This is a genomic window from Geodermatophilaceae bacterium NBWT11, assembly GCA_014218215.1.
Lineage (GTDB): Bacteria > Actinomycetota > Actinomycetes > Mycobacteriales > Geodermatophilaceae > Klenkia.
Window position 1 is genome coordinate 1147843 of sequence record CP043652.1, and the last position, 112726, is coordinate 1260568.

At 72.6% G+C, this 112726-nt stretch carries 120 protein-coding genes and 4 tRNA genes (2 of these 124 running past the window's edge); 23 read left to right on the forward strand and 101 right to left on the reverse strand.

The window, feature by feature from the left end:
* The 3 genes from rplM to F1C76_05380 all read right to left on the reverse strand — a co-directional run.
* Positions 1-116: the start of a 50S ribosomal protein L13 gene (gene rplM, locus F1C76_05370; protein QNG36093.1), read on the reverse strand. It extends 328 nt beyond the left edge of the window; 116 of the gene's 444 nt are visible here — the first part of the coding sequence; its start codon is at positions 114-116; its stop codon lies beyond the left edge, outside the window.
* A 152-nt stretch (positions 117-268) separates the two neighbouring features.
* On the reverse strand, positions 269-1531 hold the full coding sequence (locus tag F1C76_05375; GenBank protein ID QNG36094.1) for a hypothetical protein: 1263 nt from the start codon (positions 1529-1531) through the stop codon (positions 269-271).
* A gap of 27 nt (positions 1532-1558) precedes the next feature.
* Entirely contained in the window at positions 1559-2044 is a 486-nt protein-coding gene (locus F1C76_05380; protein QNG36095.1) for a carbonic anhydrase, read from the reverse strand.
* Between the two features lie 65 nt (positions 2045-2109).
* On the opposite strand from F1C76_05380, the gene F1C76_05385 reads away from it, so the two are divergent.
* From F1C76_05385 to F1C76_05395, 3 genes are read left to right on the forward strand one after another with little or no spacing between them, the layout of a single operon-like run.
* Complete coding sequence (locus F1C76_05385; protein ID QNG36096.1) at positions 2110-3315, forward strand: molybdopterin molybdotransferase MoeA; 1206 nt, start codon at positions 2110-2112, stop codon at positions 3313-3315.
* 41 nt (positions 3316-3356) lie between these two features.
* Positions 3357-3782, forward strand: coding sequence for a cyclic pyranopterin monophosphate synthase MoaC (gene moaC, locus F1C76_05390; GenBank protein QNG39030.1), 426 nt, complete (start codon positions 3357-3359; stop codon positions 3780-3782).
* Positions 3779-4267 carry a MogA/MoaB family molybdenum cofactor biosynthesis protein gene (locus F1C76_05395; protein QNG36097.1) on the forward strand — a complete coding sequence of 163 codons (489 nt, stop codon included), beginning with the start codon at positions 3779-3781 and terminating at the stop codon, positions 4265-4267. Before moaC ends, F1C76_05395 begins: the two co-directional genes overlap by 4 nt.
* On the opposite strand, the gene fdhD is transcribed toward F1C76_05395, so the two are convergent.
* Positions 4264-5094 (reverse strand): formate dehydrogenase accessory sulfurtransferase FdhD, encoded by an 831-nt coding sequence (fdhD, locus tag F1C76_05400; protein QNG36098.1) that lies wholly within the window; start codon positions 5092-5094, stop codon positions 4264-4266. The two genes, F1C76_05395 and fdhD, sit on opposite strands and share 4 nt — an antisense overlap.
* Positions 5095-5135: 41 nt before the next feature.
* Here fdhD and F1C76_05405 point away from each other — a divergent pair, with 41 nt between their 5' ends.
* Together F1C76_05405 and F1C76_05410 are read left to right on the forward strand one after the other, a co-directional pair.
* Entirely contained in the window at positions 5136-5735 is a 600-nt protein-coding gene (locus tag F1C76_05405; GenBank protein ID QNG36099.1) for a molybdenum cofactor guanylyltransferase, read from the forward strand.
* Between the two features lie 9 nt (positions 5736-5744).
* Positions 5745-6410: an SDR family oxidoreductase gene (locus F1C76_05410; protein ID QNG36100.1), complete on the forward strand. Its 666-nt coding sequence runs from the start codon at positions 5745-5747 to the stop codon at positions 6408-6410.
* Here F1C76_05410 and truA read toward each other — a convergent pair.
* From truA to F1C76_05590, 36 genes are all read right to left on the reverse strand, one after another.
* Positions 6403-7365 (reverse strand): tRNA pseudouridine(38-40) synthase TruA, encoded by a 963-nt coding sequence (truA, locus tag F1C76_05415; GenBank protein ID QNG36101.1) that lies wholly within the window; start codon positions 7363-7365, stop codon positions 6403-6405. The genes F1C76_05410 and truA overlap by 8 nt on opposite strands.
* Positions 7268-7993, reverse strand: coding sequence for a 50S ribosomal protein L17 (locus F1C76_05420; protein ID QNG36102.1), 726 nt, complete (start codon positions 7991-7993; stop codon positions 7268-7270). The genes truA and F1C76_05420 overlap by 98 nt, the downstream gene beginning before the upstream one ends.
* Positions 7994-8137: 144 nt before the next feature.
* A complete protein-coding gene (locus F1C76_05425) occupies positions 8138-9202 on the reverse strand; it encodes a DNA-directed RNA polymerase subunit alpha (protein QNG36103.1) in 1065 nt (354 codons plus the stop codon).
* A gap of 103 nt (positions 9203-9305) precedes the next feature.
* Positions 9306-9932, reverse strand: coding sequence for a 30S ribosomal protein S4 (gene rpsD / locus F1C76_05430; protein ID QNG36104.1), 627 nt, complete (start codon positions 9930-9932; stop codon positions 9306-9308).
* Between the two features lie 46 nt (positions 9933-9978).
* A complete protein-coding gene (rpsK, locus tag F1C76_05435) occupies positions 9979-10383 on the reverse strand; it encodes a 30S ribosomal protein S11 (GenBank protein QNG36105.1) in 405 nt (134 codons plus the stop codon).
* Positions 10384-10493: 110 nt separating this feature from the next.
* Positions 10494-10868: a 30S ribosomal protein S13 gene (rpsM, locus tag F1C76_05440; protein QNG36106.1), complete on the reverse strand. Its 375-nt coding sequence runs from the start codon at positions 10866-10868 to the stop codon at positions 10494-10496.
* Between the two features lie 13 nt (positions 10869-10881).
* A complete protein-coding gene (gene rpmJ, locus F1C76_05445) occupies positions 10882-10995 on the reverse strand; it encodes a 50S ribosomal protein L36 (GenBank protein QNG36107.1) in 114 nt (37 codons plus the stop codon).
* Positions 10996-11062: 67 nt separating this feature from the next.
* Positions 11063-11284, reverse strand: coding sequence for a translation initiation factor IF-1 (gene infA / locus F1C76_05450; GenBank protein ID QNG36108.1), 222 nt, complete (start codon positions 11282-11284; stop codon positions 11063-11065).
* 249 nt (positions 11285-11533) lie between these two features.
* Positions 11534-12337 carry a type I methionyl aminopeptidase gene (gene map, locus F1C76_05455; GenBank protein ID QNG39031.1) on the reverse strand — a complete coding sequence of 268 codons (804 nt, stop codon included), beginning with the start codon at positions 12335-12337 and terminating at the stop codon, positions 11534-11536.
* 67 nt (positions 12338-12404) lie between these two features.
* Positions 12405-13025 carry an adenylate kinase gene (locus F1C76_05460; protein QNG36109.1) on the reverse strand — a complete coding sequence of 207 codons (621 nt, stop codon included), beginning with the start codon at positions 13023-13025 and terminating at the stop codon, positions 12405-12407.
* On the reverse strand, positions 13025-14335 hold the full coding sequence (secY, locus tag F1C76_05465) for a preprotein translocase subunit SecY (protein ID QNG36110.1): 1311 nt from the start codon (positions 14333-14335) through the stop codon (positions 13025-13027). The genes F1C76_05460 and secY overlap by 1 nt, the downstream gene beginning before the upstream one ends.
* A 183-nt stretch (positions 14336-14518) precedes the next feature.
* A complete protein-coding gene (locus tag F1C76_05470) occupies positions 14519-14965 on the reverse strand; it encodes a 50S ribosomal protein L15 (protein ID QNG36111.1) in 447 nt (148 codons plus the stop codon).
* Positions 14966-14990: 25 nt separating this feature from the next.
* Positions 14991-15173 carry a 50S ribosomal protein L30 gene (rpmD, locus tag F1C76_05475; protein QNG36112.1) on the reverse strand — a complete coding sequence of 61 codons (183 nt, stop codon included), beginning with the start codon at positions 15171-15173 and terminating at the stop codon, positions 14991-14993.
* A gap of 2 nt (positions 15174-15175) precedes the next feature.
* A complete protein-coding gene (locus tag F1C76_05480) occupies positions 15176-15835 on the reverse strand; it encodes a 30S ribosomal protein S5 (GenBank protein QNG36113.1) in 660 nt (219 codons plus the stop codon).
* Between the two features lie 31 nt (positions 15836-15866).
* Positions 15867-16283: a 50S ribosomal protein L18 gene (locus F1C76_05485; protein ID QNG36114.1), complete on the reverse strand. Its 417-nt coding sequence runs from the start codon at positions 16281-16283 to the stop codon at positions 15867-15869.
* Positions 16283-16822, reverse strand: coding sequence for a 50S ribosomal protein L6 (locus F1C76_05490; protein QNG36115.1), 540 nt, complete (start codon positions 16820-16822; stop codon positions 16283-16285). Before F1C76_05490 ends, F1C76_05485 begins: the two co-directional genes overlap by 1 nt.
* A 12-nt stretch (positions 16823-16834) precedes the next feature.
* Complete coding sequence (rpsH, locus tag F1C76_05495) at positions 16835-17245, reverse strand: 30S ribosomal protein S8 (protein QNG36116.1); 411 nt, start codon at positions 17243-17245, stop codon at positions 16835-16837.
* Positions 17246-17341: 96 nt separating this feature from the next.
* On the reverse strand, positions 17342-17527 hold the full coding sequence (locus F1C76_05500; protein ID QNG36117.1) for a type Z 30S ribosomal protein S14: 186 nt from the start codon (positions 17525-17527) through the stop codon (positions 17342-17344).
* Positions 17528-17546: 19 nt separating this feature from the next.
* The gene (gene rplE / locus F1C76_05505; protein ID QNG36118.1) at positions 17547-18152 is read right to left on the reverse strand and encodes a 50S ribosomal protein L5; all 606 of its coding nucleotides are present in this window, start codon (positions 18150-18152) and stop codon (positions 17547-17549) included.
* A 2-nt stretch (positions 18153-18154) separates the two neighbouring features.
* Positions 18155-18469, reverse strand: a complete 315-nt coding sequence (locus tag F1C76_05510; protein QNG39032.1) for a 50S ribosomal protein L24 — start codon at positions 18467-18469, stop codon at positions 18155-18157.
* 23 nt (positions 18470-18492) lie between these two features.
* Complete coding sequence (gene rplN, locus F1C76_05515; protein QNG36119.1) at positions 18493-18861, reverse strand: 50S ribosomal protein L14; 369 nt, start codon at positions 18859-18861, stop codon at positions 18493-18495.
* 202 nt (positions 18862-19063) lie between these two features.
* Entirely contained in the window at positions 19064-19372 is a 309-nt protein-coding gene (gene rpsQ, locus F1C76_05520) for a 30S ribosomal protein S17 (GenBank protein QNG36120.1), read from the reverse strand.
* On the reverse strand, positions 19369-19602 hold the full coding sequence (locus F1C76_05525) for a 50S ribosomal protein L29 (GenBank protein QNG36121.1): 234 nt from the start codon (positions 19600-19602) through the stop codon (positions 19369-19371). The genes rpsQ and F1C76_05525 overlap by 4 nt, the downstream gene beginning before the upstream one ends.
* On the reverse strand, positions 19602-20018 hold the full coding sequence (rplP, locus tag F1C76_05530; GenBank protein QNG36122.1) for a 50S ribosomal protein L16: 417 nt from the start codon (positions 20016-20018) through the stop codon (positions 19602-19604). Before rplP ends, F1C76_05525 begins: the two co-directional genes overlap by 1 nt.
* Positions 20019-20021: 3 nt before the next feature.
* Positions 20022-20954, reverse strand: a complete 933-nt coding sequence (gene rpsC / locus F1C76_05535; protein QNG36123.1) for a 30S ribosomal protein S3 — start codon at positions 20952-20954, stop codon at positions 20022-20024.
* Positions 20954-21430, reverse strand: coding sequence for a 50S ribosomal protein L22 (locus F1C76_05540; GenBank protein QNG36124.1), 477 nt, complete (start codon positions 21428-21430; stop codon positions 20954-20956). The genes rpsC and F1C76_05540 overlap by 1 nt, the downstream gene beginning before the upstream one ends.
* A gap of 20 nt (positions 21431-21450) precedes the next feature.
* Complete coding sequence (gene rpsS, locus F1C76_05545) at positions 21451-21732, reverse strand: 30S ribosomal protein S19 (GenBank protein QNG36125.1); 282 nt, start codon at positions 21730-21732, stop codon at positions 21451-21453.
* 23 nt (positions 21733-21755) lie between these two features.
* The gene (rplB, locus tag F1C76_05550) at positions 21756-22589 is read right to left on the reverse strand and encodes a 50S ribosomal protein L2 (GenBank protein ID QNG36126.1); all 834 of its coding nucleotides are present in this window, start codon (positions 22587-22589) and stop codon (positions 21756-21758) included.
* A gap of 52 nt (positions 22590-22641) precedes the next feature.
* Positions 22642-22944, reverse strand: coding sequence for a 50S ribosomal protein L23 (locus F1C76_05555; protein QNG36127.1), 303 nt, complete (start codon positions 22942-22944; stop codon positions 22642-22644).
* A complete protein-coding gene (gene rplD / locus F1C76_05560) occupies positions 22941-23702 on the reverse strand; it encodes a 50S ribosomal protein L4 (protein ID QNG36128.1) in 762 nt (253 codons plus the stop codon). Before rplD ends, F1C76_05555 begins: the two co-directional genes overlap by 4 nt.
* Complete coding sequence (locus F1C76_05565; GenBank protein QNG36129.1) at positions 23699-24364, reverse strand: 50S ribosomal protein L3; 666 nt, start codon at positions 24362-24364, stop codon at positions 23699-23701. Before F1C76_05565 ends, rplD begins: the two co-directional genes overlap by 4 nt.
* 13 nt (positions 24365-24377) lie before the next feature.
* Positions 24378-24683, reverse strand: coding sequence for a 30S ribosomal protein S10 (rpsJ, locus tag F1C76_05570; GenBank protein QNG36130.1), 306 nt, complete (start codon positions 24681-24683; stop codon positions 24378-24380).
* Positions 24684-24807: 124 nt separating this feature from the next.
* A complete protein-coding gene (gene tuf / locus F1C76_05575) occupies positions 24808-26001 on the reverse strand; it encodes an elongation factor Tu (protein ID QNG36131.1) in 1194 nt (397 codons plus the stop codon).
* Positions 26002-26110: 109 nt separating this feature from the next.
* On the reverse strand, positions 26111-28198 hold the full coding sequence (gene fusA / locus F1C76_05580; GenBank protein QNG36132.1) for an elongation factor G: 2088 nt from the start codon (positions 28196-28198) through the stop codon (positions 26111-26113).
* A gap of 107 nt (positions 28199-28305) precedes the next feature.
* The gene (rpsG, locus tag F1C76_05585; GenBank protein ID QNG36133.1) at positions 28306-28776 is read right to left on the reverse strand and encodes a 30S ribosomal protein S7; all 471 of its coding nucleotides are present in this window, start codon (positions 28774-28776) and stop codon (positions 28306-28308) included.
* Complete coding sequence (locus F1C76_05590; protein ID QNG36134.1) at positions 28776-29150, reverse strand: 30S ribosomal protein S12; 375 nt, start codon at positions 29148-29150, stop codon at positions 28776-28778. Before F1C76_05590 ends, rpsG begins: the two co-directional genes overlap by 1 nt.
* 656 nt (positions 29151-29806) lie before the next feature.
* On the opposite strand from F1C76_05590, the gene F1C76_05595 reads away from it, so the two are divergent.
* The 4 genes from F1C76_05595 (at position 29807) to F1C76_05610 (ending at position 33777) form a co-directional block, all read left to right on the forward strand.
* Positions 29807-30787 carry a hypothetical protein gene (locus F1C76_05595; GenBank protein QNG36135.1) on the forward strand — a complete coding sequence of 327 codons (981 nt, stop codon included), beginning with the start codon at positions 29807-29809 and terminating at the stop codon, positions 30785-30787.
* Between the two features lie 48 nt (positions 30788-30835).
* Complete coding sequence (locus tag F1C76_05600) at positions 30836-31063, forward strand: hypothetical protein (GenBank protein QNG36136.1); 228 nt, start codon at positions 30836-30838, stop codon at positions 31061-31063.
* An 84-nt stretch (positions 31064-31147) separates the two neighbouring features.
* Complete coding sequence (locus F1C76_05605) at positions 31148-32698, forward strand: acyl-CoA synthetase (GenBank protein QNG39033.1); 1551 nt, start codon at positions 31148-31150, stop codon at positions 32696-32698.
* 32 nt (positions 32699-32730) lie between these two features.
* Positions 32731-33777 carry an LLM class F420-dependent oxidoreductase gene (locus tag F1C76_05610; protein ID QNG36137.1) on the forward strand — a complete coding sequence of 349 codons (1047 nt, stop codon included), beginning with the start codon at positions 32731-32733 and terminating at the stop codon, positions 33775-33777.
* 106 nt (positions 33778-33883) lie between these two features.
* Here the strand turns inward: F1C76_05610 and F1C76_05615 are convergent, their stop codons facing one another.
* From F1C76_05615 to F1C76_05685, 15 genes are all read right to left on the reverse strand, one after another.
* Positions 33884-37792 carry a DNA-directed RNA polymerase subunit beta' gene (locus F1C76_05615; GenBank protein QNG36138.1) on the reverse strand — a complete coding sequence of 1303 codons (3909 nt, stop codon included), beginning with the start codon at positions 37790-37792 and terminating at the stop codon, positions 33884-33886.
* A 92-nt stretch (positions 37793-37884) separates the two neighbouring features.
* Positions 37885-41277 carry a DNA-directed RNA polymerase subunit beta gene (rpoB, locus tag F1C76_05620; protein ID QNG39034.1) on the reverse strand — a complete coding sequence of 1131 codons (3393 nt, stop codon included), beginning with the start codon at positions 41275-41277 and terminating at the stop codon, positions 37885-37887.
* Positions 41278-41761: 484 nt separating this feature from the next.
* Positions 41762-42607, reverse strand: a complete 846-nt coding sequence (locus F1C76_05625; protein ID QNG36139.1) for a hypothetical protein — start codon at positions 42605-42607, stop codon at positions 41762-41764.
* Positions 42608-42614: 7 nt separating this feature from the next.
* Positions 42615-43253 carry a hypothetical protein gene (locus F1C76_05630; GenBank protein QNG36140.1) on the reverse strand — a complete coding sequence of 213 codons (639 nt, stop codon included), beginning with the start codon at positions 43251-43253 and terminating at the stop codon, positions 42615-42617.
* 92 nt (positions 43254-43345) lie between these two features.
* Complete coding sequence (locus tag F1C76_05635; GenBank protein QNG36141.1) at positions 43346-44620, reverse strand: MCE family protein; 1275 nt, start codon at positions 44618-44620, stop codon at positions 43346-43348.
* Positions 44617-45870, reverse strand: a complete 1254-nt coding sequence (locus tag F1C76_05640) for an MCE family protein (GenBank protein ID QNG39035.1) — start codon at positions 45868-45870, stop codon at positions 44617-44619. The genes F1C76_05635 and F1C76_05640 overlap by 4 nt, the downstream gene beginning before the upstream one ends.
* A 20-nt stretch (positions 45871-45890) precedes the next feature.
* Entirely contained in the window at positions 45891-47132 is a 1242-nt protein-coding gene (locus F1C76_05645; protein ID QNG36142.1) for an MCE family protein, read from the reverse strand.
* Complete coding sequence (locus F1C76_05650) at positions 47129-48154, reverse strand: MCE family protein (GenBank protein QNG36143.1); 1026 nt, start codon at positions 48152-48154, stop codon at positions 47129-47131. The genes F1C76_05645 and F1C76_05650 overlap by 4 nt, the downstream gene beginning before the upstream one ends.
* Positions 48154-49146 (reverse strand): MCE family protein, encoded by a 993-nt coding sequence (locus F1C76_05655; GenBank protein ID QNG39036.1) that lies wholly within the window; start codon positions 49144-49146, stop codon positions 48154-48156. The genes F1C76_05650 and F1C76_05655 overlap by 1 nt, the downstream gene beginning before the upstream one ends.
* A 41-nt stretch (positions 49147-49187) precedes the next feature.
* Complete coding sequence (locus F1C76_05660; protein QNG36144.1) at positions 49188-50621, reverse strand: MCE family protein; 1434 nt, start codon at positions 50619-50621, stop codon at positions 49188-49190.
* A complete protein-coding gene (locus tag F1C76_05665; GenBank protein QNG39037.1) occupies positions 50618-51436 on the reverse strand; it encodes an ABC transporter permease in 819 nt (272 codons plus the stop codon). The genes F1C76_05660 and F1C76_05665 overlap by 4 nt, the downstream gene beginning before the upstream one ends.
* Positions 51437-51489: 53 nt before the next feature.
* Entirely contained in the window at positions 51490-52257 is a 768-nt protein-coding gene (locus tag F1C76_05670) for an ABC transporter permease (GenBank protein QNG39038.1), read from the reverse strand.
* A gap of 50 nt (positions 52258-52307) precedes the next feature.
* Entirely contained in the window at positions 52308-53420 is a 1113-nt protein-coding gene (locus F1C76_05675; protein QNG36145.1) for an ATP-binding cassette domain-containing protein, read from the reverse strand.
* 205 nt (positions 53421-53625) lie between these two features.
* Positions 53626-54009, reverse strand: coding sequence for a 50S ribosomal protein L7/L12 (locus F1C76_05680; protein QNG36146.1), 384 nt, complete (start codon positions 54007-54009; stop codon positions 53626-53628).
* 17 nt (positions 54010-54026) lie between these two features.
* Positions 54027-54629, reverse strand: coding sequence for a 50S ribosomal protein L10 (locus tag F1C76_05685; GenBank protein ID QNG36147.1), 603 nt, complete (start codon positions 54627-54629; stop codon positions 54027-54029).
* Between the two features lie 334 nt (positions 54630-54963).
* Here F1C76_05685 and F1C76_05690 point away from each other — a divergent pair, with 334 nt between their 5' ends.
* Both F1C76_05690 and F1C76_05695 read left to right on the forward strand, forming a co-directional pair.
* Entirely contained in the window at positions 54964-56283 is a 1320-nt protein-coding gene (locus F1C76_05690; protein ID QNG36148.1) for a class I SAM-dependent methyltransferase, read from the forward strand.
* Positions 56284-56288: 5 nt separating this feature from the next.
* Positions 56289-57101: a DUF1295 domain-containing protein gene (locus tag F1C76_05695; GenBank protein QNG39039.1), complete on the forward strand. Its 813-nt coding sequence runs from the start codon at positions 56289-56291 to the stop codon at positions 57099-57101.
* A gap of 61 nt (positions 57102-57162) precedes the next feature.
* On the opposite strand, the gene F1C76_05700 is transcribed toward F1C76_05695, so the two are convergent.
* The 5 genes from F1C76_05700 to F1C76_05720 all read right to left on the reverse strand — a co-directional run bounded on the left by F1C76_05700 (position 57163) and on the right by F1C76_05720 (position 60355).
* Positions 57163-57885, reverse strand: a complete 723-nt coding sequence (locus tag F1C76_05700; GenBank protein QNG36149.1) for a 50S ribosomal protein L1 — start codon at positions 57883-57885, stop codon at positions 57163-57165.
* A gap of 110 nt (positions 57886-57995) precedes the next feature.
* Entirely contained in the window at positions 57996-58424 is a 429-nt protein-coding gene (rplK, locus tag F1C76_05705; protein QNG36150.1) for a 50S ribosomal protein L11, read from the reverse strand.
* A 55-nt stretch (positions 58425-58479) separates the two neighbouring features.
* Positions 58480-59412: a transcription termination/antitermination protein NusG gene (nusG, locus tag F1C76_05710; GenBank protein ID QNG36151.1), complete on the reverse strand. Its 933-nt coding sequence runs from the start codon at positions 59410-59412 to the stop codon at positions 58480-58482.
* A 58-nt stretch (positions 59413-59470) separates the two neighbouring features.
* The gene (gene secE, locus F1C76_05715; protein ID QNG36152.1) at positions 59471-60157 is read right to left on the reverse strand and encodes a preprotein translocase subunit SecE; all 687 of its coding nucleotides are present in this window, start codon (positions 60155-60157) and stop codon (positions 59471-59473) included.
* A gap of 125 nt (positions 60158-60282) precedes the next feature.
* Positions 60283-60355: transfer RNA gene (locus tag F1C76_05720), tRNA-Trp, on the reverse strand.
* 193 nt (positions 60356-60548) lie between these two features.
* On the opposite strand from F1C76_05720, the gene F1C76_05725 reads away from it, so the two are divergent.
* A complete protein-coding gene (locus F1C76_05725; protein ID QNG36153.1) occupies positions 60549-61865 on the forward strand; it encodes a pyridoxal phosphate-dependent aminotransferase in 1317 nt (438 codons plus the stop codon).
* 7 nt (positions 61866-61872) lie between these two features.
* Here F1C76_05725 and F1C76_05730 read toward each other — a convergent pair whose 3' ends face one another.
* From F1C76_05730 to F1C76_05770, 9 genes are all read right to left on the reverse strand, one after another.
* Entirely contained in the window at positions 61873-63309 is a 1437-nt protein-coding gene (locus F1C76_05730) for a M1 family metallopeptidase (protein ID QNG36154.1), read from the reverse strand.
* A gap of 4 nt (positions 63310-63313) precedes the next feature.
* Positions 63314-63742 carry a dehydratase gene (locus tag F1C76_05735; protein QNG36155.1) on the reverse strand — a complete coding sequence of 143 codons (429 nt, stop codon included), beginning with the start codon at positions 63740-63742 and terminating at the stop codon, positions 63314-63316.
* The gene (locus F1C76_05740) at positions 63739-64185 is read right to left on the reverse strand and encodes a MaoC family dehydratase (protein ID QNG36156.1); all 447 of its coding nucleotides are present in this window, start codon (positions 64183-64185) and stop codon (positions 63739-63741) included. Before F1C76_05740 ends, F1C76_05735 begins: the two co-directional genes overlap by 4 nt.
* A 41-nt stretch (positions 64186-64226) precedes the next feature.
* On the reverse strand, positions 64227-64391 hold the full coding sequence (gene rpmG, locus F1C76_05745) for a 50S ribosomal protein L33 (GenBank protein QNG36157.1): 165 nt from the start codon (positions 64389-64391) through the stop codon (positions 64227-64229).
* An 87-nt stretch (positions 64392-64478) separates the two neighbouring features.
* Positions 64479-64552 (reverse strand) — tRNA-Met (locus F1C76_05750).
* 45 nt (positions 64553-64597) lie between these two features.
* Positions 64598-64670: transfer RNA gene (locus F1C76_05755), tRNA-Thr, on the reverse strand.
* A 79-nt stretch (positions 64671-64749) separates the two neighbouring features.
* Positions 64750-67296 (reverse strand): GGDEF domain-containing protein, encoded by a 2547-nt coding sequence (locus F1C76_05760; protein QNG36158.1) that lies wholly within the window; start codon positions 67294-67296, stop codon positions 64750-64752.
* A 474-nt stretch (positions 67297-67770) separates the two neighbouring features.
* Positions 67771-69807, reverse strand: coding sequence for a hypothetical protein (locus F1C76_05765; protein ID QNG36159.1), 2037 nt, complete (start codon positions 69805-69807; stop codon positions 67771-67773).
* On the reverse strand, positions 69804-70085 hold the full coding sequence (locus F1C76_05770) for a hypothetical protein (protein ID QNG36160.1): 282 nt from the start codon (positions 70083-70085) through the stop codon (positions 69804-69806). Before F1C76_05770 ends, F1C76_05765 begins: the two co-directional genes overlap by 4 nt.
* Before the next feature lie 108 nt (positions 70086-70193).
* Here F1C76_05770 and F1C76_05775 point away from each other — a divergent pair, with 108 nt between their 5' ends.
* Positions 70194-70622, forward strand: a complete 429-nt coding sequence (locus tag F1C76_05775; GenBank protein QNG36161.1) for a hypothetical protein — start codon at positions 70194-70196, stop codon at positions 70620-70622.
* 43 nt (positions 70623-70665) lie between these two features.
* Here F1C76_05775 and F1C76_05780 read toward each other — a convergent pair.
* Positions 70666-70747 (reverse strand) — tRNA-Tyr (locus tag F1C76_05780).
* An 84-nt stretch (positions 70748-70831) separates the two neighbouring features.
* Between F1C76_05780 and F1C76_05785 the strand changes: the two genes are divergently transcribed.
* Positions 70832-71323 carry a YajQ family cyclic di-GMP-binding protein gene (locus tag F1C76_05785; protein QNG36162.1) on the forward strand — a complete coding sequence of 164 codons (492 nt, stop codon included), beginning with the start codon at positions 70832-70834 and terminating at the stop codon, positions 71321-71323.
* Positions 71324-71391: 68 nt separating this feature from the next.
* Here F1C76_05785 and htpX read toward each other — a convergent pair whose 3' ends face one another.
* On the reverse strand, positions 71392-72255 hold the full coding sequence (gene htpX, locus F1C76_05790; protein QNG36163.1) for a zinc metalloprotease HtpX: 864 nt from the start codon (positions 72253-72255) through the stop codon (positions 71392-71394).
* A gap of 72 nt (positions 72256-72327) precedes the next feature.
* On the opposite strand from htpX, the gene F1C76_05795 reads away from it, so the two are divergent.
* From F1C76_05795 to F1C76_05810, 4 genes are all read left to right on the forward strand, one after another.
* Positions 72328-73227 (forward strand): GAF and ANTAR domain-containing protein, encoded by a 900-nt coding sequence (locus tag F1C76_05795; protein QNG36164.1) that lies wholly within the window; start codon positions 72328-72330, stop codon positions 73225-73227.
* A gap of 93 nt (positions 73228-73320) precedes the next feature.
* On the forward strand, positions 73321-75270 hold the full coding sequence (locus tag F1C76_05800) for a 2-oxoacid:acceptor oxidoreductase subunit alpha (protein ID QNG36165.1): 1950 nt from the start codon (positions 73321-73323) through the stop codon (positions 75268-75270).
* A 56-nt stretch (positions 75271-75326) separates the two neighbouring features.
* On the forward strand, positions 75327-76397 hold the full coding sequence (locus F1C76_05805) for a 2-oxoacid:ferredoxin oxidoreductase subunit beta (protein QNG39040.1): 1071 nt from the start codon (positions 75327-75329) through the stop codon (positions 76395-76397).
* Positions 76398-76429: 32 nt separating this feature from the next.
* Positions 76430-77707 carry a cytochrome P450 gene (locus F1C76_05810; GenBank protein QNG39041.1) on the forward strand — a complete coding sequence of 426 codons (1278 nt, stop codon included), beginning with the start codon at positions 76430-76432 and terminating at the stop codon, positions 77705-77707.
* A 27-nt stretch (positions 77708-77734) separates the two neighbouring features.
* On the opposite strand, the gene F1C76_05815 is transcribed toward F1C76_05810, so the two are convergent.
* On the reverse strand, positions 77735-79087 hold the full coding sequence (locus F1C76_05815; protein ID QNG36166.1) for a PLP-dependent aminotransferase family protein: 1353 nt from the start codon (positions 79085-79087) through the stop codon (positions 77735-77737).
* On the opposite strand from F1C76_05815, the gene F1C76_05820 reads away from it, so the two are divergent.
* Positions 79044-79826, forward strand: coding sequence for a pyridoxamine 5'-phosphate oxidase family protein (locus tag F1C76_05820; protein QNG36167.1), 783 nt, complete (start codon positions 79044-79046; stop codon positions 79824-79826). The two genes, F1C76_05815 and F1C76_05820, sit on opposite strands and share 44 nt — an antisense overlap.
* Here F1C76_05820 and F1C76_05825 read toward each other — a convergent pair.
* The 18 genes from F1C76_05825 to F1C76_05910 all read right to left on the reverse strand — a co-directional run bounded on the left by F1C76_05825 (position 79810) and on the right by F1C76_05910 (position 100573).
* The gene (locus F1C76_05825) at positions 79810-81012 is read right to left on the reverse strand and encodes a PQQ-dependent sugar dehydrogenase (GenBank protein QNG36168.1); all 1203 of its coding nucleotides are present in this window, start codon (positions 81010-81012) and stop codon (positions 79810-79812) included. The two genes, F1C76_05820 and F1C76_05825, sit on opposite strands and share 17 nt — an antisense overlap.
* A gap of 28 nt (positions 81013-81040) precedes the next feature.
* Positions 81041-82108 (reverse strand): polyprenyl synthetase family protein, encoded by a 1068-nt coding sequence (locus tag F1C76_05830; GenBank protein QNG36169.1) that lies wholly within the window; start codon positions 82106-82108, stop codon positions 81041-81043.
* Between the two features lie 79 nt (positions 82109-82187).
* Positions 82188-83729, reverse strand: a complete 1542-nt coding sequence (gene nuoN / locus F1C76_05835) for an NADH-quinone oxidoreductase subunit NuoN (GenBank protein ID QNG36170.1) — start codon at positions 83727-83729, stop codon at positions 82188-82190.
* Entirely contained in the window at positions 83729-85288 is a 1560-nt protein-coding gene (locus F1C76_05840; GenBank protein ID QNG36171.1) for an NADH-quinone oxidoreductase subunit M, read from the reverse strand. The genes nuoN and F1C76_05840 overlap by 1 nt, the downstream gene beginning before the upstream one ends.
* Positions 85289-85319: 31 nt before the next feature.
* The gene (gene nuoL / locus F1C76_05845) at positions 85320-87236 is read right to left on the reverse strand and encodes an NADH-quinone oxidoreductase subunit L (protein ID QNG36172.1); all 1917 of its coding nucleotides are present in this window, start codon (positions 87234-87236) and stop codon (positions 85320-85322) included.
* A gap of 13 nt (positions 87237-87249) precedes the next feature.
* Positions 87250-87549 carry an NADH-quinone oxidoreductase subunit NuoK gene (gene nuoK, locus F1C76_05850; GenBank protein ID QNG36173.1) on the reverse strand — a complete coding sequence of 100 codons (300 nt, stop codon included), beginning with the start codon at positions 87547-87549 and terminating at the stop codon, positions 87250-87252.
* On the reverse strand, positions 87546-88361 hold the full coding sequence (locus F1C76_05855; protein ID QNG36174.1) for an NADH-quinone oxidoreductase subunit J: 816 nt from the start codon (positions 88359-88361) through the stop codon (positions 87546-87548). Before F1C76_05855 ends, nuoK begins: the two co-directional genes overlap by 4 nt.
* A complete protein-coding gene (gene nuoI, locus F1C76_05860; protein QNG36175.1) occupies positions 88354-88956 on the reverse strand; it encodes an NADH-quinone oxidoreductase subunit NuoI in 603 nt (200 codons plus the stop codon). Before nuoI ends, F1C76_05855 begins: the two co-directional genes overlap by 8 nt.
* Positions 88949-90433, reverse strand: coding sequence for an NADH-quinone oxidoreductase subunit NuoH (nuoH, locus tag F1C76_05865; GenBank protein ID QNG36176.1), 1485 nt, complete (start codon positions 90431-90433; stop codon positions 88949-88951). Before nuoH ends, nuoI begins: the two co-directional genes overlap by 8 nt.
* On the reverse strand, positions 90430-92892 hold the full coding sequence (locus tag F1C76_05870) for an NADH-quinone oxidoreductase subunit G (protein QNG36177.1): 2463 nt from the start codon (positions 92890-92892) through the stop codon (positions 90430-90432). The genes nuoH and F1C76_05870 overlap by 4 nt, the downstream gene beginning before the upstream one ends.
* Complete coding sequence (gene nuoF, locus F1C76_05875; GenBank protein ID QNG36178.1) at positions 92889-94217, reverse strand: NADH-quinone oxidoreductase subunit NuoF; 1329 nt, start codon at positions 94215-94217, stop codon at positions 92889-92891. Before nuoF ends, F1C76_05870 begins: the two co-directional genes overlap by 4 nt.
* Before the next feature lie 3 nt (positions 94218-94220).
* Entirely contained in the window at positions 94221-95231 is a 1011-nt protein-coding gene (gene nuoE, locus F1C76_05880) for an NADH-quinone oxidoreductase subunit NuoE (GenBank protein ID QNG36179.1), read from the reverse strand.
* The gene (locus tag F1C76_05885; protein QNG36180.1) at positions 95228-96550 is read right to left on the reverse strand and encodes an NADH-quinone oxidoreductase subunit D; all 1323 of its coding nucleotides are present in this window, start codon (positions 96548-96550) and stop codon (positions 95228-95230) included. Before F1C76_05885 ends, nuoE begins: the two co-directional genes overlap by 4 nt.
* Positions 96547-97218, reverse strand: coding sequence for an NADH-quinone oxidoreductase subunit C (locus F1C76_05890; GenBank protein ID QNG36181.1), 672 nt, complete (start codon positions 97216-97218; stop codon positions 96547-96549). Before F1C76_05890 ends, F1C76_05885 begins: the two co-directional genes overlap by 4 nt.
* A complete protein-coding gene (locus F1C76_05895; protein QNG36182.1) occupies positions 97215-97883 on the reverse strand; it encodes an NADH-quinone oxidoreductase subunit B in 669 nt (222 codons plus the stop codon). Before F1C76_05895 ends, F1C76_05890 begins: the two co-directional genes overlap by 4 nt.
* A 4-nt stretch (positions 97884-97887) precedes the next feature.
* Positions 97888-98253 (reverse strand): NADH-quinone oxidoreductase subunit A, encoded by a 366-nt coding sequence (locus F1C76_05900; protein QNG36183.1) that lies wholly within the window; start codon positions 98251-98253, stop codon positions 97888-97890.
* A 145-nt stretch (positions 98254-98398) separates the two neighbouring features.
* The gene (locus F1C76_05905) at positions 98399-99688 is read right to left on the reverse strand and encodes an NAD(P)/FAD-dependent oxidoreductase (GenBank protein QNG36184.1); all 1290 of its coding nucleotides are present in this window, start codon (positions 99686-99688) and stop codon (positions 98399-98401) included.
* Positions 99689-99862: 174 nt separating this feature from the next.
* On the reverse strand, positions 99863-100573 hold the full coding sequence (locus F1C76_05910) for a demethylmenaquinone methyltransferase (GenBank protein QNG36185.1): 711 nt from the start codon (positions 100571-100573) through the stop codon (positions 99863-99865).
* A gap of 39 nt (positions 100574-100612) precedes the next feature.
* On the opposite strand from F1C76_05910, the gene F1C76_05915 reads away from it, so the two are divergent.
* Positions 100613-101872, forward strand: a complete 1260-nt coding sequence (locus F1C76_05915; GenBank protein ID QNG36186.1) for an isochorismate synthase — start codon at positions 100613-100615, stop codon at positions 101870-101872.
* Between the two features lie 10 nt (positions 101873-101882).
* Here F1C76_05915 and F1C76_05920 read toward each other — a convergent pair whose 3' ends face one another.
* From F1C76_05920 to F1C76_05935, 4 genes are read right to left on the reverse strand one after another with little or no spacing between them, the layout of a single operon-like run.
* Complete coding sequence (locus F1C76_05920; GenBank protein QNG36187.1) at positions 101883-102089, reverse strand: helix-turn-helix transcriptional regulator; 207 nt, start codon at positions 102087-102089, stop codon at positions 101883-101885.
* Positions 102089-102568 (reverse strand): DUF2975 domain-containing protein, encoded by a 480-nt coding sequence (locus F1C76_05925; protein ID QNG36188.1) that lies wholly within the window; start codon positions 102566-102568, stop codon positions 102089-102091. The genes F1C76_05920 and F1C76_05925 overlap by 1 nt, the downstream gene beginning before the upstream one ends.
* Before the next feature lie 38 nt (positions 102569-102606).
* Positions 102607-104367: a 2-succinyl-5-enolpyruvyl-6-hydroxy-3-cyclohexene-1-carboxylic-acid synthase gene (gene menD, locus F1C76_05930; GenBank protein QNG36189.1), complete on the reverse strand. Its 1761-nt coding sequence runs from the start codon at positions 104365-104367 to the stop codon at positions 102607-102609.
* On the reverse strand, positions 104364-105290 hold the full coding sequence (locus F1C76_05935; GenBank protein QNG39042.1) for an O-succinylbenzoate synthase: 927 nt from the start codon (positions 105288-105290) through the stop codon (positions 104364-104366). The genes menD and F1C76_05935 overlap by 4 nt, the downstream gene beginning before the upstream one ends.
* On the opposite strand from F1C76_05935, the gene F1C76_05940 reads away from it, so the two are divergent.
* Together F1C76_05940 and F1C76_05945 are read left to right on the forward strand one after the other, a co-directional pair.
* The gene (locus tag F1C76_05940) at positions 105241-106458 is read left to right on the forward strand and encodes an AMP-binding protein (GenBank protein ID QNG36190.1); all 1218 of its coding nucleotides are present in this window, start codon (positions 105241-105243) and stop codon (positions 106456-106458) included. The two genes, F1C76_05935 and F1C76_05940, sit on opposite strands and share 50 nt — an antisense overlap.
* Positions 106458-107327, forward strand: coding sequence for a 1,4-dihydroxy-2-naphthoate polyprenyltransferase (locus tag F1C76_05945; GenBank protein QNG36191.1), 870 nt, complete (start codon positions 106458-106460; stop codon positions 107325-107327). The genes F1C76_05940 and F1C76_05945 overlap by 1 nt, the downstream gene beginning before the upstream one ends.
* On the opposite strand, the gene F1C76_05950 is transcribed toward F1C76_05945, so the two are convergent.
* Complete coding sequence (locus tag F1C76_05950; protein QNG36192.1) at positions 107320-107664, reverse strand: DUF4229 domain-containing protein; 345 nt, start codon at positions 107662-107664, stop codon at positions 107320-107322. The two genes, F1C76_05945 and F1C76_05950, sit on opposite strands and share 8 nt — an antisense overlap.
* The gene (locus tag F1C76_05955) at positions 107642-108094 is read right to left on the reverse strand and encodes an Lrp/AsnC family transcriptional regulator (GenBank protein ID QNG39043.1); all 453 of its coding nucleotides are present in this window, start codon (positions 108092-108094) and stop codon (positions 107642-107644) included. The genes F1C76_05950 and F1C76_05955 overlap by 23 nt, the downstream gene beginning before the upstream one ends.
* A gap of 125 nt (positions 108095-108219) precedes the next feature.
* On the opposite strand from F1C76_05955, the gene F1C76_05960 reads away from it, so the two are divergent.
* Positions 108220-108441: a hypothetical protein gene (locus tag F1C76_05960; GenBank protein ID QNG36193.1), complete on the forward strand. Its 222-nt coding sequence runs from the start codon at positions 108220-108222 to the stop codon at positions 108439-108441.
* A gap of 60 nt (positions 108442-108501) precedes the next feature.
* Here the strand turns inward: F1C76_05960 and F1C76_05965 are convergent, their stop codons facing one another.
* The 5 genes from F1C76_05965 to F1C76_05985 form a co-directional block, all read right to left on the reverse strand.
* A complete protein-coding gene (locus F1C76_05965; protein QNG36194.1) occupies positions 108502-108843 on the reverse strand; it encodes a hypothetical protein in 342 nt (113 codons plus the stop codon).
* Positions 108844-108958: 115 nt separating this feature from the next.
* Positions 108959-109921: a c-type cytochrome biogenesis protein CcsB gene (gene ccsB / locus F1C76_05970; GenBank protein ID QNG36195.1), complete on the reverse strand. Its 963-nt coding sequence runs from the start codon at positions 109919-109921 to the stop codon at positions 108959-108961.
* Positions 109918-111468 carry a cytochrome c biogenesis protein ResB gene (locus F1C76_05975; protein ID QNG36196.1) on the reverse strand — a complete coding sequence of 517 codons (1551 nt, stop codon included), beginning with the start codon at positions 111466-111468 and terminating at the stop codon, positions 109918-109920. The genes ccsB and F1C76_05975 overlap by 4 nt, the downstream gene beginning before the upstream one ends.
* A gap of 65 nt (positions 111469-111533) precedes the next feature.
* Positions 111534-112364, reverse strand: coding sequence for a cytochrome c biogenesis protein CcdA (locus tag F1C76_05980; GenBank protein ID QNG36197.1), 831 nt, complete (start codon positions 112362-112364; stop codon positions 111534-111536).
* A gap of 3 nt (positions 112365-112367) precedes the next feature.
* Positions 112368-112726, reverse strand: partial view of a TlpA family protein disulfide reductase gene (locus F1C76_05985; GenBank protein QNG36198.1) — the 3' portion only. Its footprint extends 211 nt past the window's final position; only the last 359 of its 570 coding nucleotides appear in the window; its start codon lies off the right edge, out of view — the gene reads right to left on this strand; it ends in the stop codon at positions 112368-112370.

Consider the following 112726-nt stretch of genomic DNA (forward strand, 5'->3'; position numbering starts at 1 on the left):
TTGCCGCGCAGGAGCTGCGCGGTCTGGCTGGCCAGTCGACCGAGCACCACGTCGGTGGCGTCGATGACGTGCCAGGCCCGGGTGATGTCACCGGGCTTGGGGGTGTACGTGCGCACGGGGGCCCACTTCCTCGTCGTCGGAGTGGCTGGTGGAGTCGCCTCACCGAGAACGGGAGACGGGATCGAAGACGATCGACAGCGCGCGTGCACCAGCCGGCAGGCGCGCCAGCGGACGACGATACCAGCCGGGCGGACCCCGACCGCCCCGGTCAGCCGTCGATGAGGTCGCGCTGCTGCGGCAGCAGGGTGTTCATCTGGGAGTAGTCGTCGATCGCGGTCACGCCCAGCACGTCGAGGCTGGCCAGGTAGCTGCCGAAGCCCACGTAGCACCGCTGGTAGAACGACGTCCCGGTGTCGTCGGAGGCGAAGACGAAGCAGGGCGCGTCGGGGATGGCCGGCAGCACGAACGGGGTGCCGCCGAACTCGGTGGTCTCCAGCGTGCGGAAGCCCTCGTAGACGGCGTTGGTCTGCGCCGAGGTCGGGAAGGCGTAGAGCGCGACGGCGTACTCGAGGTCCGTGGCGTCGTCGCCGGACTGCTTGGCGTAGAAGCCGGTGAACCCGTTGCTGCCGAGCAGCGTGCGCTCGGCGATCGGGTCGATGGCGAAGCGCAGGTAGCCCTCGAGGTCGTAGCCGCCGGTGAACCGGGTCGGGTCCCCGGGCGGCGCCAGGGCGTACTGGGCCAGGTCCAGGGGGTCGGAGTCCAGGTCGGGCACCTGGTCCTGGGGGGTGGGCTCGAAGGTCGCCAGCAGGGCCAGCTGGTCCTGCAACTGCCGGGTCAGCAGGTCCACCGCTCCCCCGGCGGGGGCGTCCACGAACGCGTAGGCGAGCATCCGCCCGGTCGGCACCCAGGCCTGCGCGGTGTCGGTCGGGTTCCCCGCCGAGTCGGCTCCCCCGGCGGTCAGCGCCCCGGTGACACCCAGGTCGGGCAGCTCCACCGGCTCGGTGCCGCCGAGGTCGTAGTCCAGGCCGATCTCGTTGAGCGCCTCGGCGGCCGCGACCGCCGAGTCGGGGTCGCTCATCTCCGCGGCCAGCGTCAACGAGCCGTTGTTCGCCACGTCCTGGTTGCAGTTCCCCCACCCGGCCACGAAGCCCCACCGGTCCAGCTCCTGCTCGACCCGGCCGTCCCCGAAGTAGAGGACGTCGATGCCGCTGGCGCTGCCGAAGGGACCGGAGGGGAAGCAGCCCTCGGTGCGCTCGGGGCTGGTGGTGGAGATCAGCGAGCTCACCGAGGCGATCCGCCGGGCCTCGGCACCGGTGCCCGGCCCGATCTCCGGCGCCGGCGTCACCTGACCCGTGGGGGCCTCGCTGGTCTCCGGCGCCTCCGAGGAGCTCTCCGGCGCCTGGGACGTGCCCGCCGCCACCGGGCTGGCCGTGCCGTCCACGGTGCTCGTGCACCCGGTGAGCAGCAGCGCGCCGGCGAGCACCCCCGCGGCGAGGGCATGCGGGCGGGCGGGGGCCGTCGGGGTGCGCACGGCGGTCATCTTACGAGACAGCCCTGGTCAGGAGACCTCACGCAGGCGACCGGTGTCGACGTCGTACACCGTGCCGCGGACGTCGTGGGAGAGCAGGTACGGGGTGGCGCGCAGCAGCCGCAGCGACTCCCGGACGTCCTCGTCGACGTCGGTGAAGGTGCGGGCCGGCCACGGGGGCCGGTGCCCGGTGGCCGCCTCGACGACGTCGGCCAGCCCGGCGTCGTCGGTCTTCTGCAGGCCGCAGTCGGTGTGGTGCACCAGCACGACCTGCCGGGTGCCCAGCAGGTGCTGGCTGATCGTCAACGACCGCAGCGTGTCGTCGGTGACCACCCCGCCGGCGTTGCGGATGACGTGGGCGTCGCCCACCTCGAGGCCCAGCAGCGGGAACAGCGGCATCCGGGAGTCCATGCACGCCACCACGGCGACGTGCCGGGCGGGGCGGACCGGCTTGGACCCGGGGAACCGGGTGACCCAGTCGGCGTTGGCGGCCAGCATCGCGTCGATCTCGTCCACGCTGGCAACCTAGCCAAGGCCGTGGCGCCGGGCACGCCGACCGTGGCCCGGGTGAGGATGGGGTCGTGCGCACCGTCGAGGAACACCAGCAGGTCGTCGCCGACCTCCTCCGCAGCACCGGGACCGAGGAGGTGCCCCTGGCCCGCGCGGCCGGCCGGGTCCTCGCCGAGGACGTGACGGCCGCCGTCCCGTTGCCGGTGTTCACCAACTCCGCGATGGACGGCTACGCCGCCCGCTGGGACGACGTCGGGTCTGCCACCGAGCAGACGCCCGTCCGGCTCCCGGTGACCGCGGACCTCCCGGCCGGCCGGGTCGACGTGCCCGTGCTGGAGCCCGGCGCGGTGCACCGGATCATGACCGGCGCCCCGATGCCGGCCGGTGCCGACGTCGTCGTCCCGGTCGAGCGCACCGACGGCGCCACCGACACCGTCACGATCACCTCCTCCCCCGGGCGCGGCACGCACCTGCGGCACGCCGGGGAGGACATCGCCGAGGGCGCGTTGGCCCTGGCCGCCGGGGTGGTGCTGGGCTCCTCCCAACTGGGGTTGGCGGCGTCCATCGGGCGGTCCACCGTCGTCGTCCGCCGTCGTCCCCGGGTGCTGGTGCTGTCCACCGGCAGCGAGCTGGTCGCCCCCGGGGAGCCGCTGGCACCGGGGCAGATCTACGAGTCCAACTCCCTGCTGCTGGCCACCGCGGTCCAGGACGCCGGCGGCGAGGCCCGCACGCTGCACTTCGTGCCCGACGACGTCGAGCAGTTCCTCGAGACCGTGCGCGCCGAGCTCGCCACCGCCGACCTGCTGCTCACCAGCGGCGGGGTGAGCATGGGCGCCTACGAGGTGGTCAAGGACGCCTTCGGCGCACTGGGCACCGTCGAGTTCCTCAAGGTCGCGATGCAGCCCGGCGGCCCCCAGGGCTGCGGCACCGTGGACGGCGTCCCGGTGGTCACCCTGCCGGGCAACCCGGTGAGCTCCTTCGTCTCCTTCGAGGTGTTCGTCCGCCCCGCGCTGCGCCGGGCGATGGGCATCACCCACCCCGGCCGGCTGCGCACCACCGCCCGGCTCACCGGACCCCTGACCTCCCCCGCCGGCAAGCGGCAGTTCCTGCGGGGCTGGTTCGACGGCGGCGAGGTCTCCCAGGTCGGTGGGCCCGGTTCGCACCTGGTCGCCCACCTCGCCCGCGCCAACTCCCTCGTCGTCGTCCCCGAGGACGTCACCGCGCTGCCCGCCGGCAGCTCGGTCGAGGTCGTCCTGATCGAAGGAGCACTCCAGTGACCAGCGGCTTCACCCACCTCGACGCCTCCGGGGCCGCCCGGATGGTGGACGTCACCGAGAAGGCCGTCACCGCCCGCGTCGCGACCGCCGCCGGCCGCGTGCTGGTCAGCCCCGAGGTCGTCGCCCTGCTGCGCGGGGAGGGCGTGCCCAAGGGCGATGCCATCGCCGTCGCCCGGATCGCCGGCATCGCCGGGGCCAAGCGGACCCCGGACCTCATCCCGCTGTGCCACCCCGTGGCCCTGCACGGCGTCACCGTCGACCTCGAGGTCACCGACGAGGCGGTGGAGATCACCGTGACCGCGCGCACCGCCGACCGCACCGGCATCGAGATGGAGGCGCTGACCTCGGTGGCCGTCACCGGGCTGACCGTCATCGACATGGTCAAGGCCGTCGACCCGCGCGCGGTCATCACCGACGTCCGGCTGCTCGCGAAGTCCGGCGGCAAGAAGGGCGACTGGACCCGATGACCCTCCCCGCAGGCGCCCGCGCCGTCGTCGTCACCGCCTCGAACCGGGCCTCGGCCGGGGTCTACGAGGACCGCTCCGGCCAGGCGCTGGCCGCCGGGCTCCGCGAGCTCGGCTTCACCGTCGAGGGCCCGCACGTGCGCCCGGACGACGTCGACCAGCTCGCCGCCGTGCTCCGCGAGGCGGTCGCCTCCGGCGCCGACGTCGTGCTCACCACCGGCGGCACCGGGCTCACCCCCACCGACGTGACCCCGGAGGCCACCCGGCTCGTGCTCGAGCGCGACGCCCCCGGCATCGCCGACGCCGTCCGCCGGTACGGGCAGCCCGCCGTCCCCACCGCGGTGCTGTCCCGCGGACTGGCCGGGACGGCCGGGCGGACGCTGATCGTCAACATGCCGGGTTCCACCGGCGGGGTGCGCGACGGGCTCGCCGTGCTCGGGCCGCTGCTGCCCCACGTGGTGAGCCAGCTCCGCGGCGGCGACCACTAGGCGGGCAGCACCAGCCGGCGGGTGTGGCTGTAGACGTTGCACCCGTCGCCGCGGAGGAAGCCGACCAGGGTGATGCCGGTGGAGTCGGCGAGCTCCACGGCCAGCGAGCTGGGGGCCGAGACCGCGGCCAGCACCGGGATGCCGGCCATCGCCGCCTTCTGCGTCAGCTCGAAGCTGCTGCGTCCGCTGACCATGAGCACGTGCCCGGCCAGCGGCAGCCGGCCAGCTCGGACGGCGTCACCGACCACCTTGTCCACCGCGTTGTGCCGGCCCACGTCCTCGCGCAGCGCGACCAGCTCGCCCTCCGCGGTGAACAACCCCGCCGCGTGCAGGCCGCCGGTGCGGTCGAAGACCTCCTGCTCGGCCCGCAGCCGGTCCGGCAGCGCGAGCAGGGTCTCCAGGGTCAGCCGGGTCTCGTCACCGGGGACGTCGAAACGCGTCTTGGTCCGGATCGCGTCGATGCTCGCCTTGCCGCAGACCCCGCACGAGCTGGTCGTGTAGAAGTTCCGGTCCAGCGCGGTGTCCGGGGCCTCCACGCCGGGCGCGAGGTCCACGTCGACGACGTTGTAGGTGTTGCGCCCGGCGTCGTCGACGGAGTCGCAGTACCGCAGCGAGAGCACGTCGTCCGCCGAGGCGATCACGCCCTCGGTGACCAGGAACCCGTGCACCAGGTCGAAGTCGTCGCCCGGGGTGCGCATGGTGACCGCCAGCGGCGTCCCGTCCAGCCGGATCTCCAGCGGCTCCTCGCTGGCGACGGTGTCGGGTCGGGTGGCCACGTGGGGCCCCCGGATGCGCAGCACCGGTGTCCGGCTGGTGACTCGTCCCACGCCGTCGACGGTACGCACCGGCAGCGACCTACGGTCACCCCGTGAGCCCGCTGCCGCCCTACGCCGCCGTCGTCCTGGCCGGGGGCCGGGCCGCCCGGCTCGGCGGTCGCGCCAAGCCCCAGCTGGAGGTCGGCGGGCGCACCATGCTCGGTCTCGTCCTGGACGCCGTCGCCGACGCCGCGACCCGCGTCGTCGTCGGCCCCCCGCAGCCGACCCCCGACGGCGTCCGGGTGGTCCGGGAGGAGCCGCCCGGCGGCGGCCCGGTCCCCGCGCTGCGGGCGGGGCTGGCGGCGGTGGACACCGACGTGGTCGCCGTCCTCGCTGCGGACCTCCCCTTCGTCACGGCCGCGGTGCTCCAGGAGCTCCGCGGCCGGCTGACCGGGGACGGCGTGCTCGTCGTCGACGCCACCGGTCGCGACCAGCACCTGCTCGGGGTCTGGCGGACACCGGCCCTGCGCGCCGCGGTCGCCGACGTGCGGGGCCCCACCTCGATGCGGGCGGTGCTCGCCGACCTCGCCGTCCGCCGGCACCGCCCCGCCGTGGCGCCCGGCCGACCCGCTCCCTGGACCGACTGCGACACCCCCGCCGACCTCGAACGCGCCCGCCAGGCCGCGGGACTGCCCCGGCCGCCCGCGGGGTAGGCCGGGGACATGCGCATCGTCATCGCCGGAGCCCACGGACAGATCGCCCGCCGACTCGGCCGCCTGCTGGCCGGTCGCGGCGACACCGTCGTGGGCATCGTCCGCAACCCCGACCACACCACCGACCTCACCGCCGACGGGGTCGACCCCGTCGTCCTGGACCTGGAGCAGGCCTCCGCCGACCAGGTGACCGACGTCGTCCGCGGCGCCGACGCCGTGGTCTTCGCCGCCGGCGGCGGCCCGGACAGCGGCGTCGCCCGCAAGGACACCGTCGACCGGGGCGCCGCGGTGCTGCTCGCCGACGCCGCCGAGGCCGCCGGTGTGCGGCCCTACCTGCTGGTGTCCTCGATCGGCGCGGACTCCGTCGCCGACGGCGCCGTCCCCGAGGGCATGGACGACGGTTTCGTGGCCTACCTGCGCGCCAAGCTCGCCGCCGAGCAGGACGTGCTGCCCCGCACCGGCCTGGACACGACCGTGCTGCGCCCGGTCACCCTCACCGACGGTCCCGGTGTGGGCACCGTCGAGCTGGCCCCGCACGTCGAGCACGGCGAGGTCACCCGGGACGACGTCGCCGCGGTCCTCGCGGCCCTGCTGGACCACCCCGCACCCGGCGTGGTCGTCGAGCTCAACGGCGGCAGCACCCCGATCGACGAGGCCGTCGCCGCCCTCAGCTGAGCAGCGGGTCGTCCCGGCGGGCCCGGGTGGTGCGCGTGCGGGCGGCCAGCTGGTCATCGGGCGGGTAGTCCACCGCGACCAGCGTGAGCCCGCCCGCCGGGGCCACCGGCACGTCGTCGGCCCGGGTGGTGCGGCTCAGCAGCGAGGCCGGCCACCCGGGCTCCCGCCGCCCCTCGCCCACCGCGAGCAGGGCACCGACGAGGCTGCGCACCATCGAGTGGCAGAAGGCATCGGCCGAGGCGGCCACGGTGACCAGGTCGCCGTCGCGCTGCACGTCCAGCTCCAGCAGGACCCGGATGGTCGTCGCGCCCTCCCGGCGCCGGCAGAAGGCCGCGAAGTCGTGCTGCCCCAGCAGCAGGGCCGCCGCCACCCGCATCGCCGGGACGTCCAGGCTGCGCGCCCAGGCCGCGGTGTCGGCCCGGCGCAGCGGCGGGGGCCCGGAGACGGCATCGGTCAGCCGGTAGACGTAGTGCCGGCCCAGGGCGGCGAACCGGGCGTCGAAGTCGCTCGGGACGGCTGTCGCGGAGGTGACCGCGACGTCGGGGGGCAGGACCCCGCGCAGCCGGCGCAGCAGCTTCGCCTCGTGCTGCGCCCACAGGGCGGCGGGGACGTCGAGGTGGACCACCTGGCCGGTGGCGTGCACCCCGGCGTCGGTGCGCCCGGCGACCGTCAGGTCCACGTCGTGCCGCAGCACCGTGGCCAGGCCCAGCTCGAGCTCCTCCTGCACGGTGCGCTGCGCGGGCTGCCGCGCCCAACCGTGGAAGGCGGCCCCGTCGTAGGAGACGCCCAGCCGAACGCGGACGAGCCCGCCACCGGGGTCGGTGGCGGGCTCGTCCGTGGTGCTGGTCAGGCTCGGGTCACTTCGGGTCGGGCTCGGACTCCCCGCCGGGGGCGTCCGTGCCGGCCGTGGCGGCGTCGCTGTTCTCCGCGGCGTTGACCTCGGCGGCCGCAGCATCGGCGACGTCGGGCGAGACGCCCTCGGCCTCGACGACGACGCCGTTCTCGGCGGTCGGCTGCTCCTCGGTGGTGTTCTCGTCCTGGACCTCGTCGTCGGGGCTGTAGACGTCGGTGACGGCCTGCTCGGCGTCGGCCTGGTCGCTGGCCTCGTCGGCGATCTCCTCGGAGGTCGCGGTCACCTCACCGGCAGCAGAGGCGCCACCGGCGCCGGCGGCGAACCGGGTGCCACGGGCGCGCTCGGCCTCGCCGACGGCCTCCTGGGCCACCGTGAGGGCCTCGACGAGCTCGATGACGGCCATCGGGGCGTTGTCGCCCTTGCGGGGGCCGACCTTCGTGATCCGGGTGTAGCCGCCGGGGCGGTTCTCGAAGCGCGGGCCGATCTCGGCGAAGAGGTGGTGGACCACGTTCTTGTCGCGGACGGTGGTCATCACCTGACGACGGGCGTGCAGGTCGCCGCGCTTGGCCAGCGTGACGAGCTTCTCGGCCAGCGGACGCAGCCGCTTAGCCTTGGTCTCGGTGGTGGTGATCCGGCCGTGCTCGAAGAGCGACGTGGCGAGGTTCGCCAGCATCAGCTTCTCGTGCGCCGGCGATCCGCCGAGGCGGGGGCCCTTGGTGGGAGTGGGCATGTCGGTCCTTCCTCAGGCCGCCGGATCATCCGTGGCCGCGCGTTCATCTGATGGGTGATGCTCCGGTCCCGGCCGTGCCGGTCCCGGCGGGATCCCGCTGTCGCACCGCCCCGGGTGGGGCGGTGCGACGACGGGGTCCGTCGATCAGAGCTGCTCGGTCTCCCGGAAGTCGCCCTCGGTGTACTGCTGGCCGTCGGCGTACTGGTTCTCGCCGGGGTAGCTGTCGTCGTAGGTCTCGTCGTAGCTCTCCACCGAGGTGGGGACGAACCCGGGCGGGCTGTCCTTGAGCGCGAGGCCCATGGCAGCGAGCTTGAGCTTGACCTCGTCGATCGACTTCGCACCGAAGTTGCGGATGTCGAGCAGGTCGGCCTCGGAGCGGGTGACGAGCTCACCGACGGTGTGCACGCCCTCGCGCTTCAAGCAGTTGTAGGAACGGACGGTGAGGTCCATGTCCTCGATCGGCATCGAGAAGTTCGCGATGTCGGCGGCCTCGGCCGGGCTGGGCCCGACCTCGATGCCCTCGGCGTCGACGTTCAGCTCGCGCAGCAGGCCGAACAGCTCCACCAGGGTGGAACCGGCCGAGGCGATGGCGTCACGCGGCTCCATCGACGGCTTGGTCTCGACGTCGACCACGAGGCGGTCGAAGTCGGTGCGCTGCTCGACGCGGGTGGCCTCGACGGCGTAGGTCACCTTGAGCACCGGGGAGTAGATCGAGTCGACCGGGATGCGGCCGATCTCCTGGCCGGGCTGCTTGTTCTGGGTGGCCGGCACGTAGCCGCGGCCACGCTCGACGACGAGCTCGATCTCCAGCCGGCCCTTGGCGTTCAGGGTCGCGATGTGGAGCTCGGGGTTGTGCACCTCGACACCGGCCGGGGGCGCGATGTCGGCGGCGGTGACCTCACCGGGGCCCTGCTTGCGCAGGTACATGGTGACGGGCTCGTCGGAGTCCGAGCTCACGACCAGGCCCTTGAGGTTCAGGATGAGCTCGGTGACGTCCTCCTTCACCCCCGGCACGGTCGTGAACTCGTGCAGGGTGCCCTCGATGCGGATGCTGGTGACAGCGGCACCGGGGATCGAGGACAGCAGGGTGCGACGCAGCGAGTTGCCGAGCGTGTAGCCGAAGCCGGGCTCGAGGGGCTCGATGACGAAGCGGGACCGCGAGGCGTCGATGGCCTCTTCGGTCAGGGTGGGGCGCTGGGCGATGAGCACGGTTCTCCTCCAGGGTCCTCCGGCGACCGCAATATGACGCCGTGAGGGTGACGTGCCGGTGGGGCGGGCGTCTGTCTGCCCGCCCCACCGTCCTACGGGTGGATCACTTGCTGTAGAGCTCGACGATCAACTGCTCCTGGACCGGGGTGTCGATGACCTGGCGGGCCGGGATGGAGTGCACGAGCACCTTGAGCTGGCTGCTGATCACCTCGAGCCACGCAGGGACCGGCTTGGAGCCGGCCTCGGCCTGGGCGACCTGGAACGGCACCATCTCGGTGGACTTGGCAGCCACCTCGACGATGTCGTTGGCCGACACGCGGTAGGAGGGGATGTCGACCTTGCGGCCGTTGACCTTGATGTGGCCGTGGCGCACCAGCTGGCGGGCCATGTCACGGGACTTGGCGAAACCGGCGCGGTAGACCACGTTGTCGAGACGGGTCTCGAGGATCTGCAGCAGGACCTCACCGGTCTTGCCGGACTTCTTGTTGGCTTCCTGGTAGTAGCCGCGGAACTGCTTCTCCAGCACGCCGTAGATGCGACGGGCCTTCTGCTTCTCACGCAGCTGCAGCAGGTACTCGCTGTCCTTGGTGCGACCGCGACCGTGCTCACCCGGGGGGTAGGGACGGATCTCGATCGGGCACTTGGCGGACTCGCACTTGCTCCCCTTGAGGAACAGCTTCATCTTCTCGCGCCGGCACAGGCGGCAGTCGGCTCCGGTGTAACGGGCCACGGTGGTGTCTCCCTGGTTTCTGAGAAAGTCAGTCGATGCGCGCGGGTCAGACCCGGCGGCGCTTCTTGGGGCGGCAGCCGTTGTGCGGCTGGGGGGTGACGTCGGAGATCTGCCCGACCTCGAGGCCCGTGGCCTGGAGGGAGCGGATGGCGGTCTCGCGGCCGGAGCCGGGACCCTTCACGAAGACGTCGACCTTCCGCATGCCGTGCTCCTGCGCCTTGCGCGCGGCGTTCTCGGCAGCCATCTGCGCCGCGAACGGCGTGGACTTGCGCGAGCCCTTGAACCCGACGTGGCCGGCCGAGGCCCAGCTGATGACGTTCCCGGTGGGGTCCGTGATCGACACGATCGTGTTGTTGAAGGTGCTCTTGATGTGCGCCGCGCCGTGAGCGACGTTCTTCTTCTCCTTGCGGCGCACCTTCTTGGCGCCTGCCGCGCGTGCCCTGGGAGGCATGACTCTCTTCTCTGTTCGTGGCCTGGGTGGTGCGGAGGTGGTGCACCCGGCCGCCCCCTCTGCGGGGGCGCAACGGCCGGGCTGGTGAGCCGGTGAGGGCTACCGCTGGGTCAGCGGGCCTTCTTCTTGCCGGCGATCGTCTTGCGCGGGCCCTTGCTGGAGCGCGCGTTCGTCTTGGTGCGCTGTCCGCGGACGGGCAGGCCACGACGGTGACGCAGGCCCTGGTAGCAACCGATCTCCACCTTGCGGCGGATGTCGGCGGCCACCTCACGGCGCAGGTCGCCCTCGACGCGGAAGTGCTCGTCGATGTAGTCGCGGAGCTTCAGCAGGTCCTCGTCGGAGAGGTCCTTGGCACGCAGGTCCGGGCTCACGCCCGTCGCGTCCAAGGTGGCCTTCGCCGAGGTCCGGCCGATGCCGTAGATGTAGGTGAGCGCGATCTCCATCCGCTTCTCGCGGGGAAGATCGACACCAGCCAGTCGTGCCATGTCGTGTACTCCCTCAGCCCTGGCGCTGCTTGTGCCGGGCGTTGTCGCAGATGACCATGACCCGGCCGTGCCGGCGGATCACCTTGCACTTGTCGCAGATCTTCTTGACCGACGGCTGGACCTTCACCGGGCCGCCCTCATTTCCTGGTAGTTCGTGGGTCGCGGGCCCCACCCGGAGGGGCGGGCCGCGGAGGTCACTTGTAGCGGTAGACGATCCGACCGCGCGTGAGGTCGTAGGGCGAGAGCTCCACGACGACGCGGTCCTCGGGCAGGATGCGGATGTAGTGCTGACGCATCTTGCCGCTGATGTGCGCGAGCACGCGGTGCCCGTTCTGGAGTTCCACCCGGAACATCGCGTTGGGGAGCGGCTCGACGACTCGACCCTCGACCTCGATGGCCCCGTCCTTCTTCGCCATTCCCTACAGCGCCTCCCGATCTGGTGTACTCCAGTGACCGTGCACTGGCTCGCGGCACCCACGCCGGAGACGGCGCGGGTGGTGGTGCGGGTGTCTGGTGCGGACGTACTCGCAGAGGGCGCCCACCGGCGTGCGGCCACAGCACGACGACAGACGACGCGAACGCCAGCGGTGACTGTACCCCGGGATCACCAGAGGCTCCAACTGTGCCCCTGGTGATCCTGCGGACCCGGACGGCCGGGTCATGACCTACGAACGGGGGGTGATGCCGAAGGGGGCGAGGCCGGCGACGCCGCCGTCCTCGGCGGTGAGCACCCAGGGGCCCTCGGGGGTGATCGCCACGGTGTGCTCGAAGTGCGCGGCCCGCGACCCGTCCTTGGTGATGACGGTCCAGCCGTCCTCGAGCTCGACGGTGGCCGGGTCGCCCACGGTGACCATCGGCTCGATCGCCAGCGCCAGGCCGGGGACCAGCTTGGGCCCCCGACCGGATCGGCCGTAGTTCAGCACGTGCGGGTCCTGGTGCATCTCGGTCCCGATGCCGTGCCCGCCGTAGTGGTCGACGATCCCGTAGGAGTGCTCGTGGGCGGTGATGGACTCCTCGACCGCGTGGCTGATGTCGGTCAACCGACCTCCGACCAGGGCCTTGGCCAGCCCCGCCCACATCGACGTCTCGGTGACCGCCATCAGCGCGGCGTCCTCGGCGGAAGGCTCCCCCACCGTCACCGTGATCGCCGAGTCGCCGTGCCACCCCTGCAGGATCGCCCCGCAGTCGATGGAGATGTTGTCCCCGGCGGACAGCGTGCGACCCGACACCGGGATGCCGTGCACGATCTCCTCGTTGATCGAGGCGCAGATGCTGCCGGTGAACCCGTGGTACCCCAGGAACGACGGGATGGCCCCGGCGGTCCGGATGTGGTCCTCGGCGATGGCGTCGAGCTCACCGGTGGTGACGCCCGGACGCACCTCGGCCCGCACCGCGGCCAGGGCCCCGGCCACCACGAGCCCTGCTGCCCGCATCAGCTCGATCTCGTGTGCGGTCTTGATCTGGATCATGCGTCCCCTCCACTTGGCCAGCAGCGGCACCCGGGAGAGCAGGTCGGCGCTCATCGCGCGACGTCCCTCATCGGTCGGTGGGCTGCTCGGCTGTCTCGTCGTCGTCGCGCTGGTGGCCCAGGGCCACCAGGGCACGGGCGGTGACCTCGTCGATCTCGCCGATCGCGTCGATGGTCGCCAAGAGACCCGTCTGGTCGTACCAGCCCGACAGCGGCGCGGTCTGTTCCCGGTAGACCTCCAGGCGGTGCCGGACGGTCTCGGGCTTGTCGTCCTCGCGCTGCACGGGCTTGCCGTCGACGACCACGACACGACCCGACAGGCGGCGCACCAGCTCGTCCTCGTCCACGACGAGCTCCAGCACGCAGTCCAGGTGCTGGTCGAGCTCGGTCAGGGAGTCCCGCAGCTGCTCGGCCTGCGCGATGGTGCGGGGGAACCCGTCGAGCAGGAACCCCGCCTTGGCGTCGGGCTCGGCCAGCCGGTCGCTGACCATCGCCACCGTGATCTCGTCGGGGACGAGGTCCCCGGCGTCCATGTAGACCTTGGCCTGGGTGCCGAGCTCGGTCTTCCCGGTGACGTTGGCCCGGAAGATGTCGCCGGTGGAGATGGCCGGGACGCCCAGCTCGCCGGCGATGATCTGCGCCTGGGTGCCCTTGCCCGCTCCGGGGGGACCCAGCAGGACGACGCGCACTACTTCAGGAACCCTTCGTAGTTGCGCTGGTTGAGCTGCGTCTCGATCTGCTTCACCGTCTCCAAGCCCACTCCCACCATGATCAGCACCGCGGTCCCGCCGAACGGGAAGTTCTGGTTCTGCCCCTCTTGGGTGACCGAGAGGAACAGGTTGGGCAACACTGCCACCAGCCCCAGGTAGATCGACCCCGGCAGGGTGATCCGGGAGAGCACGTACTGGAGGTACTCGGCCGTCGGGCGGCCGGGACGGATGCCCGGGATGAAGCCGCCGTAGCGCTTCATGTCCTCGGCCCGCTCCTCCGGGTTGAACGTGATCGACACGTAGAAGTACGTGAAGAAGATGATCAACGCGAAGTAGATGGCGATGTGGATCGGGCTGGACTGGTTGATGACGTAGTTCTCGAAGAACTGGCGCACACCACCGGTCGCGTCGCCCTGCAGCTGGGTGATCAGCTGCGGCAGGTACAGCAGCGACGAGGCGAAGATGACCGGGATGACACCGGCCTGGTTCACCTTCAGCGGCAGGTAGGTCGACGTCCCGCCGTACATGCGGCGGCCCACCATGCGCTTGGCGTACTGCACCGGGATGCGGCGCTGGGCCTGCTCGACGTAGACCACCGAGGCGATGACCACCAGGGCCAGCACGCAGACCAGCGCGAAGACCAGGCCACCACGGGTCTGCAGGATCGAGCCGCCCTCGGCCGGGATGCGCGCGGCGATCGAGGTGAAGATCAGCACGGACATGCCGTTGCCGATCCCCTTCTCGGTCAGCAGCTCGCCCAGCCACATGATCACGGCGGTGCCGGCGGTCAGCGCGATCACCAGCACGACCGTGGTCCAGATCGAGTCGGAGGGGATCAGCTCCTGCTGGCAGTTCGGGAACAGCTGGCCACTGCGGGCCAGCGCGATGATCCCGGTGCTCTGCAGCACCGCCAGGGCGATCGTCAGGTAGCGGGTGTACTGGGTCAGCTTGGCCTGACCCGACTGCCCCTCCTTCTTCAGCTGCTCGAACCGCGGGATGACCACGACGAGCAGCTGCACGATGATGCTGGCCGTGATGTACGGCATGATCCCGAGCGCGAAGATCGACAGCCGCAGGAGCGCGCCGCCGGAGAACAGGTTGACCAGGGAGTAGACGTCCCGCTGGTCGGAGGCGTTGGCCTGGTCGAGGCAGCTGTTGATGGCCTCGATCGAGACGCCGGGTCCGGGGACGCTGGCGCCCAGCCGGTACACGGCGATGATCGCCAGGGAGAACAGAAGCTTGCGCCGGAGGTCTGGCGTCCGGAACGCCGCGGCGAACGCCTGCAGCACGTGCCCTCCCCGAGTCGGTCGTGTGAGGTTAGCAACGAGGGTGCCCGACCGGTCGCCGGGTCACCCTCAGGGTCTCCCGGCGCCGGCGCCGGGCTCCCCTGGTGCGCCACCGGCGCCCGTCGGAGGACGGGCGCCGGACAGCACGGACCCCCGGGGTGCAGGTGCACCCCGGGGGTCGGTGGGTCAGATCTGGGTGGTGCTGCCCCCGGCTGCGGAGATCTTCTCGATCGCCGATGCGGAGAAGGCGTGGGCGTGGACGGTGACGGTGACGCCACCGAGCTCGCCGGTGCCCAGGATCTTGACGGGCTGGCCCCGCCGGACGGCGCCGGCGTCAGCCAGCGTGTCCGGGGTGAGGGCACCGCCGTCGGGGAACAGGGAGGCGATCCGGTCGAGGTTGACGACCTGGAAGACGACCTTGTTCCGGGGGGTGAAGCCCGAGAGCTTGGGCAGACGCTGGAACAGCGGCGTCTGACCACCCTCGAAGCGGGCCGAGACCTGGACGCGCGAGCCGGAGCCCTTGGTGCCGCGACCGGCGGTCTTGCCGCGCTTGCCGCCCTCACCACGACCCACACGGGTCTTCTTGGCGTGGGCGCCGGGTGCCGGGCGCAGGTGGTGGACCTTGAGAGTCATGTCAGTGTTCCTTCTCGTCCGCAGCTCAGACGATCTCTTCGACGGTGACCAGGTGCGGCACCGTCGCGACCATCCCGCGGATCTCGGGACGGTCCTCCTGCACGACCGAGTCGTTGATCCGCTTGAGACCCAGCGACCGCAGCGTCTGACGCTGGTTGGGCTTGGTCCCGATCTTGGACTTGATCTGGGTGACCTTGATCTGGCTCATGCTCAGGCCCCCTGACCGGCACGCGCCCGCAGCATGGCGGCGGGGGCGACGTCCTCGAGGGGCAGACCACGGCGGGCCGCGATCTCCTCGGGGCGGACGAGGTCCTTCAGCGCCTGCATGGTGGCGTGCACGATGTTGATCGGGTTGGAGGACCCGAGGCTCTTGGAGAGCACGTCGTGGATCCCGGCGCACTCGAGCACGGCACGCACCGGACCACCGGCGATGACGCCGGTACCCGGGCTGGCCGGCTTGAGCAGCACGACACCGGCCGCCGCCTCACCCTGCACGGGGTGCGGGATGGTGCTGGCGATGCGGGGCACCCGGTAGAAGTGCTTCTTGGCCTCCTCGACGCCCTTGGCGATCGCCGCGGGCACCTCCTTGGCCTTGCCGTAGCCGACACCCACGGTGCCGTCGCCGTCGCCGACGATCACCAGGGCGGTGAAGCTGAAGCGACGACCGCCCTTGACGACCTTCGAGACGCGGTTGATGGCCACGACCCGCTCCATGAACTGGCTCTTCTCGGCGGGACCGCCGGGGCCCCGACCGCCGCCGTCCCGACGGTCGCGACGGTCGTTGCCGCCCTGACCGCCCTGGCCGCCCTGTCCGCCGCCGGTGCCACCGGCACCGCCGGCGCCACCGCCGCGTCGCTGTGGTCCTGGCATCAGACGTCCCTCTCGATCTTCGTGTCGTTCATCAGAAGTCCAGCCCCGCGTCGCGGGCGCCGTCGGCGAGTGCCGCCAGCCGTCCGCTGTAGCGGTTGCCACCGCGGTCGAAGACGACGGCGGTGATGCCGGCGGCCTTCGCGCGGTCGGCCACGAGGGCCCCGACCTGACGGGCGAGGGCGGACTTGTCGCCCGCGGTGCCCTTCAGGCTGGCGTCCATCGTCGAGGCGTGCACCAGGGTGATGCCCTGGGTGTCGTCGACGACCTGCACGTGGACGTGGCGCGAGCTGCGCTTGACGACCAGGCGGGGGCGCTCGGGCGTACCGGAGACCCGCTTGCGGAGCCGGTTGTGCCGACGCAGTCGCGAGGTGCGACGCGCGGTGCTGGCGTCGGTGCCCACGGGCTTGTGCACCCGGGCCACCTTGTCGTTGGTCTGTGTCTGTGCCATCACTTGCCCGTCTTCCCGACCTTGCGCTTGACGACCTCGCCCTGGTACCGCACGCCCTTGCCCTTGTACGGGTCGGGCTTGCGCAGCTTGCGGATCTTGGCGGCGACCTCGCCGACCTGCTGCTTGTCGATGCCGGCGACCTTGAAACGGGTCGGGGCCTCGACGGTGAAGGTGATCCCCTCGGGGGCCTTGATGAGCACCGGGTGGCTGAAGCCGAGCGCGAACTCGAGGTCCGAGCCGCGGGCCTGCACGCGGTAACCGACACCGACGATCTCGAGGGTCTTGACGTAGCCCTCGGTGACACCGGTGATCATGTTCGCGATGAGCGTGCGGGAGAGACCGTGCAGTGCGCGGCTCTCACGCTCGTCGTCGGGGCGCTGCACGAGCAGCGAGCCCTCGTCGCTCTTCTCGACGAAGATCGGCGCGGCGACGGTGTGGGTGAGGGCGCCCTTGGGGCCCTTCACGTTGACCGTGCGGCCGTCGATGGCGACATCGACACCACCGGGCACCGTGACCGGGAGTCGTCCGATACGTGACATCTCGAGCTCCCCTTACCAGACGTAGGCGAGGACTTCCCCACCCACGCCCTTCTTGTTCGCCTGCTTGTCGGTCAGCAGACCGGTCGAGGTGGAGATGATCGCCACCCCGAGGCCGCCGAGGACCTTGGGCAGAGCAGTGGACTTCGCGTAGACGCGCAGGCCGGGCTTCGAGACCCGCCGGACGCCGGCGATGCTGCGCTCGCGGTTGGGGCCGTACTTGAGGTCGACCACCAGCTCCTTGCGGACCTGGCCGTCCTTCTCGACGTCGTTGACCTTCCAGCCGGCGATGTAGCCCTCCTGCTGGAGGATCTCCGCGACCTTGGTCTTGAGCTTCGACGAGGGCATGGCCGCGGCATCGTGGTACGCCGAGTTGGCGTTCCGGATGCGCGTCAGCATGTCCGCGATCGGGTCGGTCATCGTCATGTGTTCGTCGTGCCTCTCTCACCGCGGTTCCCGCCGCGCTCTGCGGGGGCCTCTCGGCGATCGGTGGTGCAGGAGGTGGTGCCTACGGAGCGCAGGTCACCAGGAGGACTTGGTCACGCCGGGGAGCTCGCCCGCGTGGGCCATCTCCCGGACGCAGATCCGGCACAGGCCGAACTTGCGGAAGACCGCGTGGGGGCGGCCGCAGCGCTGGCAGCGGGTGTAACCCCGGACCTTGAACTTGGGGGTGCGGTTCGCCTTGTTGACGAGAGCCTTCTTGGCCATGGTGTCTCCTCGTCCCGGGTCAGCGGGTCGTCTGCACGACGGTCCGGCCGGCGAAGGGGAAGCCCAGGAGGCTGAGCAGCTCGCGACCCTCCTCGTCGTTGGTGGCGGTGGTGACCAGCGTGATGTCCATGCCACGCGGGCGGTCGATCCGGTCGACGTCGATCTCGCGGAACATCGACTGCTCGGTGAGGCCGAAGGTGTAGTTGCCGTGGCCGTCGAACTGGGTGGAGCTCAGCCCACGGAAGTCACGGATGCGGGGCAGGGCCAGGCTGAGCAGCCGGTCCAGGAACTCCCACATGCGGTCGCCCCGGAGGGTGACCTTCGCACCGATCGGCATGCCCTCGCGCAGCTTGAACTGGGCGATGGACTTGCGGGCCCGGACCACGGCGGGCTTCTGCCCGGTGATCGCGGTGAGGTCACGGACGGCGCCGTCCATCAGCTTGGCGTCACGGGTGGCCTCACCCACGCCCATGTTGACCACGATCTTGGTCAGACCGGGGATCTGCATGACGTTGGCGTACCCGAACTCGCTCATCAGCGCCGGCGCGATGTCCGAGCGGTAGTGGGCGAGCAGCCGCGGCAGCTGCCGGGTGGCGGGGGCGTTCTGCGTGGTGGTCTCAGTCATGGTCACAGGTCCTTGCCGGAACGCTTCGAGACGCGGATGTTGCGGCCGTCCTCGTCCTTGCGGTAGCCGATGCGGGTCGGGGTGCCCTCGGAGTCGATCACCATCACGTTGCTCACGTGGATGGCGGCCTCCTGGGTGACGATCCCGCCGGACTGTGCACCGCGCTGGCTCGTGCTCACCCGCGTGTGCTTCTTGATGCGGCCGATGCCCTCGACGAGCACCTTGCCGGTCTTGGGGAAGGCGGCGATGACGCGGCCCTTGGCCCCCTTGTCCTTGCCGGACAGGACGACGACCTGGTCGCCCTTCTTGACCTTCAGCGAAGGCGTCTTGTCAGCCATGTTCACAGCACCTCCGGGGCGAGCGAGATGATCCGCATGAAGCGCTTGTCGCGCAGCTCGCGGCCGACGGGCCCGAAGATGCGGGTCCCGCGGGGGTCTCCGCTGTCGCGGATGATGACGGCGGCGTTCTCGTCGAACCGGATGTATGAGCCGTCGGGACGACGACGCTCCTTCACGGTGCGGACGATGACGGCCTTGACGACGTCACCCTTCTTGACCCCTGCGCCGGGGAGGGCGTCCTTCACGGTGCCGACGATCACGTCGCCGATGCCCGCGTAGCGACGACCCGAGCCACCGAGGACACGGATGCACAAGATCTCCTTGGCACCGGTGTTGTCGGCGACGCGCAGTCGTGACTCCTGCTGGATCACTGCGTAGCTCCTGGGTTCTGTGGGTTGACCGCCGGGCCGAGACGGTGAAGCGGCGGTCGGGACTGACGTGCGACAGCCGGCGGCTCTCGCCGCCGGCCGTCAGGTCCCGGGTGTCGGCACGCCCGTGGGCGCGCCAGTGGTCCAGAGTACGCGCCACCCCGCCCCCCGGTGAAGGGGGGCGGGGCCGGCTCGTGCCTGGGGCTTACTTGGCCTTCTCGACGACGGACACCAGGCGCCAGCGCTTGGTGGCCGAGGTGGGCCGGGTCTCCATGATCTGGACCCGGTCGCCGATGCCGGCGGTGTTGCTCTCGTCGTGCGCCTTGAGCTTGCTCGTGCGACGCAGGACCTTGCCGTAGAGCGCGTGCTTCACGCGGTCCTCGACCTCGACGACGATGGTCTTGTCCATCTTGTCGCTGACCACGAGGCCCTCACGGACCTTGCGGTAGCCACGACCGGCCAGGCCGGGACCCGAGGCGACGGCCTCGTTGGTCTCGTTGGTGGTCTCGCTCATGCCACACCCTCGCTCGGGGCGACCGAGAGACCCAGCTCGCGCTCGCGCATGATCGTGTAGATCCGGGCGATGTCGCGGCGGACGGTCTGCAGTCGCCGGTTGTTGTCCAGCTGGCCGGTGGCCACCTGGAACCTCAGGTTGAACAGCTCTTCCCTCGACTCACGCAGACGCGTGGCGAGTTCGTCCACCGAGAGCTCGCGGAGCTCCGGGGCGGTGAGGCCGGCAGCCATCACACCTCTCCTTCACGGGTGATGAAGCGGCACTTCATGGGGAGCTTGTGGATGGCGCGGCGCATCGCCTCACGGGCGGTGGGCTCGTCGACACCGGACAGCTCGAACATGACGCGGCCGGGCTTCACGTTGGCGACCCACCACTCGGGGGAGCCCTTACCGGAACCCATGCGGGTCTCGGCGGGCTTCTTGGTGAGCGGGCGGTCCGGGTAGATGGAGATCCAGACCTTGCCGCCACGCTTGATGTGGCGGGTCATGGCGATACGAGCGGACTCGATCTGACGGTTGGTCACGTAGGCGGGCTCGAGAGCCTGGATCGCGTACTCACCGAAGTTGATCGCGGTGCCGCCCTTGGCCCGACCGGTGCGGTCGGGACGGTGCTGCTTGCGGTGCTTGACGCGACGCGGGATCAGCATCTGTCAGCCCTCCTGGGGAGCGGTTGCCTCGGCACCGGCAGCCTCGGCGGTCGCGGTGCCCTCGGCGCCGACGGCCTCGCCGACGCTCTGCGCGGGAGCGGCCTCGGCCGTCGTGGGCTCCACCGCGGTGGCGGTGGTGTCCTCGGCAGGGGCCTCGGAGCCGGCGGTCGTGGGCTCGGCCGCTGCGCGGCCGGCCTCGGTGCCACCAGCGGTGGTGCCGGTCGAACCCGACCGACGCGGACGCTGAGCCCGCTCGCGACGCTCCTGACGCTGGGCCAGGGCCTGGAGGGCCTCGCGCTCGGCCCGGGAGCCGCTCGCGTCGCCCTTGTAGATCCAGACCTTGACGCCGATGCGACCGAAGGTCGTGCGCGCCTCGTAGATGCCGTAGTCGATGTTCGCGCGCAGCGTGTGCAGCGGCACCCGACCCTCGCGGTAGAACTCCGACCGGCTCATCTCCGTGCCGCCGAGGCGACCGGAGCACTGCACCCGGATGCCCTTGACCTGCGGGCTCCGCTGCGCGGACTGCATCGCCTTGCGCATGGCACGACGGAAGCTGACCCGGCTGGAGAGCTGCTCGGCGACGCCCTGGGCGACCAGCTGCGCGTCGGACTCGGGGTTCTTGACCTCGAGGATGTTCAGCTGCACCTGCTTGCCGGTGAGCTTCTCGAGCTCGCCGCGGATGCGGTCGGCCTCGGCGCCACGGCGACCGATGACGATGCCGGGGCGGGCGGTGTGGATGTCGACACGGACCCGGTCACGGGTGCGCTCGATCTCCACCTTCGAGATGCCGGCGCGCTCCATGCCCTTGCCCATCAGCTTGCGGATCGCCACGTCTTCCTTGACGTAGGCCGCGTACAGCTTGTCGGCGTACCACCGGGACTTGTAGTCGGTGGTGATGCCCAGGCGGAACCCGTGCGGGTTGACCTTCTGACCCACTAGCGGGTCCCTCCCTTCGAGTTGGTGTTGCCCGGCTGCCCGACCTGGGTGGCCGGACCCGTCTGACCGGTGTGGCGACGCGCCTTGCGGGAACGCAGGGCGAGCTCGGCGCTGGAGGCGACCGGGCTGACCTCGACGGTGATGTGCGCGGTCCGCTTGTTGATGCGGAACGCACGACCCTGCGCACGCGGACGGATCCGCTTGAGCGTCGGGCCCTCGTCGACGTAGGCGGCGCTGACGACCAGCGCGGCCGGGTCGAGCTGCAGGTTGTGCTCGGCGTTGGCCACCGCGGAGGCGACGACCTTGGCCACCGGCTCGCTGGCGGTCTGCGGGGCGAAGCGCAGCAGCGCCAACGCCTCGTCGGTGGGCAGGTAGCGGATCATGTCGATCACGCGACGCGCCTTCATCGGGGTGACGCGGACGAACCGGGCCGTGGCCCGGGCGACCGGAGCGTCGGTCCCCAGCTGGGAAGTCATCTCAGGTTCTCCTCGTCCGCTCAGCCGCGCCGCGACCGGCGGTCGTCCTTGACGTGCCCACGGAAGGTGCGCGTGGGCGCGAACTCGCCGAGCTTGTGCCCGACCATGGCCTCGGTCACGAAGACCGGGACGTGCTTGCGCCCGTCGTGGACGGCCATGGTGTGGCCGAGCATGTCCGGGATGATCGTCGAACGCCGCGACCAGGTGCGGATGACGTTCTTGGTGCCCTTCTCGTTCTGGGCGTCCACCTTGGCGAGCAGGTGGTCGTCGACGAACGGGCCCTTCTTCAGGCTGCGTGGCATTGTCTGTCGGCTCCTCTACCCGCTCAGCGCTTCTTGTTCGCGCGCCGGCGGCGCACGATCATGGCGTCGGAGGCCTTGCGCTTGCGCGTGCGGCCCTCCGGCTTGCCCTTCGGGTTGACCGGGTGGCGTCCACCGGAGGTCTTCCCCTCACCACCACCGTGCGGGTGGTCGACCGGGTTCATGGCGACACCACGGACGGTCGGGCGCTTGCCCTTCCACCGCATCCGGCCGGCCTTGCCCCAGTTGATGTTCGACTGCTCGGCGTTGCCGACCTCGCCGATGGTGGCGCGGCAGCGGACGTCGACGTTGCGGATCTCGCCCGAGGGCATCCGCAGCTGGGCGAACCGACCCTCACGGGCCACCAGCTGGACGCTGGTGCCGGCCGAGCGGGCGATCTTGGCCCCGCCACCGGGCCGCAGCTCGATGGCGTGCACGACCGTGCCGACCGGGATGTTGCGCAGCGGCAGGTTGTTGCCGGGCTTGATGTCGGCGTTGGGGCCGCACTCGACCGGGTCGCCCTGCTTCAGCTTCGCCGGGGCGATGATGTAGCGCTTCTCGCCGTCGGCGTAGTGCAGCAGCGCGATGCGCGAGGTGCGGTTGGGGTCGTACTCGATGTGCGCCACCGTGGCGGGCACACCGTCCTTGTCGGCCCGACGGAAGTCGATGAGCCGGTAGGCACGCTTGTGCCCACCGCCCTGGTGGCGCGCGGTGACGCGGCCGTGGACGTTGCGGCCGCCCCGGCCGTGCAGCGGGCGGACCAGCGACTTCTCGGGGTGGTCGCGGGTGACCTCGGCGAAGTCGGCGACGGACGAGCCGCGTCGGCCCGGCGTCGTCGGCTTGTACTTACGGATGGCCATGGTGCCTACTCAGTCCCTGTCTGGTCTCGTGTGGTCGCTGGTCCCGGGGCCGTCAGGCGCCCGGACCGCCGAACAGCTCGATGCGGTCGCCAGGTGCCACGGAGACGATGGCGCGCTTGGTGTCCTTGCGCTTGCCCATCACGGCGCCCTTGGAGCGCTTCCGCTTGCCCTGCCGGTTGATCGTGTTGACGGCGAGGACCTTCACGTTGAAGACCTGCTGCACAGCGATCTTGATCTGCGTCTTGTTCGCGTCCGGGCGGACGATGAACGTGTACTTGTTCTGGTCGAGCAGCCCGTAGCTCTTCTCGGAGATCACCGGGGACAGCAGGACGTCCCGGGGGTCGCGGACGCTCATGCCTTCTCCTCGGTGGTCGCGGGAGCCATGGACGGCACCTCGCTGTCGATCTCGTGGGTCTCCAGGTCGGGGAGCTCGGAGCTGCTCGCGCGGCCCCGTCCGCCCTTGGCCGGCCCGGCGACGTACTCGGCCAGGGCGGTCTCGGTGAAGACCACCTCGTCGGCGCAGAGCACGTCGTAGGTGTTGAGCTGACCGGCCTCGATCAGGTGCACCCGCGGCACGTTGCGCAGGCTGACCCAGTTCAGGACGTCGTCCCGGTCCAGGACGACCAGCACGCGCTTGCCGGAGCTGATCGCGTCCAGGGCGGCGAGCGCGGCCTTCGTGGAGGGCGCGTCGCCCTCGACGAACGCGGTCACCACGGCGACGCGACCCTCGCGGGCCCGGTCGGAGAGGGCACCGCGCAGGGCGGCGGCCTTCATCTTCTTGGGCGTGCGCTGGTCGTAGCTGCGCGGCTGCGGGCCATGCGAGACACCGCCGCCCTCGAACTGCGGAGCGCGCAGCGAACCCTGACGGGCGCGGCCGGTGCCCTTCTGGCGGTACGGCTTGGCGCCGGTGCCGCTGACCTGGGCGCGCGTCTTCGTGGCGTGCGTGCCCTGGCGGGCAGCGGCCAGCTGGGCCACCACCACCTGGTGCATGAGCGACACGTTGGCGTTGGCGTCGAAGAGGGAGCCGGGCAGCGTGACGGTGCCCGAGGTCTCCCCCGCCGGCGTCTTGACGTCGACGGTGCGGTCGGCCCGCTCGGTCGTCGATGCGGTCACTTGGTGTCACTCCCCACGGGGCCGCCCTTGACCGCGGAGCGGACGAGGAGCAGGCCACCCTTCGGACCCGGGATGGCGCCCTTGATGAGCACCAGGCCCTTCTCGGTGTCGATCTTGTGGACCTTGAGGGACAGCGTGGTCGTGGTGACCGCGCCCATCCGACCGGCCATGCGCATGCCCTTGAACACGCGACCCGGGGTGGCACAGCCACCGATCGAGCCGGGCGAGCGGTGCTTGCGCTGCACGCCGTGTCCGGCGCCCAGGCCCTTGAACCCGTGGCGCTTCATGACACCGGCGGTGCCCTTGCCCTTGCTGGTGCCTGTCACGTCGACGGTCACGACGCCGGTGAGGACGTCGGTGGTCAGCTCCTGGCCGACCGTGTAGTCGCCGGCGTCCTTCGTGCGGAGCTCGACCAGGTGCCGTCGCGGCGTGACGCCCGCCTTGGCGAAGTGCCCGCCTTCGGGCTTGTTCACCTTGCGGGGGTCGATCGCGCCGAACCCGAGCTGCACGGCGCTGTAGCCGTCCACCTCCGGGGTGCGCACCTGGGTGACCACGCACGGGCCCGCCTTGACCACGGTGACCGGCACGATGCGGTTGTTCTCGTCGAAGACCTGGGTCATCCCCAGCTTCTCGCCGAGGAGACCACGGAATGTGCTCGCCATTGTCTCGGTGCCCCTACTGGATGTTGACGTCGACCGAGGCCGGGAGGTCGATGCGCATGAGCGCGTCGACCGTCTTCGGCGTCGGGTCGAGGATGTCGATGAGCCGCTTGTGCGTACGCATCTCGAAGTGCTCCCGCGAGTCCTTGTACTTGTGCGGGGAGCGGATGACGCAGTACACGTTCTTCTCGGTCGGCAGCGGCACCGGGCCGACGACGCGCGCTCCGGTCTTCGTCACCGTGTCCACGATGCGCCGCGCCGAGGCGTCGATGGCCTCGTGGTCGTAGGCCTTCAACCGGATGCGGATCTTCTGTCCCGCCATCGCCTTGTCTCGCTCCTGCCGATCGGGTGTTGCCTTGGTCAGTACTGGGTCGGTTGACCCGGGTGCTCCCGGGACGACCCGGGCGGTGGGTGGCGGCCGGTCGCGGCCGCCACCCACCTGGGGACTACTGGTTGATCTTGACGACCCGGCCGGCGCCGACGGTGCGGCCACCCTCACGGATGGCGAAGCGCAGGCCCTCCTCCATGGCGATGGGCTGGATGAGCTCCACCGTCATCTCGGTGTTGTCGCCGGGCATGACCATCTCGGTGCCCGAGGGCAGCGTGACCACGCCGGTGACGTCCGTCGTCCGGAAGTAGAACTGGGGACGGTAGTTGTTGAAGAACGGCGTGTGACGGCCGCCCTCGTCCTTCGAGAGGATGTAGACCGAGCCCTCGAAGTTGGTGTGCGGGGTGATCGAGCCCGGCTTGACGACGACCTGGCCGCGCTCGACGTCCTCGCGCTTGATGCCGCGCAGGAGCAGCCCGACGTTGTCGCCGGCCTGGCCCTGGTCGAGCAGCTTGCGGAACATCTCGACACCGGTGACGGTCGTCTTCGACGAGGTCGGGCGGATGCCGACGATCTCGATCTCCTCGGAGACCTTGACGATGCCGCGCTCGACGCGACCGGTGACGACGGTGCCACGACCGGTGATCGTGAAGACGTCCTCGACGGGCATGAGGAACGGCTTGTCGATCTCGCGCTCGGGCTCGGGGATGGAGGCGTCGACCGCGTCCATGAGCTCCATGAGCTTGTCGCCCCACTCGGCGTCGCCCTCGAGCGCCTTCAGCGCCGAGACGCGCACGACCGGCAGGTCGTCACCCGGGAACTCGTACTCCGACAGCAGCTCGCGGACCTCGAGCTCGACGAGCTCCAGGATCTCCTCGTCGTCGACCATGTCGGACTTGTTCAGGGCCACGACGATGTAGGGGACGCCGACCTGGCGGGCCAGGAGCACGTGCTCCTTGGTCTGCGGCATCGGGCCGTCGGTCGCCGCGACCACGAGGATCGCGCCGTCCATCTGGGCCGCGCCGGTGATCATGTTCTTGATGTAGTCGGCGTGCCCGGGGCAGTCGACGTGCGCGTAGTGCCGGTTCTCGGTCTGGTACTCGACGTGGGCGATGGAGATCGTGATCCCACGCGCCTTCTCCTCGGGCGCCTTGTCGATCTGGTCGAACGCGGACGCCTCGTTGAGGTTCGGGTACTTGTCGTGCAGGACCTTGGTGATCGCCGCGGTGAGCGTCGTCTTCCCGTGGTCGATGTGCCCGATGGTGCCGATGTTGACGTGCGGCTTGGTCCGCTCGAACTTGGCCTTGGCCACTGGGGTTCCTCTCGCTGAGTGTCTGTCGCAGTGCTGCTGCTGAGTCTGTGGGGTGCGGGCGGGTGCCCGCGCGGACCGGGCCGCCTGGTGGCTGCGGCCCGGACCGCTGTTACTCGCCGGTGGCCTTGGCGATGATCTCCTTGGCCACGTTGGAGGGCACCTCGGCGTAGGTGTCGAACACCATGGTGTAGCTCGCCCGTCCCTGGGTGCGGCTGCGCAGGTCGCCCACGTAGCCGAACATCTCCGACAGCGGGACCAGGGCCTTGACGACGCGGGCGCCGGAACGCTCCTCCATCGCCTGGATGGTCCCACGGCGGGAGTTCAGGTCGCCGATGACGTCGCCCATGTTCTCCTCGGGGGTGACGACTTCGACGGCCATCATCGGCTCGAGGAGAGCCGGGCTGGCCTTGCGGGCAGCCTCCTTGAAGGCGATCGAACCGGCGATCTTGAACGCCATCTCCGAGGAGTCGACCTCGTGGTAGGCGCCGTCGAGCAGGGAGGCCTTGACCCCGACCATCGGGTAGCCGGCGAGGATGCCGTACTGCATGGCGTCCTGCATGCCCGCGTCGACCGAGGGGATGTACTCCCGCGGGATGCGGCCACCGGTGACCTTGTTCTCGAAGGCGTAGGTCGCCGAGTCACCGCTCATCTCGAGCGGCTCGAGGGCGATCTGCACCTTCGCGAACTGGCCGGAACCACCGGTCTGCTTCTTGTGGGTGTAGTCGTAGCGCTCGACGGTCTTGCGGATCGTCTCGCGGTAGGCGACCTGGGGCTTGCCCACGTTGGCCTCGACGTTGAACTCACGCCGCATGCGGTCGACCAGGATCTCCAGGTGGAGCTCGCCCATGCCGGAGATGACGGTCTGGCCGGTCTCCTCGTCCAGGCGGACCTGGAACGTCGGGTCCTCCTCGGCGAGCTTCTGGATCGCCGTGCCCAGCTTCTCCTGGTCGCTCTTGGTCTTCGGCTCGATGGCCACCGAGATGACCGGCGCGGGGAAGGTCATCGACTCGAGGATGACGGGCTTCTGCGGGTCGCAGAGGGTGTCACCGGTCGTCGTCTGCTTCATGCCGTTGACGGCCACGATCTCGCCGGCGCCGACGCCCGCACGCTCTTCACGCTTGTTGGCGTGCATCTGGTAGATCTTGCCGACCCGCTCCTTGCGGTCCTTGGTGCTGTTCAGCACCGGGGACCCGGCGTCCAGACGCCCGGAGTACACGCGGATGTAGGTCAGCTTGCCCAGGTGCTGGTCGGTCTGGATCTTGAAGGCCAGGGCCGCGAAGGGCTCGGTCTCGTCGGCGTGCCGCAGGACCTCGGTCTCGCCGTCCAGCGCGGTGCCGACGATGGCCTCGACGTCCAGCGGGCTGGGGAGGTAGTCGGTGACGGCGTCGAGCATGGGCTGGACGCCCTTGTTCTTGAACGCCGAACCGGTGACGACGGGGTTGACCTCCCCGGCGATGGTGGACTTCCGGATCGCGGCCTTGAGGGTCGCGACCGAGATCTCCTCGCCACCGAGGTAGGACTCCATGATGTCGTCGTGGAAGTCCGCCAGGTTCTCGAGGAACTTGGTCCGGTACTCCGCGGCCTGCTCGGCGAGCTCGGCCGGGATCTCCTCGACCGCGTAGTCCTCGCCCAGCTTGGTCTCTCCGCGCCACGTGAGGGCGCGCATCTCGACCAGGTCGACGACGCCGATGAAGTCGCCCTCGGCACCGATCGGGATCTGCAGGACCAGGGGGTTGGCCGCCAGGCGCTCGACCATCATGTCGACGCAGCGGAAGAAGTTCGCCCCGGTGCGGTCGAGCTTGTTGACGAAGCACATGCGCGGGACGCCGTACTTCTCTGCCTGCCGCCAGACCTGCTCGGTCTGCGGCTCCACGCCGGCGACACCGTCGTAGACCGCGACGGCACCGTCGAGGACGCGGAGCGAGCGCTCCACCTCGACGGTGAAGTCCACGTGGCCCGGGGTGTCGATGATGTTGATGTCGAACCCGTTCCAGGTGCACTTCGTCGCGGCCGACGTGATGGTGATGCCGCGCTCCTGCTCCTGCTCCATCCAGTCCATGGTGGCCGCGCCGTCGTGGACCTCACCGATCTTGTAGTTGATCCCCGTGTAGAAGAGGATCCGCTCGGTGGTGGTGGTCTTGCCGGCGTCGATGTGCGCCATGATCCCGATGTTCCGGGTGTTGACGAGGTCGGCCATTGCCTTCTCCTCCTGCTCAAGTTCTTGACGCGGGCCCCGGGGGTGGCCCGGGGTTCGCCGCGGGGTGGCGGCTGGTGGCGCTGGTGGGTCTCACCAGCCGCCGGTGACTACCAGCGGTAGTGCGCGAAGGCCTTGTTCGACTCGGCCATCTTGTGGGTGTCCTCGCGGCGCTTGACCGCGGCACCGAGGCCGTTGCTGGCGTCCAGCAGCTCGTTCATGAGGCGCTCGGTCATCGTCTTCTCGCGACGCGACCGGGAGTACTGGATGAGCCAGCGCAGGCCCAGCGTGGTGCTGCGCGAGGCACGCACCTCGATCGGGACCTGGTAGGTGGCGCCACCGACACGACGGCTGCGGACCTCGAGGGCGGGCTTGACGTTGTCCAGCGCGCGCTTGAGGGTCACGACGGGGTCGGTGTCGTTCTTGGCCCGGACGCCCTCGAGGGCGCCGTAGACGATCGCCTCGGCGATGGAGCGCTTGCCGTCGACGAGCACCTTGTTCACCAGCTGGGTGACCAGCTGGGACTGGTAGACCGGGTCGACGACGAGCGGACGCTTCGGGGCAGGGCCCTTGCGCGGCATTAGCTCTTCTCCTTCTTCGCGCCGTAGCGGCTGCGAGCCTGCTTGCGGCCACGGACCGCCTGGGTGTCCAGGGAACCGCGGATGATCTTGTAGCGGACGCCGGGAAGGTCCTTCACGCGGCCGCCACGCACGAGCACCATGGAGTGCTCCTGCAGGTTGTGGCCGACGCCGGGGATGTACGCCGTCACCTCGACACCGCTGGTCAGCCGGACGCGAGCGACCTTGCGCAGCGCCGAGTTCGGCTTCTTCGGCGTCGTCGTGTAGACGCGCGTGCACACGCCACGGCGCTGAGGGGATCCCTTCAACGCCGGGGTCTTGGTCTTCTCGACCTTGTCCTCGCGGCCCTTGCGGACCAGCTGCTGGATCGTGGGCATGGGTGGCCTTGATCTCCTGCCTGCGCTGGGTCGTGCTGTGGATGAGTGCCGTGCTGGTTCCTGCTGTGGTGCTCAGGTGCGGTGGTGCCTGGTCGATCGGTCCTGCTCCCGGGCCCGTCCTCAGACGTGGTCCGGCCCCCGCGGTCGGGCGTGTTGCCTTCTCGGAGTTCCGGGCCGCCTCGCTGGGAGTCGGACTCGGTCGCCCCTCGCGCCTGGAGCGCGATCCCGGGCTCTCGGTCGTGGACCGGGCGGGACCTCCTGGTGACCAGGCGATCCGGAGACCGACCCGGGCACCGCGGTGCGTCGGAGGAGGGAGCAGGCCCAGGTCTCCCTGGGCACGGCTGATGACGATACCCGGGCGGGTGGACCCGGTCAAAGCCGGGTCCGTCACGCCAGTTGCGGGCCCGCCTCCGACGTCGTCGTCAGGCCGTTCCCCGAGGGGCGTGCCGGACGGCGGCGACGGTTGCGCGGGCCCGGCCACCGCGAGGGGCGGACCCCGGGCAGTGGCCGGCCGGGACCGTACCGCCGTCGAGGCTACCGCCGAGGGGCCCGCCTGTCAGCCTGCGGTCGCCCGCGCGTCCCGTCCGGGCTGCTCCTGTCGTACCCCCGCCCTACCGTCGGGAGGCACACCGTCACCCACTGCGCAGGAGGCCACCGTGCACGTCGACACCGCCCGCGAGCTGAAGGCCGCACTCTCCCAGCGGCTGTCCGAGGCCCCGCCCGGGGCCGTGGTGGCCAGCGGCCTGCCCGACGGGTCGGGCTGGAGCGGCATCGCCCTCGGTCTGGCACCGGTCGGCCCGGACCAGGTGCACCTGGCCGTGCGGCTGGTCTCCGAGGGCGACGCCGCCCTCGTCATGGACGGCCTCGACGACGCCGCCCGCAGCGAGGTCGACGTCCGCGTGATCGGTCCGGTCCGGCCGCTGACCTCCCCCACCCCCGAGCAGCTGCAGCAGCGCACCCGTCCGCTGGTGCCCGGGCTCTCGGTGGCCCACCCCGACGTGACGGCCGGGACCCTGGGCGGCTTCGTCCGGCGGGCGGGCACGCCCGGCCTGCTGGTGCTGTCCAACAACCACGTGCTGGCCGCCAGCGACGCCGCCACCGAGGGCGACCCGGCGCTGCAGCCCGGCCCCGCCGACGGGGGCACCGCGAGGGACCGGGTCGGGACGCTGACGGCGTTCCAGCGGTTCGTGCCCACCGGCAACCTCGTCGACGCCGCGGTGGCCGCCCTGGACCCCGGGGTGGAGGCCGACCCGACCGGGTACCCCGGGGGTCCGCTGGCGGCCGCGGTGGCCGCCTCCCTCGAGATCGACCCCGACGAACTGGTGGAGAAGGTCGGCAGGACCACCGGGCACACCCACGGCCGGATCACCGCGGTCGAGGTGGACGGCGTGGGGGTGCAGTACGACGAGGGCGTGGTCTACACCTTCGACGACCAGGTCGAGATCGAGGGCGTCACCGGGGGCATCAGCGACGGGGGCGACTCCGGGTCGGTCGTCTGGCGCAGCCGGGACCGCGCCCCGGTGGGTCTGCTGTTCGCCGGTTCGACCACCGGCGGGAGCAACGGCGGCGGTGTCACCTTCGTCAGCCCGCTGGCCACGGTGCTCCAGGTGCTCGGTCTGGAGTGGGTGGCCGGCTGACGCGTCGCGGGCTTCCCACGCAGCGGCTCCCGGGAGCACCATGGGCCGGTGAGCACCCCGGCGACCGACCGCAGCGTGGCCAGTGCGGCCAAGACCGCCCTGGCCGCCCGGTTGGCCGCCGAGCCCGGTGTGGTCGGCGTGGGCATCGCCCGCCGGGCCTCGCAGTACGTGGTGCGGGTCGACCTCGTCGACGTCGACGCCGGGGTGTCGGTGCCCGGAGCCGTGGACGGGGTGCCGGTGGTGACCCGTGTGACGGGTCCGGTCCGGGCCCTCTGAGGCCCCGGGGCCGCACTCCCCCACGACCGGGCCTGCGCAGGACCGGTGGCCCGTGTCACAGTGCCTCTCGTGACCGGACGCCCCGTGGCCGACCCCCGCTCCAGCACCGTCGACGACGTCCTGCGCCGCAGCGCCGCGCGGGTGCCCGACCGGGTCGCCCTGCGGTTCGCCGACCGGAGCTGGACCTACGCCGACCTCGACGACGCGGTGACCCGGGCTGCCGGGGTGCTGCTGGCCGCCGGCCTCGAGCCCGGTGACCGGGTGGCCGCCTACGGCCGCAACTCCGACGCGTACCTGATCGGCTACCTGGGCTGCGCCCGGGCCGGCCTGGTGCACGTGCCGGTGAACTACGCGTTGACCGGCGAGGAGCTCTCCTACCTGCTCGAGCAGTCCGGCAGCCGTCTCGTCCTGGTCGACCCGGGCCTGCGTGGAGGCCTCGACGCGGTGCTGGGCGACGTGCCGGCCGAGCAGGTGCTGAGCCTGCGTGACGCCGAGGGCTCCCTGCTGGAGCGCAGCAGCACCGGCCCGGTGCCCGAGCTCGACGTGGCCGTGACCGACACCGACCTGGTGCAGCTGCTCTACACCTCGGGCACCACCAGCCGGCCCAAGGGCGCGATGATGACCCACCGCGCGCTGGTGCACGAGTACCTGTCCAGCGTGGTGGCCCTGCAGTGCGCCGAGGGCGACGACCCGCTGCACTGCATGCCGCTCTACCACTCGGCCGGGATGCACGTGTTCCTCATGCCCTACCTGGCCGTGGGGGCCACGAACTCCCTGATGGAGGCCCCCGACGTGCCCGAGGTGCTCCGCCGGGTGGAGACCGAGCGCACCGGGGCCCTCTTCCTGGCCCCCACCGTGTGGGTGCCGCTGGCCAACCACCCCGACCTGGCCGGCCGCGACCTGTCCTCGCTGCGCAAGGCCTTCTACGGGGCCTCGATCATGCCGGTGCCGGTCCTGCAGCGCCTGCAGCAGCGGCTGCCCGGGCTGGCGTTCTACAACTGCTTCGGCCAGTCCGAGATCGGCCCGCTGGCCACCGTGCTGCAGCCCGCCGAGCACGACGCCCGACCGGACTCCTGCGGCCGACCGGTGCTGTTCGTCGAGGTGCGGGTGGTGGACGAGGACGGCTCCGACGTCGGCCCCGACGTGTCCGGGGAGCTGCTGTACCGCTCCCCGCAGCTGTGCACCGGGTACTGGGCGAACCCCGAGGCGACCGAGGCCGCCTTCCAGGGCGGGTGGTTCCACTCCGGGGACCTGGTGCTCCGGGACGCCGAGGGGTACCTCTACGTCGTCGACCGGATCAAGGACGTGATCAACACCGGCGGGGTCCTGGTGGCCTCCCGGGAGGTCGAGGACGCGCTCTACACCCATCCCGGTGTCGCCGAGGTGGCCGTCGTGGCCACCCCGGACGACCGCTGGATCGAGGCGGTCACCGCGGTCGTCGTCCGCCGGGACTCCCCCGAGGGGGCTGCAGTGGACGAGGCCGAGCTGATCGCCCACGCCCGGGGCACGTTGGCCGGGTTCAAGCTGCCCAAGCGGGTGCACTTCGTCGCCGAGCTCCCCCGCAACCAGTCCGGGAAGCTGCTCAAGCGCGTGCTCCGGGACGAGCTGACCGCCGACCGGCCCCCCGTCGTCTGACCTCGACCCCACCGACCACCCAGGAGTCCCCCGTGCGCATCGGCATCCAGCTCAGCTACTCCTCCGGCGACTTCCGCGAGGCGGCCCAGGAGATCGTCGAGCTCGAGGGGGTGGGCCTGGACGTCGCGGTCGCCGCGGAGGCCTACACCTTCGACGCGGTCAGCCAGCTGGGGTACCTGGCGGCGGTGACCTCCTCGGTGGAGCTGATGAGCGGGATCCTCCCGATCTACAGCCGCACCCCGGCGCTGACCGCGATGACCGCGGCCGGGCTGGACTTCGTCTCCGGCGGCCGGTTCACCCTCGGGCTGGGCGCGTCCGGGCCCCAGGTGGTCGAGGGCTGGCACGGCGTCCCCTACGACGCACCCCTGGCCCGCACCCGGGAGGTCGTGGAGATCTGTCGGCAGGTGTGGCGCCGGGAGAAGCTCGAGCACGCCGGTCCGAAGTACACCGTCCCGCTGCCGGCCGACCAGGGCACCGGGCTGGGCAAGCCGCTCAAGCTGATCAACCACCCGGTGCGCGAGCGCATCCCGGTGCTGCTGGCCGCGATCGGGCCGAAGAACGTGCAGCTGGCCGCGGAGATCGCCGAGGTCTGGGAGCCCATCTGGTTCCACCCCGAGCGGGCCGCCGACGTGTGGGGCGAGGCGCTGAGCGCCGGGAAGGCCGTGCGCGACCCGGCGCTGGGCGAGCTCGGCATCGTCACCGGGGTGCCGGTGGCCATCGGGGACGACGTCGACCACCTGCACGACGCCGTTCGGCCGGCGTTGGCGCTCTACGTCGGGGGCATGGGGGCCAGGGGGAAGAACTTCTACAACGACCTCGCCGTGCGGTACGGGTACCCGGAGGCGGCTGCGACCGTCCAGGACCTCTACCTGAGCGGGCGGAAGGACGAGGCCGCGGCGGCACTGCCCGACGAGCTGGTCCGCGCGGTCTCCCTGATCGGTCCGGAGGGCCACGTCGCCGAGCGGCTGGCGGCCTTCGCCGAGGCGGGCGTGACGGTGGTGAACGCCCAGCCGCTGGACGACACCCGCGAGGGTCGTCGCGCGACCGTGGAGACCCTGGCCCGGCTCGCCCACGGCTGACCCGCACCCACTCCCCCGATGCGTCACGTGACGCAGGTGGGGAGGGGCCCGGACGCGCAGAGGCCCCGCAGACCAGCTGGTCTGCGGGGCCTCTGTCAGCGGTGGATCAGCTCCGCCAGTCGTACTCCTCCAGGCGGACGGCCTCGCCGGTGCCCGACCCGAAGACGTCCGGGCTGTAGTACTGCCCGTCGTCGTAGCCGGCCATCGTGTAGACCGCGGCGCGGGCCTCCTCGGTGGGCTCGACCGTGATGTTGCGGTAGCGGCTGATCCCGGTACCGGCCGGGATCAGCTTGCCGATGATCACGTTCTCCTTGAGCCCGAGCAGGCTGTCGCTCTTGCCCTGGATCGCGGCGTCGGTGAGCACCTTGGTCGTCTCCTGGAACGAGGCGGCGGACAGCCACGACTCGGTCGCCAGCGACGCCTTGGTGATCCCCATGAGGACCGGACGGGCCGAGGCCGGCTCGCCGCCCTCGGACACCACCCGACGGTTCTCGGTCTCGAAGAGCGTGCGCTCGACGAGTGCGCCCGGCAGGAACTCCGTGGCACCGGAGTCGATGATGGTCACCCGCTTCAGCATCTGGCGGATGATCACCTCGATGTGCTTGTCGTGGATCGACACGCCCTGGCTGCGGTAGACCTCCTGAACCTCCCGGACCAGGTGCAGCTGCACCTCGCGGGGGCCCATGATGCGCAGCACCTCGTGCGGGTCGACAGCACCCTCGGTCAGCTGCTCGCCGACCTCGACGTGGCCGCCGTCCTCGACCCGCAGCCGCGAACGACGCGACAGCTTCTCGTAGACGACGTCGTCGGAGCCGTCGTCGGGAGCGATGGTGAGCTTGCGGAACTGCTCACCGTCCTCGATCGACACGGTCCCGGCGAGCTCGGCGATGGGCGCCTTGCCCTTGGGGACGCGGGCCTCGAAGAGCTCCACGATGCGGGGCAGACCGTGGGTGATGTCGTCACCGGCCACACCACCGGTGTGGAAGGTGCGCATCGTCAGCTGCGTGCCGGGCTCGCCGATGGACTGGGCGGCGATGATGCCGACCGCCTCGCCGACGTCCACGAGCTTGCCGGTGGCCAGCGAACGGCCGTAGCAGGTCGCGCAGGTGCCCAGCAGCGACTCACAGGTGAGCACGCAGCGGACCTTGACCTCGCTGATGCCGGCGTCGACCAGCTCGGCGATGAGCACGTCGCCCAGGTCGGAACCGGCCGTCGCGACGACCGTCCCGTCCGTGGCCTCGACGTCCGCGGCCAGGGCCCGGGCGTAGACGCTGGTCTCGACGTGGGCGTCACGGGTGACCGTGCCGTCCACGACGGTGCCGATCGGCATGAGGACGCCGCGCTCGGTGCCGCAGTCCTCCTCGCGGATGATGACGTCCTGGCTGACGTCCACCAGACGACGGGTGAGGTACCCGGAGTCGGCGGTGCGCAGCGCGGTGTCGGCCAGGCCCTTGCGGGCGCCGTGCGTGGAGATGAAGTACTCCAGCACGGACAGACCCTCGCGGAAGTTGGCCTTGATCGGCCGCGGGATGATCTCGCCCTTGGGGTTGGCGACGAGACCACGCATGCCGGCGATCTGGCTGATCTGCATCATGTTGCCTCGGGCGCCCGAGTTGACCATGACCCAGACCGGGTTCGTGGTGGGGAAGTTGTCCACCATCGCCTGGCTGACCTCGGCCCGCGCACGGGTCCAGATCTCGATGAGCTCGGCACGACGCTCGGAGTCGGTGATGACGCCGCGCTCGTACTGCTTCTCGATCTTGCGGGCCTCGTCCTCGTGGCGCTCCAGGATCGCGGCCTTGGCCGGCGGGGTCACGACGTCGTCGATGGCGATCGTGATGCCCGCGCGGGTCGCCCAGTGGAACCCGGCCGCCTTGAGGGCGTCCAGGGTCGCGGCGACCTGCACCTTGGGGTAGCGCTCGGCGAGGTCGTTGACGATCGCCCCGAGCTCCTTCTTCGGCACCTGGTAGTTGACGAAGCGGTAGTCCTCGGGCAGGGCCTCGTTGAACAGCACCCGACCCAGCGAGGTGTGCACGACGGCCGGCTGGCCGGGCGTCCAGTCCTCGGGGGTCTCCCACGCGTCGTTCTTCGGGCCGTTGTCGACGCCGAAGACCTCGTCCAGGCGGATGAGCACGCGCTCCTGGATGCCGATGGCACCCCGGTCGTAGGCCATGACGGCCTCCGAGGCGGACCCGTAGGCCTTGGGCAGCTCGTCGGCCCCACGCTCGTCGGCCGCGGCCTTGAGGGTCGTGAGGTGGTAGAGGCCCAGCACCATGTCCTGGGTCGGCGCGGTGATCGGACGACCGTCGGCCGGGCTCAGGATGTTGTTCGAGCTCAGCATCAGGATCCGGGCCTCGGCCTGCGCCTCGGCCGACAGCGGCAGGTGCACCGCCATCTGGTCACCGTCGAAGTCCGCGTTGAACGCGGTGCAGACGAGCGGGTGGATCTGGATGGCCTTGCCCTCGACCAGCTGGGGCTCGAAGGCCTGGATGCCCAGACGGTGCAGCGTGGGTGCGCGGTTGAGCAGCACCGGGTGCTCGGTGATGACCTCTTCCAGCACGTCCCACACGACCGGGCGCGCACGCTCGACCATCCGCTTGGCGGACTTGATGTTCTGCGCGTGGTTGAGGTCGACCAGCCGCTTCATGACGAAGGGCTTGAAGAGCTCCAGGGCCATCTGCTTGGGCAGACCGCACTGGTGCAGCTTGAGCTGCGGGCCGACGACGATGACCGAACGGCCCGAGTAGTCGACGCGCTTGCCCAGCAGGTTCTGGCGGAACCGGCCCTGCTTGCCCTTGAGCAGGTCGCTCAGGGACTTCAGGGGCCGGTTGCCCGGACCGGTGACCGGACGGCCACGGCGACCGTTGTCGAACAGCGCGTCCACGGACTCCTGGAGCATCCGCTTCTCGTTGTTGACGATGATCTCCGGGGCGCCCAGGTCGAGCAGGCGCTTGAGCCGGTTGTTCCGGTTGATCACGCGGCGGTACAGGTCGTTCATGTCCGAGGTCGCGAAGCGGCCACCGTCCAGCTGCACCATCGGGCGCAGGTCCGGCGGGATGACCGGGACGCAGTCCAGCACCATGCCCATGGGCGAGTTGCGGGTCTGCTGGAACGCGGCCACGACCTTGAGCCGCTTCAGCGCGCGCAGCTTGCGCTGGCCCTTGCCGTTGCGGATGGTGTCGCGCAGCGAGACCGACTCGGCGTCGAGGTCGAAGTCCGACAGCAGCTTCTGCAGCGCCGCGGCGCCCATGCCGCCCTCGAAGTACTCACCGAAGCGGTCGCGCAGCTCGCGGTAGAGGCCCTCGTCGGCGATGAGCTGCTTGACCTCGAGCTTGCGGAAGGTGTCCATGACCTCGTCGAGACGGTCGATCTCCCGCTGCGCGCGGTCGCGCATCTGGCGCATCTCGCGCTCGCCGCCCTCGCGCACCTTGCGGCGCACGTCGGACTTGGCGCCCTCGGCCTCGAGCTCGGCGAGGTCGGCCTCCAGCTTCTGCTGGCGACCCTCCACGTCGGCGTCGCGACGGCTCTCCAGGTTGTGCTTCTCCGCGCTGATCTCGGCCTCGATCGTCGGGAGGTCGCGGTGCCGCGCCTCGCCGTCGACCGTGGTGATCAGGTAGGCCGCGAAGTAGATGATCTTCTCGAGGTCCTTGGGGGCCAGGTCGAGCAGGTAGCCCAACCGGGACGGGACGCCCTTGAAGAACCAGATGTGGGTCACCGGGGCGGCGAGCTCGATGTGCCCCATGCGCTCACGACGGACCTTGGCCCGGGTCACCTCGACGCCGCAGCGCTCGCAGATGATGCCCTTGAAGCGGACGCGCTTGTACTTGCCGCAGTAGCACTCCCAGTCCCGGGTGGGACCGAAGATCTTCTCGCAGAAGAGACCGTCCTTCTCCGGACGGAGGGTGCGGTAGTTGATGGTCTCCGGCTTCTTGACCTCACCGTGGGACCACTGACGGATGTCGTCGCCGCTGGCGAGACCGATGCGCAGTTCGTCGAAGAAGTTGACGTCGAGCAACTGATTACCCCTTTCCGGGGCTAGTTCTGCGTTTCTGGAGTCACGAGGTGGTGGCCGGCCGGCCCCGCGTCACGGGGCCGGCCGGCGGTCGATCAGACGTCCTCGACGGAGGAGGGCTCGCGGCGGCTGAGGTCGATGCCCAGCTCCTCGGCGGCCCGGAAGACCTCGTCGTCGGTGTCGCGCAGCTCGATCGCGTTGCCGTCGGAGGAGAGGACCTCCACGTTCAGGCAGAGCGACTGGAGCTCCTTGAGCAGCACCTTGAAGGACTCGGGGATGCCCGGCTCGGGGATGTTCTCGCCCTTGACGATGGCCTCGTAGACCTTGACGCGCCCGAGGATGTCGTCGGACTTGATCGTCAGCAGCTCCTGCAGCGCGTACGCGGCGCCGTAGGCCTGCATCGCCCAGCACTCCATCTCACCGAAGCGCTGACCACCGAACTGCGCCTTACCACCCAGCGGCTGCTGCGTGATCATCGAGTACGGGCCGGTGGAGCGGGCGTGGATCTTGTCGTCCACCAGGTGCAGGAGCTTCAGGATGTAGACGTAGCCCACCGAGATCGGCTCGGGGAAGGGCTCCCCGGAACGACCGTCGAACAGCCGGGCCTTGCCGGTCTCCTTGACCAGACGCTCGCCGTCGCGGGTGAGCGTCGTCGAGCCGAGCAGGCCGACGATCTCCTCCTCGCGGGCACCGTCGAACACCGGGGTCGCGGTCCGGGTGCCGGGAGCGGCACCGCGGGCGCCGGCGGGCAGGTTCTTGGCCCACTCCGGCTCGCCCTCGACCTGCCAGCCCGTCTTGGCGACCCACCCGAGGTGGGTCTCCAGGACCTGGCCGACGTTCATCCGGCCGGGCACGCCCAGCGGGTTGAGCACGATGTCGACCGGGGTGCCGTCCTCGAGGAAGGGCATGTCCTCCTGCGGGAGGATCTTGGAGATGACGCCCTTGTTCCCGTGGCGGCCGGCCAGCTTGTCGCCGTCGGAGATCTTGCGCATCTGGGCCACGTAGACCCGGATGAGCTCGTTCACGCCGGCGGGGAGCTCGTCGCCGTCCTCGCGGGAGAAGACCCGGACGCCGATGACCTTCCCGGACTCACCGTGCTTGACCTTGAGGCTGGTGTCGCGGACCTCGCGGGCCTTCTCACCGAAGATCGCCCGCAGCAGCCGCTCCTCGGGGGTCAGCTCGGTCTCACCCTTGGGCGTGACCTTGCCGACGAGGATGTCGCCGGGGACGACCTCGGCACCGATCCGGATGATCCCGCGCTCGTCGAGGTCGGCGAGGACCTCCTCGGAGACGTTCGGGATGTCCCGGGTGATCTCCTCGGCGCCCAGCTTGGTGTCGCGGGCGTCGACCTCGAACTCCTCGATGTGGATCGAGGACAGGACGTCGTCCTGCACGAGGCGCTGCGACAGGATGATCGCGTCCTCGTAGTTGTGGCCCTCCCACGGCATGAAGGCGACGAGCAGGTTCTTGCCCAGCGCCATCTCGCCCTGGTCGGTGCAAGGACCGTCGGCGATGACCTGGCCGATCTCGACCCGCTGGCCCTCCTCGACGACCGGGGACTGGTTGATCGACGTCCCCTGGTTCGAGCGGCGGAACTTCAGCAGCCGGTAGGTCTGCCGGGTCCCGTCGTCGGCCATCACGGTCACGAAGTCCGCGGTGGAGTCCTCGACGACACCGGCCTTCTCGGCGGTGACGACGTCACCGGCGTCGACGGCGGCACGCAGCTCCATGCCGGTGCCGACCAGCGGCGCCTCGCTGCGCAGCAGCGGGACGGCCTGACGCTGCATGTTCGCGCCCATGAGCGCGCGGTTGGCGTCGTCGTGCTCCAGGAACGGGATCATCGCGGTGGCGACCGAGGTCATCTGCCGCGGCGAGACGTCCATGTAGTCGACGTTCTCGGGGGCGAGGTAATCGACCTCACCGCCCTTGGTGCGGACCAGGACCCGCTCCTCGGCGAGGCGACCGGTGGCGTCGAGCGGGCTGTTGGCCTGCGCGACGACGAAGCGGTCCTCCTCGTCGGCGGTGAGGTAGTCGATCTGGTCGGTGACCTGACCGCCCTCGACCTTGCGGTACGGGGTCTCGATGAACCCGAAGGCGTTGACCCGCCCGAAGGAGGACAGCGACCCGATCAGGCCGATGTTCGGGCCCTCCGGGGTCTCGATCGGGCACATCCGGCCGTAGTGGCTGGGGTGCACGTCGCGCACCTCCATGCCGGCGCGCTCACGGGACAGACCACCCGGACCCAGCGCCGACAGGCGGCGCTTGTGGGTCAGGCCCGCGAGCGGGTTGGTCTGGTCCATGAACTGCGAGAGCTGGCTGGTCCCGAAGAACTCCTTGATGGAGGCCACGACGGGGCGGATGTTGATCAGGGTCTGCGGCGTGATCGCCTCGACGTCCTGGGTCGTCATCCGCTCGCGGACCACGCGCTCCATGCGGGAGAGGCCGACCCGGATCTGGTTCTGGATCAGCTCACCCACGGTGCGCAGGCGACGGTTGCCGAAGTGGTCGATGTCGTCCACGCCGTGGTCGGGCTCGCCGGCGTGCAGGCGCACGACGTACTCGATGGTGGCGACGATGTCGTCCTCGGTCAGCGTCTGCGTCGGCTGCGGCACGGCCACACCGAGCTTCTTGTTGACCTTGTACCGACCGACGCGGGCCAGGTCGTAGCGCTTGGGGTTGAAGAACAGGTTCTCCAGCAGCGCCTGGGCCGACTCACGCGTCGGCGGCTCGCCCGGACGCAGCTTGCGGTAGATGTCCAGCAGCGCCTCGTCCTGCCCGGCGATGTGGTCCTTCTCCAGGGTGGCCAGCATCGTGGGCGACCACTGGAAGTGCTCGCGGATGCGGTCCTCGTCCCAGCCCAGCGCCTTGAGCAGCACCGAGACGGGCTGACGGCGCTTGCGGTCGATGCGCACGCCGACGGTGTCGCGCTTGTCGACGTCGAACTCCAGCCACGCACCCCGGCTCGGGATGACCTTGGCGGAGAAGACGTCCTTGTCGCTGGTCTTGTCCAGGGTCTTGTCGAAGTAGACGCCCGGGGAGCGGACCAGCTGGGAGACGACGACGCGCTCGGTCCCGTTGATGACGAACGTGCCCTTGCTCGTCATGATCGGGAAGTCGCCCATGAACACCGTCTGGCTCTTGATCTCGCCGGTGGTGTTGTTCATGAACTCGGCGGTGACGAACAGCGGCGCCGCGTACGTCATGTCCTTGTCCTTGCACTCCTCGAGGGAGGCCTTGACGTCCTCGAAGCGCGGGTTGGAGAAGGACAGCGACATCGAGCCGCTGAAGTCCTCGATCGGGGAGATCTCCTCGAGGATGTCTGCCAGACCGCCGACGGCGGCGGCCTGCTCCTCGGGGGACAGCGTCGCCTTCCACTCCGGGCTGCCGACCAGCCAGTCGAAGGAGGCCGTCTGCAGCGCCAGCAGATCCGGCACCTCGAGGGGCTCGTGGATCTTGGCGAAGGAGACGCGCAGGGGCGCGCCGGGGATCTTCTGGGCCGCGGTGCCAGCGGTGTGCGCGCTGTCCTGCGGGTCGTCCGGGATGACCTGTTCGGTGCTGGTGGTGTCCGTGCTGGTGGGGCTGGAGCCTGCCAAGATGCGTCCTTTCAAGGACCTCACGACGTGCGGGCGGTCGGTGCGGGTCGTCCGTCAGCGGGGTAGTCGGCGCTGCGACCCGACGGCCGACGTGGTCCCTCCGACGGCGTCAGCAGCAGGCGTCCCGGTCGTGTTCGGGAGCGCCCCTGGTGACCCGGCTCGGCGGGGTAGGCAGTCAGAGGGCAGCGCAACAGGAGACCCTACCCCTGTCGGGCCCCCCTGTCCACCGTGCGGCCGAGCGCCCCTGGGGGACGACGGCCCGCACGGGCGGGAGGCGCACGAACAGGCGGTACGGGTGGCACTGCCCGGGGGAATGATGCCAGGGGTGCGGCCCGTGCGACACCGCCACGCCGAGGCTGTGGACACGCCCCCGGGGGCGTCAGCTCGTGGTGAGCAGGGTGAGCTCGCTGATCTTCCAGTCGCCGTCGACGTCGGTGACCGTGACCCGGACGGTCTGGGTGCAGGACTGCGCGCCCTCGTCGGTGACCGTGCACTCCGAGCCGGCCGGGGCGGCCTGGGTGCCGGAGTTGACCGACTCCACGACGTACTGGCCGAACACCACGAGGGTGGCGGTGTCCTGGGCCTCGTTGACCTGCTGCAGCCCGACCTCGAGCACCTCGTAGCTGGTGGTCGCCGAGACCTGCTCGTAGGTGTCGATGATCCCGCCCTGGGAGAGGTCGGCCTCGTACTGCTCGCGCAGCTCGCCGGTGAGGGCGTCGAGCTTGCGGTCGACGCTGCCCTGGGAGTCCCGGTAGTCGTAGGCGTAGACGTCCTCCACCCCGCTGCGGGCGGCGGCGAACACCGCGGCGTCCACGGAGCCCGGCTGCAGACGCTGCAGGAGCAGGTACCCGCCGCCGGCGGCCACGGCCACGCAGAGCAGGGCGAGCACGAGCACCAGGGCCGGCACCCGGCGCCGGGGCCGGGCGGCGGCGGGCTCGGGGGCCTTCGAGGCCCTCGGGATCGTCGCGGCCTCAGAGGTCTTCGCGGTCTTCGGGGCCTGCGCCGTCGCCCCGGCGGCCGGGGTCGGACGGGGCACCGCCGCCGGACGGCGGCGCGGGGCGACGGGAGGGGTCCCGTCGCCGTCCTCGTCGGCGCGCCGGCTGCCGGCCACCCGGGGTCGGGGCGAGGGCCGCGGGCCCGGGCGTGCACCGGCCGCCCGGGGCCGGGGCGTCGGGCGCGGGCGGGGGGACTCCTCGGCCGGGGTCCCGTCGGGGGTGTCGGTCACGGTCGGCTCACCGTCCTGTGATCCCGGAGAGCAACCAGCGGTCGCCGTCCTTGGTCAGGTCGACCTCGATGCGGTAGCGCTGCACCTGGGTCTGCTCGGAGGCGTTGCTGCGCTGGGTGGACTGGATGACCATGAAGACCGTCGCGCTGTCGTCGTCGGCGGCACCGACGGCGGCCCCCACCACCTCGGTGTTCACCACGGCCTGGGCGTCGGTGATCTCCTGGCGCCGGGCGTCGAGCTGCCCGACGGACTCCTCCTGGAGGTCCCCGGTGGTCACCGAGCGGATCTGCTGGATGTCGTCGTCGAGGGTCAGGTGGTCGAACGAGGCGACGTCCACGATCCCGGCCCGCGCGGCCTGCAGGGCGTCCACGTAGTCGTCGGTGCGCACCGGGGACGGGTCGGGACGGGTCAGGAACAGGTACCCCGTCGCGGCGACGAGCAGCACCAGCAGCCCGGCCAGCACGGGCACCAGCGGCAGCGAGGGGCGCGACCGGGGAGCGGGGGCGGCGTCGTCGGTCTCCTCGTCGACCTCGGGGACGGCGTCGACCCCGGTCTCGGCGTCGACCGCGGTCTCGGCGTCGACCGCGTCGGCGGAGTCGGGCTCGGTCGTGTCCGGCTCGGTGGTGTCGGGGCGGGGATCGGCCACGGTGCGCTCCTCTCGTCGGTCGGTGGGTGGGGCTGCGGTGGCGGGCGTCACGGTACGACGGCGGGGAGCCGCCGCGCGCCACCGGAGGCGGGTCAGCCGGCCTGGCTGGAGAACGGGTTGGCGCTCAGCAGCCCGCCGAGCACCTCCTGGAGCAGCCCGGACACCGGCAGGGCGCCCGGCACGCCCGGGAGGGTGCTGCCCGGGGAGGCGACCCCGCCGTCCCCGTCGATGTTCTGCTCGCCGCGGATGCTCGAGCCGCTCTCGTCGACGCCGTCGGAGGGGTCGGGGTCCACCCCGCCCACCACGTCGCAGCGCACCGCGGAGGTGTCGAGGGTCGCCACCGCCTCCGGCGACCCCGAGGCGCCGGTGGACACGTAGCCCGAGGTGCAGGGCTGGGGGTCGTTGACGTTGGGCACGAAGCCGAAGTTGGCGCGCATGACGCCGTCGCTGCCCCGCCGGACCACCGAGAAGCTGCCGGTGACCACCTCGGGGTAGGTGACGAGCAGCTGCTCGACGCCGTCGAGCCGGGGCGTGGTGACGTCGTTGAGCACGTCGACGTTGCGGATCAGCGAGCCGAGTCCGGGGCCGGCATCCACCACGAGCTGCTGCAGGGCGGCACCGGCGTCGGGGGCGTTGACCAGCAGGCTGCGCAGGTCGGCGTCGCTGCTGACCAGGGTGTCCGCGAGCAGCCGGAGGTCCGCCGCCCAGCTCTGGATCGCCGTGCGGGAGTCCACCTGGGTCTGCAGCACCGTCTGGCCGTCGGTGATCAGGGTCAGGGTCTGGGGCAGCGACTCCTCGGCGCGGGTCAGCAGCAGGTCGCCGTTGTCGATCAGCCGCGCGAGGTCGTCCCCGGCCCCGGCAAACGCGATGCCCAGCTCGTCGACGACGGTGCGCAGATCCTCGGTGTCGATGGAGGTGACCAACCCGTCGACGTCGAGGAGGAGCTGCTCGACCGGGATGGGGATCGAGGTGCGCTCGACCGGGATCACCGACCCCTGCGCCAGGAAGGGACCGGCGGCGTCGTCCGGACGCAGGTCGACGTACTGCTCGCCGACGGCACTGCGGTTGGCCACCGCGGCCGCGGCGTCGGCCGGGATCTCCGGCGCGTCGGGGTCGATGTCCAGGGTGACCTCGACGCCGTCGTCGGTGAGGGCCATGTCGCTGACCCGGCCCACCGCGACGCCGCGGTAGGTGACCTCGGCGTTGACGAAGACGCCCCCGGAGTCGGCGAACTCCGCCGACACCTCGTAGCCCCCGCCGAACACCAGCCGGTCCAGTCCGACGTACCGGAAGCCCACGTAGCTCATGCCCAGGAGGGCGACGAGTGCGAAGGCCAGCAGCTGCAGCCGCGTGGTGCGGGTGATCACGGGGTCCCCCCCGTCAGCAGTCCGGTGAGGTCGGGCAGCCCGAGCAGGGTGCCGTCGGTGGCCTCGGTGAGGTCCGGGACGACGCCGGTGAGGTCGGGCAGGGTCGGCAGGCTGAACGGCGCCGCAGCTGGCCCGGCCGGCGCGCCGACCACCGTGGTGGCGTCGGGGCTCCCCGGGACCCCGCAGGAGTCGCCGACGACCTCCGCCGGGTCGAGCAGCACCAGGGCCCCGGAGGTCTGGTCCACCACGTACCGGCAGAACAGGTCCTGCAGGTCCAGGTTCAGGTCGGCGGTGAGGTTGGTGAACAGCCCGTAGCCCCCGGTCCGCAGGTCGGGCCGGTACTGCAACGCGGTCAGCGAGCTGGCCGGGAACGGGAAGGTGAGCAGCAGGTCCAGCGAGCCGGCCAGGTCGGGTCCGGCCGCGGCGAGCTGGGTGAGGATCGGCTGCAGCAGCTGCAGGTCGGCCACGGTGTCCGCGCCGCTCTGGTTCACCACCCGGGTGCCCACGTCGCCGAGCTGGGCGAGGGAGTCCAGCATCGAGACCAGCAGGTCGCGCTGGGAGGTGAGCACGTCCAGCCCCGGGCCGATGGTGTCCAGCGCGGTGGTGATCGTGCCCGTGCCCGCCGAGAGGGTCGCCGACAGCGCGTTGATGCTGTCCAGCGCCCGGCTGATCTCGGTGCGCTGGTCGTCCAGGCCGCCGATGAACGTGTCCAGCTGGGTCAACGTGTTGCGGACGGCGTCCTCCCGGCCCTCCAACGCCTGGCCGAGCTCGCTGGTGATCGTCTGCAGCTGGGTGAGCCCACCGCCGTTGAGCACCAGCGACAGCGCCCCCAGGACCTCCTCGACCTCCACGTTGCGGTTGGTCCGGTCCAGGGTGATCAGCGACCCGTCGGCGAGCTCCCCGGTGGGGGCCTCGGTGCCCGGGGCCGCGAGCTCCACGTACTTCTCCCCCAGCAACGAGGACTGGTTGATCGCCGCGACCGCGTTGGCCGGCAGCTCGACGTCCCCGGCCACCTCGACGGTGACCAGCGCGGTCCAGTCCTCCCCCAGGCTGATGTCGGTGACCTTCCCGACCGGCACGTCGGCGACCCGGACGCCGGACTGCGGCACGAGGTCCAGCACGTCGGCGAACTGGATCTGCACCAGGTAGGGCTCGTCGCCGACGTCGGCGCCCCCGGGAAGGTCCAGGGAGTAGGCCCCGCGGAAGCCGCAGCCCGAGAGCAGCAGCGCGGTGCCGACCAGAGCCGTCACCCGGGTGGTGGTGGTCCGCTTCACGGCTGGACTCCTGGGATCGAGGGCAGACCGGGCAGGCCGGTGCCGCCACCGGGCAACCCGGACGACGGCGAGAAGACCGCGGTGAGCAGCTCCTGCAGGTCGGGCACGCCGTTGCCGTTGAGGTCGTCGATCGTGCCGTCCCCGCCCGGGTCGCCGGACAGCAGCCGGGCGCAGACGTGGTCGATCGGGGGGAGCCCGAGCAGCGCGGTCACGTCGGTGAGGTCGACCCCGGCGAGCTGGAGCCGGCCGGCCTGACCGAGCAGCTGGCAGACCACGACGTCGGCGTTCTGGCTGCCCAGGGAGTTGTCCCGGGTGTCCAGCGTCCCGTAGTCGGGGTTGTAGGCGTGCGCGAGGTTGCCGATCGCGGCGGGGGCGACGTCGAGCACCTGCGCCAGGGCCTCCCGCTGCTGCACCAGGGTCAGGGTGACCGCGGACAGCCGGTCGACGTTGGTGGTCAGCAGCGTGGTGTTCTGCTGCACGAACCCGGCCACCTGACCCAGCGCCGAGGACAGCAGGGCGATGGCCGCGGCCAGGTCCTCCCGCTCGCCGGCCAGCTGCTCGGACACCGCGGCCAGGTTGTCGTTGAACTGCCCCACCTGGGCGTCGACGGTGGCCAGGGCGCTGGTGAAGACCTGCAGGTTCTCCACGGACCCGAACAGGTCGTCGCGGTTCTCGGCGAGGGTCTCCACGGCCTGGGAGAAGCCGGTCAGCGTGGTGTTGAGCGCCTGGCCGTTCCCGTCCAGGTTGGCCGCACCCACCTCCACGAGGTCCGACAGCGCTCCGTCCGCGTTGGCGCCGGTCGGGCCCAGGGCCACGGACAGGTCGTCCAGCGCCCCGTAGACCTGGTCGAGCTCGACCGGGGTGGCCGTGCGCTCCAGCGGCACCTCGGCGCCGTCGGCCATCGTCGGGCCGCCGGAGTAGACCGGGGCGAACTGGACGTAGCGGTCGGCGACCAGCGAGGGCGCCAGGATCACCGCGACCGCCTCGGCGGGGACGTCGTAGTCCTCGTCGACGAGCATCTCCACCCGCACCCGGTCGCCCATCGGTGTCACCCGGGTGATCTCCCCGACGTCGATGCCCAGCACCCGGACGTCGGAGCCCTCGTAGAGCCCCACGGCCTGCCCGAACCAGGCGGTCACCCGCATCTGCCCCGCCGGGCGCAGCACGATCCAGCCCAGCGTGCCGACCAGGAGCACCGCCGCGGCCAGCGCCACGGCACGCTGCAGCCGGCCGGTCACGGGGAGCACCCCACGAGCCCGCCGGTCGAGCCGGCCACCGAGCCGCAGAGCACGCCGCCGACGACGCCCGGGATCAGGTTGTCCACGAAGCTGTCGAACCACCGCCCGTTGCCCAGGGTGTTGGTGAAGACGGTGACGAAGGGCGCCAGGTTGGCCACCGTCTGCCCGAGGTCCTGGCGGTTGCGCTCAAGGATGGCCGTCACCTCCGACAGCTGGGCCAGCGCCGGGGTGAGCGCCGCGGTGTTGTCGGCGACCAGCCCGGCGAGCTGGGTGGCCAGGGTCTGGGTGTTGGTCAGGATCGAGTCGATGAGCGCCCGGCGTTCCTGCACCTCGGTGAGCAGGGTGTTGGAGTCCAGGATCAGCTGGGTGAACTCGCCGTTGCGGTCGGCCAGCACCTGGGTCACGTCACGGGTGGCCGAGAGCAGCTGGCTCAGTTCGGCGTCCCGCGAGGAGATGGTGGTGGACAACCGGGACAGCCCCTCCAGTGAGGTCTGCACCTCGTCGGGGGTGTCGGCGAAGGTCTCGCTGAGCACCTCGAAGGACTGCGCCAGCTGGTCGGTGTCGACGTCGTCGATGGTCTGGGCCAGGCCGCTGAAGGCCTCCACGACGTCGTAGGGCGAGGCGGTGCGCTCCAGCGGGATCCGGTCGTCGGGGTCCAGGGCGGTCTCCCCGCGGGGCACCAGGGCCAGGAACTTCGCCCCCAGGACGGTCTCGATCTTGATCGCCGCCTCACTGCGGTCACCGACGAAGGCGTCGGACACCCGGAACTCGACGGTGACGGCGCCGTCCTCGAGCTGCAGGCTCTCCACCTGGCCGACCTTGACCCCGGCGATGCGCACCGGGTCGTCGGCCCGCAGGCCGGCGGACTCGCTGAAGGACGCCGAGTACACCGTCCCGCCGCCGATGAGCGGCAGCGACTGGGCGTTGAAGGCCAGCGCGACCAGCGCGACGATCACCGCGAGGCTGATCGCCCCGATCGTGACCGGGTCGCGGTCGCGGAAGGGCCGGGAGTCCCGTGCCATCAGCTGCACCCCGCCGATCCGTTGGCCGCGCCGCCCGGGGGCAGCTGGGCGTCCCCGACGACCGGCAGGGAGACCAGGCCGGACGCCGAACAGAGGTAGAAGTTGAACCAGCTGCCGTTGACCGCGGTGCGGGTCAGCAGGTCGGTCTTGACCGGGGCCAGCTGCAGGAAGTCCTCCAGCACGTCGCCGGTGTCGGCCAGGTTGGTCGACAGGTCGCCCAGGGCGGTGATGTCGGCGGCCAGCGGGGGCCGGGCGTCGGTGAGGAACTGCGACGTCGTGACCGCGAGGGTGTCGATGGTCTGCAGCGAGTCGAAGATCGAGTCCCGGTCGGCGGTCAGCCCGCTGACGAACTGCTGGAGCGAGACCACCAGCCCGCTCAGCTGCTGGTCGCGGGCGGCGAGGGTGCCCACGACGCTGTTCAGGTTGTCGATCACGCTGCCGATCACGGCGTCCTGGTCGGCCAGCGACCCGGTGAGGGACGCAACGTGGCCCAGCAGGCTCTGGATCGTGCCGCCCTCGCCCTGGAACACCTGGATCAGCTCGTAGGACAACCGGTTGACGTCGTCGGGGCTCAGCGCCTGGAACAACGGCTGGAACCCGCCGAACAGCACGGTGAGGTCCAGCGCCGGGGTGGTCTGCGCCAGCGGGATGGTGTCGCCGGCGGCCAGCGTGCGGCCGGCCGAGCCCTCGCCCTCGGTGAGCGCGACGTAGCGCTGCCCCACCAGGTTGCGGTACCGGATGGTGGCCTGGACCCCGGCGGGCAGCCCGACCCCGGACTCCACCTCGAGCCCGACCTCGGCGACCGGCCGCTCGGCGTCGTCGGACAGTCCGATGGAGGTCACCTGCCCGACCCGCACCCCGGCGATGCGGATCTCGTCGCCCTCGACGAGCCCGGCGACGTCGGTGAACTGGGCCCGGTAGGCGGTCTGGTCGCCGTACCCGGCGTTGGTGATGGTGGCCAGCAGCACGTAGCTGGCCAGGATCGTGACCATCGCGAAGACGACCAGCTTGACGATCGGTGCGGTCAGGCCCCTCACGGCACCATCACCTGCGTCCCGCGCAGCACCGGGGCCATCGAGGACGCCGCCAGGTCGGAGACGTCGGCCGGGTCGGTGCCGGTCTGGTAGCCCAGCAGGTTCCGCACGAAGTCCAGCTCCCCGGTGCTCCCGGCCAGTCCCCCGCTGCCGCCGCCGTCGGTGAGCCCGGACGGGAACGCCGAGGCCAGCGACAGGTCGGTGCCCAGCCCCGTGCCCTCGCGTCCGGTCCGGGTGTCCCCGCCGGGGACGTCGGTGGGACCGGTGCCGCCCAGGCAGCGCGGGTTGCCGCTGACCGGGTTGTCGGCGGAGTCCACGCCGTCCAGCGGCGGGACCGGGCAGTAGTACTCGCCCTGGGCCGCGGCCGCGATGATCCCGTCGATGTCGCCCAGGCCCCGGCAGTCGGGACCGGAGACGTCGTCGTAGGCGGGCTGGTCACCCGGGGCGTACGGGTTGCGCGGCGGGAGAGTGACCGTCAGGTCCAGGTTCAGCGACGGGTCACCGTCGGCGCCGAACGCCTCGCTGATCAGCGGGTTGAAGCGGGTCAGCCCGTCGAGCAGGCAGGGGTACTCCGGGGAGTACTCCGCGAAGAGGCCCAGCACCGGCCGGGAGCCGGCGGCGAGCTGGATGAGGGCGTCCTCGTTGTCGGTCAGGAAGCCGGCCGCGGTCTGCGCCGAGCCGCCCACCACGGTGAAGGTGCGCCGCAGCTGCTCGGCCTGGTCGGTGACCGTGGAGGCGGTCACCGACAGGTCGCCCAGCACCGCCAGCAGGTCCGGGGCGGCGGCGTCGTAGGTGTCGGCGACGTCGGCCAGCAGCGAGACGTCGGCCTGCAGCTCGGGCAGCACGGTGTTCAGCTCCCCCACGTAGGCACCGGTGTCGGCCAGGTTCTCCCCCAGCAGGTCCCCCCGGCCGCGCAGGGCGTCGGCGACGGCGCCCAGGGTGTAGGACAGGTCGGCGGGGTCGACCGCCTGCAGCAGGGGCAGCAGGTCGTCGATCACCCGCTCGAGCTCGATGGCGTTCTCGCTGCGGTCCTGCGGGATCACGTCACCGGCGGCCAACCGCTCCGCCGACGGCGCCTCCGGGAGCTGCAGGGCCACGAACCGCTCGCCGAAGAGGGTCTTGGGCAGCAGCCGGGCGCCGACGTTGGCCGGGATCCGGGCCAGGTGCTCGGGCTGGATCGCCAGCTCGATCTCCGCACCGTCGGCGGTGGCGCGCACCGCGCGCACCTCCCCCACGATGACCCCTCGCACCTTGACGTCGCTGGCGGTCTGCAGCTGGTTGCCGATCGAGTCGGTCTGCAGCGTCACGGTGACCGCGCCGCTGAACGCCTTCTGGTACGTGGCGACGGCGAGTCCCAGCAGCAGCGCGATGACCACCAGGAAGGCCAGGCCCTGCAACCGCTGCCGGACGACGGCACCCCTGCCCCGGCTCATCCCGCGATCCTCACCGTCGTGGTGGAGCCCCAGATGGCCAGGGACAGGAACAGGTCGATGACCATCACGCCCACGATCGAGAAGCGGACGGCCCGGCCCACGGCCAGGCCCACCCCGGCCGGCCCGCCACCGGCGCGGTAGCCGTAGTAGCAGTGGCTCAGGATGATCACGACGCTGAAGACCAGCACCTTGAGGAAGGACCACAGCACGTCCTGCGGGGGCAGGAACAGGTTGAAGTAGTGGTCGTAGGTGCCCGCGGACTGCCCGTAGACCACCGTGGTGATGGTGCGGGTGGCGAAGTAGCTGGTGAGCAGGCCGATCACGTAGAGCGGGATCACCGCGACGAAGCCCGCGACGATGCGGGTGGTCACCAGGAAGGGCAGCGAGGGCACGCCCATGACCTCGAGGGCGTCGATCTCCTCGTTGATCCGCATCGCACCGATCTGGGCGGTGAACCCGCAGCCGACGGTCGCCGACAGCGCGAGCCCGGCCACCAGCGGGGCGATCTCCCGGGTGTTGAAGTAGGCGGAGAGGAACCCGGTGAACGCCGAGGTGCCCAGCTGGTCCAGCGCGGCGTAGCCCTGCAGGCCGACCTCGGTGCCGGTGAAGAAGGACAGGAAGGCGATGACGCCGACCGTGCCGCCGATGACCGCGAGCGCGCCGGTGCCGAAGCTGACCTCGGCCAGCAGCCGGAACGTCTCCCGCTTGTAGCGCTTGAGCGTGCGGGGCGTCCAGGCCAGCGCGCGGCCGTAGAAGCCGAGCTGGTCGCCGAGGTCGTCCAGCGTGGTCAGCGGACGGCGGTAGACCGTGCGCACGATCCGCCGGGTGCGCACCTTGACCCGGTCGACGGGTGAGAGGAGGGCCATCGTCACTGGCCCTTCGGCGGCACGAGCTGGAAGTAGATCGCGGTGATCACGAAGTTCACCGCGAACAGGAGCAGGAAGGTGATGACCACGGACTGGTTCACCGCGTCACCGACCCCCTTGGGCCCGCCGCCGGCCCGCAGGCCCTTGTAGGAGGCCACGATCCCGGCGATCAGGCCGAAGACCAGTGCCTTGATCTCCCCGGACCAGAAGTCCTCGACCTGGGCCAGCGCGCTGAAGCTGGCCAGGTAGGCCCCCGGCGTCCCCCCTTGGAGGATCACGTTGAAGAAGTAGCCGCCGGTGACGCCGACGACCGACACCAGTCCGTTGAGCAGGACCGCGACCAGCATCGAGGCCAGCACCCGCGGTACGACCAGGCGCTGGATCGGGGAGATGCCCAGCACCTCCATGGCGTCGATCTCGTCGCGGATCTTGCGCGCTCCGAGGTCGGCGCAGATCGCCGAGCCGCCGGCCCCGGCGATGAGCAGGGCGGTGACGATGGGGCTGGCCTCGCGCAGCACGGCCAGCACCGACGCGGACCCGGTGAAGGACTGCGCGCCCAGCTGGCGGGTCAACGACCCCAGCTGCAGGGCGATGACCGCGCCGAACGGGATGGCGATCAGCGCGGTGGGCAGGATCGTCACCGAGGCGACGAACCAGGTCTGCTGGATGAACTCACGCAGCTGGAAGGGCCGCCGGAACACCGCCCGGACAACGTCCAGCGCGAAGGCGAACAGGTTGCCGCTGGCCTTGAGCGGGCGCAGCGGGGACAGCGGACCGTCGAAGAGCCCCGGCGCCCTCGGCCGCTCTCCCGGGGCCGCGCTCACGAGCGGCCCCGCGGGTCGGGGACGACGAGGTCGGCGCCGTCCTCGGTCCGCCACTCCCGGCCGGTCCCCGCGGTCGGGGTGTAGCTGCCGGAGTCGGCGAGGGCGAGCAGGTCGGCGGGCAGGCTGGCCCGGATCGCGTCGGCGGTCGTCGGGTCGTAGGTGTGCAGCATCCGGGCCACCCGCTCCTGCCGGCGGCGGACGGCCTTGCGCTCGGGCAGACCGGGGGTGGGCTCCAGCTGCGGCGGCACCGCCTCGCCACCGGAGGCGCCCTTGGGGCCCACGCCGTTGTGCTGGTCACCGCCCCGGGCCTCCAGGGCGGCCATCTCGGCCTCGACCTGGGCGACGTCCTTCTCCTCGCTCATCCCGATCGGGCCCTCGCGGCGTCCGTTGAGGAACTGCCGGACGACGGGCTCCTGGCTGGTGAGCAGCTGCTCGCGCGGGCCGAACATCGCCAGGTGCCGCCGGAAGAGCAGGCCGAGGTTGTCCGGCACGGTGCGGGCGGTGCCGATGTCGTGGGTGACGATGAGGAACGTGGCGTCGATCTGGGCGTTGAGGTCGACGATCAGCTGGTTGAGGTAGGCCACCCGGACCGGGTCCAGCCCGGAGTCCGGCTCGTCGAAGAGGATGACCTCGGGGTCGAGCACCAGGGCGCGGGCGATGCCGGCGCGCTTGCGCATGCCGCCGGAGATCTCCCCGGGGAGCTTCCCCTCGGTGCCGGCCAGACCGACCATGTCCATCTTCTCGCGCACGATGGCGCGGACCTCGGACTCGCTCTTCTTCGTGTGCTCGCGCAGCGGGAAGGCGACGTTGTCGTAGAGGTTCATCGACCCGAACAGCGCGCCGTCCTGGAACAGCACCCCGAACAGGCGGCGGACGTCGTAGAGCTGGCGCTCGGAGCAGGTGACGATGTCGGTGTCGCTCATGACGATCGAGCCGCGCTCGGGCTTGAGCAGCCCCACCAGGGACTTCAGGAACACCGACTTGCCCGTGCCGGACGGCCCCAGCATCACCGAGATCTCCCCGGGCGGGAGCGTCAGGGTGACGTCGGACCAGATGTTCTGGCTGCCGAAGGACTTCGTGAGCCCCTCCACGTGCACCGCGACGCCCACGTCCGACCTCCCTCACCGACCACGCTGCCGGTCCCGCCGCACCTGGTGGTGACGCACGTCCTACTGAGGAGTAACGAAGCGTCAGGTTGGTGGTTACGTGGGTCACGGCAATCTCGTGGACCGTGTCCCACCCGTCGGGGGGAACGCCACAGGAGCCGCCCCCCTGACGGAGGACGGCCCCTGTGGGCCGTGCGGGGTGGTGCAGTTACTTGACGGTCACCGTGGCGCCGGCGCCCTCGAGAGCGGCCTTGGCCTTCTCGGCAGCGTCCTTCGCGACCTTCTCCAGGACGGGCTTGGGCGCACCGTCGACGAGGTCCTTGGCCTCCTTGAGGCCGAGGGACGTGAGGGCGCGCACCTCCTTGATGACCTGGATCTTCTTGTCGCCGGCAGCCTCGAGGACGACGTCGAACTCGTCCTGCTCGGCCGGGGCCTCGGCGGCGGCACCGGCGGCCGCGGGGGCGGCAGCGGCGACCGGGGCGGCGGCGGTGACGTCGAAGGTGGTCTCGAACTCCTTGACGAAGTCAGAGAGCTCCAGGAGCGTCATCTCCTTGAAAGCGTCGAGCAGCTCGTCCGTGGACAGCTTGGCCATGATGTCTCCTTCTGGGGTCAGTCGTCGCTGGCCGCGGGCGCGGCGTCAGCGTCGGTCGTGTCGGGGGTGGTGGGTGCAGCAGATGCGTCGTCGGCAGGAGCGTCGCCCGCGGGCTTCTTCTCCTTGAGCGCCTCGGCGAGCCGGGCGACCTGCGACAGCGGGGCCTGGAACAGCCCGGCGGCCTTGGTGAGGTTGCCCTTCATCGCGCCGGCGAGCTTGCCGAGGAGGACCTCACGGGACTCGACGTCGGCGAGGCGGGTGACCTCGGCGGCATCGACCGTGCGGCCTTCGACGACGCCGCCCTTGACGACCAGGGCCGGGTTGGCCTTGGCGAAGTCACGGATGGCCTTGGCGGCCTCCACCGGGTCACCGGCGATGAACGCGATGGCGGTGGGGCCGTTGAGGAGCGGTGCCAGGTCGGCGTGGCCGACCTGGTCCGCAGCCCGCTTCGTCAGGGTGTTCTTGACGACGGCGTAGGTGCTGCCCGCACCGAGGGAACGACGCAGCTGGGTCAGCTGCGCCACGGTCAGCCCGCGGTACTCGGTGAGCACCGCCGCACTCGAGTCCTGGAACCGGCTGGTGATCTCGTCGATCACCGCGGCCTTGGCCTGGGTGGGCATGGGCCTCCTCTCTCAGTCGGGGCGACCACCGGAGGAGACACGGCGCGCGACGATCGAGGGGCCCGGAGAACGAGGACGCCCCGTGCGCGAGGCGCGACGGGGCGTGGAGCAGGCCGGAGCCTGGGCCGAGCATCCGTCCACCTGCGCGGGACGCCCGGTGATCCGGGACCTTCGATCGCACGCGGACGTGCGACGACCAGCGGTCTGGGGGGAACTCCGCACACAGTACGCCATCGGGCGACACGTACCGTCGCGCCGGCCATCCGGGCGGCCTGCAGCGGCCGAACGCCGGAGGATTCGTCGCCAGCACCCCGAACGACTGGAGCACCGTCGCATGAGCAGCACCCCCTCCCCCGACCGCACCGTCGCCGGCCGCCTCGCCGCCCTCGTCGGTGAGGTCTTCGGCGGCCGCGTCCCGGTCCGGATCCGCGCCTGGGACGGCAGCGAGGCGGGCCCGACCGACGCACCGGTCGTCGTCCTGAACAGCCGCACCGCACTGCGCCGACTGCTGTGGGACCCCAACGAGCTGGGCCTGGCCCGGGCCTACGTGGCCGGGGAGATCGACGTGGAGGGCGACCTCGCCGAGGGCCTGTCCCGGGTGTGGTCGCTGGTCCGCGAGCGCCCGCCGGTGCTGCCCGGCCTGGGCGACCAGCTGCGCTGGGCCCGCACGGCCCTGCGGTTGGGCATCGTGGGGCGTCGTCCGGCCGCGCCCCCGGAGGAGGCCGTGCTCTCGGGTGAGAAGCACTCCACCGACCGGGACAGCGACGCGATCAGCTACCACTACGACCAGAGCAACGACGTCTACCAGGCACTGCTCGACGAGCACATGGCCTACTCGTGCGCCTACTTCCGGGAGGACCCGGCCACCGACCCCGGCGCCGCCGACGGCAGCTACACCGTGACCGAGGCCCAGCGGGACAAGCTCGAGCTGGTCTGCCGCAAGCTCGGCCTCCAGCCGGGCATGCGCCTGCTGGACGTCGGCTGCGGCTGGGGCTCGATGCTGCTCTACGCCGCCCAGCACCACGGCGTGCACGCCACCGGCGTGACCATCTCCGCCCAGCAGCGCGACCACATCGAGAAGCTGGTCGCCGAGCGCGGGCTGGCCGACCGGGTGACCGTCCGGCTGCAGGACTACCGGGACGTGCCGATGCCGGCCGAGGGGCCCTACGACGCGATCAGCTCGATCGAGATGAGCGAGCACGTCGGCCAGGAGCAGTACCCGGTCTACGCCGACACGCTGCACCGGCTGGTCAAGCCCGGCGGGCGGGTCCTCGTGCAGGCCATGAGCCACCCGAGCGCCCCCGGCGGCGGTGCGTTCATCGAGCGGTACGTCGCGCCGGACATGCACATGCGCCCGACCTGGGGGACGGCGGAGATGCTCGCCCGCCCCGGCCTGGAGCTGCGCGACGTGGAGAGCATCCGGGAGCACTACGACTGGACCGTGCGGGCCTGGGCGCAGCGCCTGGAGGACCGGTGGGACGAGGTCGTGGCGATCATCGGCGTCGCCGGTGCGCGGATCTGGCGGCTCTACCTCGCCGGTGGCGGGCTCACCTTCGCCGAGAACCGGATGGGCGTGGACCAGCTGCTCTTCGTCAAGCCGACCGACACCGGCCGCAGCGGCATGCCCGCCACCCGAGCCCCCTGGTCGCTGTGACGGGGCTGGACTGGGGCGCACTGGGGGTCAACGCCCTCGTCACCCTCGGCGTGCTGCTGGCGGTGTTCACCGGCACCTGGCTGCTGGCACTGAGGCTGGGCCGGCACTCGGTGGTCGACGTCGTCTGGGGGCTGGGCTTCGTCGTCGTGTCCCTGGTGGGCCTGGTGATCGCCCGGGCCGGTGACCACGGCGACCTGGGGCGGCAGCTGCTGGCCCTGGGGCTCACGGCCGCGTGGGGCGTCCGGCTGGCCGTGCACATCGGCCGGCGCAACGGGTCCCGCGAGGACCCGCGGTACGAGGAGATCGCCGCCCGGGCCACCGGGTCCCCGGCCGCCCACCTCTACCGCCGGGTGTACCTGCCCCAGACGGCGGTGCTGTTCGTGGTCTCCCTGCCGCTGCAGGTCGCGGCCCACCAGGAGGGCCCGGCCACCTCGGGCTGGCCGTTGGTGGCCGCTCTGCTCGGCGTCGTCGTCTGGTCGGTGGGGTTCGTCTTCGAGACCGTCGGCGACTGGCAGCTCGAGCGCTTCAAGGCCGACCCGGCCAACCAGGGCGAGGTGAACGACCAGGGGCTCTGGAAGTACACGCGGCACCCCAACTACTTCGGGGACGCCGCGGTCATGTGGGGCCTGTGGCTGCTCACCGCCGGGCACTGGTCGGGCCTGGTCTTCGTCGTGTGTCCGGTGCTCATGACGCTGAACCTGGTCAAGGGCTCGGGTGCGGCGATGACCGACAAGCGGATGACGAGCTCCCGTCGCGGCTTCGCCGAGTACGTGGAACGCACCAGCGGCTTCGTCCCGCTGCCCCCCAAGAAGCGCTGAGCAACGACAGAGGGGCCCCGCAGCCGACCGGCTGCGGGGCCCCTCTGTTCGTGCGCTGGTGTCAGACCTGGGAGGCCTCGTCGACCAGCAGGTTGCGGGTGCGGTTCGGGTCGACCTGGATGCCCGGGCCCATCGTCGTGGAGACGGTGACCTTGCGGACGTACCGGCCCTTGGCGGCCGAGGGCTTCGCGCGCAGGACCTCGTCGAGGGCGGCGGCGTAGTTCTCCACCAGCTTGGCCTCGTCGAAGGAGACCTTGCCGATCACCAGGTGCAGGTTCGACTGCTTGTCGACGCGAAAGTTGATCTTACCGCCCTTGATGTCGTTGACGGCCTTGGTGACGTCGGGGGTCACGGTGCCCGTCTTCGGGTTCGGCATCAGGCCACGGGGGCCGAGGATGCGGGCGATGCGACCGACCTTGGCCATCTGGTCCGGCGTCGCGATCGCGGCGTCGAAGTCCAGGAAGCCGCCCTGGATGCGCTCGATCAGGTCGTCGGACCCGACGACGTCGGCGCCGGCGGCCTCGGCCTCGGCGGCCTTGTCACCGGTGGCGAAGACGATGACGCGGGCGGTCTTGCCGGTGCCGTGGGGCAGGTTGACCGTGCCGCGGACCATCTGGTCGGCCTTGCGCGGGTCGACACCCAGGCGCATGGCGACCTCGACGGTCGCGTCGTAGGACGTGGTCGACGTCTGCTTGGCCAGACCGGCAGCCTGCAGGGGGCTGTACAGCTGGTTGGCGTCGACGAGCTCGGCTGCCTTGCGGTAGCCCTTTCCGTGCTTGGCCATTCGAGGTCCTCCTCGTTCGAGCCGCCCGGGGGCGACTGGCGTGGTGTGCGGGCCTGGCCGGCCCTCCCACAAGAGCGTTGGTGCAGGTGCGGGGGTGGTGCCCGTCCCGACTAGGAGACGGTGATGCCCATCGACCGGGCGGTGCCGGCGATGATCTTCTCGGCCTCGTCGAGGTCGTTGGCGTTCAGGTCGACCATCTTGGTCTGGGCGATCTCCCGGACCTGGTCACGCGTGACGCTGGCGACCTTGGTCTTGTGCGGCTCGCCCGAGCCCTTCTCGACACCGGCGGCCTTGAGCAGCATGCGCGCGGCCGGCGGGGTCTTGGTGACGAAGGTGAACGAACGGTCCTCGAACACCGAGATCTCGACGGGGACGACGTCCCCGCGCTGGGACTCGGTCTCGGCGTTGTACGCCTTGCAGAACTCCATGATGTTGACGCCGTGCTGGCCGAGCGCCGGACCGACGGGCGGGGCGGGGGTGGCCGCACCGGCCTTGATCTGGAGCTTGATGACCGCGGTCAACCGCTTCCTGGGGGGCATGACTTCCTCTTCTTGTCGTTCAGGGGGTGGTGCAGTTCAGCCGGGCTCGATCTGACTAGATCTTCTGTACCTGGCTGAAGGACAGCTCGACCGGGGTCTCCCGGCCGAAGATGGAGACGAGCACCTGCAGCTTCTGCTGCTCGGCGTTGATCTCGTTGATGGTCGCCGGGAGGGTCGCGAACGGCCCGTCCATGACGGTGACGGACTCGCCGACCTCGAAGTCGACCAGCGGGGTGGAGGACCCGCCACCGGCGGCCGGGGTGGACTCGGCCGAGGCCGACTGCTGCGGGGTGGTCGCCGGGACCAGGAGCTTGACGACCTCGTCGATGCTCAGCGGCGAGGGCCGCGAGGTGGCGCCCACGAAGCCGGTGACGCCGGGGGTGTTGCGGACCGCACCCCAGGAGTCGTCGGTGAGGTCCATCCGGACGAGCAGGTAGCCGGGCAGCACCTTGCGGTTCACCTGGACCCGCTTGCCGTTCTTGATCTCGGTGACCTCCTCGGTGGGGACCTCGATCTGGAAGATGAAGTCCTCCATGTCCAGCGAGGTGATCCGCGACTCGAGGTTGGTCTTGACCTTGTTCTCGTAACCGGCGTACGAGTGGATGACGTACCAGTCGCCGAACGCGCGGGTCAGCGCCTTGCGCATCGCCTCGGCGGGGTCCTCGTCCTCCTCCTCGGCGGTCGCGAGGACCTCCTCGGTGAGGGGGTCGTGGTCGGGGGCCGGCTCGGTGGCGGTGTCGCCGACGAGCGCGTCGTCGACGGCGCCGCGGGCGTTGCCGCTGCCCCCGGCGACGGCGTCGGCCATCGGGTTGTCGGCGGTCAGGTCGGCGGTGTCGACGGAGCCCTCGGCCGCACCGGTCTCGCGCAGCCCGGTCTCGGCGTCGACGGCACCGGTCGCAGCGTCGACGTCGGCGTCGGCCGCCGGCTCGTCGAGGGTGCTCTCGGTGGCGGCGTCGACGGCCTCGTCGGTCTCGCGGGGGTCGGTCACGGGGAGGTTCTCTTTCCTGTGCGTCGGTGGTGCGGTGGAGCGTGCGGAGTGCTGTGGGTCAGCCGAAGACGGCGATGACGCCCTGGGCGAAGAGGATGTCCAGGCCGGCGACCAGCGCGACCATGAAGGCCACGAAGACGATCACCACGGTCGTGTAGGTGATGAGCTCGCGGCGACCGGGCCAGATGACCTTGCGGAGCTCGGCGACGACCTCCCGCAGGAAGCGGCCGATGCTGCGCTTGTCGCGCAGCTCGGCAGCGCGGGCCCGCTCGGCGTCGGCGCGGGTGCGGGTGCCGCCGTCGGCGTCCTTGCCGGCCGAGCTCTTGCCGGCCGTCGAGCCGCGCGCGGGCCGGGTGGTGCTCGCCTCGCTCGCCGGGCGGCCGCCGGGCCGGTCGCGTCGACGCACCCGGGCGGCCGGAGCCGCGTCCCCGGTGTCCTCGTCCTCGTCGTCGTCAGCCGTGATGGCACCGCGACGACGACGGGTCGGGGTGGCGACCACCTTGTCCTCGTCCTCGGCGGCCTCGGTGGCGACGGCGTCCTCGGCGGCCTCGAGCTCGGCGGCGTCGTCGACCCCGGGGGTCTCGGCGTCGATCTGCTCGTCGGTCAGCTCGCCCTCGGACGTGCTCTCGGCGGGGCCGTCGGAGGCACCGGCAGCGCTGCTGCCCGTGCTGCCCGTGGCGTCGGCGGCGTCACCGGAGGAACGGCGTGCTCGCCCGTCCTCGGTGCCCGGCTCCTCGTCGCTCACTGCGCCTCGCCTCGTCTGTGGTCCGTCGGTGGTCCCGCCCGCGACCGCACCGGGCGGCCGTGACCGGTCCGGCGAGCCGCACGGTGGCGGGTCGTGCACACCGCCGGTGGCGCCGACGGCACGAGCAGGGGTGACAGGACTTGAACCTGCAGCCTGCGGTTTTGGAGACCGCTGCTCTGCCAATTGAGCTACACCCCTAGGTGGCCGCCCCCGGGGGGACGGACACCGGGGCACCTGCCTGACGACGGCGCGGTCGGGCCACCCGAGGACTTCCACAGGTGGGACCGGGGCACGCCGGTGACAGGGTCAGGAACCCCAGGACGAGAAGTGTACGGGACCGGGTGCGACGGCAGCCACCACGCCGTCGGGGTGGACTGACACGATGGTGCCCATGACCGCCTCGCCTGCGCCGGGGAGCGGCTCGTCCGAGCCCACGACCCCGGTCCCCGCCCCGTCGTCCGCCCCGTCGTCCGCGGCCGCCCCGAGCACGTCGACCGGTTCGCCCGCCGACCGCCGGGTCTCCCGCCGGATCGGCGCGATCGCGGAGTCCGCGACGCTGGCCGTCGACGCCAGGGCCAAGGCGCTCAAGGCCGCCGGCAAGCCGGTCATCGGCTTCGGCGCCGGGGAGCCGGACTTCCCGACCCCGGACTACGTCGTCGCCGCCGCCGTCGCCGCGGCGCAGGACCCGAAGTACCACCGCTACACCCCCGCCGGCGGGCTCCCCGCGCTCAAGGAGGCGATCGTCGCCAAGACGCTGCGCGACTCCGGCGTGCGGGCCACCCCGGCCGACGTGCTGGTGACCAACGGCGGCAAGCAGGCCGTCTACGAGGCCCTGGCCACCATGCTCGACCCCGGTGACGAGGTGCTCCTGCCGGCGCCGTACTGGACCACCTACCCCGAGGCCATCCGGCTGGCCGGCGGCGTGCCCGTGCCAGTCGTCGCCGACGAGCAGTCGGGCTACCTGGTCTCGGTGCGGCAGCTGGAGGCCGCGCGCACCGAGAAGACCAAGGTGCTGCTGTTCTGCTCCCCGTCCAACCCGACCGGCGCGGTCTACCCGCCCGAGCAGGTCGAGGAGATCGGCCGCTGGGCCTACGAGTCGGGCCTCTGGGTGCTCACCGACGAGATCTACGAGCACCTGACCTACGGCGGGGTGACCGCCCCCTCGATGCCGGCCGTCGTGCCCGAGCTGCAGTCCCGCTGCGTGATCGTCAACGGGGTCGCCAAGACCTACGCGATGACCGGCTGGCGGGTCGGCTGGATCCTCGGCCCCTCCGACGTCGTCAAGGCCGCGACCAACCTGCAGTCGCACGCCACCTCGAACGTGGCCAACGTGTCCCAGGTGGCGGCGATCGCGGCGCTCACCGGCGACCTGTCGGCGGTCGACGCCATGAAGGTCGCCTTCGACCGCCGTCGGCACCTGATCGTGGACATGCTGCGGGAGATCCCGGGCATCGCCTGCCCCGAGCCCCAGGGCGCCTTCTACGTCTACCCGTCGGTCAAGGCCCTGCTGGGGCGGGAGATCGCCGGGCGGACGCCCACGACCAGCGTGGAGCTGGCCGAGCTGATCCTGGAGGAGGCCGAGGTCGCCGTCGTCCCCGGCGAGGCCTTCGGCACCCCTGGCTACCTGCGGCTGTCCTACGCCCTCGGGGACGACGACCTGGTCGAGGGCGTCACCCGGATGCAGCGGCTGCTCGGCACCGCCGGCTGACTCCTCCTCAGTCGGGCAGGTCGTCCTCGTCCAGCGCGCCGGCCTCGACCAGCACCCGGGTCGCGGCCGGCAGGTCGGCCAGGGCGAGGGCGAGGTCGGCCGGGGTCGCCGTCGTCCACGCGGTGGCGTCGACGTAACAGCGGACCGCGGTGTCGAAGGCCTCGGCCCCCGCGGCGTCCCGCGCCTCGGCCAGTGCCGCGGCCCCCTTCCCGTAGACGGTCTCGACGTACGCCGCATCGGTCGGGAAGTCGGCCATCGTGCCGCCGACCGGGGCCTCCTCGGCCAGCGCCTGCTCGACGTGCGCCGGGGAGAGCGCCCCCTCGACGGACTCGGCGTAGCTGGCGAAGGCCTCGTCGAGCCACGGGTCGCGGTACTGGTCGTCGCCGACCATCCCGTAGAACCACATGTGGGCCACCTCGTGCAGCAGGACCACCGGAGCCGCGCTGGCCAGCAGGATCGAGCTCGGGTACTCGATCCCGCCGCCGTAGTCGGGCAGCACGGGCACGGTCAGCGTGGCGTAGGGGAACGGGCCGAAGCGCTCGGCGAGGCGCTCCACGTCCTGAGCGGTGGCGTCGGCGACCTCCTGGGGGTCCTGGCGGTCACCGGCCAGCACGCCCGCGGTGACGCGCACCCCGTCCACCTCGGCGGAGGCGGTGGTGAAGCTGCCGACGGCGACGCTGACGTCGCGGGCCACCGGCTCCCGCGAGGTCCACCGCCGGCGTCCGTCGCCGGCGCCGGTGGGCTCGGCCTGGTCACCGGTCATCAGCACGGTGAGCTCGGCCGGCGCCTCGACGGTGATCCGGGTGTCGGCGACAGGACTGGAGGCCGTCTCGCCCAGCAGGTCGACGAACGGGGCGCGGGACCAGCCGACCCCCGGTTCCCAGGCCAGCAGCGGCGCCCCGCTGGCCCACCAGGACACCTCGTCGTCGGTGCCGACGCGGTCGAAGCCGCCCTCGCCGAGGGTCAGCGTGAACGCCAGCGTCACCTCGGTGGCGTCACCGGCGGCCAGTTCGTCGGAGAGCTCCACGACGTACGCCCCGCCGGGTCCGGCGGCGCCCAGCGACTCGTAGGACCCGGCTGCCACGTCGTCGCCGGTCACGTCGTCGACGACCAGGGAGGAACCCGCCTCGGCCGAGCCCGGGGCGTTGGGCACCAGCCGGAACACCAGCTCGTCGACGTCGAGGTCCGGGGTGAAGACGACGGTCTCGGTGCCGGTGACGGTCCGCCGGTCCTCGGACAGGTCGAAGGAGAGCGCCACCTGCGGGCGGTCCGGGTCGGGGGCCGCCCGCTCGTCCGGACACGCCGCAGCGCCCGTGGGCGGCTCGGTGGCGGTGGCCGCGGGGGTGTCGGCGACGTCGGCGACCCGCTCGGCGAACGAGGTGCACCCGGTGAGGACCAGGACGCCGCCGAGGGCAGCGGCGGTCAGCCTGCCGCGCCCGGTCACGGACTCAGCTCAGGACGACGACGGCACGGGCGAGGGACAGCACCTTCTCGCCACCGCTGGTGACCGTGAGGTCCACGCGGACCCGCTGGTCCTCCTGCAGGGCCGCCACCCGGCCGCGGACGACGACCTCGGCCCCCACGCCGTCGTCGGGCACCACGACGGGGCGGCTGAAGCGGACGGAGTACTCCACCAGGGCGCCGGGGTCACCGGCCCAGGCGGTGACGGCACGGGCGGCCAGACCCGCGGTGAGCATGCCGTGCGCGATCACGCCGGGCAGGCCCACCTCGGTGGCGACCCGCTCGTTCCAGTGGATGACGTTGAAGTCACCCGAGGCGCCGGCGTAGCGCACGAGATCGGCCCGGGTGACCGGGAAGACCTGTTCGGGCAGCTCGGTGCCCACCTCGACGTCGGCGAACCGGACGGCGGCGCTCACGCGGTGCCCCGGGCGACCAGCATCGAGCTGGTGCGGCAGACGGGCTCGCCGTCCTCGGTGGTGAGGTCCACCCGGGTGGTGAGCATGTCGTTGCCGGCCACGCTGCGGACCGCCTCGACCGAGGCGGTGGCGACGAGGCGGTCCCCGGCCCGGATCGGGCGGTGGTGCACGAACCTCTGCTCGCCGTGCACGACGCGGCTGTAGTCGATGGAGACCTCGGGGTCGGCCAGCACGACCTCCCCGGCACCCAGGCTCAGCACGATGGCGAACGTGGGCGGGGCGATGACGTCGGGGTGGCCGGCCGCCCGGGCGGCCTCGGGGTCGACGTACACCGGGTCGGGGTCACCGAGAGCGCGGGCGAACTCGGCGATCTTCTCGCGACCCACCTCGTACACGACGGAGGGCGGGTAGCTGCGCCCGACCAGTCCTGCGTCCAGCGCCATGCTCCCCGCCCTCCGTCGACGTCCTGCGTGTCCTGCTGGGGTCAGCGGGTCTCGCGGTGGACGGTGTGCTTCTTGTCCGTGGGGCAGTACTTCTTCAGCTCGAGCCGGTCGGGGTCGTTCCGACGGTTCTTGCGGGTGATGTAGTTGCGGTTCTTGCACTCCTGGCAGGCCAGGGTGATCTTCGGGCGTACGTCGGTGGCTGCCATGAGCGTTTCCTCGCCTTGTGGTGATCAGTGGTGTGCGGGGGGACCCCCGACACGGCGACGGACCCCGAGGTGGGGTCCGTCGTGGTGTAGCGGCGACCGGACTTGAACCGGTGACACAACGATTATGAGCCGTTTGCTCTACCAGGCTGAGCTACGCCGCCGGGTCGATCCTGCAGTCCGGTCTGTCGACTGGACCGGCCGATCGGAGCCCCTTTACGGAATCGAACCGTAGACCTTCTCCTTACCATGGAGACGCTCTGCCGACTGAGCTAAAGGGGCCTGCCTGCGCCGCTGAGACCCTACGCCCTGAGGCGCTGAGCCCCTCGCGGAGCGTGCCGGGAGACTCTAACAAACGCGTTCAGGACCGCACGAACAGCCTCCGGTGCGGCGCGCCCGGGGCGGCGGTGCGGACCCCCGTACGGGCCAGCAGCCAGGCCTCGAGGCGGTCGTCGGGGAGCGGCCGGCTGACCAGGAAGCCCTGCAGCTTGTCGCAGCCCATCTCGGCCAGCAGGTCCCGGGTGACCTCGTCCTCGACGCCCTCGGCCACCACCCGCAGGCCCAGGTTGTGCGCGAGCTCGACGATCGAGCGGGCGATGAAGGACTCGCTCTGGCTGGTGGACATGCCGAGCACGAAGGACTTGTCGATCTTCAGCTCGTCGATGGGCAGCTGCCGGAGCTGGGACAGCGAGGAGTAGCCGGTGCCGAAGTCGTCCATGGACAACCGCAGGCCCAGGGAGTGCAGGTCGGCCAGCACGGTGGAGTTGCGCACCGAGTCGTCGACCACGCTGCCCTCGGTCAGCTCGAGGGTCAGCAGCTCACCGGGCACGCCGTGCAGCCGCAGCGCGGCACGCACCCGGTCGACCAGGTCGGTCTCGGCCAGGCACCGGGCGGAGAGGTTGACCGCGACCGACAGGGCGATGTCCTGGTCCAGCCACCGCCGGCAGCGGGCCAGCGCGAGGTCGAGCACGTAGTCGGTGACCACGCCGATCCGGCCGATCTGCTCGGCCAGGCCGATGAAGTCGTCCGGGGGGACGTTGCCGTACCGCGGGTGCGCCCAGCGGACCAGCGTCTCCACCGCCACGATGTCCGACGTCGCGGTGTCCACGATGGGCTGGAAGACCACGGTGATCTGCTTCTCGGCCATCGCCGACTCGAGCTCGGTGCCCAGCTGCAGCCGGCGCAGGCTCTGCTGGTCCAGCACCGGGTGGTAGCTGGCCACCCCGCCGGAGCTGTGGCCGGCCAGCAGGGCGACGTCGGCCCGCTGCATGAGCGCACCGGACTCGTCCCCGTGCACCGGGGAGGCGGCCACTCCCAGGGTGAGCGACACCTCCAGGTCCAGCCCGGCCACCCGGGCCCGGGTGGACGCGGCGTCGCGCAGCCGGCGGGCGGCGCGCTCGGTGGCCGGCAGGCTCAACCCGGGCAGCAGGACGGCGAACTGCCCGCCCTCCATCCGGGCCACCAGGGCGGTGGGCGGTGCGTGCTCGCGCAGCAGACCGGCGGTCACGAGCAGGAGCTCGTCGCTGGCTGCGTGACCCAGGGTGTCGGTGACCTCGGTGTAGTTGTCCAGGGAGGCCAGCACCAGACCGATCCGGGCCACCCCGGGCGCCACGGCCAGCAGCGCGTCGACCTCGGCGGCCAGCCGCTGTCGGTTGGGCAGCCCGGTCAGCCGGTCGTGATCGGCGTCGTAGCGGATCCGGGTCAGCAGCTGCTGCTGGCGGATGGCGGCGTTGACGTGGGTGAGCATCGAGTCCAGCGCGGCCCGGTCGCCCTCGGCGAAGGACACGATGTCGCTCTGCCGGTCGCACACCTCGAGGTAGCCGTACTCCCCCGCCGCGGTCACGACCGGGGCGCCGAGCACCTCCTGGGCCCCTCTGCGGTCGAGGGCGGCCCGCTCCTCGGGGGTGGCCCGCGCGCCGGTGACCAGCACGGGCGCCCCGTGCTCGGCAGCCACCGCACGGCGGCGGACAAGGTCGTCGGGGTCGCTGGGCCCGTCGTACCAGGGCGCCGAACCCCCGTCCTGCGAGACGACGAGCCGGGGCTCCTCGTCGAGGTACGGGGGCAGCCACAGGGCCACCCGGTCGGCGTTGAGGAGCTCCCGCACCGCGGCGACGATCTGCTGGACGCCCGCGTCGTCGGGGCTGACCTGCTCCACCCGTCGCGCGAAGTCGTAGACCCGCTGGACGTTGCGCCGTTCCCGGGCGACCCGGGCCGACTGCCGGAACACCGCCACCAGCGCGAGGACGACGGGGACGACCAGCGCCCAGGCCCACGGCGACTGCCCGGCGAGCACCAGGGCCACGACGGCGACCAGGCCGCTGAGCGGGCCCATGACGAAGACGGGCACCACGGCACCGGTCCAGTACGAGTGGCCCGGCGCCCGATCGGCGACGCTGATGGCCACCCAGACCATGGCGAAGGCCACGACGCCGGCTGCGGTCACGGCGAGGTAGAGCACCAGCCAGCTGACCGGCTCCTGGATGTCCGGGGAGCCCAGCCAGCGGTAGACGGCGGCGGCCGCCGCGACCTCGACGACGGCCAGGGCGGCGTTGAAGACGGCCTTGGCGGCCACGTACCGCTTGACGGCCAGGACGACGCTCACCGCCACGACCCGGGCGACGGCGGTCCAGAAGCCCCCGATCTCGACCAGCCCGAGCACGAGGGCCAGTTCCACCGTGGCCACCGACAGCGTCTGACGGCGGTACTCGAAGTCGAAGTGCACCGACTCCGTCAGGAGGAAGGCGACCAGGAGGGCCACGACCGCGTACGCCGACGGGGCCGGCGTGACGTCGGTGAGGGAGAAGGAGGCGCCCAGGCACGCCAGCAGGACGGCTGCGCCGGCGAGGAGCCAGGGCTGCCGCACAACCGCTCGCCCAGCGGAGCTGGGGACCTGGACCTCGGCCAACATCGACCCTGACTGGTGTAGGGAAAGTCGTTGGCCGAGGCTAACAGCGATCAGGCCCCTGACCGGCCAGGCTCACCCCTCGGGAGGGGTGGGCCGGCCAGGGTGTCGACGGAGTCGACGCAGGGGTCAGCGGCCCCAGCGGGGGTTCCGGCCCCAGCGGGGGTTGCGGCCCCAGCGGGGGTTGCGGTCGGTGGACATGGCGGTGGTGCTGGACATGACGCCTCCTCAGGCATGGCAGGACTGCTCAGAGATGCGGGCAGCCGCCCACGCGGGGGCAGAGCAAGGTCGGCACGGACCGCTTCCTCAAGACTCCGGCGTGTCACCCACACGAGCAAGCCGTTGACAGCACGAACAGGTGACGACATGTGGCGTCATCACTCTGCGTCGAACCGATGGCACCCGGTGTCATCGAACGGGTGACACCCGGGACGGGTGGGTCAGGACGGGCCCCTGGTCCCGGAGTGGTGTCCGAGCTGGTCAGCGCGGGCCCGGCGCGCCGACACCGGGGTGGCCCGGCAGCACCGGTCGGCCGGGGCGACCGTCGGTGCGGTCGGGCAGCGCGAGCTCGGGGGCCACGGTCGGGGTCGGTGCCAGCGGCACCGGCAGGGCCAGGGCCGCCGCCACCTCGTCGTGCGCCTGGAGCGCGTCGGCCAGCACCGCCGGTTCCAGCGCGGCTCCGGGCGTCGTGTCCAGGCGTGCGGCGACCCCACCGGGACCGGTCGGCACCGGGGCCGGTGCGGGGCGGGCGACGGATCCGTCGGCGTGCAGCACCGGGGCGAGCAGACCCGCACCGGCCTGCAGGGCCTGGCCCCAGGGCCCGCGGACCAGCAGCACCGGGAGGGTGACGAGCAGGTCGTAGTCGGCCTTGCGGCCCGCGGCGTCGTGCCGGGCCACCACGGTCGGCAGCAGCCACGCCAGCCACCGCGCGTGGTCCTCCAGGGCGACCAGGGCGCCGGTCACCGCGGCCGAGGTGTCCGTGCCGGCCGCGGCCCGCTCGACGGCCGTGGCGACCAGGCCGCGGCGTTCCTCGGTGGACACGAGCAGGGCGGCGCCGGACAGCAGGGCGGCCGATCCCGGCGCCCCGGGACTCCCCAGCCCGGCGACCAGGGGCGCGGGGTGGTCCACCGCCACCCGGGTCAGCGCAGGTGCCACCGCCGCCCAGGTGCCCGGGTCGACGGTCAGCACGCGGGCAGAACCGGGCAGCAGATCGGCACCGGCCGCGGTCAGGGCAGCCGCGACCACGTCCTCGGCCGCCGCCCCCGACCGACCCGCCAGCTCGACGAGGTCGACGAGGTCGGCTGCGCCGTCGGGCCAGGTGCGGCCGAGCAGCGCGTCCCACGTCGGCGGGTCCGACAGCACCCCCGCCGCGGTGTCGGACCGCCCCGCCGCCGTCAGCACACCCGGGCCCACGGCCACCGGGTCCGGACCGGTGCCGGTGGTCCGGTCGACCGAGGACGACCCCTGCGCGGCCTCCCGGTGCAGCAGCCGGCGGACCCACCGAGCCGCCAGGTCGGCGCCGGCACCGGGCGCGGCCAGCACCGCCCCCATCCCCAGCGCCACCACGTCGGGGTCCCCCGACGGGTCGTCGGGGTCCAGCACCCCGTCGAGGACCGGGGCCGCGCCCGGCACGCGGTCACCGGCAGCCCCCGCCGCCCCGAGGGTCCGGGCCAGCACGCCGGCCAGCGGGTCGGTCGCCCCGTCGGCACCGGAGGCCCCGACCTGGGTGAGGAGCTGGGTCAGCCCGCTGCGCCCCAGGGCCACGACCGCAGCCGCAGCCACCACCGGGTCGGCGAGGACCGGTGCGTACCGATCCGCCGCGGCCACCACCTCTGCCGCGGTGCCCGGGGCCGTGAGCGCCCGGGCGGCCTCCCACCCGAGGTCCAGGAGCACCGAGGTGCCGTGGCCGGGCAGCACGACGGCCAGGTGCAGGGTCACCGCCGCCGAGGCCGTCGGCCCGCCGTGGTCCCCTCCCCCGCCCACCCCCGCCAGCGCACCGGCGAGCACGGCGGTGGTGCTCGCCGCGTGCTCGGCCACCGATCCCAGGAGGGCGGCGTGCTCGGCGGCGCGGTCGGCCTCGGCGGCGTCGAACCCGTCGAGCACCGCGGCCACGCCCGGCGGGTCGACCACCGAGCTGACCTGGGCGGCCGGGTCGACCAGGGCCGCGAGCCGGGTCTGCGCGTCGGCCGCGTCGGCCTCCTGGTCGGCCCGCAGCACGGACAGCCGGGCACGGGCGGCGACCAGCTCGTCGTGGTGGGCGTCGACGGCGACCACCGCCGAGGTCACCGCGTCGTGGAGCGTCTGCACCACCGCGGCCGCCGTCCCGGTCTGCAGCGCGGCCGCCGAGGCATCGGCACCCAGCCACTCCGCCGCTCGGGCGGCCGGGCCCTGGAGGTGGGCGGCCGCCACCCCCAGCGCGAAGCCCGCCCCGGCCAGGTCGTCCCGCGCCGCGGCCAGCACACCGGGGTCACCCGGCGGGTCGGGCAGCTCCACCTGCGGGGGCAGCACCGCGGTCACCGGGCCACCACGCCGCCCGGCGGCGCCAGCAGCGAACCGTCCAGCCCCAGCCACGCGTCGGCGACCGCGGCGATCGTGGTGCCCAACCAGTCCAGCTCCCCCGCGACGAGGGTGGCTGCCGCCGCGGCGGCGGCGCAGAACGAGACCAGGGCCGGCTCGACGTCCCCGCCCACGGCGCCGTCCCCCAACCGGGCCGGGACGGCGGCGACGGTGGAGGAGGTGGCGGTCAACCCGTCGGCGAGGTCGTACAGCTGCCCCGGTGGCACCTCGATCGTCATGCCGGGGAGTGTGTCGCCGCCGTCCGACCGTCCGGACCCGTCGTCCACAGGCCCGTCGTCGTCCACAGGGCGGCCCACGGACGTCGCCTCCGGCCCTACAGTGCGCGCGTGGTCCCGCCGCCGAGGAGCTCCGAGGAGGGCTCCACGCTGCCGTTCGTGCTGGTCTGCTGGTCGGTGGCCGCCCTGATGGCCTTCGGCGCGATCGCCGCCTCGGACGCCTTCCTCGAACAGCGCCGCGTGCAGTCGGTCTGCGACGGGGCGGCGCTGGCCGCGGCCAACCGGACCGACGAGGGGCTCGTCTACCGCGAGGGCGTCGGTACCAGCCTGCCGCTGACCCGGGACAGCGCGCAGGCCGCGGTCGCCGACCAGCTCGCCGACGGGGGCACCCGGCTCGAGGCGTGGTCCGTGCAGACCGACGGGGTCGAGGTCACCGTCACGTGCACCCGCACCGTGGAGATCGCCTTCGGCTGGCTGTTCCTCGCCGGTCAGGGGCTGGAGCGCACCGCGGTGGCCAGCGCCCGGGCCCCCACCGCATGACGACGGCCCCCGACCGTAGGGTCGGGGGCCGTCGCACCAGGCGTGGCGGGTGAAGGATTCGAACCTTCGAAGGCTAAGCCGGCGGATTTACAGTCCGCTCCCATTGGCCACTCGGGCAACCCGCCGCGTGCGTTGGTGCCCGACGAGCGTACAAGACCGATCGGGCCGCCCACCGGGTGGTCCGACACCAGACAGAGAGGACCCCGGACATGGCAGATGCGTCCTTCGACGTCGTCAGCAAGGTCGACCGCCAGGAGGTGGACAACGCCCTGAACCAGGCGGGCAAGGAGCTCAGCCAGCGCTTCGACTTCCGCGGCACGAACGCCGCCATCGCGTGGGCCGGCGAGGAGGGCGTCACCCTCACCGCCGACACCGAGGAGCGGGTCGCCGCCGCGCTCGAGGTGTTCAAGGAGAAGCTGGTCAAGCGGGGCATCTCGATGAAGGCCCTGGACGCCGGCGAGCCCCAGGCCTCCGGCAAGACCTACAAGATCTCCGCGACCATCCAGCAGGGCATCGCCTCGGACAAGGCCAAGCAGATCGCCAAGACCATCCGCGACGAGGGCCCCAAGGGCGTCCAGGCCCAGATCCAGGGCGACCAGCTCCGGGTCAGCGGCAAGAAGCGCGACGACCTCCAGGCCGTGCAGGCCCTGCTGAAGTCCACCGACTTCGAGATCGCCCTGCAGTTCGACAACTACAGGTAAGGACCCCCTCGCCCCCCGCGCCACGCTCCGCGCGGCGCGGGGCCCTGCGAGGGGGCCGTTCCAGCACGTCACCTCGTGGCCATGGCCTCCAGGCGGGCGATGCGCTCGGCCATCGGGGGATGGGTGGCGAACATGGTCGCCAACCCGGCCCCGCGGAACGGGTTGGCGATCATCAGGTGGCTCTGGGTGACCAGCCGGTCGTCCTGGGGCAGCGGCCGCGCCGTGACGCCGCTCTCCAGCTTGCGCAGCGCCGAGGCCAGCGCGAGCGGGTCCTGGGACAGCTGGGCGCCCGAGGCATCGGCCTGGAACTCCCGGCTGCGGCTCACCGCCATCTGGACCACCCCGGCCGCGACCGGACCCAGGACGACCAGCAGCAGGCTGCCCAGCGCGTTGCCCCCACCGCCGCGGTCGGACCGACCGCCGAAGAGGCTCGAGAACGCCGCCGCGTGCGCCAGCCAGGTGACCACGGTGGCCATCGCCCCGGCCACCGACCCGATCAGGATGTCCCGGTTGTAGACGTGGGACAGCTCGTGGGCGAGCACGCCGCGCAGTTCGCGACGGTCCAGCAGCTCCAGGATCCCCTGGGTGCAGCAGACCGCGGCCTTGCGCGGGTTGCGGCCGGTGGCGAAGGCGTTGGGCTGGTTGGTGGGGCTGACGTAGAGCCGCGGCATCGGCTGGCGGGCCTCGGTCGCGAGCTCCCGGACGATGGCGTACACCTGCGGCGCCTGCGTCTCGGTCACCGGGAACGCCCGCATGGACCGCAGCGCGAGCTGGTCGCTGTTGAACCACGCGTAGCCGTTGACGGCCACCGCGACCACCAGGGCGACCAGCAGGCCACCCCGGCCGCCGATGAGCGCGCCGGCGGCGAGGACCACCCCGGCCATCAGGCCCAGCAGCAGTGCGGTCTTCAGACCGTTGTTCCAGCGGTGCACGCCGGGGTCAACGCGGGGGCCCGGGAGGCCGTTCCCCGGCTGAGGCCCCCGGACCGGGCCGGTGCACCTCGTATGCTCGATCGATCGCCCGCCCCCGCGCCGACCGCCACGGAGCACCGTCCCATGAGCACCGACACCAGCACCGGCGAACAGATCTCCCTGCAGCCGGTCCTCCGGGACACCGCGCAGGACTCCGGCCCGCTGCCCAACCGGGCGTCCACGCGCGACACCCGCGAGATGGTCGCTCACGTCGCGGCCGCCCGGCCCGCGGCCGTGGCCCGGGTGGTCGAGGCGCTGACCGGGCCGGGCGTGCACGGCCGTGAGGTCACCGAGCTGCTGCAGTGGGTCGCCGTGCTCGCCAAGGAGGTCGTCGGGGACTGCGACGCCGCCGGCGTCACCGTGCTGAAGGACGGCACGCCCTTCACCTCGGCGTGGACCGACGAGCGCACCCTGGCCGTCGACCGGGACCAGTACGACGCCGACGAGGGCCCCTGCCTGCACGCCGCGCGGGAGGGCGTCTGCGTCCGGGTGACCGTCTCGGAGTCGATGCAGGCCTGGCCGGAGTTCACCCAGGCCGCGGTCGCCGACGGGGTGCGGGCCTTCCTGGCCTGCCCGTTGGTGGTGGACGACCAGCGTTTCGGGGCGCTGAACCTGTACAGCCACTCCCTCGACGGCTTCTCCGACGACGACGAGGCGGTCGCCACGCTGATCAGCCGGATCGCCACCGGGCTGGTCGCCGGGCAGCTGCAGCAGCACCGGTCGGCGACGCTGATCAGCCAGCTCGAGGAGGCCATCGCCTCGCGGGCGGTGATCGAGCAGGCCAAGGGCGCGGTCGCCGTCGTCCGGCGGATCTCCCCCGACGACGCGTTCGGGGTGCTGCGGACGGTCTCCCAGGACACGAACGTCAAGCTCCGCGAGGTGGCGGCCCGCACGCTGGCCGACTTCGGGGCACTCCCGAACCGAGCCGGCTGAGGGCACCCTCTGTGGGCTCGGCCACTGCGGGGGTCCTGAGCCGTCGCGCCCGCGACCCGCGCCGTAACCTCGGCCGGTGGAGGTACACCCCTGATGACTGACACCACCCCCGCCACCACCCCCGAGACGCAGCCCTCGGCGCCCGGCGGGCTCGTCAAGAGCGTCGTGGCCCTCGACCGGGTCGTGATCCGGCTCGCCGGCGACTCCGGCGACGGCATGCAGCTGACCGGCAACCGCTTCACCAGCGAGACCGCGTCCTTCGGCAACGACCTGTCGACGCTGCCCAACTTCCCCGCCGAGATCCGGGCGCCCACGGGCACCCTGCCCGGCGTCTCCAGCTTCCAGCTGCACTTCGCCGACCACGACATCATGACCCCCGGGGACGCCCCCGACGTGCTGGTCGTGATGAACCCGGCCGCGCTCAAGGCCAACATCGCCGACCTCCCCGGCGGTGGCCTGCTGATCGCGGACTCCGACGAGTTCTCCGCCCGCAACCTGGCCAAGGTCGGCTACGCGGAGAACCCGCTGACCGACGGGTCGCTGGACGGCTGGCAGCTGGTCAGCGTGCCGCTGACGTCGATGACCACCGACGCGCTCGCGGACTCCGGCCTGGGCAAGAAGGAGGCCGAGCGCAGCAAGAACATGTTCACCCTCGGCCTGCTGTCCTGGATGTACCACCGGCCCACCGAGGGCACCGTCCGCTTCCTGGAGCGCCAGTTCCGCAAGAAGCCCGAGATCGCCGCGGCCAACATCGCCGCCTTCCGGGCCGGGTTCAACTACGGCGAGACAACGGAGGCCTTCGCGGTCTCCTACGAGATCAAGCCGGCCCCGATGGCCGCGGGCACCTACCGCAACATCTCGGGCAACCAGGCACTGGCCTACGGGCTGGTAGCCGCTGGCGTCCGCTCCGGCCTGCCGGTGTTCCTGGGCGCCTACCCGATCACCCCGGCCTCGGACGTGCTGCACGAGCTGTCCAAGCACAAGTCCTTCGGCGTCCGCACCTTCCAGGCCGAGGACGAGATCGCCGGCATCGGCGCCGCCCTGGGGGCCAGCTTCGGCGGTGCCCTGGGCATCACGACGACCTCGGGCCCGGGTGTCGCCCTGAAGGCCGAGACGATCGGGCTGGCCGTGATGACCGAGCTGCCCCTGGTCATCGTCGACGTCCAGCGCGGTGGCCCCTCGACCGGGCTGCCCACCAAGACCGAGCAGTCGGACCTCCTCCAGGCCCTCTACGGGCGCAACGGCGAGGCACCGGTGCCGGTGGTGGCCCCGCGCTCCCCCGGTGACTGCTTCGACGCCGCGATCGAGGCCTGCCGGATCGCGCTGACCTACCGCACCCCGGTGTTCCTGCTGTCCGACGGCTACCTGGCCAACGGTGCCGAGCCGTGGTCGGTCCCGGCGACCGAGGACCTGCCCGACCTGCGGGTGGAGTTCACCACCGAGCCCAACGGCCAGGCCGCCGACGGGACGCCGGAGTTCCTGCCCTACCTGCGCGACCCGGAGACCCTGGCCCGTCCGTGGGCGGTGCCCGGCACTTCCGGTCTGCAGCACCGCATCGGTGGGCTGGAGAAGGCCGACGGCACCGGGAACATCTCCTACGACCCGGCCAACCACGACTTCATGGTCCGGACCCGGCAGGCCAAGGTCGACGGCATCGCCGCCAGCCTGCCCCCGACCGAGGTCGACGACCCCGACGGCGACGCCCGCGTCGCCGTCATCGGCTGGGGCTCCACCTACGGTCCGATCGGGGCTGCCTGCCGGCGGATCCGCCGCTCGGGCCGTTCCATCGCCCAGGTCCACCTGCGGCACCTCAACCCGCTGCCCAACGACCTCGGGGAGATCCTGCGGTCCTACGACCGGGTGGTCTGCCCGGAGATGAACCTCGGCCAGCTCTCCAAGGTGCTCCGCGCGGAGTACCTGGTCGACGTGCAGAGCCACACCCAGGTGACCGGGTTGCCCTTCCGGGCAGCCGAGCTCGCCGCCGTCCTCCAGGACGCCATCGACGGGGCGACCGTCCCCGCCACCACCGGAGGCCAGTCGTGACCACGTTCTCGGACGACACCGCACACGCCATCGACACCCACGTGCACGAGCTCGGGATGCCGGCCTACGACCAGCGCATCGCCGACGCCGTCGCCCGCTCGGTGGAGACCAACGGCGAGAAGCAGACCACGCTCAAGGGCAAGGACCTCAAGACCGACCAGGAGGTGCGCTGGTGCCCCGGGTGCGGTGACTACGTCATCCTCAACGCGGTCCAGTCGTTCCTGCCCTCGCTGGGGATCGCCCGCGAGGACATGGTGATCATCTCCGGGATCGGCTGCTCGTCGCGGTTCCCGTACTACATGAACACCTACGGGATGCACTCGATCCACGGCCGGGCGCCGGCGATCGCGACCGGGCTGGCCGCCTCCCGTCCGGACCTGTCGGTCTGGGTGGTCACCGGGGACGGCGACGCGCTGTCGATCGGCGGCAACCACCTGATCCACACCCTGCGCCGCAACGTGGACCTGACGATCCTGCTGTTCAACAACCGGATCTACGGGCTGACCAAGGGCCAGTACTCGCCCACCTCGGAGATCGGCAAGGTCACCAAGAGCACCCCCATGGGCTCGCTGGACCACCCGTTCAACCCGGTGTCGCTGGCGCTGGGCGCGGACGCGACCTTCGTCGGCCGGGCGATGGACTCCGACCGCAAGGGGCTCACCGACGTGCTGCGGCAGGCCGCGGAGCACAAGGGCACCTCACTGGTGGAGATCTACCAGAACTGCAACATCTTCAACGACGGCGCCTTCGAGCTGCTCAAGGACCCGTTGACCGGCAAGCAGTGGACGATCCCGCTGGTGCACGGGGAGAAGCTGGTCTTCGGGCCGGACGGCGCCTCGTGCGTGGTCGCCGACGGCTCCGGCGGCCTCCGGATCGCCGAGACCAACCAGGTGGCCGAGGCCGACATCGTGGTCCACGACGCGCAGCGCACGGACCCGGCCTACGCCTTCGCGCTGTCCCGGCTGTCCAGCCAGGACCTCCGGTACACCCCGATGGGCGTGTTCCGCTCGATCGAGAAGCCGACCTACGAGGCGATGATGAGCGACCAGCTCGAGGACGCCCGCAGCGCCCAGCCCGCCGACCTGGACGCGCTGCTGCGCGGCAACGACAACTGGGTCGTGAACTGACCGACGTGGACCACGCGCGGCCCCGGACGGCGATCGGCCAGCTGACGGCCGACGCCGTCCTGGGGTTGCGCATCGGCGCCCTGCGCGCCGGGGGGATGGCCCTCGCCGTCCGGGGCGACCGGGTGGCGCGCCTGCTGCACCGGCCGTGGCGGACGGACCCCTACCCGGTCTTCGCCGACCTGCGGGCCGCCCAGGCGGCCGGCGGCCCGGTGCGCAGCCGCACCGGGCTCACCGCACTGGCCACGCACGCCTCGGTCGAGTCGGTGCTGCGGGACCGCCGGTTCGGGGTCCGGCTCTCCGACGGCGGCAGCCGGCTCGGGGACGGCGGCGAGGACGGCTCGCTGCTCGAGCCGGTCGACCTCTCGCTGCTCACCCTGGACCCGCCCGACCACACCCGGCTGCGTCGCCTGGCGCAGCCGGCGTTCGCCCCCCGGCGGCTGGAGCACTACCGGTCGGTGGCCGAGCGGGTGACCGGTGAGCTGCTGGACGCCGCGCTCGCCCGGGGCCGCTTCGACCTGGTGCGCGACCTGGCCTCGCCGCTCCCGATCACCGTCATCGCGGCGCTGCTCGACGTGCCCGACGTGGACAGCGAGCGGTTCGCCCGCTGGGGGCGGGCGCTGGGGTCCTCGCTGGAGGGCGTGCGCTCCCCCGCCCACGCGCGGGAACTGGCGCAGGCCACCGCGGACCTGCGGGCGCTGTTCGCCGACCTGCTGGAGCAGCGCCGGGCGGACCCCGGCGAGGACGTGGTGTCGACCCTCGCCCAGGCCGTGGACGGCGGGCGGGCCACCGCCGACGAGGTGCTGGCGCTCGCCCAGCTGCTCCTGGTCGCCGGCTTCGAGACGACCACCAACCTGATCGGCAACGCCGTCCAGGCCCTGCACCGCTCGCCGGGCCAGTGGGACGCCCTGGTCGCCGACCCGTCGCTGGCCGCGGCGGCCATCGAGGAGACGCTGCGCTACGACCCGCCGGTGCAGCTCACCGCCCGGTTCGCCCACGAGGACCTCGAGGTGGACGGCGCCCCGGTGCGGAAGGACAGCGGCGTGCTGCTGCTGCTCGCCAGCGCCAACCGCGACCCCGCCGTACACGTCGACCCCGACCACTTCGACCTGCACCGCGAGCAGACCGTGCCGCACCTGGCCTTCTCCGGCGGCGTGCACTACTGCCTGGGCGCGCCGCTGGCCCGGCTGGAGGGCGAGGTCGCGCTGCGGCTGCTCGCCGAGCGCGCGCCCCGGCTCCGTCCGGCCGGGCGGCCGGTGCCCCGCGTCGCCACCGTCCTCCGCGGTCCCCTGTCCCTCCCCGTCCGCACCTGACCCCTCTGACGGGGGAGGCGCCCCTCGTCAGGGCGTGAGGGCGGTGGTCAGGACCTCGAGGGCGGGGACGAGGGCGGCCCGGGTGGGTGCGGCCCAGCCGACGACGAGGCCGGCGGGTCCGTCGGCGGCGGTGTGCCGCGCCAGGCCGTCCACGGCGACGCCGCGGGCTGCTGCGGCGGCGCGGACGTGCTCCTCGGTCGCCCGGTCGGGCAGCGGGACGACGAGGTGCGCCCCGGCCGCGTCACCCACGGTGCGGTGCCCGGCGGCCGTCACCGCGGCGCGGACCAGCTCCCGGCGGGCGGCCAGCTCGCGGCGGAGCCGGCGCAGGTGCCGGGCCAGGTCGCCGCTGTCGGCGAGGGCGGCGAACACCCGTTGGCCGGCGCGGGCGGGCCGGGTGCCGGTGCGGGTGCGGGCCTCCAGCAGGGCGTCGCGCACCCACGGCGGGGCCACCAGCCACCCGACGCCCAGGGTGGGGCTGAGGACCTTGGACGTCGTCCCCAGGTGGACGACGACGTCGGGGCCCAGCGCGGCCAGCAGCGGCAGCGGCGCCACGTCGTAGCGCAGCTCGCCGTCGTAGTCGTCCTCGAGGAGCAGCAGTCCCTCGGCGCGGGCCCGGTCGACCAGCGCGACCCGGCGGGCGGCCGGCAGCCGGCCGCCGAGGGGGAACTGGTGGGCCGGGGTGCAGTAGACGGCGGCGAGACCGGGCGGCACCCGGTCGACCACCAGCCCGTCGGCGTCCACCGGCACCGGGACGCACTGCACGCCGGCTGCGGTGAGCGCACCGACCACCCGCTGGTAGCCCGGGTCCTCCACCCCGACCCGGGCGCCCGGCGGAAGCAACCGGGCGACCTCGGCGACCCCGGCCGACGTGCCGGACGTGCCCAGCACGTCGGCCGGGTCGGCCGGCAGCCCGCGGTGCCGGAGCAGGTGCTCGACGACGGCCGCCCCGAAGACCGGGTCGCCCCGGGGGTCCCAGCCGACGTCGGGGTCCCGGTCGCCGGCGGCCCGCCAGGCCCGGCGCCAGGCAGCCCGGTCCAGCACCTCCAGGCACGGCGCCCCGGGCCGCAGGTCGACCACGCCGGCGGCCGGGGCCACCCGGGACGACCGACCGGACGACGGCGCCGGCTGCGGGGTGCCGACGACGAAGGTGCCCACCCCGCGACGCCCCTCGAGCCAGCCCTCGGCGAGCAGCTGGTCGTAGGCACCGGCGGTGACGGTCCGGCTGACCCGCAGCAGCACGGCGAGCTCGCGGGTCGAGGGCAGCCGGTCCCCCGCACGCAGCGCACCGTCGGCGGTGGCCGCCCGCAGGCCATCGGCGAGCTGCACGGCCAGGGGGGTGCCGACCGTGCGGTCCAGCACCAGCGGCGGGACGTCGACCACGGGCACCTCGAGGGGAGTGGACTGCCGGAACAGCGCGGGATTGGCTCTCGGAGGATGCCACGTCCTGGGTCAGGGTGGTCCCGTGACCACGCCGCTCTCCCCCACCTCCCGCTCCACCGTGCGCCGCAACGCCGTCCGGGCCCGCAGCGACCGCGCGGAGCTGTACGCCCTCCTCGACGCCGGACTGGTCGGCCACCTGGGTCTGGCCATGCCGGCCGGGCCACTGGTCGTGCCCACCGCCTACGGCCGGGACGGCGACACCCTCTACCTGCACGGCTCGACCGGCGCGGCCACGCTGCGGGCGGCCGGGGGCGGACTGCCGGTGTGCTTCACCGTCACCCACCTCGACGGGATCGTCTACAGCCGCTCGGCCTTCCACCACTCGATGAACCACCGGTCGGCCGTCGTCCAGGGCACGGCCCGGCTCGTCGAGGACCCCGACGAGCGGTGGCACGGGCTCGGCGTCCTCACCGAGCACCTGGCACCCGGCTCGTGGACGGCCACCCGGCAGCCCGACCGGCGCGAGCTCGCCGCCACCGCCGTCCTCGCGCTGGACCTGACCGAGGCCAGCGTCAAGGCCCGCACCGGCCCGCCGGGCGAGGACGAGCGCGACCTGACCGCCCCGGCGGCCGACTGGGCCGGCGTGCTGCCGCTGCGCACCACCTGGGGGACGCCGGAGCCCTGCCCGCTGCTGCCCGAGGACGTCCCCGTGCCCGAGCGGGTCAGCTCGCGGGGGTGACCCGGAGCAGCTGGTCGGCGCCCTCGCCGTTGTCGGTGGTCAGGTACAGCGAGCCGTCGCTGCCCAGCTGCGGGCTGCGGACCCGGCCGTAGGTGCCCTCCAGCTCGGGGATCCGGAACTGCTCGACGAGGCTGCCGTCCTCGCCCAGCCGCAGCGCCAGGACCCCGGTGTCCTTCTGCACGCCGAGCAGCAGCAGTCCGTCGTACTCGCCCCACTCCGCCCCGTCCAGGAACGTGATGCCGGAGACGGCGATGGTCGGGTCGCCGGAGCTCCACACGGCCTCGATCGCGCCGGGGATCTCGGCGTCGGTCATCGGGACGCTCTCGTCGTACTCGCCGGAGCCGACCGGGTCCCAGCCGTAGTTGCCGCCGTCCTCGGCGAGGTTGACCTCGTCGTCGACCTGGCTGCCCTGCTCGGCGGTGTAGACCGCACCCGTGCCGGGCTGCACCGCGATGCCCTGCACGTTGCGGTGCCCGTAGCCCACGATCGCGTGCGAGGTCGGGTCGGTGAGCTCGAGGAAGGGGTTGTCCGTCGAGGGCTGCCCGGTCTGCGGGTCGACCCGCAGCAGCTTGCCGGCCAGCGTGGAGAGGTCCTGCGGGTTGGTGCCGAGCGCGTTGTCCCCGGTGCCGACGAGCAGCTGACCGGTGTCGTCGAAGCGCAGCCGGCAGCCGCCGTGCCGGCCGGAGTCGGTGTTCACCGGGATCTGGCCGACCAGCGGGTCGGCCACCCGGGTCGCGGCGGTCCAGTCCGCGTCGACGGTCCAGCCGATCACCTCGATGCCGGGCCCGCCGTCCGCCCCGCCGTCGGTGACGCCCTGGCAGGTGTAGAGCGTGCGGTCGGTGGCGAAGGCCGGGCTGAGCACCAGGCCCATGAGCCCGGTCTCGCCGTCGGCCCAGAGGTCGTCGAAGTCCGCCTCGAGCTGCCGGCTGGACCCGTCGGGGAGCACGGCGGTGAACCCGCCGTCCCGCTCGTCGACCAGCAAGGTGCCGTCGGGGGCCTGCGCGACGTCCCAGGGGTGGTCCAGGCCGTCCAGCACGGTCTCCACCTCGAGCGCCGGGGCGCCGGCGGGCGGGCTGGCGGCCGCGGCGTCGGCCTCGGACTCCCCGGACGCCGACGAGCCGCACCCGGCGAGCAGGACGACCCCGGTGAGGGCAGCGGTCAGGCGGGCGGTGCGACGGGTCCCCATGCGACCCATGGTCCCTGGGTCGCGTCGGTCATGCGGAGCGGGTCACCACGTAGTCGCACAGCGCGTCCAGCGCCTCCCGCACGTCGCCCTCGGGGACGGCGCCGAGCCGGGCGCGGGCCCGGTCGGCGTAGGACTGCAGCACCTCGGTGGCCCGGCCCAGCGAGGCCGAGGCACGCAGCAGGGCCAGCGCCTCGGCGTGGTCGGCCTCGTCGGTGACCGGTCCGGCGACGAGCTCGCGCAGCCGCGCCTCGGCCGGGTCGTCGCCGGCCAGCGCGAGCAGCACCGGCAGGGTGGCGATGCCCTCCCGCAGGTCGGTGCCGGGCAGCTTGCCCGACGTGCCGCTCTCGCTGGTGATGTCGATGAGGTCGTCGGAGAGCTGGAAGGCGACCCCGACCTCCTCGGCGAACGCGGTCAACTCGGCGACGAGGGCGGCGTCCACCCCGGCGAAGGTGGCCCCGAAGCGGGCGGAGGTGGCCACCAGCGAGCCGGTCTTGTCCGCCAGCACCGACAGGTGGTGGGCGATCGGGTCCTCGCCGGCGGCCGGGCCGACGGTCTCCCGGATCTGGCCGGTGACCAGCCGCTCGAAGGTGCGGGCCTGGACGCGCACGGCCTCGGGGCCGAGGTCGGCCAGCAGGTCCGAGGCCCGGGCGAACAGGAAGTCCCCGGTCAGGATGGCGATGCTGTTGCTCCACCGGCTGTTCGCGCTCTGCGCACCGCGCCGGACGAGGGCCTCGTCCATGACGTCGTCGTGGTAGAGCGTGGCCAGGTGGGTGAGCTCGCAGACCACCGCGGCGGTGGCCACCTGGGGCGCGTCGGCGTCGCCCAGGTGGGCGGCCAGCAGCGCCAGCACGGGGCGGAACCGCTTGCCGCCGGCGGTCATCAGGTGGGCGGCGGTCTCCCCGACGAAGTCGTGCTCGCTGACCACGGCGGCCTGCAGCTCGTCCTCGACCCGGGTGAGCCCTGCGGCCAGCGACTCCCCGAGCTCGCCCTCGGGCAACCAGGAGCCGATCGTGGAGGCCGGCGTGGCAGGGCGGTTCCACAGCTGCGTCTGGCTCCCGCCCCCGGCGGCGGGGAGGGCGGTGCGGGCTCCGGTCATAGACCGTCGAAGATAGACGCCGGACGAGGCCGGTGGACCGTCGGCCTGCTGTGCGTCCGCGCACCCCACCGGCCGGTGCTCACCCGACGAGGGTGGCGGCGGACTCGGCCAGGTCCAGCACCGAGCCCGGGACGACGCCCAGCACCAGGGTGGCCGCCACGGTCACGGCCAGCACGATGGTCGTCGGCAGGCCGGGGACGCCGACGGTGGGGCCGTCGACCGCGGGCTCGGAGAAGTACATGAGCACCAGCAGTCGCAGGTAGAAGAACGCCGCGATCGCGCTGGTCACCAGGGCCACCACGGCCAGCGGCCAGGCCCCGACCTCGATCGCGGCCCGGAAGACCGCGAACTTCCCGGTGAACCCACTGGTGAGCGGGATGCCGGCCAGCGCGAGCAGCAGGAAGGCCATGATCGCCGCGGTCAGCGGGGAGCGGCGGGCCAGCCCGGCCCACTGGGAGAGGTGGGTGGCCTCGCCGTCGCCGTCCCGGACGAGGGTGACGACGGCGAAGGCACCGAGCGTGGTGAGGCCGTAGGCGAGCAGGTAGAACAGCGTCGCCGCCAAGCCGGAGCCGGTGCCCCCGCCCAGCCCGATGACCCCGGTGAGCAGGAAGCCGGCGTGTGCGATGGAGGAGTAGGCGAGCATCCGCTTGACGTCGGTCTGGGTGAGGCCGAGCACCGCGCCCACCACCATCGACACGATCGCGATGCCGTACACCAGCGGCCGCCAGGTCCAGTCCGCCGTCCCGAAGGCCACGTAGAGCAGCCGCAGGATCGCGCCGAACGCGGCGACCTTGGTGCAGGAGGCCATGAACGCCGTGACCGGGGTGGGGGCGCCCTGGTAGACGTCGGGGGTCCAGGTGTGGAAGGGCGCGACCGAGGCCTTGAACATCAGCCCCACGACGAGCAGCCCGAGGCCGAGCACCAGCAGGGTGCCGGTGCCGTCCTCGGTCACCGCGGCCCGGATGCCCGAGAGCCGGATGGTGCCGGTGGCGCCGTAGACCAGCGCCAGGCCGTAGAGGAAGAACGCCGAGGCGAAGGCGCCGAGCAGGAAGTACTTGACCGCCGCCTCCTGGCTCAGCAGCCGCCGGCGGCGGGCCAGCCCGCTCATCAGGTAGAGCGGCAGGCTGAGCACCTCGAGGGCGATGAACATGACCAGCAGGTCGTTGGCGGTGGCGAAGAGCATCATGCCGCCGACGGCGAAGGAGGCCAGCGGGTAGACCTCGGTCTGCACCCGCTCGCTGGTCAGCAGCTCACGGTCCCGGGGGCTGCCGGCCGGCACCGCGGCGGCCGCGACGAAGGAGGACCGCGCCGGGTCCAGCCCGCGCTCGGCGAACAGCAGGATCGACAGCGCCCCCAGGCCGGTGATGGTGGCCTGCAGGAACAGCCCGGCCCCGTCGACGGCGAGCGCCCCGCCGGCGGTGACGGTCTCGGTGCCGGCGATGAGCAGGGTCGCGGCGAACCCGCCGACCATGCCGACCAGGGCGAGGGCGACCTGCACGGGGTGCCGCACGTGCCGGGGCGCGAAGGCCTCGACCAGCACGCCGATCGCGGCCGCCCCGAAGACGAACAGCAGCGGGGACAGCGCGGCCAGCGACAGCGACGGCGCCTGGATCGCACCCATCAGTTGGCTCCCTGCTCGGCGGTGACGGGTTCGTGCACCGGGGTCGACCCGGCCGGGTCGGAGCCGACGTCGACCATGGTCGCGGCGACGGCCGGGTCGATGAGGTCCAGCAGCGGCTGCGGGTAGACGCCCAGCCCGATGATCAGTGCGATCAGCGGGGCGACGACGGCGAGCTCGCGGCGGCCCAGGTCACCGAAGGCCGACGGCTTCTCGGCCACCAGCCCGCGGACCGGGCCGAACACCGTCCGCTGGACCATCAGCAGCACGTAGAGCGCGGCCAGCACGATGCCCACGGTGGCCAGCACGGTGAAGACCGGGATCGACGGGAACGACCCGATCAGCACCAGGAACTCCGACACGAAGCTGCCGGTGCCCGGCAGCGCGAGGCTGGCCAGACCCGCGACCAGCAGCACGCCGGCCAGCACCGGGGCCTTCGCCGCCACCCCGCCGTAGTCGCTGATCTGCCGCGACCCACCGCGGGCGATGAGCATCCCGACGACGAGGAACAGCGCACCGGTCGCGATGCCGTGGTTGACCATGTAGAGCACCGCGCCGGTGCCGCCCTCGGTGGTGAAGGCGAAGATGCCCAGCGCGATGAACCCGAAGTGCGCGATCGAGGTGTAGCTGACCAGCCGCTTGAGGTCCGACTGCCCCATCGCCAGCAGCGCGGCGTACCCGATGCCCAGCACGGCCAGCACCAGCACCGCGGGGGCGAAGGCCCGGGCGGCGTCGGGGAACAGCGGCAGGCAGTAGCGCAGGAAGCCGAAGGTGCCGACCTTGTCCAGCACCGCGACCAGCAGCACCGAGCCACCGATCGGCGCCTCGGCACCGGAGTCGGGGAGCCAGGTGTGGAAGGGCACCAGCGGGGCCTTGATCGCGAAGGCGATGAAGAAGCCCAGGAACAGGAGCTTCTGCACGCCGGGGTCGATCTCCAGCTGGCGCAGCGCGTCGAAGGCGAACGTGCCCGCCCCGAGCTGGGACTCGCTCACCACGAACAGCCCGATGACCGAGGCGAGCATCACCAGCCCGCCGAGCAGGCTGTAGAGGAAGAACTTCACCGCGGCGTACTGCCGGCGGGGCCCGCCGTAGCTGCCGATGATGAAGTACATCGGGACGAGCATCGCCTCGAAGAAGACGTAGAAGAGGAAGACGTCGGTAGCGGCGAAGACGCCGACCATGAACGCCTCGAGCACCAGCAGCCAGGCGAAGTAGGCCTGCATCGTGCGCCCGGCGGGCGCGGTGTCCCGCCAGGAGGCGACGACGACGACCGGCACCAGGAACCCGACCAGCAGCAGCATCACCAGCGCGATGCCGTCCACCCCGAGGGCGAAGTCGACCCCGAAGGCGGGGATCCAGGACACCGAGGTGACCAGCTGGAACCGGTCGCCGCCGGTGTCGAAGGCGACGGTGGCCAGCACGGCGAGGACGAACACCAGCGCGCTGACCCCGAGGGTGACCTGCTTGGCCAGGGCGTCCCGGCCCTTGGGCAGGGCCGCGACGACGGCGCCGCCGACCGCCGGGACGACGATCATCGTGAGCAGCCAGGGGTAGTCGCTCACGACAGCAGCTCCTCGTGGTCGGTGGGGGCGGTCATCCGGCGGCCACCGCGAGCAGGGCGCCGGCGACGAGCAGCGCGCCGCCGAGCATGCCGAGGGCGTAGGAGCGGACGAAGCCGGTCTGGGTGCGGCCGAGCCGGGCCGAGGACCCGCCGAGTCCGGCGCCGATGCCGTTGACCAGGCCGTCGACGCCGCGGTTGTCCACCCAGACCAGGGCCCGGGTCAGCCACATCCCCGGCCGCATCAGCAGCGACTCGTTGATCGTGTCCGCGTAGAGCCCGGCGCGGGCGGCACGGACCGGCAGCGACACCCGCTCGGGCGCCGTCGTCGGCACCTCGCGGCGGCCCACGACCACCCAGGCGAGCAGCACGCCCAGGGCGACGACGACGGTGACCAGCACGCTCACCACCAGCGGCGGGACGACGTGGGCGGCCTCCTCGGGCTCGCCGAACACCGGGGCGAGCCAGTCGGCCAGCGGGAAGACCTCGACCAGCAGGAGGCCCGCGGCGACCGAGCCGACGGCGAGCACGACCATCGGCAGCGTCATCACCGCCGGCGACTCGTGCGGGTGCACGGCGTCGGGGCCGGTGGTCGACCAGCGGGCCCGGCCGAAGAAGGTCATCAGCATCAGCCGGGTCATGTAGAACGCGGTGAGCCCGGCGCCCAGGACCGCGATCCCCCCCAGCAGGTACCCCGACGTCCCGCCCCGGTCGAAGGCGGCCTCGATGATCGCGTCCTTGGTCCAGTAACCGGACAGGAACGGGAACCCGATCAGCGCCAGGTAGCCCAGCCCGAACGTCACGAAGGTGGCCTTCATCTTCCCGGCCAGGCCGCCGAAGCCGCGCATGTCGGTGCGGTCGCCCATGGCGTGCATGACCGACCCGGCGCCCAGGAACAGCCCGGCCTTGAAGAAGCCGTGGGTGAGCAGGTGCGCGATGCCGGCGGCGTAGCCGATCGGGCCCAGCCCCACGGCCAGGAACATGTAGCCGATCTGGCTGACCGTGGACCAGGCCAGCACCTTCTTGATGTCGTCGTAGGCGCAGCCGACGACCGCGCCGATCAGGATGGTGATCGCCCCGACCACGAGGACGACGGTGCGCGCGGTGGGGGTGGCGTCGTAGACCGGCGCACTGCGCGCGATCAGGTACACCCCGGCGGTGACCATGGTGGCGGCGTGGATCAGCGCCGAGACCGGGGTCGGGCCCTCCATGGCGTCGGGCAGCCACGCCTGCAGCGGGAACTGGCCGGACTTGCCGCACGCCCCCAGGAGCAGCAGCAGGCCCAGGGCGGTGACGGTGCCGCCGGCCAGCAGGCCGACCGAGCCGAAGACGCCGGCGTAGGACGTCGTCCCCAGCTGGGCGAACATCAGGAACACGGCCAGGGCCAGGCCGACGTCGCCGACCCTGTTCATGATGAACGCCTTCTTGGCGGCGGTCGCCGCGGCCGGGCGGGTGTACCAGAACGCGATCAGCAGGTAGGACGCCAGACCGACGCCCTCCCAGCCGACGTAGAGGGCCACGAAGCTGTCGCCGAGGACCAGCAGCAGCATCGCGGCGACGAACAGGTTCAGGTAGGCGAAGAACCGGCGCCGCGCGGGGTCGTGGGCCATGTAGCCCACCGAGTAGACGTGGATGAGCGCGCCGACCCCGGTGATGAGCAGCACGAACACCGCCGACAGCGGGTCGAGCAACAGCCCGGCCGAGACGTCCAGCGAGCCGGTGGAGACGAAGGTGAACAGGTCGACGCCGACGCTCTTCGTCTCCAGGGCCGACAGCTCGAGCGCGCAGGCCACGCCCAGGGCGAAGGCGACGACGACGGTGCCGATCGCCAGCAGGTGACCCCAGCGGTCGGTGCGCTTCCCGCCCAGCAGCAGCACGGCGGCCCCGGCCAGGGGCAGCGCGATCAGCAGCCAGGAGGCAGCGAGGAGCCCGGTCGCGGGCACGGTGTCCATCTCGGCGCTCCGCTCAGTACTTCAGCAGGTTGGCGTCGTCGACCGAGGCCGACCGGCGGGTGCGGTAGATCGACATGATGATCGCCAGGCCGACGACCACCTCGGCGGCCGCGACGACCATGACGAAGAACGCGATGACCTGGCCGTCGAGGGTGCCGGTGGACCGGGCGAAGGTGACCAGGGTCAGGTTGACCGAGTTGAGCATCAGCTCGATGCACATGAAGACCACGATCGCGTTGCGCCGCACGAGCACGCCCACGGCGCCGATGGTGAACAGGACGGCGGCCAGCACCAGGTAGTTGGCGATGCTCACCGCAGCTCACCCCCGGCGCCCCGGGTGGTGCCCAGCGCGCCGTCCGGACCCCCGCCGGTGTGGTCGGAGGCCGGCAGCTCGTCGACGACCTGCGGCTCCACGCCGGTGGCGAAGCTGGCCTCGGACGGGCTGCCGTCGGGCAGCCGGCCGGGGGCGGCGATCGAGTTGGCCCGGGCGTAGATGCCGGGGCCGGGCAGGGTCTGCGGCCGGTCCGAGGTGAGGAACCGGGCGCGGGAGAGCTCCTTCTGGGTCTGCCGGCTGCCGGGCTCGCGCTCGATGTGCGCCAGCACCATCGCGCCCACCGCGGCGGTGATCAGCAGCGCGCTGGTGACCTCGAAGGCCAGCAGGTAGCGGGTGAACAGCAGCTCGGCGATCGCCTGGATGTTGCCGTCGGCGGCACCCCCGGCCCCGCCCTGCACGGCCTCCAGCCCGACCACCGGGGTGTCCCGGGTGGCCTCGGCGATGCCGGCGCCGACCAGGCCGGCGAACCCGATGCCCAGCACGGTGGCCGCCACCCGCTGCCCGCGCAGGGTCTCCACCACCGAGTCCGAGGAGTCCCGGCCGACCAGCATCAGCACGAACAGGAACAAGATCATGATGGCGCCGGTGTAGACGATGATCTGCACCGCGCCCAGGAACGGCGCGGACTGCACCACGTAGAAGACGCCCAGCGCGAGCATCGTGTTGACCAGGAAGAGCGCGGAGTGCACGGCGTTGCGGGCGAAGACCATGCCCAGCGCCCCGGCCAGGGCGATCGGGCCGAGGATCCAGAAGGTCACCGTCTCCCCGGTGCCGATGACGACGTCACCCACGGGGCGTCTCCTCGACCGGCACCCGCAGGTAGTAGTCCTTCTCGTCGTCCCCGAGGCGCATCGGGTGCGGGGGCTGCTCCATGCCCGGCAGCAGCGGGGCCATCAGCTGCTCCTTGGTGTAGATCAGGTCGCCGCGGTTGTCGTCGGCGAGCTCGAAGTCGTTGCTCATCGTCAGCGAGCGGGTGGGGCAGGCCTCGATGCACAGCCCGCAGAAGATGCAGCGCAGGTAGTTGATCTGGTAGACCGCGCCGTACCGCTCGCCCGGGGAGAACCGCTGCTCTTCGGTGTTGGTGCCGCCCTCGACGTAGATGGCGTCGGCCGGGCAGGCCCAGGCGCAGAGCTCGCATCCCACGCACTTCTCCAGCCCGTCGGGGTGCCGGTTGAGCACGTGCCGCCCGTGGTAGCGCGGCTTGGTCACCTTGGGGACCTCGGGGTACTGCTCGGTGGTCACCTTCTTGAACATCGTCGAGAAGGTCACCCCGAAGCCCTGGGCGGGTGCGGGCAGCCAGCTGGTGCGCTTCGCCGGGGCGGACGCGGTGCCACCGGCCTGCTCGACCTCCCCGCCGGGGCGGCGGGCGGGGGTCCGGTCAGACATCGGTGTCCTCTCCTGCAGGGGTGGGACGGGTTCGGCGACCGGTGCCGACGACGGAGCCCGCGGCGACCTCCTCGCCCTCGCGCGACGACAGCCGCGGCGAGGGCGGGACGACGAGGTCCATCGGCGGGATCGGGAAGCCGCCCTCGGCGCGGGCCGGGCCGGTGCGCTGGGCCGGACGGCGGCGGGCGCCGCCGGTGCGCACCGGGGGCAGCACCTCGGGCTCGGTCGGGTTGATCGACCCGGCCGCGGCGTTGAGCGCGGCGATCCGGGTGTCCTCGTTGCTCTTGCGCGAGGCCACCAGCAGCACACCGAGGACGACGACGGCGATCGGCACGCCCACGTAGAGCGCCACCTCGCCGCTGGACAGGTCGAACTCCCGGGACACGGTGCGCATGGTGGCCACGGCGAGGATCCAGACCAGCGCGGTGGGCACGAGCACCTTCCACCCGAAGCGCATGAACTGGTCGTAGCGCAGCCGGGGCAGCGTGCCGCGCAGCCAGATGAAGACGAAGAGCGCGGCGACGACCTTGCCGAAGAACCACAGCAGCGGCCACCAGCCGGTGTTGGCGCCGTCCCAGATCGAGATCGGGAACGGGGCCCGCCAGCCGCCGAGGAACAGCGTCGCGGCCAGCGCGGAGACGGTGACCATGTTGACGTACTCGGCGAGGAAGAAGAGCGCGAACTTCAGCGAGGAGTACTCGGTGTGGAACCCGCCGACCAGCTCGGACTCGGCCTCGGGGAGGTCGAAGGGCGCCCGGTTGGTCTCCCCCACCACCGCGATGACGTAGATGACGAAGGACACCGGCAGCAGCACGGCGTACCAGCTGGGGCCCTGGAAGGTGGCGCCGAAGAAGCTCAGCTCGTTGCCGCCGGCCTGGGCCGCGACGATCTCCGAGGTGCTCATCGTCCCGGCGTAGAGGAAGACCGCGACGATCGACAGCCCCATCGCGATCTCGTAGCTGACCATCTGGGCGGCGCTGCGCAGCCCGCCCAGCAGCGGGTAGGTGGAGCCGGAGGCCCAGCCGCCGAGCACGATCCCGTAGACGCCCATCGCCGAGCAGGCCAGCACGATCAGCACGCCGATGGGGGCGTCGATGAGCTGCAGCGGGGTCTGCTGGCCGAAGATCGACACCGACGGGCCCAGCGGGATGACCGAGAAGGCCAGGAACGCCGGGATGGTCGCGATGACCGGGGCGATGAAGTACACCGGCTTGTCGGCCAGCGTCGGCATGATGTCTTCCTTGAACGCCAGCTTCAGGCCGTCGGCCAGGCTCTGCAGGTAGCCGCGCGGCCCGACCCGGTTGGGGCCGGTGCGCTGCTGCATCCGGGCGACGACCTTGCGCTCGAACACGATCGCGAACAGCGTCATCACGACCAGCACGCCGAAGACGCCGACGACCTTGATCAGGATGATCCACCAGACGTCGTTCCCGAAGTCCTCCAGCGTGGGCTGGTCGGTGGCCGCCAGGACGCTCACGCGAGGCTCCCGCGGGTCAGGTGCACGACGCCGCCGGGGCCGACGCCCAGGTCGGTGCGCACGTGGCTGCCGGGCGAGCGCATCGGCACCCACACGACGCGGTCGGGCATCTCGGTGACCTGCGCCGGCAGGGTGATCGACCCGGACGGGCCGCTCACCGTGACCGGGTCGCCGTCGGCGACGTCCAGCCGCAGCGCGGTCTCCTTGCCCAGCCGGGCGACCGGCGGGCGGGCGGTGCCGGCCATCGCCGGCTCGTCGCGCTGGAGCGTGCCGTCGTCGATGAGCTGCCGCCAGGAGGCCAGCACCACGTCCTCGGCGCCCAGCCGCGGGCTGCCGGCAGGGGCGACGTCCAGGCCGCGGACCTCACGGGTGCGGCCGGCGCCGCCGAGGGCGACCAGCTCGCGGCGGGCGTCGTCCACCCCGGACAGGCCCAGCCGGACACCGAGCGCGTCGGCCAGCCCCGACAGCACCCGGGCGTCGGTGAGCGCGCCGGTGCCGTGCAGCGTGGCGTCGAAGGGCCGCACCCGGCCCTCCCAGTCGAGGTAGCTGCCGGCCTTCTCCGGCGCGGCGGCGACCGGCAGGACGACGTCGGCGTGGTCGGTGACCGCACTCGGGAACAGCTCCAGGCTGACCACGAAGCCGGCCGCGGCGAGAGCCGTCTCGGCGAGGGCGGGGTCGGGCAGGTCGGCGGGGTCGACGCCGCCGATGAGCAGCCCGGCGAGCCGGCCGTCCCGGACGCCGGTGAGGATGCCGGTGGTGTCCCGGCCCACGCGGGCGGGCACCTCGACGCCCCACAGGGCGCCGACCTCGGTGCGGGCCTCGGGGTCGGCGACGGCGCGGCCCCCGGGCAGCAGGCTGGGCAGCGCACCCACCTCGACGGCACCGCGCTCCCCGGCCCGGCGGGGCACCCAGGCGACCCGGGCACCGGTGGCGCGAGCGACCGCGGACAGCGCCGACAGCGCGCCGGGCGTCTCGGCCAGCCGTTCCCCGGCGAGCACGACCGCACCCTCCAGGCGCAGTGCGGCGGCGGCCTCGGCACCGACCCCGCCGGCGGAGTCCGCGGCCAGGGCCCGGAGCACCGCGCCCTCCAGCCCGGGCGGGGTGGCGAGCAGGGTGGCGTCGAGCTTCTCGCTGCCCCGGGTGGCGAAGGGGGCGACGTCGAAGACCGGCAGCGCCCGCTCGCGGACGGCGCGGCGGAGCCGGACGAAGACGATCGGCGACTCCTCCTCGGGCTCGAACCCGACCAGCAGCACGGCAGGGGCGGCGACGAGCTCGTCGTAGGTGACCGCGCCGGCGCCGGGGGCGGTGCCGGCGACGTGCGCCTCCAGGAAGGCGAGCTCCTCGGCGGAGTGCGCGCGGGCCCGGGCGTCGACGTCGTTGGTGCCCAGGGCGACCCGGGCGAACTTGGCGTAGGCGTAGGCGTCCTCGACGGTCAGCCGGCCGCCGGGGAGCACCCCGACCCCGCCGTCGGCGACCGCTGCGGCCAGCCCCTCGGCCGCCGCGGCCCAGGCCTCGGGCCAGGAGGCGGGCTGCAGTTCGCCGTCCCGGCGGACGAGCGGGGTGGTGATCCGGGCGTTCGCGGCGGCGTAGCGGAAGGCGAACCGGCCCTTGTCGCAGTTCCACTCGGTGTTGACCTGCGGGTCGTCCCCGGCCAGCCGGCGCATGACGGTGCCGCGCCGGTAGTCGGTGCGCTGGGCGCAGCCCGAGGCGCAGTGCTCGCACACGCTGGGCTCGCTGCGCAGGTCGAAGGGCCGGGAGCGGAACCGGTAGGCGGCGCTGGTGAGCGCACCGACCGGGCAGATCTGCACGGTGTTGCCGGAGAAGTAGGACTCGAAGGGCTCGTCGGCCGACACCGAGACCTGCTCGTTGGCCCCGCGCTCGAACAGCTCGATGAACGGGTCCCCGGCCACCTGCTGGGAGAACCGGGTGCACCGGGCGCACAGCACGCAGCGCTCGCGGTCCAGCAGCACCTGGGAGCTGATCGGCAGCGGCTTGGGGTAGGTGCGCTTGACGTCGACGAAGCGGCTCTCGGTGCGCCCGGAGCTCATCGCCTGGTTCTGCAGCGGGCACTCCCCGCCCTTGTCGCAGACCGGGCAGTCCAGCGGGTGGTTGACCAGCAGCAGCTCCATCGTGCCCTGCTGGGCCTTGTCGGCGACCTCGCTGGTGAGCTGGGTCTTCACCACCATGTCCGGGGTGACCGGCACGGTGCAGGAGGCCACCGGCTTGCGCTGGCCCTCCACCTCGACCAGGCACTGCCGGCAGGCCCCGACGGGCTCGAGCAGCGGGTGGTCGCAGAACCGCGGGATCTGCACACCGATCTGCTCGGCGGCCCGGATGATCAGCGTGCCCTTCGGCACCGCGACGTCGAAGCCGTCGATGGTGCAGCGGACGTGGTCCTCGGGGGTGTGCGGCCCGGGGACGGCGGGGGCCTGCGCGGGGGCGGGCTCGGGGGTGGTCATGCCATGGCTCCGACCGGCTCGAGGCGCAGGGAACGACCCAGCCGGCCCTGCTCGTCCTCGGGCAGCAGGGCGACGTAGTCGTCGCGGAAGTACTTCAGGGAGGACGCGATGCAGCTGGTGGCACCGTCACCGAGGGCGCAGAACGAGCGGCCCAGGATGTTGTCGCAGGTGTCGGTGAGCAGGTCCAGGTCGCGGGCGGTGCCGCGCCCGGCGACCAGCCGCTCCAGGATCTGGACCAGCCAGTAGGTGCCCTCCCGGCACGGGGTGCACTTGCCGCAGGACTCGTGGGCGTAGAACTCGGTGAACCGCAGGGTGGCCTCGACGATCGAGTCGGTCTCGTCGAAGACCATCAGCGCCGTCGTCCCCAGCATGGAGCCCGCGGCGGCGACGGAGTCGAAGTCCAGCGGGACGTCGAGGTGCTCGGCGGTGAAGTAGGGCGTGCTCGACCCGCCCGGCGTCCAGAACTTGAGCTCGTGCCCGGGCCGCACCCCGCCGGCCATCTCCAGCAGCTCGCGCATCGTGGTGCCCATCGGCGCCTCGTACTGCCCGGGGTGCACCACCCGGCCCGACAGCGAGTAGATCTTCGGCCCGGGCGACTTCTCCGGCCCGAACTCCTTGAACCAGGCCGACCCGCCGCGCACCACGAACGGCACGCTGGCCAGCGTCTCCACGTTGTTGACCACGGTCGGGGCGCCGTAGAGCCCGGCGACGGCGGGGAACGGCGGCTTGAGGCGGGGCTGCCCGCGCATCCCCTCCAGGGAGTCCAGCAGCGCGGTCTCCTCCCCGCAGACGTAGGCGCCGGCCCCGGCGTGCACCACGACCTCCAGGTCGTAGCCCGAGCCGTGCACGTCGGTCCCGAGGTGGCCGGCGGCGTAGGCCTCGGCGACCGCGGCGACCATCCGGCGGTGGGCGTGCACGGCCTCCCCGCGCACGTAGATGACGGCGACGTGGCAGCGGATCGCGTACGAGGCGATGGCCACGCCCTCCACCAGGGAGTGCGGGTCGGCCATCATCAGCGGGACGTCCTTGCAGGTGCCGGGCTCGCCCTCGTCGGCGTTGACCACCAGGTACTTCGGCTTCGCGGCCGGGCCGGTGGGGGTCTCCCCGGGCTTCGGCTGCGGGATGAACGACCACTTCATCCCGGTGGGGAAGCCCGCTCCCCCGCGGCCGCGCAGGCCGGAGTCCTTGACCAGGCCGACCAGCTCGTCGGGCGTCATGCCCAGCGCCTGCCGCCAGGCGACGTACCCCTCGGTGCGCTCGTAGGTCTCGATGGTCCAGGAGCGCTCTTCGGCGTACCGCGTGGTGAGGACGGGGGTGAGCGGCATGGCTCAGACCTCTCGCTCGACGGAGGTGCCGGCGCCGGACTGCGCCTGGCCATCGGTGCTGGTCTCGCTGCCGGCGTCCCGGTCGGCGGCCGCGCGGCCGGCCGGCTCGGGCTGGTCGGGGTGGTTCTGCTCGGCGCCGGAGCGCTCGGCCGGGTTGTCGGCTGCTGCCACCTGGGCGTCCGCGGCCTGCTCCCCCGGCGTCCCCCCGGTGTCCGGGCTCACCGGGGTCCCCTCGTCCGGGGAGCTGACGGTCTCCGGGGTCTCGCGGGCGGGCATGGGCGGGGCGGCCTCGCCGCGCTCGGCGGCCAGCCGGACGCCGCGCAGGGTGGGGACGCCGGCCGAGGGCCCGTCGACGGCGGCCCGGGCGGCCGCGGCGTCGGCGTGCTGGGAGAGCCCGGCCAGCTGCCGGGAGATGCCGCGGAAGTCCGTCAGCGGGGCGCCCCGGGTGGGGGCCGGCTTCTCGCCCCGGCGCAGCGCGGCGACGATCTCGACGGCGGACTCGACGTCCTGCTGGTCGTAGAACTCGTAGTCCACGGTGACCACGGGGGCGTAGTCGCAGGCGGCCAGGCACTCGGCGTGCTCCAGGGTCACCGCGCCGTCGGGGGTGGTCTGGTCGTGGCCGACCCCGAGGTCGGCGCTGAGCCGGTCGTAGATCCGCTGCCCGCCGAGCACCGAGCACAGCGTGTTGGTGCAGACGCTGACCAGGTGCCGGCCGGTGGGGCGGCGCTTGTACATCGTGTAGAACGTCGCGACCGCGCCGACCTCGGCCTTCGTCAGGCCCAGCTCCTGCGCGCACAGCGCGATGCCCTCGGGTGAGACGTACCCCTGCACCGACTGGACCAGGTGCAGCATCGGCAGCAGCGCCGAGCGGGGCACCGGGTAGCGGGCCATCAGCTCGCGGCACTCGGCGCGGGTCTGCTCGGTCAGCGGCTCGAGGTCGGTGCGCTGCTCGGCCGGGCTGGAGTCCAGCCCGGTCACCGCCGTCCCCTCCGCGGAGCCCGGGAGAGCCGTCATCGGTCCACTCCCCCCATCACGGGGTCGATCGAGGCGATCGCGGCGATGACGTCGGCGATCATGCCGCCCTCGCTCATCGCCGCCGTCGCCTGCAGGTTGGTGAAGCTGGGGTCGCGCACGTGGACCCGGAAGGGCCGGGTGCCGCCGTCGCTGACCACGTGGAAGCCGAGCTCGCCACGGGGGGACTCGATGGCCTGGTAGACCTGCCCGGCCGGGACCCGGAACCCCTCGGTGACCAGCTTGAAGTGGTGGATCAGGGCCTCCATCGACTGGCCCATGATGTGCTTGACGTGGTCCAGGGAGTTGCCCATGCCGTCGGCACCCAGGGACAGCTGCGCGGGCCAGGCGATCTTCTTGTCCTCGACCATCACCGGGCCCGGGCGCAGCCGGTCCAGGGCCTGCTCGACGATCTTCATCGACTCGTTCACCTCGGCCATCCGGACCAGGTAGCGGCCCCAGGCGTCGGCGGTGTCGGCGGTGGGCACCTCGAAGTCGTAGGTCTCGTAGCCGCAGTACGGCTCGACCTTGCGCAGGTCCCAGGGCAGCCCGGCGCTGCGCAGCACCGGGCCGGTGACGCCCAGGGCGATGCAGCCGGTGACGTCGAGGTACCCGACGTCGCGCAGCCGGCGCTGCCAGATCGGCTGGCCGGTGAGCAGCCGGTGGAACCCGGCGACCCGCTCGGGCATCACGGTGAGGAACTCGCGGATCTTGGCCTCGACGCCGTCCGGGAGGTCCTGGGCCAGACCGCCGGGGCGCACGTAGGCGTGGTTCATCCGCAGCCCGGTGATCTCCTCCAGCAGGTCCAGCACGAGCTCGCGCTCACGGAACCCGTTGGTCATCCCGGTGAGGGCGCCCATCTCCATGCCGAAGGTGGCCAGCCCGACGAGGTGGCTGGCGATCCGGTTGAGCTCCATGACCAGCACCCGGATGGTGGTGGCCCGCTCGGGCGCCTCGATGCCCAGCAGCTTCTCCACCGCCAGGCAGTAGGCGGTCTCGTTGAACAGCGGCGCCAGGTAGTCCATCCGGGTCACGAACGTCGTGCCCTGGGTCCAGGTGCGGTACTCGGTGTTCTTCTCGATGCCGGTGTGCAGGTAGCCGATGACCACCCGCGCCTTGGTCACCGTCTCGCCCTCGAGGTCCAGCACCAGCCGGAGCACGCCGTGGGTGGAGGGGTGCTGGGGCCCCATGTTGACCACGAGGCGTTCCTCGGCGAGCGGGTCCGAGCCGAAGGTCAGGTCCCAGTCGCCACCGGTGACGGTGTAGACGCGGCCCTCGGTGGTCTCGCGGGACCCGGCGTACGGGTCGGTCGTCTGGGTCACCGGTAGCTCCGTCGCTCGTCCGGGGGCGGGATGGTCGCGCCGTGGTACTCGACCGGGACGCCGCCGAGCGGGTAGTCCTTGCGCTGGGGGTGGCCCTCCCAGTCGTCGGGCATGAGGATCCGGGTCAGCGCCGGGTGGCCGTCGAAGACGAGGCCGAACATGTCCCAGGCCTCGCGCTCGTGCCAGTCCGCGGTCGGGTAGACCGCGGTCACGCTGGGCACGTGCGGGTCCTCGGCCGTCACGGCGACCTCGAGCCGGATCCGCCGCCGGTAGGTCATCGAGGTCAGGTGGTAGAGCGCGTGCAGCCGCTTGCCGGCCGGGCCGCCGGCGTCGAGGTAGTCCACCCCGGACACCGAGGAGCACAGCTCGAAGCGCAGTGCGTCGTCGTCGCGCAGGGCCTGGACGAGGGTGAGCAAGTGCTCGCGCTCGACGAAGTAGGTGATCTCGCCGCGGTCGACCAGCACGCGGGGGACGGCGGCGTCGTACGAGGCCTGCCCGACCGCCTCGATCAGCGCGTCGGTGACCTCGTCGAACCAGCCGCCGTAGGGCCGCTCGGTGGAGTGCAGCGCGACAGCGCCGCCGGGCTCGACCCGGACGAGCCCGCCGAAGCCCGAGGTGTCCCCGGAGCCGGTGACCCCGAAGGCACCGGTGCGGAAGGCCCCGGTCATCCGCGCTCCCCCGGGAGCAGGACGGCGTTGCCGCCGCGCTGCTCGATGGCGAACTGGCCGGTGCGCCCGGCGGCCGCGGCGTCCTCGTAGGCCTTCTTCGCGGCCTTGTCCACGCGCACGGTGGAGGGCATCGCGACGTGCAGGTCCGGCGCGGTCCCGTCGGCCCGGGCGGCGGCGAGGGCGGCGGCGCGCTTGGGGCCCATCGGCTCGTGCTGGATCTTGTGGTGCAGCTTGAGGATGGCGTCCATCAGCATCTCCGGCCGCGGCGGGCAGCCGGGCAGGTACATGTCCACCGGGACGATGTGGTCGACGCCCTGGACGATCGCGTAGTTGTTGAACATGCCGCCGGAGCTGGCGCAGACGCCCATCGAGAGCACCCAGCGCGGCTCGGGCATCTGGTCGTAGATCTGGCGCAGGACCGGGGCCATCTTCTGGCTGACCCGCCCGGCCACGATCATCAGGTCGGCCTGGCGTGGGGAGGCCCGGAAGACCTCCATGCCGAACCGGGCCAGGTCGTACCGGCCCGCACCCGAGGCCATCATCTCGATCGCGCAGCAGGCCAGCCCGAAGGTGGCCGGCCACAGCGAGGACTTCCGGGTCCAGTTGACCAGCTTCTCCACGCTGGTCAGCAGGACGCCGCTCGGCAGCTTCTCTTCCAGGCCCATGAGCTCAGTCCCATTCCAGTCCACCGCGACGCCAGACGTAGGCGTAGGCGATGAACACGGTGGCGATGAAGACGACCATCTCGATCAGGCCGAAGACGCCCAGGGAGTCGTTGGCGACCGCCCAGGGGTAGAGGAAGACGATCTCGATGTCGAAGACGATGAACAACATCGCGGTCAGGTAGTACTTGATCGGGAAGCGCCCGCCGGTGAGCGGCTGGTCGACCGGCTCGATCCCGCACTCGTAGGCCTCGAGCTTGGCCTGGTTGTAGCGGCGCGGGCCGATGAAGGGCGCCGCGGTCACCGAGAACAGCGCGAACCCGGCCGCCAGCACGAACAGGCCGACCAGCGGCACGTACGTCGCGAGCACCAGCGCCTCCCCGAGTTCCCGCCGAGCTTGTGAATTGCTTCACAAGTGGTTTCAGCTCGACCCTATGTCGCCGGTCACAGGAAACGGAAGCCACCCCGGGTGGGCGTGGCGCAACTCAGGGCACCCTCACCGCGGGTGGCCGGGGTGCTCAGGCGGCGGGGAGGACCTTCGTGAGGACGGCGATGGTCCGGTCGACGGCGTCGCCGTCCCGGCCGTCGTGCAGGTTGCCCATCAGGCGCAGCGCGGCACGGACCAGCGCCGGGCGCTTGAGCCCGTGCGCGAGGGCGAACCGGGTGAACTCCGGACGGGCCAGCAGGGCGAGGAAGCCGGCACCGAGCCGGTGGTGGCCGCCGTAGGAGTCCCGCAGCAGCTCCGGGTAGCGCCGCAGGACGGCCTCGCGGGCCGGGCCGGCGGGCAGCGCGAGGGCCTCGACGACGACCTCGGCGGCCGTCCGCCCGGTCTCCATGGCGTAGCTGATGCCCTCGCCGTTGAACGGGTTGACCGAGCCGGCGGAGTCACCGACCAGCACCAGGCCGCGGGTGTACGCCGGTCGGCGGGACAGCGAGGTGGGCAGGCCGGCACCGCGCAGCGGGGTGGCCGCCTCGACGTCGAGCTCCCACTCGGGCGGGAGGGTCGCCAGCCAGCGGCGGTAGACGGTGCGGGCGTCGTCGTCGGCGGTGCGCCGGGTGTCCAGGAAGCCGAACCCGACGTTCGCCGTCCCGTCGCCCATCGGGAACAGCCAGCCGTAGCCGGGCATGGACGCAGCATCCGGGCCGCGGTCGGTGAGGTCGAAGGAGATGTCGAGGTACGGGTCGGCGGCGCGCGGCGTCGGCACGTACTGCCGGACGGCGACGCCGAGCGGCAGGTCGGTGCGCCGGTTCAGCCCGAGCGACTTCGCCAGCCGGCCGGAGAGCCCCTCGGCGGAGACCACCAGCGGGGCGTGCCAGGTGGCCGGTTCCTTGTCCGGCCCGACCTGCGCGCGCACCCCGGCGACCCGGCCGGCCCCGTCGAGCAGCGGCTCGGTGACGGTGACGCCGTGGTGCACCTGGGCACCCGCGGACTCCGCGTGCCGGGCGAGGGTGTCGTCGAGGTCGGCGCGGGTGCGGATCAGCCCGTAGCCGGGCCAGTGCGACAGCTCGGGCCAGTCGACCTCGGTCACCCGGCCACCACCGAACACCCGAAGCCCGCGGTGCCGCACCCACCCGTCGGAGGTGTCCACGCCCATCGCGTGCAGCGCCGCCACCCCGCGAGGGGTCAGCCCGTCGCCGCAGACCTTCTCCCGGGGGAAGTGCGCCTTCTCCAGCACCACCACGTCCAGTCCGGACGACGCCAGCCACCAGGCCGCGCTGGACCCGGCGGGGCCGGCGCCCACGACGACGACGTCGGCACGGCGACCGGTGGGGAGGGGCACCGGCCGATCGTAGGTGCGTCCGCTCAGGTGGGCGGTGGTGCGATGGGGTCGGTCGGGCTGGGCGTGGGGCTCTCCGGCGGGCTGGGCTCAGACGGCACCGGGTCGACCGGGGTGGGGGGCATGCCGTCGGGGCCGGGATCGGGCGTCGCGGGGAAGGTCATGCCGGGGTGTGCCCGGCGTCACGCGCCCGGAAACGACGGGTCAGACCCGGGTGCCCCGGTGCAGCGCGACGATCCCGCCGGTGAGGTCGCGCCAGGCCACGTCGGACCAGCCGGCGTCCTGCAGCTTGCGGGCCATCACCGGCTGCGGGGGCCAGGCCCGGATCGACTCGGCGAGGTACACGTAGGCGTCGGGGTTGCTGCTGACCGCGGTGGCCACCCGCGGCAGCGCCTTCATGAGGTACTCGGTGTAGACGGTGCGGAAGGGCGTCCAGGTGGGGCTGGAGAACTCGCAGACCACCAGCGTGCCGCCCGGTCGGGTGACCCGGCGGAACTCGCGCAGCGCCGCGTCGGGGTCGGCCACGTTGCGCAGGCCGAAGGAGATGACGACGCCGTCCACGCTCTCGTCGGCCAGCGGCAGCGCCATCGCGTCCCCGGCCAGGAACGGCACGTCGCGTCCGGAACCCGCGCGCAGCATGCCCAGGGAGAAGTCGCAGGCGATGGCGGTGACCCCGCCGGAGGCGAGCTCGACGGTGGACACCCCGGTGCCGGCGGCCACGTCGAGGACGGTCTGCCCGGGGCGCGCGCCGAGGGCCTCGCGGGTGGCCCGGCGCCAGCCGGCGTCCAGCCCGCCGGAGAGCACGGTGTTGGTGAGGTCGTACTTGCCGGCGACCCCGTCGAACATCGCGGCGACCTCGGCGGGCCGCTTGTCCAGCGTGGCCCGGTAGCCCTGTGTCCGATCTCCTGCGCTCACGCCCGACGACGATACGGCGGTGCTCCTACTCTGGCTGGGGTGAGCACGGTGGCCGCGACGACGACGGACGTCGTCGTCACGACCCCGGTGGGCGCCCGCCGCACCCCCCTGCTGAACCTGCTGCCCGTCGAGGGCGCGGTCACCTGGGTGCGCCGCGGCGAGGGCCTGGTGGGCTGGGGCGAGGCCGACCGGCTCGAGGTGTCCGGCCCCGACGCGCTGGCCCGGGCCCAGCAGTGGTGGACCGACCGGTGCGCGCGCACCGAGGTGGTCGACCCGGTGGGCGTCCCCGGCTCCGGTCCGGTGGTGTTCGCCTCGATCGCCTTCGACCCGACCGCGGGCACGTCGGTGTTCGTCGTCCCCGAGGTCGTGGTGGGCCGGCGCGGCGGGCAGACCTGGGTGACCACCACCGGGGACGCGCTGGACCGGCCGGTGTTCGAGACCTCCGGCGAGGAGGCCGACACCTCCATCGGGCAGCTGGCCTACGCCGACGGCGCACTGGACCCGGTGACCTGGTGCGGCGCCGTGGCCCGGGCCGTGGCCCGGATCGACGCCGGTGAGCTGGACAAGGTGGTGCTGGCCCGCGACCTGCTGGTCACCGCCGACCACCCGTTGGACCCCCGCCGGCTGCTGCTGCGGCTGGCCGCGCGGTTCCCCGACTGCTGGACCTTCTCCGTCGACGGTCTGCTCGGCGCGACCCCCGAGCTGCTGCTGCGACGCACCGGGCGGGAGCTGTCCTCCCGGGTGCTGGCCGGGACGACGTCGCGCGGCGCGGGCGCCGAGGACGACCGGCTGGCCGACGCGCTGACCCACTCGGGCAAGGACCTCGCCGAGCACGAGTACGCCGTCGCCTCGCTGGTGGCCACGCTGAGCCCGTTCTGCGCGACCCTGGACGTGCCGGCCACCCCGCAGCTGCTCACGCTGCCCAACGTGCGGCACCTGGCCACCGACCTGCGCGGCACCCAGCGGGCCGACTCCCCCGCCGGGCTGCTCGACCTGGTCGCCGCGGTGCACCCCACCGCCGCCGTCTGCGGCACGCCCACCCCGGTGGCCGCCGCGCTGATCGCCGAGCTCGAGGGCATGGACCGCGGCCGGTACGCCGGCCCGGTCGGCTGGCTGGACGCCGCCGGCGACGGCGAGTTCGGGCTGGCGCTGCGCTGCGCCCAGCTGACCGGGGCCGACGGCGGTGCCCAGGCCCGGCTGTTCGCCGGCTGCGGCATCGTCGCGGGCTCCGACCCGGCCGCCGAGCTCGCCGAGACGCAGAACAAGCTCGCCGCCTTCCAGGCCGCGCTGGAGGACTAGCGGTCGGCGGTCAGTCGTCCACCCACTCGAGCAGGTCGCCGGGCTGGCAGTCCAGCACCCGGCACATCGCCTCCAGGGTGCTGAACCGCACCGCCTTGGCCCGGCCGTTCTTCAGCACCGCGACGTTGGCCGGGGTGAGCCCGACCCGTTCGGCGAACTCGCCGACGCTCATCTTGCGGCGGGCCAGCTCCACGTCGATGCGGACGACGATGGACATCAGATGACCTCGTCGAGGTCCGACCGCAGGGTGGTGGCCTCCTTGAGCAGCGAGCGCATCACCACGACCACCAGGCCGAGGACGGCGACCCCGGTGGCCACGAGCAGCACCAGCAGCAGGACGCCGGGGTCGTCCGCCGTGGCACCGACGAAGGCCAGCAACACCAGCAGGAGCAGCTCGGCACCGGCGACGGCGTAGACGATCCCGTCGACCCAGCCGAGCGAGGCCGGGGTGAAGATCCGGTCCCGCTGCACCAGGGTCAGCAGACGCCAGGTGCACACCAGCACGACCTGCACGCACAGCACCCCCAGCACGGCGCCGATCGTCAGCGGCCAGCGCAGGTACGCCAGGTCCGGCTCCTGCTCGGCCATGTGCCGGAACTGACCGGGCAGCGAGAGCACCTGGAACACGACCAGCACCGCCAAGAGCGCGACCAGACCGGCGCGGAGCAGGGGCACCACACGGCGGGTCGTCAACATCCACCGATGATCGATCGATTCCGATCGGAGGTCAAACATCACCCGAGGGTGTCGGCGACCACCGCGCGGATCCGGACGGCCAGCTCGGCCTCGGCCCGCTGGTCCCCCCGGACGACGACCACCCGGGGCCCGCCGGCCGCCAGGGCCGGGCCCAGCTGAGTGGCGTCGCTGATCGCGGTGGCGGCCCAGCCCATCGCCCGGGCGACCGAGACCAGGTCGCGGCCGTGCGGGGTGCCGAAGACCCGGCGGTAACCGGCGGCGTGCTCGGCCCGGCCCGGTTCGAGCTGGGCGAAGATGCCGCCGCCGTCGTTGTCGGGGACCACCACGGTCAGGTCGGGCACCGGCTCGCCGTCCCCGGTGAGCAGGCCCTGCAGGTCGTGCAGGAACGTCAGGTCGCCCATCAGCGCGAACGCCGGTCCGCCACCGGCGCCCTGGTGGGCCAGTGCGGCCCCGATCGCGGTGGACACCGTGCCGTCGATGCCGGCCACCCCGCGGTTGGCCAGCACGGTCACCCCCTGGCGGGGGGCGGCCAGCCGGTCGACGTCGCGCACCGGGTTGGACGAGCCGAGCACCAGGAGCGCCCCGGCGGGCAGGGCGGCGACCAGGTCGCGGGCCAGCCGGCCGGCGGTCAGCCGGGGCTCGGCGTCCAGCACGGCGTCCACCGCGGTGCCCACCGCGAGCGCGGCCTGCGCCCACTCGTCGGCCCAGCCGTCACTGACCAGGTGCCCGGAGACGTCGAGCCCACCGAGTGCGGCACCCGGGTCGGGCAGCACCCCGGACACCGCCGAGGAGCCCCGGCCGGCGTCGGGCCAGGTCGGGTGCGGGGTGAAGGTCTCGACCACGACGTCGGAGGCGGCCAGCAGTGCCGAGACCGGCCGGGTGAGGGTGGGCCGACCGACGACGAGCACCCGGTCGGGCCGGTGCGCGTCGGCCCAGGCGCCCGAGCCGAGCAGCAGCGATCCGCCGCGCACCGCCGTGGCGGCACCCCACGCGCCGCTGCTGGGCTCGGCGAGCACCGGCCAGCCGCGCTGCTCGGCGACGACGGAGGTGCTGCGGCCGACCGCGGGGGGCGCGTCGCCGGCGACCACCAGGGTGCGTCGGCGCCGCGGGGTGCCGACGGCGGCCGGGGGCAGCGGGGTGCTGACCATCGGCCCGGAGCCCGGCGCCACGGTGGTCCAGGGCGCACCGTCCGGCCGGCCGGCCCAGACCCCGGACGGCGGTTCCGGACGCGGGTCGTGGCCCTCGGGCATCAGCGGCTCGCGCAGCGCCAGGTTCAGGTGCACCGGCCCAGGGTCACCGGACAACGCCCCGCCGGCCACGATCAGCGCGCGCGCGGTCAGCGAGCGCCAGTACCGGTTCTGCGGGGCCTCCCGGCCCTCCTCGGGGGCGCCGAGGTCGGCGGCCCAGCGCACCGCGCCGCCGTAGAGCCCCACCTGGTCGATCGTCTGGTTGGCCCCGGTGCCACGCAGCTCGGCCGGTCGGTCGGCGGTCAGCGCCAGCAGCGGCACCCCGGACTCGTCGGCCTCCAGCACCGCGGCGTGCAGGTGCGCCGTCGCCGTCCCCGAGGTGGTCAGCACCGGCACCGGCCGCCCGGAGGCCTTGGCCAGCCCGAGGGCCAGGAACGACGCGGTGCGCTCGTCGATCCGCACGTGCAGCCGCAGCCGGCCCGCCAGCTCGGCCTGGTGCAGCGCCAGCGCGACCGGGGCCGACCGCGACCCGGGGCAGACCACGGCGTCGGTCACCCCGCCGCGCAGCAGCTCGTCGACGAAGACCCGGGCGAAGGCGGTGGACGGGTTCACGCCGCGGCCACCCGCTCGAGCCGCTCGCGCCAGCGACGGTCGGTCTCCGGGTCCGCGGCGACCGCGTCCAGGGCGTCGGGGACGACGGCGCCGACCGGCAGCGCGCCGTCCACGGGGAGCAACGGGCTGGAGCTCACGTCGGCGGTGAACAGCGCCAGGCTGCCCAGCCCGCAGGCGAAGGGCAGCTCGGGCAGCGCGGCGGCCAGTGCGACCCCGGCGGCCAGCCCCACCGAGGACTCCAGCGCCGAGGACACCACGCAGGGCAGCCCGTGCGCCTGCGCCACCTCCAGCGCCGCGCGCACCCCACCGAGCGGCTGCACCTTGAGCACCACCACGTCGCAGGCCTCCCGCAGGTCCACCCCGGCCGGGTCGGCGGCCCGGCGCACCACCTCGTCGGCGGCGACCCGCACCTCGACCCGGCGGCGCAGGGCCACGAGCTCCTCGACGCTGGCACAGGGCTGTTCCACGTACTCCAGGGTCCACCGGTCCAGCGCGCGGATGCGGGCCACCGCGGTGTCGACGTCCCAGACGGCGTTGGCGTCGACCCGCAGGCCACCGGCCGGGCCCAGCGCGTCCCGCACGGCCTCGACCCGGGCCTCGTCGTCGGCGGCGGTCTGCCCGGGCTCGGCGACCTTGACCTTCGCCGTCCGGCAGCCCGACGCGGTGACGATGGCGTGCGCCTGCTCGGGGCCGACCGCCGGCACGATGCAGTTGACCGGCACCGAGCTGCGCAGCGGGGCGGGCCAGCCGACGGTCGCGGACTCGACGGCCGATGCCCACCAGCGGCGGCTCTGCGCGTCGTCGTAGTCCCAGAACGGCGAGAACTCACCCCAGCCCGCCGGGCCGCGCACCAGCACGCCGTCGCGGACGTCGATGCCGCGGAAGCGGGTGCGCAGCGGGGTCGCGTACACCCGCACCTCCATCACGGGCGCGAGCCTAGGCGGCCTACCCTCGTCCCCCGTGGCCCGGCAGCTGTCCCTCGTGCCCGCGCCGCCCCTGGGTCCCGCGGTGCTCGAGCACGTCTGGCCCGCCCTGCGCGCGGCTCTGGACGGTGCCGCCCCCCTGGCCGTGCTGCCCGCCGGCGACGGCCCGGCCGCGACCGCCCGCGCCGTGCTGCGCCCCGAGGTGCCGCTCGAGGACGACGTCGACCTCGTCGTCGTCACCTCCGGGTCCACCGGCACCGGCCGGGGCGTGCTGCTGTCCGCGGCCGCCGTCCGGGCCTCGGCGACGGCGACCCTGGACCGGCTCGGCGGACCCGGCGACTGGCTGCTGGCCCTGCCGGTGAGCGCGATCGCCGGCCTGCAGGTGCTGGCCCGCTCGGCCCTGGCCGGCCGGACGCCGACCGTGCTGGGCCACGGCCAGCCGCTCACCGACGCCGTGGCCGCGATGCCGGACGGGCGCCGCTACACCGCGCTCGTGCCCACCCAGCTGCGCCGGTCGCTGGCCGCCGAGCCCGAGGCGCTGCGGGCCTTCGACGCGGTGCTCGTCGGCGGGGCGGCCACCGACCCCGACCTGCTCACCGCGGCCCGGGACGCCGGGGTGGCCGTGGTGACCACCTACGGGATGACCGAGACCGCCGGCGGCTGCGTCTACGACGGCGTCCCGCTGGACGGGGTCGCGGTGCGGGTCGCCGAGGGGGTCGAGCTGGCCGGGCCGGTGCTCGCGCAGGGCTACCGGCTGGACCCCGCGGGCACCGCGGAGGCCTTCGCCGGCGGCTGGTTCCGCACCCGGGACGCGGGCACGTGGGCCGAGGGCCGGCTCACCGTGCACGGCCGTCTCGACGACGTGTTCATCAGCGGCGGGGTCAACGTCTCCCCCCAGGCCGTCGAGGCCGCGCTCCGGGCGCACCCGGACGTGGCCGATGCCGTGGTCTCCGGGGTGCCCGACGCCGAGTGGGGCCACCGGGTGGTCGCCGCCGTCGTCCCCGCCCCCGGGGCCGCTCCCACGCTGGAGACGCTGCGGCCCTGGGTGGCCGGGCGTCTCGGCGCCGCGGCCGCCCCCCGGCAGCTGCACCTGCTCGACGCCGTTCCCGTGCTGCACACCGGCAAGCCCGACCGCCGCGCGGTCACCCGTCTGATCGAAGGAGCCTGATGGCCACCCCCGCCCAGTGGCTGGCCGGCGCCCGCCCGAAGACGCTGCCCGCCGCCGTCGCCCCCGTGCTCGTGGGCTCCGGCGTGGCCCAGGCCCTCGACGGCTTCCGGCTGCTGCCCGCGCTGCTCGCCCTGCTGGTGGCGCTCGCGCTCCAGGTCGGGGTGAACTACGCCAACGACCACTCCGACGGCAAGCGCGGCACCGACGCCGACCGGGTCGGCCCGATGCGGCTGGTCGGGTCCGGCGCGGCCTCGGCCCAGGCGGTCCTGGTCGCGGCCCTGCTGGCGTTCGCGGTCGCCGGGGTCGCCGGCCTCGCGCTGGCCGCGCTGTCGAGCTGGTGGCTGGTGCTGGTCGGCGCGGTCAGCATCGCCGCGGCGTGGACCTACACCGGTGGCCCGATCCCCTACGGCTACCGGGCGCTGGGCGAGGTCTTCGTCTTCGTGTTCTTCGGCCTGGTCGCCACGGTGGGCACCACCTTCGTGCAGGCCCGCACCGTCGAGGGGCTGGCCTTCGCCGCGGCAGTGCCGGTCGGGCTGCTGATCACCGCGATCCTGGTGGTGAACAACCTGCGCGACGTGCACGGGGACGCCGCCGTCGGCAAGCGGACCCTCGCGGTGCTGCTCGGCGAGCGCTCCACCCGGTTCTTCTTCGTCGGGCTGCTGGCGGTGTCGTTCGCGGTGGTGCTGCTGGTCGGGCTGGGCCGACCCTGGGCGCTGCTGGGGCTGCTGGCCGCGCCGCTGGCCGTCCCACCGGCCCGCACGGTGCTCCGCGGCGGCACCGGACCGGCCCTGATCAGCGCCCTGCAGGGCACCGGGCAGGCGACCCTGGTGACCGGTGTGGTCTTCGGGCTGGGGCTGGCCCTCAGCTGATCGGGTCGTCGGTCCCGCGCAGTCGGGCCCGCAGGTCCTCCTTGCCGGCCTTGCGCACCGCGGAGCGGGCCGCCAGCGCCTCCGTGAGCCGCTCCCGGACGCCCTTGAGGAGCACGAACGACAGCGGCATGGACAGCAGCAGCCCGAACAGCAGGCCGGGGAAGCTGCCCAGCCCCAGCGCCCACAGCAGCGCGACGAGCGCCGCGGCCAGCGCGAGCCGGCCCAGCGTGTAGAGCGCGAGCAGCGGCCACGGCGAGGGCGGCGTGGCCGGTCCCCCGGTCGGGCTCACCGGACGGGCCGGCTCGGGACGGGTCTCACTCGGTTCCGGTGCGGCCATGACGGCCCTCCCACTTGGTCGACAGCACGACGGTCGTCCGGGTGCGCGCGACGCCCCGGATCCTGTTCAACGCGCTGATGGTGTGCTCCAGTGCCGGGATGTCGGTCACCCGGACCTTGAGCACGTAGCCCTCCGAGCCCGCGGTGCGCCAGCAGTCCTCCACCGACGGCAGTGCGGACATCGCCTCCTCGAGGCCGACGTCGTCGACCTCGTCGCTCTCGATCACCCCGACCAGCGCGGTCACCCCGAGCCCGACCGACGCCGGGTCGACGACCGCGGTGTAGCCGGTGACGACGCCGTTGCCCTCGAGCTTGCCGACCCGCTCGTGCACGGCCGGGGCGGAGAGCCCGACCTGCCGGGCGAGCTCGGCGTAGCTGGCCCGCCCGTTGGCGCGCAGCAGCGCGATCAGCTGCTCGTCGACGGCGTCGATGTCGTCCTCCGGTGTGGTGGTCCTGTGCAGTCGGGTGATCACCCACCCCCGAGTATCGCCGCGCACGTACGCTGGGGGCAGAGCGGGTCTGCACGTCAGCGCACGGCGGGGAAGAGGGTGGCCCAGTGGTCTTTCTGGTGATGCTGGTGATCGCGGTCGCGGTGGTGGTGCTCGTCATGCGGGCGGCAGCCACCCAGGGCGGCGGTCCCGGCGGGTCCGGCGGCGGGGGTTCCCGGCCGCCCCGGCCCACGCGCGGCCCCAAGCCGCCGCAGCGCTTCGTGGCCCCGGACGACGACCCGGACTTCCTCCGCGAGCTCGACCGGCGCAGCAAGCGCGACGACGCCTGAGCGTCCCACCCACCAGTCCCTGACGGGCCCCTCCGCACCGCGGAGGGGCCCGTCGGCGTCTCAGGCCGCACTGGTGGTGGAGCTGTGACCGCCGCCGAAGAAGCGCCGCCACCCGCTGCGCCGCGGGGTGGGCACCTCGGCCGGGGCGTCCTGCGATGCGTCCAGGGCCGCCAGCAGGGAGCCGTCGTCCCCGGTCGGCGCGGTGTCGGGCTCGCCGGGCCAGCCCAGGCCCTCGCCGCGACCGGGCGGGGCCGGCCAGCCCACCGAGGACGTCGACTGCGGGGCGGTCACGTTGGCCTCGCCCCGGTGGGTGCCGCGCGGCGCGGGCACCGTGCGGCGCCCGAGGGCGTCGGCCACCAGCGGGTGCGACCCGGCCCCGTCGATCGACGCGTGCCTACCCACGGTGGGCGCCTGAGAGCTCGTCCATGGGGGAAGAGTCCCACGGACAGGCGTCCGTGGCACCCCTCAGGCCGTCACGACCCCCCGGTCGGATGACGCAGCGTCACCGTCCGGGGAGTCAGACCCCGCCGTAGGAGTGCAGACCGGTCGAGACCATGTTCACGTAGAGCAGGTTGAAGACCATCACGGCCAGACCCACGACGTTGACCCAGGCCGAGGGCCGGCCACGCCAGCCGGCGGTGGTGCGGGCGTGCAGGTAGGCGGCGTAGACCACCCAGGCGATGAACGCCCAGGTCTCCTTGGGGTCCCAGCCCCAGAACCGGCCCCAGGCGCTCTCGGCCCAGATGGCGCCGGCGATGACCGCGAACGTCCAGATCGGGAAGCCGAAGACAGCGGTGCGGTGCGCGGTGCGGTCCAGCGAGGCCGCGCTGGGCAGCTTGTGCACGATGCGCGAGGCCGGGGCGTCACCGGCGGCCACGCGGGACTCGTACCGGGAGCGCACCAGGTACATGACGCTGGCGATGCCGGACACGAAGAAGATGCCGAAGCCGAGGATCGCGGTGGTGACGTGCACGGCGAGCCAGCTCGAGCGCAGCGCGGCGACCAGCGGGCCGGCCTCGGCGTAGAGGAACAGCCCGATGCCCACCATGGACAGCACGACCGGGGCCAGCACGAAGACCCCGATGTGGCGCAGCGCCGGGGTGCGCACGGCGAGGACCAGGTAGACGACGACGGCGACCAGCACGACGGCGGTGCCGAACTCGTACATGTTGCCCCAGGGCAGCCGGCCGGTGGCCGCACCGCGGGTGACGAGCACCCCGGCCTGGACCACGGCGCCGAGTGCGGTGAGCACCATCGCGGCGGTGCCGACCCGGCGGGCCCTGACCGGCTCGGCGGCGTCGGTGTCGGCACCGGTGACCGGGCCGCCACCGCCAGCGGCGACGAGCTCGCGGGACCGGGCCGGCGCGTGCTTGCCACCGAAGGCGAGCTCGGCGCAGAAGGCCACGACCGCCAGGGAGTACAGGGCCACGGCGATGGAGAAGAAGGTGTCCGACAACGCGGCGAGCGAGGGGTCTGTCACGAGCGCTGGTTCTCCTCAGGCGTGGTGCGGGGGTGGTCGGCGTCCCGGCGGGCCAACGCGGCCGCGACGTCGTCGGTGAGTGCGGTGAAGCGTGGCGCGGTGTCCGCGCTGCCGCGGGTCAACGAACCCACGGCGAGGACGGTACCCGCGCCGTCGGGCCCGGTGGTGGTGCGGGCGAACACCCGTTCCCGGCGCAGCAGCAGCATCCCGAGCAGGCCCACGAGCACCGCGATGGCGGCGCCGAGCACCCACACCTGACCGGGGTCGTGGTTGAGCTGCATGGCCGCGAACTGCTTGAGCCCGGAGAACGTGATGACCGTGCCGTCCTCCAGAGTGGTGGACTCCCCCACCGACAGGTTGGCCCGGCCGACCTCGCTGAGGGTGCCCCGGTCGATCTGGGTCTGGTCGACCGAGTAGACCGACTGCGGCAGCCCGGAGTCCAGTCCCAGGTAGCCGCGGTAGACGAACAGCGCGACCTGCGGGTCCAGCGGGCGCGGGTCGACCGAGGTGAGGACGCCGCCCTGCACCGAGCCGGTCGGGGCGAAGAACCCCTCCAGCGCCAGCTGGTCGTCGCTGCCCGGGACGTCGGGGAGCTTGAGCGCCCCCTGGCTGGCCATGGTCGTGGTGTCCGAGGGCAGGAACGGTGCCGAGACGTCGGTGAAGGCGTCCCCGTTGGGGAAGGTGACGGTGAAGACCGGGGAGAAGCCGTGCCCGGTGGTGTAGACCCGCACGCCGTCCTGGCGCAGCGGGCTGTTCACCCCGATGGTCGTGTTCCGGCTGGCCTGCCCGGCCAGGCCGTAGTCGATGTCGGCGGTGAAGGAGGCCGCGGTGAGGTTCTCCTCGTAGTCGGCCTTGAAGTCCTCCAGGCCCACGCAGAGCGGGGCCATGTCGGAGGCGTCGACCAACGGGCCCGCGGAGTAGGTGTCGTACTGCTGGAAGGTGTTGCAGAACCGGTCGCCCTCGGTGACCAGGATCGACCCCTCGTAGCCCCAGAGCTTCCCGCCGGCCAGCCCCAGGAGCAGGGCCAGCAGCGCGAAGTGGAAGACGACGTTGCCGGTCTCCTTGAGGAAGCCCTTCTCCGCCGAGAGCTCGGGGCCGTGCCTGCCCTCGCGCCGGACGACGCGGAACCGGCGGACCCGGAGCTCCTCCTCGACCACGTCGAGGGTGTCGGCGGCGGGCAGCGGGCTGTCCAGGGTGGTGGACTCCGGCAGCCGGTGCAGGTGCCGCGGGGCCGGCGGGGGCTTCGCGACGACCGCACGGGCGTGCTCGATCGCCCGCGGGACGACGCAGCCGATGAGCGACAGGAACAGCAGCAGGTAGATCGCGGCGAACCACGGCGAGGCGAAGACGTCGAACAGGAACAGCTTGTCCAGCACCGGGGCCAGCGTCGGGTGCTCGGCGAAGTAGCCGGTGACCTGCGACTGGGACAGCGAGCGCTGGGGCAGCAGCGACCCGGGGATGGCGGCCACGGCGAGCAGGAACAGCAGGATCAGCGCGGTGCGCATCGCGGTGAGCTGGCGCCACCAGCGCAGCAGCGTCGACCCCACGCGCGAGAGCGGGCCGGGCCGCGGCGGCGGTGCCGGGGACGGCGTCGGACGTTCGACCGTCGTGGTCACAGGAGTCCCTCCCCGAAGCCGGTGCTGGCGATCCAGGAGCGGAACCAGATCATCATCTCGGTCCAGGCGCCGGTGAGCAGGAGCAGTCCGACGACGATCAGCACCGCACCGCCGAAGCGGCTGACGGCGGCGGCGTGCCGGCGCAGGAAGGTCGTCGCGCCCACCGCCCAGCGGGCGCCGAGGGCGACGAGCACGAACGGCACGCCCAGACCCAGGCAGTAGGCGACGCCCAGGAAGGCGCCGCGGGCCGCGGTGGCCTCGGTGAAGGCCAGCGAGTTGACCGCCGAGAGCGTCGGGCCCAGGCAGGGGGTCCAGCCCAGGCCGAACACGACCCCGAGCAGGGGCGCCCCGGCCAGCCCGGTGGCCGGCTTGACCGACAGCTTCTTGGTGCGCTGCAGGAACGGCAGCCAGCCCAGGAAGCCCAGGCCGACGAGCACGGTGACCCCGCCCATGACCCGGGTGATGACGTCGGCGTGCACCAGCAGCAGCCGGCCCAGCCCGCCGAACGCGGCGCCGAAGGCGACGAACACGGCGGTGAACCCGAGCACGAAGAGAACCGCGCCCAGCACCATCCGCCCGCGCGGGGAGCGCTCGTCGACCGGGACGCGCACCGCGGTGGCCACCGCGCCGTCCCCGGCCGGAGCCGGCGTGGCCGGGGTCGCGGTGCGGACGCCGGTGCCGACCAGGCCGGTGACGTAGGACAGGTAGCCGGGCACCAGCGGCAGCACGCAGGGCGAGGCGAAGCTGATCAGCCCGACCAGCGCGGCCACGGCGGCGGCCACCAGCAGCGGGCCGTCGGTCACCAGTCCGGCGAAGGTCTCACCCACGGCTCAGCCCTCGTCCAGGACCCGGTCGAGGGCGGCGCGGAGGTCCTCCTGCGAGACGGCCGCGGTGTAGACGGCGGCCACCCGCCCCTCGCGGTCGAGCACGATCGTCGACGGGATGGCGGTGGCCGGGTAGTCCCGGAAGGCCAGCGCGACCTCACCGGCGGGGTCGAAGACCGAGGGGAAGGTGACGCCGACGTTCTCCACGAAGGCCTGGGCGAGCTGCTCCTGGTCCTTGACGTTCAGCCCGAGGAACTGCACGCCCTGGTCCTGGACCTCGGTGTAGACCTCCTGGAACTCGGGGGTCTCCACCCGGCAGGGCGGACACCAGGAGCCCCAGAAGTTGAGCACCGCGACGTCGCCGT

What these genes read in the sequence shown, in the direction of transcription:
- moaC (QNG39030.1), top strand. Translation starts at nt 3,357, where the DNA reads ATGGTGGACGTCACCGAGAAGGCCGTCACCGCCCGCGTCGCGACCGCC.
- F1C76_05395 (QNG36097.1), top strand. Translation starts at nt 3,779, where the DNA reads ATGACCCTCCCCGCAGGCGCCCGCGCCGTCGTCGTCACCGCCTCGAAC.
- F1C76_05410 (QNG36100.1), top strand. Translation starts at nt 5,745, where the DNA reads ATGCGCATCGTCATCGCCGGAGCCCACGGACAGATCGCCCGCCGACTC.
- truA (QNG36101.1), bottom strand. Translation starts at nt 7,365, where the DNA reads ATGCTGCGGCCGCCGAGGTCAACGCCGCGGAGAACAGCGACGCCGCCA.
- F1C76_05420 (QNG36102.1), bottom strand. Translation starts at nt 7,993, where the DNA reads ATGCCCACTCCCACCAAGGGCCCCCGCCTCGGCGGATCGCCGGCGCAC.
- rpsK (QNG36105.1), bottom strand. Translation starts at nt 10,383, where the DNA reads ATGCCTCCCAGGGCACGCGCGGCAGGCGCCAAGAAGGTGCGCCGCAAG.
- rpsM (QNG36106.1), bottom strand. Translation starts at nt 10,868, where the DNA reads ATGGCACGACTGGCTGGTGTCGATCTTCCCCGCGAGAAGCGGATGGAG.
- infA (QNG36108.1), bottom strand. Translation starts at nt 11,284, where the DNA reads ATGGCGAAGAAGGACGGGGCCATCGAGGTCGAGGGTCGAGTCGTCGAG.
- map (QNG39031.1), bottom strand. Translation starts at nt 12,337, where the DNA reads ATGATCCAGATCAAGACCGCACACGAGATCGAGCTGATGCGGGCAGCA.
- F1C76_05470 (QNG36111.1), bottom strand. Translation starts at nt 14,965, where the DNA reads ATGACTCTCAAGGTCCACCACCTGCGCCCGGCACCCGGCGCCCACGCC.
- rpmD (QNG36112.1), bottom strand. Translation starts at nt 15,173, where the DNA reads ATGAGCCAGATCAAGGTCACCCAGATCAAGTCCAAGATCGGGACCAAG.
- F1C76_05480 (QNG36113.1), bottom strand. Translation starts at nt 15,835, where the DNA reads ATGCCAGGACCACAGCGACGCGGCGGTGGCGCCGGCGGTGCCGGTGGC.
- F1C76_05485 (QNG36114.1), bottom strand. Translation starts at nt 16,283, where the DNA reads ATGGCACAGACACAGACCAACGACAAGGTGGCCCGGGTGCACAAGCCC.
- F1C76_05490 (QNG36115.1), bottom strand. Translation starts at nt 16,822, where the DNA reads ATGTCACGTATCGGACGACTCCCGGTCACGGTGCCCGGTGGTGTCGAT.
- rpsH (QNG36116.1), bottom strand. Translation starts at nt 17,245, where the DNA reads ATGACGATGACCGACCCGATCGCGGACATGCTGACGCGCATCCGGAAC.
- F1C76_05500 (QNG36117.1), bottom strand. Translation starts at nt 17,527, where the DNA reads ATGGCCAAGAAGGCTCTCGTCAACAAGGCGAACCGCACCCCCAAGTTC.
- rplE (QNG36118.1), bottom strand. Translation starts at nt 18,152, where the DNA reads ATGACTGAGACCACCACGCAGAACGCCCCCGCCACCCGGCAGCTGCCG.
- rpsQ (QNG36120.1), bottom strand. Translation starts at nt 19,372, where the DNA reads ATGAGCGAGACCACCAACGAGACCAACGAGGCCGTCGCCTCGGGTCCC.
- F1C76_05525 (QNG36121.1), bottom strand. Translation starts at nt 19,602, where the DNA reads ATGGCTGCCGGCCTCACCGCCCCGGAGCTCCGCGAGCTCTCGGTGGAC.
- rplP (QNG36122.1), bottom strand. Translation starts at nt 20,018, where the DNA reads ATGCTGATCCCGCGTCGCGTCAAGCACCGCAAGCAGCACCGTCCCGAC.
- F1C76_05540 (QNG36124.1), bottom strand. Translation starts at nt 21,430, where the DNA reads ATGACTTCCCAGCTGGGGACCGACGCTCCGGTCGCCCGGGCCACGGCC.
- rpsS (QNG36125.1), bottom strand. Translation starts at nt 21,732, where the DNA reads ATGCCACGCAGCCTGAAGAAGGGCCCGTTCGTCGACGACCACCTGCTC.
- rplB (QNG36126.1), bottom strand. Translation starts at nt 22,589, where the DNA reads ATGGCCATCCGTAAGTACAAGCCGACGACGCCGGGCCGACGCGGCTCG.
- F1C76_05555 (QNG36127.1), bottom strand. Translation starts at nt 22,944, where the DNA reads ATGAGCGTCCGCGACCCCCGGGACGTCCTGCTGTCCCCGGTGATCTCC.
- F1C76_05565 (QNG36129.1), bottom strand. Translation starts at nt 24,364, where the DNA reads ATGGCGAGCACATTCCGTGGTCTCCTCGGCGAGAAGCTGGGGATGACC.
- rpsJ (QNG36130.1), bottom strand. Translation starts at nt 24,683, where the DNA reads ATGGCGGGACAGAAGATCCGCATCCGGTTGAAGGCCTACGACCACGAG.
- fusA (QNG36132.1), bottom strand. Translation starts at nt 28,198, where the DNA reads ATGGCCGACCTCGTCAACACCCGGAACATCGGGATCATGGCGCACATC.
- rpsG (QNG36133.1), bottom strand. Translation starts at nt 28,776, where the DNA reads ATGCCGCGCAAGGGCCCTGCCCCGAAGCGTCCGCTCGTCGTCGACCCG.
- F1C76_05590 (QNG36134.1), bottom strand. Translation starts at nt 29,150, where the DNA reads ATGCCCACGATCCAGCAGCTGGTCCGCAAGGGCCGCGAGGACAAGGTC.
- F1C76_05650 (QNG36143.1), bottom strand. Translation starts at nt 48,154, where the DNA reads ATGGCACGGGACTCCCGGCCCTTCCGCGACCGCGACCCGGTCACGATC.
- F1C76_05655 (QNG39036.1), bottom strand. Translation starts at nt 49,146, where the DNA reads ATGGTCACGATCCTGGCCAGCTACGTGCTGCTGGCCACCATCACCAAC.
- F1C76_05660 (QNG36144.1), bottom strand. Translation starts at nt 50,621, where the DNA reads ATGAGCCGGGGCAGGGGTGCCGTCGTCCGGCAGCGGTTGCAGGGCCTG.
- F1C76_05680 (QNG36146.1), bottom strand. Translation starts at nt 54,009, where the DNA reads ATGGCCAAGCTGTCCACGGACGAGCTGCTCGACGCTTTCAAGGAGATG.
- F1C76_05685 (QNG36147.1), bottom strand. Translation starts at nt 54,629, where the DNA reads ATGCCCACCCAGGCCAAGGCCGCGGTGATCGACGAGATCACCAGCCGG.
- F1C76_05690 (QNG36148.1), top strand. Translation starts at nt 54,964, where the DNA reads ATGAGCAGCACCCCCTCCCCCGACCGCACCGTCGCCGGCCGCCTCGCC.
- F1C76_05700 (QNG36149.1), bottom strand. Translation starts at nt 57,885, where the DNA reads ATGGCCAAGCACGGAAAGGGCTACCGCAAGGCAGCCGAGCTCGTCGAC.
- rplK (QNG36150.1), bottom strand. Translation starts at nt 58,424, where the DNA reads ATGCCCCCCAGGAAGCGGTTGACCGCGGTCATCAAGCTCCAGATCAAG.
- F1C76_05725 (QNG36153.1), top strand. Translation starts at nt 60,549, where the DNA reads ATGACCGCCTCGCCTGCGCCGGGGAGCGGCTCGTCCGAGCCCACGACC.
- F1C76_05740 (QNG36156.1), bottom strand. Translation starts at nt 64,185, where the DNA reads ATGGCGCTGGACGCAGGACTGGTCGGGCGCAGCTACCCGCCCTCCGTC.
- rpmG (QNG36157.1), bottom strand. Translation starts at nt 64,391, where the DNA reads ATGGCAGCCACCGACGTACGCCCGAAGATCACCCTGGCCTGCCAGGAG.
- F1C76_05760 (QNG36158.1), bottom strand. Translation starts at nt 67,296, where the DNA reads ATGTTGGCCGAGGTCCAGGTCCCCAGCTCCGCTGGGCGAGCGGTTGTG.
- F1C76_05770 (QNG36160.1), bottom strand. Translation starts at nt 70,085, where the DNA reads ATGACGATCGAGGTGCCACCGGGGCAGCTGTACGACCTCGCCGACGGG.
- F1C76_05785 (QNG36162.1), top strand. Translation starts at nt 70,832, where the DNA reads ATGGCAGATGCGTCCTTCGACGTCGTCAGCAAGGTCGACCGCCAGGAG.
- F1C76_05795 (QNG36164.1), top strand. Translation starts at nt 72,328, where the DNA reads ATGCTCGATCGATCGCCCGCCCCCGCGCCGACCGCCACGGAGCACCGT.
- F1C76_05800 (QNG36165.1), top strand. Translation starts at nt 73,321, where the DNA reads ATGACTGACACCACCCCCGCCACCACCCCCGAGACGCAGCCCTCGGCG.
- F1C76_05805 (QNG39040.1), top strand. Translation starts at nt 75,327, where the DNA reads ATGCCGGCCTACGACCAGCGCATCGCCGACGCCGTCGCCCGCTCGGTG.
- F1C76_05825 (QNG36168.1), bottom strand. Translation starts at nt 81,012, where the DNA reads ATGGGGACCCGTCGCACCGCCCGCCTGACCGCTGCCCTCACCGGGGTC.
- F1C76_05830 (QNG36169.1), bottom strand. Translation starts at nt 82,108, where the DNA reads ATGACCGGAGCCCGCACCGCCCTCCCCGCCGCCGGGGGCGGGAGCCAG.
- nuoN (QNG36170.1), bottom strand. Translation starts at nt 83,729, where the DNA reads ATGGGTGCGATCCAGGCGCCGTCGCTGTCGCTGGCCGCGCTGTCCCCG.
- nuoL (QNG36172.1), bottom strand. Translation starts at nt 87,236, where the DNA reads ATGGACACCGTGCCCGCGACCGGGCTCCTCGCTGCCTCCTGGCTGCTG.
- nuoI (QNG36175.1), bottom strand. Translation starts at nt 88,956, where the DNA reads ATGTCTGACCGGACCCCCGCCCGCCGCCCCGGCGGGGAGGTCGAGCAG.
- F1C76_05870 (QNG36177.1), bottom strand. Translation starts at nt 92,892, where the DNA reads ATGACCACCCCCGAGCCCGCCCCCGCGCAGGCCCCCGCCGTCCCCGGG.
- nuoF (QNG36178.1), bottom strand. Translation starts at nt 94,217, where the DNA reads ATGCCGCTCACCCCCGTCCTCACCACGCGGTACGCCGAAGAGCGCTCC.
- nuoE (QNG36179.1), bottom strand. Translation starts at nt 95,231, where the DNA reads ATGACGGCTCTCCCGGGCTCCGCGGAGGGGACGGCGGTGACCGGGCTG.
- F1C76_05890 (QNG36181.1), bottom strand. Translation starts at nt 97,218, where the DNA reads ATGACCGGGGCCTTCCGCACCGGTGCCTTCGGGGTCACCGGCTCCGGG.
- F1C76_05895 (QNG36182.1), bottom strand. Translation starts at nt 97,883, where the DNA reads ATGGGCCTGGAAGAGAAGCTGCCGAGCGGCGTCCTGCTGACCAGCGTG.
- F1C76_05920 (QNG36187.1), bottom strand. Translation starts at nt 102,089, where the DNA reads ATGTCCATCGTCGTCCGCATCGACGTGGAGCTGGCCCGCCGCAAGATG.
- F1C76_05925 (QNG36188.1), bottom strand. Translation starts at nt 102,568, where the DNA reads ATGTTGACGACCCGCCGTGTGGTGCCCCTGCTCCGCGCCGGTCTGGTC.
- F1C76_05940 (QNG36190.1), top strand. Translation starts at nt 105,241, where the DNA reads ATGCCGCGGAAGCGGGTGCGCAGCGGGGTCGCGTACACCCGCACCTCC.
- F1C76_05935 (QNG39042.1), bottom strand. Translation starts at nt 105,290, where the DNA reads ATGGAGGTGCGGGTGTACGCGACCCCGCTGCGCACCCGCTTCCGCGGC.
- F1C76_05945 (QNG36191.1), top strand. Translation starts at nt 106,458, where the DNA reads ATGGCCACCCCCGCCCAGTGGCTGGCCGGCGCCCGCCCGAAGACGCTG.
- F1C76_05950 (QNG36192.1), bottom strand. Translation starts at nt 107,664, where the DNA reads ATGGCCGCACCGGAACCGAGTGAGACCCGTCCCGAGCCGGCCCGTCCG.